Annotated in this window: 67 protein-coding genes, 1 rRNA gene and 2 pseudogenes (1 of these 70 only partly in view); 50 read left to right on the top strand and 20 right to left on the bottom strand. The window is 72.8% G+C overall.

What is annotated here, in order from left to right; translation table 11 throughout:
• Positions 1 to 170: 170 nt before the first annotated feature.
• The 3 genes and pseudogenes from rrf (at position 171) to ACIP93_RS21540 (ending at position 2,658) form a co-directional block, all read left to right on the top strand.
• A 5S ribosomal RNA gene (gene rrf, locus ACIP93_RS21550) occupies positions 171 to 287 on the top strand.
• Between the two features lie 244 nt (positions 288 to 531).
• Positions 532 to 1,386, top strand: a pseudogene (locus ACIP93_RS21545) (hypothetical protein); the annotation flags it as partial.
• Positions 1,387 to 1,884: 498 nt separating this feature from the next.
• On the top strand, positions 1,885 to 2,658 hold the full coding sequence (locus ACIP93_RS21540) for a hypothetical protein (protein ID WP_380837901.1): 774 nt from the start codon (positions 1,885 to 1,887) through the stop codon (positions 2,656 to 2,658).
• A 78-nt stretch (positions 2,659 to 2,736) separates the two neighbouring features.
• On the opposite strand, the gene ACIP93_RS21535 is transcribed toward ACIP93_RS21540, so the two are convergent.
• Positions 2,737 to 4,020, bottom strand: coding sequence for a DUF1015 domain-containing protein (locus tag ACIP93_RS21535; protein WP_401761005.1), 1,284 nt, complete (start codon positions 4,018 to 4,020; stop codon positions 2,737 to 2,739).
• A 73-nt stretch (positions 4,021 to 4,093) separates the two neighbouring features.
• On the opposite strand from ACIP93_RS21535, the gene ACIP93_RS21530 reads away from it, so the two are divergent.
• The 4 genes from ACIP93_RS21530 to ACIP93_RS21515 all read left to right on the top strand — a co-directional run bounded on the left by ACIP93_RS21530 (position 4,094) and on the right by ACIP93_RS21515 (position 8,544).
• Positions 4,094 to 5,164, top strand: a complete 1,071-nt coding sequence (locus tag ACIP93_RS21530; RefSeq protein ID WP_401761003.1) for an HAD hydrolase-like protein — start codon at positions 4,094 to 4,096, stop codon at positions 5,162 to 5,164.
• Positions 5,165 to 5,435: 271 nt separating this feature from the next.
• Positions 5,436 to 6,491 (top strand): FecCD family ABC transporter permease, encoded by a 1,056-nt coding sequence (locus ACIP93_RS21525; protein ID WP_401761001.1) that lies wholly within the window; start codon positions 5,436 to 5,438, stop codon positions 6,489 to 6,491.
• Between the two features lie 2 nt (positions 6,492 to 6,493).
• A complete protein-coding gene (locus ACIP93_RS21520; RefSeq protein WP_380837907.1) occupies positions 6,494 to 7,582 on the top strand; it encodes a FecCD family ABC transporter permease in 1,089 nt (362 codons plus the stop codon).
• A gap of 149 nt (positions 7,583 to 7,731) precedes the next feature.
• Positions 7,732 to 8,544: an ABC transporter ATP-binding protein gene (locus ACIP93_RS21515; protein ID WP_401761046.1), complete on the top strand. Its 813-nt coding sequence runs from the start codon at positions 7,732 to 7,734 to the stop codon at positions 8,542 to 8,544.
• On the opposite strand, the gene ACIP93_RS21510 is transcribed toward ACIP93_RS21515, so the two are convergent.
• Entirely contained in the window at positions 8,528 to 8,878 is a 351-nt protein-coding gene (locus ACIP93_RS21510; protein ID WP_401760999.1) for an SCP2 sterol-binding domain-containing protein, read from the bottom strand. The genes ACIP93_RS21515 and ACIP93_RS21510 overlap by 17 nt on opposite strands.
• Positions 8,879 to 8,975: 97 nt before the next feature.
• Here ACIP93_RS21510 and ACIP93_RS21505 point away from each other — a divergent pair, with 97 nt between their 5' ends.
• From ACIP93_RS21505 to ACIP93_RS21480, 6 genes are all read left to right on the top strand, one after another.
• The gene (locus tag ACIP93_RS21505; protein ID WP_345226605.1) at positions 8,976 to 9,212 is read left to right on the top strand and encodes a hypothetical protein; all 237 of its coding nucleotides are present in this window, start codon (positions 8,976 to 8,978) and stop codon (positions 9,210 to 9,212) included.
• A 6-nt stretch (positions 9,213 to 9,218) separates the two neighbouring features.
• The gene (locus ACIP93_RS21500; RefSeq protein WP_380837822.1) at positions 9,219 to 10,034 is read left to right on the top strand and encodes a TlyA family RNA methyltransferase; all 816 of its coding nucleotides are present in this window, start codon (positions 9,219 to 9,221) and stop codon (positions 10,032 to 10,034) included.
• A gap of 86 nt (positions 10,035 to 10,120) precedes the next feature.
• On the top strand, positions 10,121 to 11,026 hold the full coding sequence (locus ACIP93_RS21495; protein WP_345226608.1) for an NAD kinase: 906 nt from the start codon (positions 10,121 to 10,123) through the stop codon (positions 11,024 to 11,026).
• A gap of 342 nt (positions 11,027 to 11,368) precedes the next feature.
• A complete protein-coding gene (recN, locus tag ACIP93_RS21490; RefSeq protein ID WP_401760997.1) occupies positions 11,369 to 13,108 on the top strand; it encodes a DNA repair protein RecN in 1,740 nt (579 codons plus the stop codon).
• Between the two features lie 72 nt (positions 13,109 to 13,180).
• The gene (locus ACIP93_RS21485) at positions 13,181 to 13,957 is read left to right on the top strand and encodes a hypothetical protein (protein WP_401761044.1); all 777 of its coding nucleotides are present in this window, start codon (positions 13,181 to 13,183) and stop codon (positions 13,955 to 13,957) included.
• 225 nt (positions 13,958 to 14,182) lie between these two features.
• Positions 14,183 to 15,340 carry a glycosyltransferase family 4 protein gene (locus ACIP93_RS21480; protein WP_345224388.1) on the top strand — a complete coding sequence of 386 codons (1,158 nt, stop codon included), beginning with the start codon at positions 14,183 to 14,185 and terminating at the stop codon, positions 15,338 to 15,340.
• Positions 15,341 to 15,377: 37 nt separating this feature from the next.
• Here ACIP93_RS21480 and ACIP93_RS21475 read toward each other — a convergent pair whose 3' ends face one another.
• Positions 15,378 to 17,006, bottom strand: coding sequence for a PucR family transcriptional regulator ligand-binding domain-containing protein (locus ACIP93_RS21475; RefSeq protein WP_345224389.1), 1,629 nt, complete (start codon positions 17,004 to 17,006; stop codon positions 15,378 to 15,380).
• 214 nt (positions 17,007 to 17,220) lie between these two features.
• Between ACIP93_RS21475 and ACIP93_RS21470 the strand changes: the two genes are divergently transcribed.
• Together ACIP93_RS21470 and ACIP93_RS21465 are read left to right on the top strand one after the other, a co-directional pair.
• Positions 17,221 to 18,732 (top strand): APC family permease, encoded by a 1,512-nt coding sequence (locus ACIP93_RS21470; protein WP_401760995.1) that lies wholly within the window; start codon positions 17,221 to 17,223, stop codon positions 18,730 to 18,732.
• 83 nt (positions 18,733 to 18,815) lie between these two features.
• Positions 18,816 to 20,453 carry a flavin monoamine oxidase family protein gene (locus tag ACIP93_RS21465; RefSeq protein WP_401760993.1) on the top strand — a complete coding sequence of 546 codons (1,638 nt, stop codon included), beginning with the start codon at positions 18,816 to 18,818 and terminating at the stop codon, positions 20,451 to 20,453.
• A gap of 3 nt (positions 20,454 to 20,456) precedes the next feature.
• Here the strand turns inward: ACIP93_RS21465 and ACIP93_RS21460 are convergent, their stop codons facing one another.
• A complete protein-coding gene (locus ACIP93_RS21460) occupies positions 20,457 to 22,259 on the bottom strand; it encodes a glycoside hydrolase family 15 protein (protein ID WP_345224395.1) in 1,803 nt (600 codons plus the stop codon).
• A 653-nt stretch (positions 22,260 to 22,912) separates the two neighbouring features.
• Here ACIP93_RS21460 and ACIP93_RS21455 point away from each other — a divergent pair.
• The 12 genes from ACIP93_RS21455 (at position 22,913) to ACIP93_RS21400 (ending at position 36,409) form a co-directional block, all read left to right on the top strand.
• A complete protein-coding gene (locus tag ACIP93_RS21455) occupies positions 22,913 to 24,595 on the top strand; it encodes a CTP synthase (RefSeq protein ID WP_401761042.1) in 1,683 nt (560 codons plus the stop codon).
• A 79-nt stretch (positions 24,596 to 24,674) separates the two neighbouring features.
• Complete coding sequence (locus ACIP93_RS21450) at positions 24,675 to 25,295, top strand: NUDIX hydrolase (RefSeq protein WP_345226615.1); 621 nt, start codon at positions 24,675 to 24,677, stop codon at positions 25,293 to 25,295.
• A 156-nt stretch (positions 25,296 to 25,451) separates the two neighbouring features.
• Positions 25,452 to 27,521 carry a tetratricopeptide repeat protein gene (locus tag ACIP93_RS21445; RefSeq protein WP_380837825.1) on the top strand — a complete coding sequence of 690 codons (2,070 nt, stop codon included), beginning with the start codon at positions 25,452 to 25,454 and terminating at the stop codon, positions 27,519 to 27,521.
• A gap of 173 nt (positions 27,522 to 27,694) precedes the next feature.
• On the top strand, positions 27,695 to 28,810 hold the full coding sequence (gene ald / locus ACIP93_RS21440) for an alanine dehydrogenase (RefSeq protein WP_345226620.1): 1,116 nt from the start codon (positions 27,695 to 27,697) through the stop codon (positions 28,808 to 28,810).
• 341 nt (positions 28,811 to 29,151) lie between these two features.
• A complete protein-coding gene (locus ACIP93_RS21435) occupies positions 29,152 to 30,315 on the top strand; it encodes a ParA family protein (RefSeq protein WP_345224399.1) in 1,164 nt (387 codons plus the stop codon).
• Entirely contained in the window at positions 30,312 to 30,863 is a 552-nt protein-coding gene (locus ACIP93_RS21430) for a hypothetical protein (RefSeq protein WP_401761040.1), read from the top strand. The genes ACIP93_RS21435 and ACIP93_RS21430 overlap by 4 nt, the downstream gene beginning before the upstream one ends.
• Before the next feature lie 64 nt (positions 30,864 to 30,927).
• Positions 30,928 to 31,863: a segregation and condensation protein A gene (locus tag ACIP93_RS21425; protein WP_401760990.1), complete on the top strand. Its 936-nt coding sequence runs from the start codon at positions 30,928 to 30,930 to the stop codon at positions 31,861 to 31,863.
• Positions 31,860 to 32,471 carry an SMC-Scp complex subunit ScpB gene (gene scpB / locus ACIP93_RS21420; protein WP_401760988.1) on the top strand — a complete coding sequence of 204 codons (612 nt, stop codon included), beginning with the start codon at positions 31,860 to 31,862 and terminating at the stop codon, positions 32,469 to 32,471. The genes ACIP93_RS21425 and scpB overlap by 4 nt, the downstream gene beginning before the upstream one ends.
• Positions 32,471 to 33,868: a pseudouridine synthase gene (locus tag ACIP93_RS21415; RefSeq protein WP_345224406.1), complete on the top strand. Its 1,398-nt coding sequence runs from the start codon at positions 32,471 to 32,473 to the stop codon at positions 33,866 to 33,868. Before scpB ends, ACIP93_RS21415 begins: the two co-directional genes overlap by 1 nt.
• Before the next feature lie 143 nt (positions 33,869 to 34,011).
• On the top strand, positions 34,012 to 34,620 hold the full coding sequence (pnuC, locus tag ACIP93_RS21410) for a nicotinamide riboside transporter PnuC (RefSeq protein ID WP_401760986.1): 609 nt from the start codon (positions 34,012 to 34,014) through the stop codon (positions 34,618 to 34,620).
• Entirely contained in the window at positions 34,614 to 35,369 is a 756-nt protein-coding gene (locus ACIP93_RS21405; RefSeq protein WP_401760984.1) for an NUDIX hydrolase, read from the top strand. Before pnuC ends, ACIP93_RS21405 begins: the two co-directional genes overlap by 7 nt.
• A 2-nt stretch (positions 35,370 to 35,371) precedes the next feature.
• A complete protein-coding gene (locus ACIP93_RS21400) occupies positions 35,372 to 36,409 on the top strand; it encodes an ADP-ribosylglycohydrolase family protein (protein ID WP_401760983.1) in 1,038 nt (345 codons plus the stop codon).
• Between the two features lie 645 nt (positions 36,410 to 37,054).
• Here the strand turns inward: ACIP93_RS21400 and ACIP93_RS21395 are convergent.
• The 4 genes from ACIP93_RS21395 to ACIP93_RS21380 are packed head-to-tail and all read right to left on the bottom strand — an operon-like array spanning position 37,055 to position 40,861.
• Positions 37,055 to 39,217, bottom strand: a complete 2,163-nt coding sequence (locus ACIP93_RS21395) for a hypothetical protein (protein WP_401760981.1) — start codon at positions 39,215 to 39,217, stop codon at positions 37,055 to 37,057.
• 36 nt (positions 39,218 to 39,253) lie between these two features.
• A complete protein-coding gene (locus tag ACIP93_RS21390; protein ID WP_401760979.1) occupies positions 39,254 to 39,649 on the bottom strand; it encodes a hypothetical protein in 396 nt (131 codons plus the stop codon).
• A 25-nt stretch (positions 39,650 to 39,674) separates the two neighbouring features.
• A complete protein-coding gene (locus ACIP93_RS21385; protein ID WP_401760978.1) occupies positions 39,675 to 40,388 on the bottom strand; it encodes a DNA polymerase beta superfamily protein in 714 nt (237 codons plus the stop codon).
• A 17-nt stretch (positions 40,389 to 40,405) separates the two neighbouring features.
• On the bottom strand, positions 40,406 to 40,861 hold the full coding sequence (locus tag ACIP93_RS21380; protein WP_401760976.1) for a Rieske (2Fe-2S) protein: 456 nt from the start codon (positions 40,859 to 40,861) through the stop codon (positions 40,406 to 40,408).
• A gap of 363 nt (positions 40,862 to 41,224) precedes the next feature.
• Here ACIP93_RS21380 and aroH point away from each other — a divergent pair, with 363 nt between their 5' ends.
• From aroH to der, 5 genes are all read left to right on the top strand, one after another.
• Positions 41,225 to 41,596: a chorismate mutase gene (aroH, locus tag ACIP93_RS21375; RefSeq protein ID WP_401761038.1), complete on the top strand. Its 372-nt coding sequence runs from the start codon at positions 41,225 to 41,227 to the stop codon at positions 41,594 to 41,596.
• The gene (locus ACIP93_RS21370) at positions 41,593 to 42,678 is read left to right on the top strand and encodes a prephenate dehydrogenase (RefSeq protein ID WP_345224428.1); all 1,086 of its coding nucleotides are present in this window, start codon (positions 41,593 to 41,595) and stop codon (positions 42,676 to 42,678) included. Before aroH ends, ACIP93_RS21370 begins: the two co-directional genes overlap by 4 nt.
• Before the next feature lie 125 nt (positions 42,679 to 42,803).
• Positions 42,804 to 43,511: a (d)CMP kinase gene (gene cmk / locus ACIP93_RS21365; RefSeq protein WP_401760975.1), complete on the top strand. Its 708-nt coding sequence runs from the start codon at positions 42,804 to 42,806 to the stop codon at positions 43,509 to 43,511.
• Positions 43,508 to 44,170 (top strand): lysophospholipid acyltransferase family protein, encoded by a 663-nt coding sequence (locus tag ACIP93_RS21360; protein ID WP_401760974.1) that lies wholly within the window; start codon positions 43,508 to 43,510, stop codon positions 44,168 to 44,170. The genes cmk and ACIP93_RS21360 overlap by 4 nt, the downstream gene beginning before the upstream one ends.
• Positions 44,171 to 44,260: 90 nt before the next feature.
• Positions 44,261 to 45,751 (top strand): ribosome biogenesis GTPase Der, encoded by a 1,491-nt coding sequence (der, locus tag ACIP93_RS21355; RefSeq protein WP_345224434.1) that lies wholly within the window; start codon positions 44,261 to 44,263, stop codon positions 45,749 to 45,751.
• A 15-nt stretch (positions 45,752 to 45,766) separates the two neighbouring features.
• Here der and ACIP93_RS21350 read toward each other — a convergent pair whose 3' ends face one another.
• Together ACIP93_RS21350 and ACIP93_RS21345 are read right to left on the bottom strand one after the other, a co-directional pair.
• Positions 45,767 to 46,153 (bottom strand): hypothetical protein, encoded by a 387-nt coding sequence (locus ACIP93_RS21350; protein ID WP_345224437.1) that lies wholly within the window; start codon positions 46,151 to 46,153, stop codon positions 45,767 to 45,769.
• A gap of 118 nt (positions 46,154 to 46,271) precedes the next feature.
• Complete coding sequence (locus ACIP93_RS21345; protein ID WP_380837828.1) at positions 46,272 to 47,054, bottom strand: hypothetical protein; 783 nt, start codon at positions 47,052 to 47,054, stop codon at positions 46,272 to 46,274.
• A gap of 377 nt (positions 47,055 to 47,431) precedes the next feature.
• Between ACIP93_RS21345 and ACIP93_RS21340 the strand changes: the two genes are divergently transcribed.
• From ACIP93_RS21340 to ACIP93_RS21325, 4 genes are all read left to right on the top strand, one after another.
• Positions 47,432 to 47,977: a transglycosylase family protein gene (locus ACIP93_RS21340; protein WP_401760972.1), complete on the top strand. Its 546-nt coding sequence runs from the start codon at positions 47,432 to 47,434 to the stop codon at positions 47,975 to 47,977.
• A 202-nt stretch (positions 47,978 to 48,179) separates the two neighbouring features.
• Positions 48,180 to 49,451 (top strand): glycosyltransferase, encoded by a 1,272-nt coding sequence (locus tag ACIP93_RS21335; protein ID WP_345224441.1) that lies wholly within the window; start codon positions 48,180 to 48,182, stop codon positions 49,449 to 49,451.
• Positions 49,448 to 50,308, top strand: coding sequence for a hypothetical protein (locus ACIP93_RS21330; protein WP_401760970.1), 861 nt, complete (start codon positions 49,448 to 49,450; stop codon positions 50,306 to 50,308). Before ACIP93_RS21335 ends, ACIP93_RS21330 begins: the two co-directional genes overlap by 4 nt.
• Before the next feature lie 70 nt (positions 50,309 to 50,378).
• Positions 50,379 to 51,437, top strand: a complete 1,059-nt coding sequence (locus ACIP93_RS21325; RefSeq protein ID WP_401760968.1) for a helix-turn-helix transcriptional regulator — start codon at positions 50,379 to 50,381, stop codon at positions 51,435 to 51,437.
• Here ACIP93_RS21325 and ctaD read toward each other — a convergent pair.
• A pseudogene (gene ctaD / locus ACIP93_RS21320) lies at positions 51,375 to 53,013 on the bottom strand (cytochrome c oxidase subunit I); the annotation flags it as partial. The gene ACIP93_RS21325 and the pseudogene ctaD sit on opposite strands and share 63 nt — an antisense overlap.
• A gap of 380 nt (positions 53,014 to 53,393) precedes the next feature.
• Between ctaD and ACIP93_RS21315 the strand changes: the two are divergent.
• A complete protein-coding gene (locus ACIP93_RS21315; protein WP_345224447.1) occupies positions 53,394 to 53,609 on the top strand; it encodes an I78 family peptidase inhibitor in 216 nt (71 codons plus the stop codon).
• A gap of 157 nt (positions 53,610 to 53,766) precedes the next feature.
• Here ACIP93_RS21315 and ACIP93_RS21310 read toward each other — a convergent pair whose 3' ends face one another.
• Positions 53,767 to 54,786, bottom strand: coding sequence for a phosphatase PAP2 family protein (locus ACIP93_RS21310; RefSeq protein ID WP_401760966.1), 1,020 nt, complete (start codon positions 54,784 to 54,786; stop codon positions 53,767 to 53,769).
• Between the two features lie 526 nt (positions 54,787 to 55,312).
• Between ACIP93_RS21310 and ACIP93_RS21305 the strand changes: the two genes are divergently transcribed.
• A complete protein-coding gene (locus tag ACIP93_RS21305) occupies positions 55,313 to 57,001 on the top strand; it encodes an MFS transporter (RefSeq protein WP_401760964.1) in 1,689 nt (562 codons plus the stop codon).
• Positions 57,002 to 57,138: 137 nt separating this feature from the next.
• Complete coding sequence (locus tag ACIP93_RS21300) at positions 57,139 to 58,332, top strand: acyl-CoA dehydrogenase family protein (protein ID WP_401760962.1); 1,194 nt, start codon at positions 57,139 to 57,141, stop codon at positions 58,330 to 58,332.
• 49 nt (positions 58,333 to 58,381) lie between these two features.
• Here the strand turns inward: ACIP93_RS21300 and ACIP93_RS21295 are convergent, their stop codons facing one another.
• Positions 58,382 to 58,822 (bottom strand): cell division protein SepF, encoded by a 441-nt coding sequence (locus ACIP93_RS21295; RefSeq protein WP_345224457.1) that lies wholly within the window; start codon positions 58,820 to 58,822, stop codon positions 58,382 to 58,384.
• Between the two features lie 312 nt (positions 58,823 to 59,134).
• Between ACIP93_RS21295 and ACIP93_RS21290 the strand changes: the two genes are divergently transcribed.
• From ACIP93_RS21290 to ACIP93_RS21270, 5 genes are all read left to right on the top strand, one after another.
• The gene (locus ACIP93_RS21290) at positions 59,135 to 60,328 is read left to right on the top strand and encodes a DUF5685 family protein (RefSeq protein WP_401760961.1); all 1,194 of its coding nucleotides are present in this window, start codon (positions 59,135 to 59,137) and stop codon (positions 60,326 to 60,328) included.
• Positions 60,329 to 60,942: 614 nt separating this feature from the next.
• Entirely contained in the window at positions 60,943 to 61,842 is a 900-nt protein-coding gene (locus ACIP93_RS21285; RefSeq protein ID WP_401760960.1) for an FMNH2-dependent monooxygenase, read from the top strand.
• A gap of 43 nt (positions 61,843 to 61,885) precedes the next feature.
• The gene (locus ACIP93_RS21280) at positions 61,886 to 62,704 is read left to right on the top strand and encodes a DUF1684 domain-containing protein (protein WP_401760958.1); all 819 of its coding nucleotides are present in this window, start codon (positions 61,886 to 61,888) and stop codon (positions 62,702 to 62,704) included.
• A 268-nt stretch (positions 62,705 to 62,972) separates the two neighbouring features.
• Positions 62,973 to 63,884, top strand: coding sequence for a S1 family peptidase (locus ACIP93_RS21275; protein WP_401760956.1), 912 nt, complete (start codon positions 62,973 to 62,975; stop codon positions 63,882 to 63,884).
• A gap of 407 nt (positions 63,885 to 64,291) precedes the next feature.
• Positions 64,292 to 65,380 (top strand): S1 family peptidase, encoded by a 1,089-nt coding sequence (locus ACIP93_RS21270; RefSeq protein WP_401760955.1) that lies wholly within the window; start codon positions 64,292 to 64,294, stop codon positions 65,378 to 65,380.
• A gap of 206 nt (positions 65,381 to 65,586) precedes the next feature.
• On the opposite strand, the gene ACIP93_RS21265 is transcribed toward ACIP93_RS21270, so the two are convergent.
• On the bottom strand, positions 65,587 to 68,364 hold the full coding sequence (locus ACIP93_RS21265; protein WP_401760953.1) for a M4 family metallopeptidase: 2,778 nt from the start codon (positions 68,362 to 68,364) through the stop codon (positions 65,587 to 65,589).
• A 353-nt stretch (positions 68,365 to 68,717) separates the two neighbouring features.
• Between ACIP93_RS21265 and adhE the strand changes: the two genes are divergently transcribed.
• Positions 68,718 to 71,312 (top strand): bifunctional acetaldehyde-CoA/alcohol dehydrogenase, encoded by a 2,595-nt coding sequence (gene adhE, locus ACIP93_RS21260; RefSeq protein WP_401760951.1) that lies wholly within the window; start codon positions 68,718 to 68,720, stop codon positions 71,310 to 71,312.
• 134 nt (positions 71,313 to 71,446) lie between these two features.
• Here adhE and ACIP93_RS21255 read toward each other — a convergent pair whose 3' ends face one another.
• The 3 genes from ACIP93_RS21255 to ACIP93_RS21245 form a co-directional block, all read right to left on the bottom strand.
• Positions 71,447 to 72,511 carry a DUF3533 domain-containing protein gene (locus ACIP93_RS21255; protein ID WP_345224474.1) on the bottom strand — a complete coding sequence of 355 codons (1,065 nt, stop codon included), beginning with the start codon at positions 72,509 to 72,511 and terminating at the stop codon, positions 71,447 to 71,449.
• 213 nt (positions 72,512 to 72,724) lie between these two features.
• On the bottom strand, positions 72,725 to 73,780 hold the full coding sequence (locus tag ACIP93_RS21250; RefSeq protein WP_401760950.1) for a lytic polysaccharide monooxygenase: 1,056 nt from the start codon (positions 73,778 to 73,780) through the stop codon (positions 72,725 to 72,727).
• Positions 73,781 to 74,130: 350 nt separating this feature from the next.
• Positions 74,131 to 74,826, bottom strand: coding sequence for a response regulator (locus ACIP93_RS21245; protein ID WP_345224478.1), 696 nt, complete (start codon positions 74,824 to 74,826; stop codon positions 74,131 to 74,133).
• Between the two features lie 131 nt (positions 74,827 to 74,957).
• Between ACIP93_RS21245 and ACIP93_RS21240 the strand changes: the two genes are divergently transcribed.
• From ACIP93_RS21240 to ACIP93_RS21230, 3 genes are read left to right on the top strand one after another with little or no spacing between them, the layout of a single operon-like run.
• Positions 74,958 to 75,941, top strand: coding sequence for a Bug family tripartite tricarboxylate transporter substrate binding protein (locus tag ACIP93_RS21240; RefSeq protein ID WP_401760948.1), 984 nt, complete (start codon positions 74,958 to 74,960; stop codon positions 75,939 to 75,941).
• 8 nt (positions 75,942 to 75,949) lie between these two features.
• Complete coding sequence (locus ACIP93_RS21235; RefSeq protein WP_401761037.1) at positions 75,950 to 76,495, top strand: tripartite tricarboxylate transporter TctB family protein; 546 nt, start codon at positions 75,950 to 75,952, stop codon at positions 76,493 to 76,495.
• Positions 76,496 to 76,500: 5 nt separating this feature from the next.
• Complete coding sequence (locus ACIP93_RS21230) at positions 76,501 to 77,997, top strand: tripartite tricarboxylate transporter permease (protein ID WP_345224482.1); 1,497 nt, start codon at positions 76,501 to 76,503, stop codon at positions 77,995 to 77,997.
• Between the two features lie 60 nt (positions 77,998 to 78,057).
• Here ACIP93_RS21230 and ACIP93_RS21225 read toward each other — a convergent pair whose 3' ends face one another.
• Positions 78,058 to 78,576 (bottom strand): DUF402 domain-containing protein, encoded by a 519-nt coding sequence (locus tag ACIP93_RS21225; RefSeq protein ID WP_401760946.1) that lies wholly within the window; start codon positions 78,574 to 78,576, stop codon positions 78,058 to 78,060.
• The gene (locus ACIP93_RS21220) at positions 78,557 to 79,492 is read right to left on the bottom strand and encodes a GNAT family N-acetyltransferase (protein WP_401760944.1); all 936 of its coding nucleotides are present in this window, start codon (positions 79,490 to 79,492) and stop codon (positions 78,557 to 78,559) included. Before ACIP93_RS21220 ends, ACIP93_RS21225 begins: the two co-directional genes overlap by 20 nt.
• Positions 79,493 to 79,537: 45 nt before the next feature.
• Between ACIP93_RS21220 and ACIP93_RS21215 the strand changes: the two genes are divergently transcribed.
• A complete protein-coding gene (locus ACIP93_RS21215) occupies positions 79,538 to 79,948 on the top strand; it encodes a GntR family transcriptional regulator (protein WP_345224490.1) in 411 nt (136 codons plus the stop codon).
• On the opposite strand, the gene ACIP93_RS21210 is transcribed toward ACIP93_RS21215, so the two are convergent.
• Positions 79,939 to 81,081, bottom strand: coding sequence for a DUF5925 domain-containing protein (locus tag ACIP93_RS21210; protein WP_401760943.1), 1,143 nt, complete (start codon positions 81,079 to 81,081; stop codon positions 79,939 to 79,941). The two genes, ACIP93_RS21215 and ACIP93_RS21210, sit on opposite strands and share 10 nt — an antisense overlap.
• Positions 81,082 to 81,202: 121 nt before the next feature.
• Here ACIP93_RS21210 and ACIP93_RS21205 point away from each other — a divergent pair, with 121 nt between their 5' ends.
• Positions 81,203 to 81,781, top strand: partial view of a xylan 1,4-beta-xylosidase gene (locus ACIP93_RS21205; protein ID WP_401760941.1) — the start only. It continues 849 nt past the right edge of the window; 579 of the gene's 1,428 nt are visible here — the first part of the coding sequence; its start codon is at positions 81,203 to 81,205; its stop codon lies off the right edge, out of view.

The raw sequence follows: 81,781 nt of genomic DNA, 5'->3' as shown, positions 1-81,781 counted from the left end.
CCAGATGTGGAAGCCCGGTAACGGGTGGAGCTGACTGGTACTAATAGGCCGAGGGCTTGTCCTCAGTTGCTCGCGTCCACTGTGTTAGTTCTGAAGCAACGAACAGTTGCTGGTAAGAGCAGAACCCACTTAATTGAAGAGTGTGCTTGTTCGCTCGAAACCGATAGGGTTTCGGTGGTCATAGCGTTAGGGAAACGCCCGGTTACATTTCGAACCCGGAAGCTAAGCCTTTCAGCGCCGATGGTACTGCAGGGGGGACCCTGTGGGAGAGTAGGACGCCGCCGAACAATCTTTCAAAAGGACCCTTGGTCCCAGCGTTCATGCTGGGACCAAGGGTCCTTTTTGTTTTTCCTGCCCGAAGCGCGTCGGATGTCCGACTGCGCGAGAATGACTGCGTTGCCCGAAGACTAGGAGTCACCCATGTCCACCAACTCTCCTGACGATCGTCCGGAGCGCGAGCCGCGTCACCGTGACAACAGCGGTGACCGGGGCGGATACCGCGGTGGTCGTGACAACGACCGCGGCCCCCGTCGTGACAACGACCGGGGTGGCTTCCGTCGCGATGACCGGCCCAGCGGGGACCGCGGTGGCTTCCGCCGCGACGACAACCGTGGTGGGGACCGTCGCGACGACCGTGGCGGCCGTCCGTCCGGTGACGACCGTGGTGGCCGTCCGGCCGGCGGTGGCTACGGTCGGCGTGACGACAGCAACTCGTCCGGCGGCGGTTTCCGCCGTGACGACAACCGGGGCGGTGGCGGCGGCTTCCGCCGTGACGACCGTTCCGGGGGCGGAGACCGTGGCGGTTTCCGTGGACGTGACGACCGTGGCGGCCGTCCCGGTGGCGGTGGCGGCGGTTTCGAGCGTCGGGACGACCGGCGCGATGACCGTGGTGGGGACCGTGGCGGGTTCCGCCGTGACGACCGGCCCAGCGGCGACCGCGGCGGTTTCCGTCGCGATGACAACCGTGGTGGGCGTCCGGGTGGTTTCGAGCGTCGGGACGACAACCGTTCCGGTGGGGACCGCGGTGGTTTCCGCCGTGACGACCGGCCCAGCGGGGACCGTGGTGGGTTCCGTCGGGACGACAACCGTTCCGGTGGCGGCTTCGAGCGCCGGGACGACCGGCCGACTGGGGACCGCGGTGGTTTCCGCCGTGACGACCGGCCGAGTGGCGACCGTGGTGGGTTCCGTCGGGACGACAACCGTTCCGGTGGGGACCGTGGCGGGTTCCGCCGTGACGACCGGCCCAGCGGTGACCGTGGCGGTTTCCGTCGCGATGACAACCGTGGTGGGCGTCCGGGTGGCTTCGAGCGTCGGGACGACAACCGGGGTGGCGGCGACCGCGGTGGGTTCCGCCGTGACGACCGGCCCAGCGGTGACCGCGGTGGTTTCCGTCGGGACGACAACCGTTCCGGTGGTGGGCGTCCGGGTGGCTTCGAGCGCCGGGACGATCGCGGTGGTGACCGGGGCGGTTTCCGTCGGGACGACAACCGGTCCGGTGGCGGCTTCGAGCGTCGGGACGACCGGGGCGGCGACCGCGGCGGCTTCCGGCGCGACGACCGTGCGCCCCGGCGTGACGACGAGCGGGGCGGGTTCCGCCGGGACGACCGACCGAGCGGTGACCGGGGCGGATTCCGCCGCGACGACCGTCGGGACGACCGGGGGCCGCGTCGGGACGACCGCTCCGGCGGTGGCTTCCGTGGCCGGGACGACCGCGGTGGGGACCGGGGCGGGTACCGCGGCGGGCGCGACGACCGGCGTGATGACCGGGGCGGCGACCGCGGCGGCTTCCGGCGCGAGGACCGGGACCGTGAGCCGATCAAGCGGCTGCCGATTCCGGACGACGTCACCGGGCACGAGATCGACCCGGACGTGCGTCAGGAGCTGATGAGCCTGCCCAAGACCCTCGCCGAGGACGTTGCCAGGAACCTGGTGATGGTGGCCAAGCTCATCGACGACGAGCCGGAGGAGGCGTACGCGTACTCGCGCATCGCCCTGCGGCTGGCGTCGCGGGTGGCCGCGGTGCGCGAGGCCGCCGGCTTCGCCGCGTACTCCACGCAGCGCTACACCGAGGCGCTCGCCGAGTTCCGGGCGACCCGTCGGATGACCGGGACCGTGGACCTGTGGCCCGTCATGGCGGACTGCGAGCGCGGTCTCGGCCGTCCCGAGCGTGCGCTGGCCATGGCCGGCGAGCCCGAGGTGCAGAAGCTGGACAAGGCCGGACAGGTCGAGATGCGGCTCGTGGCGGCGGGCGCCCGGCGCGACATGGGGCAGATCGATGCCGCCATCGTCACGTTGCAGGGTCCCGAGCTGGGGTCCAACTCCGTACAGCCGTGGACGGCGCGACTGCGGTACGCGTACGCCGACGCCCTGCTGACGGCGGGGCGCGAGGACGAGGCGCGTGAGTGGTTCGCCAAGGCGGTGGAGGCGGACAAGGACGGCACGACGGACGCCTCCGACCGGCTGGCCGAGCTCGACGGTGTCGAGTTCGTCGACGCGCTGGACGAGGGCCACGAGGACGAGCAGCCCGTAGTGGCCGAGGCCGAGGAGGCCGAGGTGACCGAGGACGTCGTCGAGGTGCCGGTCGAGGAGGAGCCCGTGGTGGCCTCCGAGGAGGCCGGGGCGTCCGCGTCCGATGAGCGCGAGGCCGACAAGGGCTGAGTGTGAGAGAGGGCGGCACTCCGGGACTCCGGGGTGCCGCCCTTTTTTGTGCGGTGGGTCGTGCGTGGCCGGGGCGGGTCAGTCGACGGTGAGGCTGCGCAGGACCAGGCCGGTGGCGGGCTTCGGGCCGAAGGACGTGGACTTGCGGGGCATGGTGACGCCCTGGCGGGCCAGGTCCCGTACGACTTCCTCGCGGACCGGGTGCATGAGGACGGCGGTGGCGTCGTTGCGTTCGGCCTGTTCCACGGCGGCCTCGGTGTCGTGGATGTAGGCGATGTCCTCGGGGGCGTCCGGGACGTGCCAGACATGGGCGAGGAGGGTCTCGTGCAGAACGGACGCGTCCAGGGTGCGCCAGGCCGCCGGGCGGTCGGCGCGGACCGTGCGGGCGATGAGGTCCGGGTCGGGGCGGTCCAGGAGGTGGTACGACCCGTCGCCCGCGAGGAGGAAGGCGTTGCCGTGCGCGGCCGAATCGGCGAGGGCGGCCATGGCTTCCGGAAGGGGCGCGTCCAGGTGTCGTACGCGGAAGGAACCGCCCACCGCGGCCAGCGCCTCGGACACCGGGAGGCGGTGCAGCAGGCGGTGGATGGCGCGGACCTGGAGGGGGTGGCGGGCCGTGTCGACCAGGAGGACCAGGCCGTAGTCCCAGGGGCTGGGGGCGGGGGCGTGCTCCTGCTGGAGGCGCAGGTAGGTGGCCCAGCGGTGGTGGCCGTCGGCGATGAGCGCCTGGTGGCCGGCGAGGCCGGCGGCGGTCTCGGCGATCTCGGCCGGGTCGGTGATCGCCCAGAGGCGGTGGTGGAAGCCGTCCTCGGTGGTGGTAGCCAGCAGCGGGGGGCGGGCGGCCGTGCGGTCGATCACGGACGCGGTGTCGGCCGGGCCTGGAGCGCCCCGGTAGGTGAGGAGGAGGGGCTCCAGGTTGGCGGCCGTCGCGCGCATCAGGGCGGCGCGGTCCTCCACCACGTGCGGCATGACGTCCTCGTGGGGGAGGACGACGCCCTCCTCGGGGGAGGAGAGGGCCAGGGAGCCGATGAGGCCGCGTTGGAGGAGACCGTCGCGGGACTGCTCGTACACGTACAGGGCGGGGACGCGGTCGGGGGCGAGGATGCCCTCGGCGAGCCAGTCGTGGAGCGTCTGGGCGGCCTGCTGGTGGCGGGCGGTGGCGGTGTCCGCCTGCGGGAGGATCAGCCGCACGATGTTGTGCGGGTCCGCGGACTCCAGGTGGAGCAGGCCGTCGGGGCGGACCACGACGTCGTACGGCGGAGAGGTGACGGCGGAGAGACTGCCGACGGCCTCCGGGACGTAGCGGAGTCCGCGCAGGGGGACAAGTCGCAGGCCGTGGTCCCCGTCCGGCCCTGGTGTGGTCATTGATGCATCGTAAGTGGGGTGGGCGGATGGGTGATGATCGGGGGAAAGACAGTGGAACGAGGAGCGGATGAGCATGGGTGAGCGGCAGGGCAGGACCGAGGCCGGGGCCGACGGCGGGGCTGGGGTCAGGACCCGTCCGAGCAGGAGCGGGAAGGCGCTCAGCGAGGCGTACGACACGGCGCTCCTGGACCTCGACGGGGTCGTCTACGCCGGGGGCGAGGCGATCGCGCACGCGGTGGACGCGCTGGGGGCGGCGCGGGACGGCGGGATGCATCTCGCGTACGTGACGAACAACGCGCTGCGGACCCCGGAGGCCGTTGCCGCCCATCTGACGGAGCTCGGGGTTCCGGCGGAGGCGGGGGACGTCATCACGTCGGCGCAGGCGGTGGCGCGGCTGATCTCGGAGCAGGTGCCGGAGGGCTCGCGGGTGCTCGTGATCGGCGGGGAGGGGCTGCGGGTCGCCCTGCGGGAGCGGGGGCTGGTGCCGGTGGAGTCGGCGGACGACGGGCCGGTGGCGGTGGCGCAGGGGTACGGCGGGCCGGACCTGCCGTGGAGCCGGTTCGCGGAGGCGTCGTACGCGATCAGGGCCGGTGTGCCGTGGTTCGCGTCGAACACGGACCTGACGATTCCGAGCGCGCGGGGGATCGCGCCGGGGAACGGGGCGGCGGTCGAGGTCGTACGCATCGCCACGGGGGCGGAGCCGCAGGTGGCGGGGAAGCCGTTGCCGCCGATGCACCGGGAGACGATTCTGCGGACCGGGGCGGAACGGGCGCTGGTGGTGGGGGACCGGCTCGACACGGACATCGAGGGGGCGAACGTCGGGGGCGTGGATTCGCTGCTGGTGCTCACCGGGGTGACGGACGCGGTGCAGTTGCTGAGGGCGGAGGCGAAGTACCGGCCGACGTACGTGGACGCGGATCTGCGGGGGCTGTTGGCGGGGCAGCCGGAAGTGGTGGAGAAGGGGGACGGGTTCGGCTGCGGGGGGTGGACGGCTTCGGTGAAGGGGGAGGCGCTGGTGGTCGAGGGGGAGGGGGCCGCGATGGACGGGCTGCGGGCGATGTGCGCGGTGGCGTGGGGACGGGCGGGGGACGGGGCGTGTGAGCTGGAGGTGGGGGAGGCGGTGGAGAAGGTGGGGCTGGCGTAGGGGAGAGCTGTAGGCGGACGGGGGGGGCGGAGGCTTTCGAGGGGTCGGGAGCGGGAGGGGCCGCCGCCCTGGCGGGTTGTGCTGCTGCGGTGGGTCGCTTCCTGGCCGGGCTGTTCCGCCTCTTTCGGCCGTCTCCTGGACCCGGCCGTTCCGACTTCTTGGGACGCCTCCCCTGCCGGGCCGTCCTCCTGCCCGGCGGTTCCGGCCTCTCGCGGCGGCTCCGCCGCCCACCGCGGCCGAGAGAAGGGTGAGGCTAGGCTAGCCTTACCTGGTGTTGGTTGAGAGTGGCCCTGATCAGAGCGTGGAGCACCGCCCCGCTCCCGCGTCGGGCCGTAAACGGAATGCCGGTCGGGCGCTCGGGCTCCTCGTCGCCCTGGGCGTGCTCGTGCTGGTGGTGCTGGCGAGCATCGCGGTAGGGGCGAAGAACGTTCCGCTCGGGGACGTGTGGCACGGGCTGTGGCACTACTCCGGGACCGGGAACGACGTCATCGTCCAGGACGTCCGGGTGCCGCGCACCGTCCTCGGCATCCTGGTCGGCGCCGCCCTCGGCACGGCCGGCGCGGTGATGCAGGGGCTGACCCGCAATCCCCTGGCCGAGCCGGGGGTCCTGGGGGTCAACGCCGGGGCCTCCGCCGCAGTGGTCAGCGCGATCAGCTTCTTCGGGGTGACCTCGCTCACCGGGTACGTGTGGTTCGCGTTCCTCGGGGCGGCGGTCGTCTCCGCCGTCGTGTACGTGCTCGGGGGCAGCCGGGGGGCCACGCCCGTGCGGCTGGCACTGGCCGGGACGGCGGCGACCGCCGCGCTCTTCGGGTACGTGAACGCCGTGCAACTGCTGGATTCGGCGGCCCTGGAGCGCCTGCGGTTCTGGACCGTGGGGTCGCTGGCGTCCGCCGACATGGCGGTCGTCGGGAAGGTGTGGCCCTTCATCGTGGCGGGGCTGGTGCTCGCGCTGGTCCTGGCACGGCCGCTGAACGCCATGGAGATGGGCGAGGACAGCGCGCGGTCGCTCGGGGTGCGTCTGACCCGTACGCGAGTGCTGTCGATGACCGCCGTGACGCTGCTGTGCGGCGCGGCCACCGCCGCGTGCGGGCCGATCGTCTTCATCGGGCTGATGGTGCCGCATCTCGTGCGGGCGGTGACCGGCCCCGACATGCGGTGGATCCTGCCGTACGCGGCCGTGCTCGCGCCCGTGCTGCTGCTCGGCTCCGACGTGGTCGGCCGGGTCGTCTCCCGGCCCGCCGAACTCCAGGTCGGGATCGTGACCGCGCTCATCGGCGGGCCCGTCTTCATCCACCTCGTGCGGCGCCGGCGAATGGGGCAGATGTGAGCATCGACAGGGACCCGCGCCCGCCCGTGAAGGCGAAGGCGAGCGCGGGCGACAAGAGGGCACGGGCGCTGCGGGCCGGCGGGCTCTCGGTGCGGTACGACGTCCGGGCGGGCGTCCTGACGCTGCTGACCGGGGTCGTGGCGCTGGCCGTCGCGGTGGCGCTCGTCCTCGGGGGCGGCGGCGACTTCCCGATGTCGCCCGGGGAGGTCGTCCAGACGCTGCTGGGCAACGGCGCCATGGCGCAGGAGTTCATCGTCCTGGACGTCCGGCTGCCTCGGGTGCTGACCGCGCTGCTGGTCGGCGCGGCGCTGGGGCTGTCCGGGTCGGTCTTCCAGTCGGTCTCGCGCAACCCGCTCGGCAGCCCGGACATGCTCGGCTTCAGCCAGGGCGCGATGGTGGGCGCGCTGGTGGTGATCGTGCTGTTCCAGGGGAACAACTGGACGATCGCCGTCGGCTCCCTCGTCGGCTGCCTGATCACGGGGGTGCTGGTCTATCTGCTCGCCTGGAAGCGGGGGGTGCACGGCTACCGGCTGGTGCTGGTCGGCATCGCGGCCGCCGCCATGCTGACCGCCGTCATGCAGTACCTGCTGACCAAGGCCGATCTGGCGGACGCCACCGAGGCGATGGTGTGGCTCACCGGTTCGCTGGACGGGCGCGGCTGGGAGCAGGTGTGGCCGATGGCCGTGGCGTGCGTGGTGCTCGTACCGCTGGTACTGCGGCACGGGCGGGCGCTGCGGATGATGGAGATGGGGGACGACGCGGCGTTCGCCCTGGGCGTGCCCGTGGAGCGGGTCCGGGTGGTGCTGATCGTGCTCGCGGTGCTGCTGATGGGCGCCGCGACGGCGGCGGCCGGGCCGATCGTCTTCGTCGCGCTCAGCGCGCCGCAGGTCGCCCGGCGGCTGACGCGGGCGCCGGGGCCCAATCTGGTCGCCTCCGCGCTGATGGGCTCGATGCTGCTGGTGGTGGCGGACTGGGCGGCCCAGTCGGCGTTCGGCGAGCGGCAGTTGCCGGTGGGCGTGGTGACCGGTGTGGTCGGCGGCTGCTATCTGCTGTGGCTGCTGGTGACCGAGCGCAAGGCGGGACGGCTGTGACGCTCCCGGCGGGCGGCGGCCCGCACCCGACACGGAACGACCCGACGCGGAACGACCCGACGCAGCGCGACCTGACGCAGCAGGACCTGACGAAGGCCGGTCTGTCGCGGAACGACCTGACGAAGCACGACCAGAGGAGTACGACGCCCATGCAGCGCCTCGCCGCGGAATCCGTGACGCTCGGCTACGACGAGCGCGTCATCGCCGAAGACCTCTCGGTGACGATCCCGGACAACTCCTTCACCGTCGTCGTCGGCCCGAACGCCTGCGGCAAGTCCACCCTGCTGCGCGCCCTGTCGCGGATGCTGAAGCCCGCGCGGGGGCGGGTGCTGCTGGACGGCCAGGTCATCCAGTCGATGCCCGCGAAGAAGGTCGCCAGGACGCTGGGACTGCTGCCGCAGTCGTCGGTCGCGCCCGACGGCATCACCGTCGCCGACCTGGTGGCCCGCGGCCGCTACCCGCACCAGGGGCTGCTGCGGCAGTGGTCGCCGCAGGACGAGCGGATCGTCGAGGAGTCGATGGCCGCCACCGGGGTGGGCGAACTCGCCGAGCGGTACGTCGACGAGCTGTCCGGCGGGCAGCGGCAGCGGGTCTGGATCGCCATGGCCCTCGCCCAGCAGACGCCGCTGCTGCTCCTGGACGAGCCGACCACCTTCCTCGACATCCAGCACCAGATCGACGTACTCGACCTGTGCGCGGAGCTGCACGAGACGCAGGGGCGCACGCTCGTGGCGGTGCTGCACGACCTCAACCACGCGGCCCGTTACGCCACCCACCTGATCGCCATGCGCGACGGCGAGGTCGTCGCGGAGGGCGCGCCGTCGCAGATTGTCACGGCGGAGCTGGTGGAGCGGGTCTTCGGGCTGAGGTGCCAGGTGATCGAGGACCCCGAGACGGGGACGCCGCTGGTGGTGCCGGCCGCGCGGAAGGCGCGTACCGCCGCCGCTACAGCAGCTTCCTGAGGTGCAGCAGGTCGCGGAAGCCCGCCTCCAGGCGGACGCGGCCGGACGCCCACGCCTTCGCGAAGTTCAGCTCGCCGTCGACGAGGGCGACCAGGTCGTCGCCCGCCATCGCGAGGCGGATCTGCGCGCGCTCCCGCGGCGGGCCCGGCCGGGTGTCCGCCACGGTGATCCGGCCGTCCGACAGACGGCCGGCGAAGGTCGTGTCGAGGTCGGTGACGTGGCAGCTGAGCGTGCGGTCGAAGGCCGCGGCGCCGCGCACGCCGTCGTGGTCGGAGCGGGTGAGGTTCTCCGAGAGTCTGTCGAGTGCTTCGCGGCACTCCTGCAAGGTCGCCATCACGGCCGACCGTACCGCAGGCCTTCGCGGTAGCGTCATGACCATGGACGAAGAGGACACGAGAGCCGGCGAGGACACGGGCGGCGGGGCCGGCGGCATGGTGGCGTACGACCCGGCCGCCCCGGCCCCGCTCGGCGTCGTGCGCGAACCGACGGGGCAGCCGGAGGTGGACGCCCACCTGGAGCGGCTGGCCGACGTCGACCACCTCACGGCCGACGGACACATCGAGGTGTACGAGGATGTACACCGGGGGCTGCGCGAGACGCTGACCGCACTCGACGCACGCCCGGGACCTCCGGCGCCCCCCGCTTCACCGCACGACAACAGGAGCTGAACGCACGTGGCAGGAGTGGCACGCCGCCGCCTGGACGCCGAGCTGGTCCGCCGGAAGCTCGCCCGCTCGCGGGAGCACGCGAGCCAGCTCATCGCCGCGGGCCGGGTCACGGTCGGCAGGACGGTGGCCACGAAGGCCGCGACGCAGGTCGAGACGGCCGCGGCCCTGGTGGTGCGCCAGGACGACGACGACCCCGACTACGTGTCGCGCGGCGGCCACAAGCTGGCCGGGGCGCTGGCCGCCTTCACCCCGCTGGGCCTGGAGGTCGCGGGCCGGCGGGCGCTGGACGCGGGAGCCTCCACCGGCGGCTTCACGGACGTACTGCTGCGGGCGGGCGTGGGCCACGTGGTCGCGGTGGACGTCGGGTACGGGCAACTGGCCTGGTCGTTGCAGTCCGACGAGCGGGTCACCGTCAAGGACCGCACCAACGTCCGCGAGATGACCCCGGAGACGATCGACGGGGTGCCGGTGGACCTGGTGGTGGGCGATCTGTCGTTCATTCCGCTGGGTCTCGTGCTGCCCGCGCTCGCCCGGTGCGCCGCGCCGGACGCGGACCTGGTGCTGATGGTGAAGCCGCAGTTCGAGGTGGGCAAGGAGCGCCTGGGCAGCGGGGGAGTGGTGCGCAGCGCGGAGCTGCGCGCCGGCGCCGTACGGAACGTGGCGCGGCAGGCGTGGGAACTCGGGCTCGGGGTGCGGGGCGTGACGGCCAGTCCGCTGCCCGGCCCCTCGGGGAACGTCGAGTACTTTCTGTGGCTGAGGGCCGGAGCACCCGAGCTCGACCCGGCGGATGTCGATCGTGCAGTGGCGGAGGGGCCCCAGTGACGACAACAGGGACGACCGGAACGTCGGACGGGCCGGACCCGGTGCGCGTACCGGAACCGGAGCAGGTGCTGGAGCCGGCGCGCGTGCTGGAGCCGACGGCGGAGCGGACCGTGTTCCTGCTCGCGCACACCGGGCGGCCCGCGGCCGTCCGCAGCGCCGAGCTGGTCGTGAAGGGGCTGCTCAGGAGCGGCCTGGGGGTGCGCCTGCTGGAGTCGGAGGCGGTGGACCTGCCGCTGCCCTCGTCGGTGGAGACGGTCGTCGAGGCGACCCCGGACGTGCTCGACGGCTGCGAGCTGCTGATCGTGCTGGGCGGCGACGGCACGTTGCTGCGCGGCGCCGACATCGCGCGTGCCTCCGGGGTGCCCATGCTGGGCGTCAACCTGGGGCGGGTCGGCTTCCTCGCGGAGGCCGAGCGGGACGACCTGGACAAGGTGGTGGACCGCGTCGTCACCCGTTCGTACGAGGTCGAGGAGCGGATGACGCTCGACGTCCTGGTGCACAACAACGGTGAGGTCGTCCACGAGGACTGGGCGCTGAACGAGGCCGCCGTCCAGAAGATCTCGCCGGAGCGGATGCTCGAAGTGGTGCTGGAGATCGACGGGCGGCCCGTCACCGGCTTCGGCTGCGACGGCATCGTGTGCGCGACACCGACCGGTTCCACCGCGTACGCCTTCTCGGCGGGCGGCCCCGTGGTGTGGCCGGAGGTGGAGGCGCTGCTGATGGTGCCGATCAGCGCGCACGCGCTGTTCGCGAAGCCGCTGGTGACCTCGCCGTCGTCGGTGCTCGCGGTGGAGGTGCAGCCGCACACGCCGGACGGGGTGTTGTGGTGCGACGGCCGCCGGACCGTGGGACTGCCGTCGGGGGCGCGCGTGGAGGTGCGCCGGGGAGCCGTTCCCGTACGGCTGGCGCGGCTGCACCAGGCGTCGTTCACCGACCGTCTGGTGGCCAAGTTCGCGCTGCCGGTGGCCGGATGGCGGGGCGCGCCGCACTGAGGCGGGGCCGCGCCGGCCGGCAGGCCGAGCCGAACCACGGCGACCGCGCAGGCGTGCGCTCGCGCGGCCGCCGCGCGTGGACGCCGCCTCGTGCGGACGCCGCTTCGTGCGGACGCCGCTTCGTGCGGACGACGCCGCGAAAATCGACATGTAGATGGAACCGATCAACCGGACGGCCGCCACGTCACCCGCTTCGCGATCGGAACCCCGCGGGCCGGGCAGGCGCGCACCATGACACAGGCCGCAGAGATCAGGGCGGGGATTTCCCCGGGTTCCGCACCGCTCCGGGGGAGGGCGGCGGACAGGGGTCGTCGCACGGGGGGCTCCGGACCTCGTAAGGTCGTGTCCGTGTTGGAGGAGATGCGGATACGGTCGCTCGGAGTCATCGACGACGCTGTCGTCGAGCTGTCACCCGGCTTCACGGCGGTGACCGGCGAGACCGGAGCGGGCAAGACCATGGTCGTCACCAGTCTCGGGCTGCTGCTCGGAGGCCGGGCCGACGCTGCCCTGGTACGGGTCGGGGCCAAGGCCGCGGTGGTGGAGGGGCGGATCACGGTGCGCCCCGGCGAACCCGCCGCGCTGCGCGCCGAGGAGGCCGGGGCCGAGATCGAGGACGGGGCGCTGCTCGTCAGCAGGACGGTTTCCGCCGAGGGGCGTTCGCGCGCCCACCTCGGCGGCCGTTCGGTGCCGGTGGGCCTGCTCGCGGAACTCGCCGACGACCTGGTGGCCGTGCACGGGCAGACCGACCAGCAGGGGCTGCTGCGGCCGTCCCGGCAGCGGCAGGCCCTCGACCGGTACGCGGGCGACGCCGTCTCGGTGCCGCACGCCAAGTACGTGAGCGCCCACCGGCGTCTGAAGGCCGTCTCCGCCGAGCTGGACGAGATCACCACGCGGGCCAGGGAGCGGGCCCAGGAGGCCGATCTGCTGCGCTTCGGCCTGGAGGAGATCGCCGCCGTCGAGCCGCTGGCCGGCGAAGACGTGGAACTCGCCGCCGAGGCCGAGCGGCTGGGGCACGCCGAGGCGCTCGCCTCCGCCGCCGCCCTCGCCCACGCGGCCCTCGCGGGCAACCCGGAGGACCCGGAGGGCGTCGACGCCAACACCCTCGTCGCGGGCGCCCAGCGGGCCGTGGACGCCGTACGGGCGCACGACCCGGCGCTGGCGGCGCTGGCCGAGCGCATCGGCGAGATCGGCATCCTGCTGGGCGACGTGGCGGGCGAGCTGGCCGGGTACGCCGACAACCTGGACGCCGACCCGCTGCGGCTGGCCGCCGTGGAGGAGCGCAGGGCCGCCCTCACCCAGCTCACCCGCAAGTACGGCTCGGACATCGACGCCGTGCTGGCCTGGGCGCAGGAGGGCGCCGCCCGGCTCACCGAACTGGACGGCGACGACGACCGGATCGGCGAGCTGACCGCCGAGCGCGACATCCTGCGCGGCGAACTGTCCCTGCTGGCGCAGGCGTTGACCGACGCCCGCACCGAGGCCGCCGCCCGGTTCGCCGACGCGGTGACCGCGGAGCTGGCGTCGCTGGCGATGCCGCACGCCCGGGTGTCCATCGACATCCGCCAGACCGAGGACCCGGCCAACGGCATCGAGGTCAACGGCCGCCCGGTCCAGTACGGCTCCTCCGGCGCCGACGAGGTGGAGCTGCTGCTCGCCCCGCACCCGGGCGCGCACCCCAGGCCCATCGGCAAGGGCGCGTCCGGCGGTGAGCTCTCCCGGGTGATGCTCGCGGTGGAGGTCGTCTTCGCGGGGTCGGACCCCGTGCCGACGTACCTCTTCGACGAGGTCGACGCGGGCGTCGGCGGCAAGGCGGCCGTGGAGGTCGGCCGACGGCTCGCGAAGCTGGCGAAGTCGGCGCAGGTGGTGGTGGTGACGCACCTGCCGCAGGTGGCGGCGTTCGCCGACCGGCAACTGCTGGTCGAGAAGACCAACGACGGCTCGGTCACCAGGAGCGGTGTCACCGTGCTGGAGGGCGAGGACCGCGTGCGGGAGCTGTCGCGGATGCTCGCGGGCCAGGAGGACTCCGAGACGGCGCGCGCGCACGCGGAGGAACTGCTCGCGACGGCGAGGGCGGACGCGTAGGTGACGGCCGGGGGGCGAGGGCGCGCCGCCGTGGTCAGGAGCCTGGGCGGGCGCGCCGCCGGGACCGGGAGCCTGGGCGGGCGCGCCCCCTCGGCCAGGAGCTCGGGCGGGCGCGTCGCCGGGGTGCTGGGCGCCGTGGGAGCGACGCTGGCGGTACGGGCCGGGATGCGGCGGTGGCCGCCGGGGGAGGCCGCGCTGTGGGAGCGGAAGAACTTCGAGGGCGCGGTCGTCGACCTGTACGCCGGTCCCGCCACCGCCCTCGGGACCGCCGCTTCCGTGGCCGCGTCGTCCGCCGTCCCGGTACGCGCCAGGGCGGCCGCCGTGCTCGCGGTGCTCGCCGCCGGGGGCTGCGGGGCGTACGACGACATGGCGGGGCGCGACGACCCGCGCAGGGGTTTCCGCGCGCACCTCGGCGCGCTGCGGCAGGGCGAGATCACCAGCGGCGGCGTCAAGCTGCTCGGCATCGGCGCCGCCGGGCTGGCCGCGGGCGCACTCCTCAAGGACGGTGTCGTGGACCGGGTGCTCGCGGGAGTGGTCGTCGCGGGGACCGCGCACCTGGTGAACCTCGTCGACGTACGCCCCGGGCGCGCCGTCGGCACCGTGCTCGCGCTCGGTGCTCCCGGGCTCCTCGGGGGCGGTGCGGCCGGAGCGCTCGCCGCGGCCGTGTTCGACGACGATTTCGGGAGGCGCACGATGATCGGCGACACGGGCGCGCACGCGCTCGGCGCCGCCCTCGGTGCGGCGATCGCCGCCGGGAACGGGCGCACCGGACTCGTCCTGCACGCGACCGCCCTGGTCACGGCGGCGGCCTGCGGCGACCGGGTCAGCCGCGCGGCGGGCGCCTGCTGAACGGGCGGTCACTCGTGCGGGTGGTACCGGGCGTGAAGTGAAAGGACCGGGGCATGTGCGGTGCCCCAACGGCCCGGCCGGCTGGCATCCTTGGCGCCGTACTGCGCATCGCGCGCAGCACGAGCACCAGCGCAACAGAAACACCGTGGCAGCACCAGCACCAGCACCAGCACCAGCACCCGCGCCGCCCCGGCCGAGGCCCCCACTTCAGGAGCACCCACCACCGTGAGCAGCACCCCGCCACCGCCGTACGGACAGTCGCAGTTGAGCGCCGTCCAGGTCCTCGGCGGCGGCAGCGCGGGCAGCAGCGCGCACGTCAGGTCGTTGACCGCAGGGCTCGTCGCACGGGGCGTGCGGGTCACCGTGTGCGCCCCCGCCGAACTGGAGAGCGCCTACGGCTTCGCGGACGTGGGCGCCGAGGTGGTGACCGTCCCCCGGCGCGGCGACCCGGTGGCGGTGGCGGCGCTGCGGTCCGCGTGCGGCGGCGCCGACGTCGTCCACGCGCACGGCCTGCACGCCGCCGTGCGGACCGCGTTCGCGCTGAGCGGGCGGGCGGCGCGCCGGGACGGGGCGCCGGGCCCGCGCACCGGACACGGCGGCCGGGTCCCGCTCGTCGTCACCTGGCACACCAGGGCCCACGCGGAGGGGCCGCGCGGTCACGTCGTACGGCTCATGGAGCGCAGCGCCGCCCGGGCCGCCGCCGTCGTCCTCGGCACCTCGTCCGACCTCGTCGACCGGGCCCGCAGCCGGGGCGCCAGGGACGCGCGCCTCGCACCGGTGACGGTGCCCGCGCCGCGGCCTCCGGAGGAGTTCCGGGAGAGCAAGGCGCGGGCCGAACTGGGCGCGGTGGAGCGGCCGTTGCTGATGGCCGTCGGCAGCCTGGTGCCGCACCGGGGCTACGACGTCCTGCTGGACGCCTCCCGGGCCTGGCGCGATCTCGACCCCGCCCCGCTGGTCACCATCGCCGGGGAGGGCCGTGAGCGGGCCGCGCTCCAGCGCCGGATCGAGGCGGAGGACCTGCCGGTGCGCCTGCTGGGGCGGCGCGACGACATCGCCGAACTCCTCGCCGCCGCCGACGTCGCCGTGCTGCCCAGCCGGTGGGAGGCGCGCTCGGTGCTCGCGCAGGAGGCGCTGCGCGCGGGCGTCCCGTTGGTGGCCACCCGGGTCGGCGGCATCCCGGAACTGGTCGGCCGGGCCGCCGAGTTCGTGCCGTACGGAGATCCGCGGGCGCTCGCGAGCACGGTGCTCGCCCTGCTCGCCGACCCGGACCGGCGGGCGGCGCTGGCCGAGGAGGGACTGCGGCAGGCGGCCACCTGGCCGACCGAGGACGAGACGGTGGCGCAGGTGCTCAGCGTGTACGACGAGCTGACCGGGCAGAGCTGACCGGACAGAGCTGACCCCTGGCGGAGGGCCCGCGGGCCTAGGAGGCGTGCCGCCGCGCCCGCAGGGCCAGGCTCAGCGCCAGCACCGTCTGCGGATCGTCCAGGTCGGTGCCCAGCAGCTCCGAGATCCGCGCCAGCCGGTTGTAGAGCGTCTGCCGGTTGAGGTGCAGCTCGCGCGCGGTCTCCGCCTTGCGGCCCGCGTGCGCCAGATACGTCTCCAGGGTCGGCAGCAGCGGCGGGCGCGACGCCTTGTCGTGGTCGCGCAGCGGGCCGATCGCCCGGTCCACGAAGGCCGCCAGGTCCGGATGGTCGCGCAGCCGCCACAGCAGCAGGTCGATGTCCAGGCGGCGGGCGTCGTACCAGGGCCGGTCGTGCAGCCCCTGCGCCGCCGTCGCCGTCTCCGCCGCGTGCCGCAGCCCCGCCGACGCCGCCGCCCAGCCGCCCGCGACCCCGACCACCACGACCGGCGGGTGCGCGCCCGCCCGGCCGAGCCCGGCGCGCTCCACGCCGGCGCGCAGGGCGGCGGCCACCCGGTCGGCGACGGCGGTGCGCTCCGACTCGGTCCGCAGCCCCAGCAGCAGCGGCACCCGCCCCTCCACGGGACGTACGCCGAGGAGCACCGGCACGCCCACCGACGCCAGCTCCTCCAGCACCGCCCGCGCCAGCACCGCCCAGTTCCCCGACGGCGACAGCTCGGCCGCCAGCCGCATCACCACCGGCAGCAGCGGCCCCTCGCCGGGCTTGAAGCCCAGCACCCGGGCCTGCGCCGGGGCCTCGTCCGCCGAGATGCGGCCCTGTGCCAGGTCGGTGAGGAAGTCGCCGCGTCCGCGCGCGGCCAGCTCCTCCTCCTGCCGGGCCTGCATCAGGACCACCGCCAGGATGTCCGCCGCCCGCTCCGCCGCCATCCGGTGCACCGGCAGCAGCGGATGCGCCACCCCGAGCAGCACCAGCCGGGCCCGCACCGAGCCCGCCCCGTGGCCCCCGCCGGGCACGTCCACCAGCACCCCGTTCGCGGGCGGCCCCGACTCGCGGGCCTCGCGCTGGCCGCGCAGCCCCTCCCAGACCTGGAGGGGGTCGGCCCCGGAGTCCCCGGCGGCGGGCCCGGCGGCGTACAGGAGCTGTCCGTCGGCGGTCTCCAGGAAGACCGGGTTGGCGGTGAAGTCCGCCAGGATGCCCAGCACCTGCGGCACCCCGCCCCCGCCGAGCAGCGCCTCCGTGCAGCGGCGGTGCACCTCTTCGGCCCGGCGCAGCAGCGTGTAGTGCCCGTTGACGATCTCGGTGTGCACCTCTTCGGTGACGGACACGAACGGCACCTCGCGGTGCAGCTGCACCAGCGGCAGCCCGGCCGCCCGCGCGGTCTCCACCAGCGTGGCGGGCAGCCGGCTGAAGCGCGGGCCCAGCTCCACGACGAGCGCCGCGATGCCCCGCTCGGCGAGCCTGCGCACGAAGGCGCGCTGCTCCGCCGGGCGGGTGCCCAGGCCCAGGCCGGTCGTCAGCAGCAGCTCGCCGCCCTTGAGCAGGGAGGCGATGTTGGGGACCTCCCCGGCGTGCACCCAGCGCACGGTCCGGGTCAGCCGGTCCGCGCCCGCCACGACCTCGGGCAGTCCGCTGCGGAGTCCCGGCAGTTCCAGCGCCCGTTGCACGGTGATTCCGCCCTGCGTGTCCATGGACCGGGACGGTACCCGCGCGCCTGTTCCAGGAACATCACCCGCCGGTCACAGCGGGCGTCCCCGGGCCGTCCGCCCCGACAACTCGTCGTGCGCCGAGGCCATTTGAACGACCGGTTGCCGATTGTGGCGTACGTCACGCGGCGGGAGACTGCATCGCCGCCCCCTCCACGACCCGTACGGCACGTCCCGGACCAGAGGAATGAGCGCACCCATGCCCGACCGCACACCACCGCAGGTGAACCGCCTCAAGGCCAACTCCGTCGGTCTCGTCGGCGTCGTCTTCATGGCGGTCGCCACCGCCGCCCCGATCACCGCCATGACCGGCAACCTCCCCATCGCCGTGGGCTTCGGCAACGGCACGGGCGCGCCCGCCGGGTACCTCTTCGCCACCCTCGTGCTGACGGTCTTCTCGGTCGGGTACGTCGCCATGGCCAAGCGCATCACCGCCGCGGGCGCCTTCTACGGCTACATCTCGCACGGCCTGGGCCGCGTCGCCGGAATGGCCTCCGGGATGCTCGCCGTCCTCGCGTACGTCGTCTTCGAGGCGTCCATCGTCGGGATCTTCGCCTACTTCGCGCAGACCACCATGGCGGCGCAGCTCGGCGTCGACCTCCCGTGGGTCCTGTACGCCGCCCTCATGCTCGCGGTGACGGCGGCCCTGTCGTACTTCGACATCAACCTCACCGCGAAGGCGCTGGGCGTGATGCTGGTCGGCGAGATAGCCGTGCTGTTCGCGGTCGCCACGGCGGTGCTCCTGGCGGGCGGCGGCCCCGACGGCATCCCCGTCGAGCCGATCAACCCGGCGGGCGCCTTCACCGGCACCTCCGCCGGGCTCGGGCTGTTCTTCGCCTTCTGGTCGTGGGTGGGCTTCGAATCCACCGCGATGTACGGGGAGGAGTCCCGCGATCCCAAGAAGGTCATCCCGCGCGCCACCCTGATCTCGGTGATCGGCGTCGGGCTGTTCTACATCTACGTGTCCTGGATGACGATCGCGGGCAACGGCCTGGCCGGCGCGGTGCGGGTCTCCTCCTCCGCGAGCCCGCTCGACCTGTTCTTCGACCCGGCCCGCACCTTCATCGGCGGCTGGGCCGTCAGCGCCTTCCAGTGGCTGCTGCTCACCGGTTCCTTCGCCTGCGGCATGGCCTTCCACCAGTGCGCGTCGCGCTATCTGTACGCCGTCGGGCGCGAGGGCTTCCTGCACCCGGCGCTGGGGCGCACGCACGCCGCGCACGGCTCCCCGTACGTGGCGTCCTTCGTGCAGTCGGGGATCGCGGTGGTGCTGGTCGGCGCGTTCTGGCTGACGGGCCAGGACCCGTACGTCCACCTCTACACGCTGCTCGCGATCCTCGGCACGATGGCGATCCTCATCGTCCAGACGCTGTGCTCGTTCGCGGTGATCGGCTACTTCCGCCGGAACCACCCCGAGGACCGGCACTGGTTCAGGACCTTCACCGCGCCGCTGCTGGGCGGGATCGGCATGATCGCCGTCGTCGTGCTGCTGGTCGTGAACATGGAGACGGCCGCCGGGCTCGCCGCCGACTCGCTCTTCTTCGCGGCGATCCCGTGGATCGTCGGAACCGTCTTCTTCGGCGGCCTCGGCCTCGGCTTCTACCTGAAGGCCAGGCGTCCGGAGCGGTACGCCGTCATCGGCCGGATCGTGCTGGAGGACGCCGCCGAGCGCGCCGCCGAGCCCGGCCCCGCCGCGCGGTCCACCACCGTCTGACCCGCACCTGGCACAAGGCCCCGGCGCGGTCGTTCCCGCGCCGGGACCGTCCTTCCCGTCCCCTCTCACCGAGGAGTCCCGCCATGTCGCGTGCACCCGCCCCCCGTACCCCCGCGATGCGTGCCCTGCGCCGGCTCGTCGCCGAGCACCGGGCCGCCGACCGCCTGAACATGCCCGTCGCCGACGTACGGGGCGCCACCCGGCGCGACCTGCTGCGGCGGGCCGGCGCGCTCGGCCTCGGCGTGGCGCTCGCGCACCGGGCCGCCCCGGCAGCGGCGGCGACGCCCGCCGCCGTGCGGGGCGACGCGCCCCGGATCGCCGTGGTCGGCGCGGGCATCGCCGGGCTGACCGCCGCGCTCACCCTCCAGGACGCGGGCCTGCCCTGCACCCTGTACGAAGCGAACCCGGACCGGGTCGGCGGCCGCATGTGGACGCAGCGTGCCCACTGGGGCGCCGGGCAGCTCTCCGAGATCGGCGGCGAGCTGATCGACACCGGCCACAAGAAGATCCTGGAGCTGTGCCGCCGCTTCGGCCTGCGCACCGAGGACTTCCTCGGCGGCGGTCCCAACGGGGCGGAGGAGGTGCTGTGGTTCAACGGCGCGTACTACCCGCGCGCCCGGGCCGACGAGGACTTCAAGGCCGTCCACCAGTCCCTGCGCCGCGACCTCGGCGAGGCGGGCGAGGTGAGGTGGAACCGGACCACCCCCGCCGGCACCGCCCTCGACACCATGTCCCTGTACGAGTGGATCGAGACCCGCGTCCCCGGCGGCCACACCTCCCCGCTCGGCCGGTTCTTCGACGTGGCGTACAACGTCGAGTACGGGGCCGAGACCACCGAGCAGTCCGCGCTCGCCCTCGTCCTGCTGATGGGCTACCAGACCAATCCGGGCCACTTCAACATCTGGGGCCTGTCCAACGAGCGCTACCGCATCACCGGCGGCAACGACCGGCTCCCGCGCGCCATCGCCGCCGCCCTGCCGCCCGGCACCCTCCAGCACCACAAGCAGCTCACGGCGGTACGCGCCAACGCCGACGGCACCCAGACCCTGACCTTCACCGACGCCGGGACGACCACCACCGTCACCGCCGACCGCACCCTGCTGTGCGTCCCGCTGCCGGTGCTCCAGCGCCTCGACCTCTCCCGGGCGGGCTTCGACCCCCGGATGACGAACCTCGTCCGGGACGCCCGCATGGGCGTCTGCACCAAGCTCAACATGCAGTTCTCCGCCCGCCCCTGGCGCGGCGCCGGGCCCTGGCCCGGGGTCTCGGCGGGCGACTGCTTCACCGACGGCGACGTCCAGCAGACCTGGGACACCACCAAGGTCCAGCCCGGCGGCGGCGGAATCCTCGTCCAGTTCGGCAGCGGACGCCTGGCCGGGGCGCTCACCCCGGCGACCCCCTTCGCCACCGAGTCCGACCCGTACGTACGCGGCCTGGCGGCCCGGCGCGTCCGGGAGATCGACGCGTTCTTCCCCGGAACGTCGGAGAGCTGGACCGGCAGGGCCCAGCTCTCCGCATGGCACCGCAACCCCCACAGCCTGGGCGCGTACTCCTACTGGCCCATCGGCTACCTGCACCGGTACGCGGGCTACGAGGGCACCCCGCAGGGCAACATCCGCCTCGCGGGCGAGCACACCAGCTACGACTTCCAGGGCTTCATGGAGGGCGGCGCGACCGAAGGGGCCCGCGCCGCCCAGGAGGTGATCAGCGAACTGACCTGAGCCTCAGCCCCCGTACGCCCCGCTCGCCGTCAGCCGCAGTGCCGTGTCGATCAGCGGCACGTGGCTGAAGGCCTGCGGGAAGTTGCCCACCTGGCGCTGGAGACGGGAGTCCCACTCCTCGGCCAGCAGCCCCAGGTCGTTGCGCAGCGACAGCAGCTTCTCGAAGAGCTTCCGCGCCTCGTCCACCCGGCCGATCATCGCCAGGTCGTCCGCCAGCCAGAACGAACACGCCAGGAACGCACCCTCGTCACCCTCCAGGCCGTCCACACCCGCGCTGTCCCCCTCGGTGGGGTAGCGAAGCACGAAGCCGTCCGGCGTGGACAGCTCGCGCTGGATGGCCTCGATGGTCCCGATGACGCGCTTGTCGTCGGGCGGCAGGAAGCCCATCTGCGGGATGAGGAGCAGGGAGGCGTCCAGCTCCTTGGAGCCGTAGGACTGGGTGAAGGTGTTGCGCTCGGGGTCGTAGCCCTTCTCGCACACGTCGCGGTGGATCGTCTCGCGCAGCTCGCGCCAGCGCTCCAGCGGGCCGTCCGCGTCGCCGCCCTCGATCAGCTTGATCGTGCGGTCGACGGCCACCCAGGCCATCACCTTGGAGTGCACGAAGTGGCGGCGCGGGCCGCGCACCTCCCAGATGCCCTCGTCCGGCTGGTTCCAGTGGTCCTCCAGGTAGCGGATCAGCTTGAGCTGGAGGAGGGAGGCGTAGTCGTTGCGGGCCAGACCCGTCATGTGCGCGAGGTGCAGGGCCTCGGTGACCTCGCCGTACACGTCGAGCTGGAGCTGGTGGGCGGCGCCGTTGCCGACCCGGACCGGGCCGGAGCCCTCGTAGCCGGGCAGCCAGTCCAGCTCCGCCTCGCCGAGCTCCCGCTCGCCCGCGATGCCGTACATGATCTGGAGGTTCTCCGGGTCCCCCGCCACCGCGCGCAGCAGCCACTCGCGCCAGGCGCGGGCCTCCTCGCGGTAGCCGGTGCGCAGCAGCGAGGACAGGGTGATCGCGGCGTCCCGCAGCCAGGTGTAGCGGTAGTCCCAGTTCCGGGAGCCGCCGATGTCCTCCGGCAGGGAGGTCGTGGGCGCGGCGACGATGCCGCCGGTCGGGGCGTACGTCAGGGCCTTCAGCGTGATCAGCGAGCGGACCACGGCCTCGCGGTAGGGCCCGTGGTACGTGCAGTGCTCGACCCATTCGCGCCAGAAGTCGAGGGTGAGCTCCAGCGCGCCCTCGGGGTCGGGCAGCGGCGGGGCCTCCTTGTGCGAGGGCTGCCACTGGATGGTGAACGCGAGCCGCTCACCGGGCGCCACCGTGAAGTCGGAGTGCGTGGTCAGGTCCTGGCCGTGCGTCTCGACGTCCGTGTCCAGCCACACCGAGTCGGGCCCCGCCACCGCCACCGTGCGGCCGTCCATCCGGTGCACCCAGGGGGTGATGCGCCCGTAGCTGAAGCGCATGCGCAGCGCCGAGTGCATCGGCACCCGGCCGCTGACGCCCTCCACGATTCTGGTGAGCTGGGGAGCGCCGTCGCGCGGCGGCATGAAATCGGTCACCCGGACCGTGCCCCGCGGGGTGTCCCACTCCTGTTCCAGGACGAGGGTGTCCCCCCGGTAGCGGCGGCGGGAGGCCACGGGGGCCTCGGCGCCTTCCGCGTACGAGGGGCCGATCCGCCAGAAGCCGTGCTCCTCGGTGCCGAGAAGTCCGGCGAAGACGGCATGGGAATCGAAGCGTGGAAGGCACAGCCAGTCGACTGAGCCGTCCCGGCAGACCAGCGCCGCTGTCTGCATGTCTCCGATGAGTGCGTAGTCCTCGATGAGCCCGGCCACGTGCAATCTCCAGTCGAACGGCCACAGTCGCCCCCGGGGAAGGAGGCGGTCTGCGGTCAGGGGATCTTCGACGACGAGCTTCAGGGGCCGGGAGCGGGCGCGATGTGTGCCTTCGCCGGCCGGCTCGCAGCGATGTTCAGTGAAGGATACGACGCAGGAAGCCCATCTGCGGGAGGTCGTCACAAGGTGGGGGGCCCGAACGGGTGAGGCACACGTGATGCCGGTGTGTCGTTATGGTGAAGACGGCTCGAACGGGCGGCCGGAACACTGGCCCCGGGGGACCCGCCCGCCCCTGACCGCCTTCACAGGTGGGGGCCCGGGGGCGCCCGGAAACAGGTCCAGCCGCCCCCGGGAAGGCCCCCGCGGGCACCCGGAAGCCAGGCGCGTCCGCCCTCCGCGACCTCCCCGCGGCCGCCCGGAGACGGATCGCCCCCGCTCCCCGGAAACCTCCCGCCGGGGCGGGCCCGCGGCGGACGCCGGAAGCAGCCTCCCGGAGTCGCTGATACCCTGGTAGCCCGTGGGCGGTGGGAGCAAAACCCCCCGAACCGCAGCGACGACGCCCCCAGACATCACCGGTGGAGAAACCGGCGATCCCTCCTTGGGCGGCCGGAAACGCACCCTCACCTCGCGACCACGGGAGCCCCGTCTTGGCCATGCAGACCTCTGCTTTTAAGAACAAAGCAGTCACGACGACCAAGCACATCTTCGTCACCGGGGGTGTCGCCTCTTCCCTCGGCAAGGGTCTGACTGCCTCCAGCCTCGGTGCGCTCCTGAAGGCCCGCGGTCTTCGGGTCACCATGCAGAAACTCGACCCGTACCTCAACGTCGACCCCGGCACGATGAACCCCTTCCAGCACGGTGAGGTGTTCGTCACCAACGACGGCGCCGAGACCGACCTGGACATCGGCCACTACGAGCGCTTCCTCGACGTCGACCTCGACGGCTCGGCCAACGTCACCACCGGCCAGGTCTACAACACCGTCATCGCCAAGGAGCGCCGCGGCGAGTACCTCGGCGACACCGTGCAGGTCATCCCGCACATCACCAACGAGATCAAGCACCGCATCCGGCGCATGGCCACCGACGACGTGGACGTCGTCATCACCGAGGTCGGCGGCACCGTCGGCGACATCGAGTCGCTGCCGTTCCTGGAGACCGTCCGCCAGGTCCGCCACGAGGTCGGCCGCGACAACGTCTTCGTCGTGCACATCTCGCTGCTCCCGTACATCGGTCCCTCGGGCGAGCTGAAGACCAAGCCGACCCAGCACTCGGTCGCCGCCCTGCGCAACATCGGCATCCAGCCCGACGCGATCGTGCTGCGCGCCGACCGCGAGGTCCCCACCGCCATCAAGCGCAAGATCTCGCTGATGTGCGACGTCGACGAGGACGCGGTGGTCGCCGCCATCGACGCCAAGTCGATCTACGACATCCCCAAGGTGCTGCACACCGAGGGCCTGGACGCCTATGTCGTCCGCAAGCTGGACCTGCCCTTCCGCGACGTGGACTGGACCGTCTGGGAGGACCTGCTGGACCGCGTCCACAACCCGGACCACGAGGTCACCGTCGCGCTGGTCGGCAAGTACATCGACCTGCCCGACGCCTACCTCTCGGTGACCGAGGCCATCCGCGCCGGCGGCTTCGCCAACAAGGCCCGGGTGAAGGTCAAGTGGGTGACCTCCGACGACTGCAAGACGCCGGAGGGCGCCCGCAAGCAGCTCGGCGACGTGGACGCGGTCTGCATCCCCGGCGGCTTCGGCGAGCGCGGCGTCACCGGCAAGGTCGGCGCCATCCAGTACGCCCGGGAGAACAAGGTCCCGCTGCTGGGCCTGTGCCTGGGCCTGCAGTGCATCGTGATCGAGGCGGCCCGCAACCTGGCCGGCATCGAGGACGCCAACTCCACCGAGTTCGACGCCGCCACCGGCCACCCGGTGATCTCCACCATGGAGGAGCAGCTCGCCTACGTCGAGGGCGCGGGCGACCTGGGCGGCACCATGCGCCTCGGCCTCTACCCGGCGAAGCTCGCCGAGGGCTCCATCGTGCGCGAGGTCTACGGCGACGAGCAGTACGTCGACGAGCGCCACCGCCACCGCTACGAGGTCAACAACGCCTACCGCGCCGAGCTGGAGAAGAAGGCGGGCATCGTCTTCTCCGGCACCTCCCCGGACAACAAGCTCGTCGAGTACGTCGAGTACCCGCGCGAGGTGCACCCCTACCTGGTCGCCACCCAGGCGCACCCGGAGCTGCGCTCGCGCCCGACCCGCCCGCACCCGCTCTTCGCCGGCCTGGTGAAGGCGGCCGTCGAACGGCAGCAGGAAGCGCGCCAGCAGGGCAAGTAGGTCCCAGGCGTTACGGTGGACCGGGGTGGGGGCCGCTTCCAGGCCCGCACCCCGGTTCTCTCGTTTCATGGAGGCGTACGTGGCGATCAAGGACACCCCCCAGGAGTGGCGGATCACCGGGACGGTGATCCCGTTCGAGGGGGCCAAGACCAGTGTCCGCACCGACAGCGTGGTCATGCCGGACGGCTCGGTGGCCGGCCGCGACTACCAGGTGCACCCGGGCTCGGTCGCCGTCCTGGCGCTCGACGACGAGGGAAGCGTCGCCGTCCTCTCCCAGTACCGCCACCCGGTGCGCCACAAGCTGTGGGAGATCCCCGCCGGACTCCTCGACGTGCCCGGCGAGAACCCGCTGCACGCCGCCCAGCGCGAACTGTACGAGGAGGCGCACATCAAGGCGGGGGACTGGCGGGTGCTGACCGACGTCTACACCTCGCCGGGCGGTTCCGACGAAGCGGTACGGATCTTCCTCGCCCGGGACCTCTCGGAGGCGGAGGGCGACCGGTTCGAGGTCTCCGAGGAGGAGGCCGACATGGAGCACGCCCGGGTGCCCCTCGCGGAACTGGTGCGGGGCGCCCTCAGCGGTGAGCTGCACAACAACTGCCTGGTCGTCGCGGCGCTCGCGGCGACCGCCGCGCTGGCGGGGGACGGGCTGGACGCGCTGCGGCCGGCGGAGGACCCCTGGCCCGCCCGGCCGTTCTGAGCGACTTCGAGACCGTTCATCGTAAAAACTGCTGATCCGATCGGGGGACCTGCCCGCCCTGCTCCTCCGGATCGGTAGCAGAGCGTGAACTACGCTCGGATCCCCGGCCGCAGTCGCCGCCGGGGACTGGAGCGCAGGCGGACGGGAGCGTGGCCCGTGACGGACCAGGCGGTGGACATCGGCAGCGCGGCGGCGGTCACGGCGACCGCTCCCGCGACGGCCTCGGCCCATGATTGGGCCGCCGGTCAATTCTTCGGCCGGAAACGGGAGTTGAAGGGCCTGCGCGCCGACATCCAGCGCACCGGCCTCGACACCCTCACCGGCCGCAAGGCGCCCAGGGCCCGCGTGCTGCTGATCGCCGGAAGGCCCGGTTCCGGACGGACCGCCCTCGCCGAGGAACTCGCCCGCGAGCTCTCCGGCGACTACCCCGAAGGGGCCTACCGGGCCCGCCTCACCGCCTCGGGCGGGCAGCGCGTCCCCACCGAGGAGACCGCCCGGGGCCTCCTGGACGACCTGGGCGTCGCCGCCCCCGCGGGAGCCGACGCGGACACCCTCGCCGCGATGGTGCGCGAGGCCCTCGCCGTACGCAGGGCGCTGCTGGTCCTGGACGACGCGGTGGACGCGGAACAGGTCGACCCCCTGCTCCCCGACAACCCCGCCTGCCTGGTCGTCGCGACCTCGCAGGGACCGCTCACCGGCATCGTGGACGTACGGCCCTGCACGCTCGGCGGCCTCGACACCGCCTCCGCCGTCGCCCTCCTCGCGCACTACACCGGCAGGGTCCGCATCACCGTCGACCCGACCGCCGCCGACGCGCTCGCCGAGGAGTGCGGGGGGCAGCCCGCGGCGCTGGTGCTGGTCGCCGGATGGCTCGCGGCCCGGCCCAAGCTGTCGGTGGCCGACGCCGTCCTGCACCTGAACGAACTCCCCGCCGACCCCGGACAGCCGCAGGGCGAGGGCCCGTTGGTCCGGGCGCTGCGCCTGGTCTACGGGTCGCTGCCGCAGCCGGCCGCGCGGATACTGCGTCTGCTCGCGCTCGCCCCCGCGGGCCTCGCGGACGCGCACACCGCGTCCGCGCTCGCCGGGTGCTCGGTGTCGGCCGCGCAGACCACACTGGACGACTTCGCGGTGCAGGGGCTGCTGCACCCGGTGCACGGTCCGGTGCCGCAGTACCTGGTGCCGGGGTGCCTGGCGCCGCTGCTGCTGGCGTTGACAAAGGCTCAGGACCGCGAGTCGGAGCGGCAGTTGGCGCGGGCCCGGATGCTGGAGCGGACCGTTCGGCAGCTCCACTCGTGCCGGGCGGTCACCGAGCCCGAGGGCTCGCCGGCCCGCAAGAAGCTCGCCGGACTGCCGCGTTCGCTGCGTTTCTCCGGCCGGCGGGAGGCCGCCGAGTGGCTGCGCGCCCGGCAGCCCGCGCTGCTCGCCGCGGCCCGCGCGGCCGTCGAGGACGGCGGACTCGACACCCTCGCCCGCAGGCTCGTCGCCGCACTCGTACGGGCACTGGTGGCGCACCGGGGCACCGAGGACGCCGCCCCCGAGCTGTACGGGCTGCACCGGCTGGTCCTGGACGTGGCCGAGCGCCGCGACCTGCACCGCGAGAAGGCCGCCGCCCTGCTCAACCTGGCCGATCTCGACGCGGGCACCGGCCGCACCACCGAGGCGCTGGCCCGCTACCGGGCCGCCCTGGACGCCGCCCGGACCGCCCAGGACCCCTACGCCACCGCCCGCGCGATGGAATCCGTAGGCGGGACGTACCAGGAGATGGGGGACTTCCCCCGGGCCGCCGACTGGTACGGCCGGGCGCTCGCCCAGCGCCTGGCGCGCGGCGAGCACGAGGACGGGGCCCGGCTCTACGGGCGGCTCGGCGCGGTCCACACCTACGCGGGCCGCTACGGGGAGGCGCTGCGGGAGTGGCGGGCGGCCGCCGCCGCGCTGCGCAGGCTCGGCGATCTCCCGGGCCACGCACGGGCGTTGAGCGAGATGGCCCGGGTCCAGGAGTACGCCGGACGCCCCGAGGAGTGCCTGCGCACCTGCCAGGAGGCGGTGGAGTGGGCGCGCCGGGCCGACGACGTGCGCCTGCAGGCGGCGCTCCAGCTGCGGCTGGCCGACACCCTGGACCGGCTCGGCGACCCGGCGTCCGCCCGGCTGTACCGGGGAGCGGCGGAGAGACTAATGGAAGATGAGGTTCCAGCCTACGAAATCCGTAGCGCATCCGCGCGAGGTTGATGCTTTGTAAGGCTAGACAGCGGGAAATCCTTCATTAGACTGAGTTTGCTGCAACCGTCCGCGGCGTTCCCCAGGCCTGCCCTCTGTGCCTGGCCGTGTGCGGTGAGTGCCCGTTTTGCGGGTACTTGTTGCACACTCCGTTTCGTACCCCAGAGTCAAGGACCGTGATCGACGTGAAGGTCGGCATCCCCCGCGAGGTCAAGAACAACGAGTTCCGGGTGGCCATCACCCCGGCCGGCGTGCACGAGCTCGTGCGCCACGGCCACGAGGTCGTCATCGAGAAGGACGCCGGTCTCGGCTCCTCGATCACGGACGGCGAGTACGTCTCGGCCGGCGCCCGCATCCTGGACACCGCCGACGAGGTCTGGGCCTCGGCCGACCTACTGCTGAAGGTCAAGGAGCCGATCGCCGAGGAGTACCACCGCCTCCGCAAGGACCAGACGCTCTTCACCTACCTGCACCTCGCGGCCTCCCGCGAGTGCACGGACGCGCTCCTCGAGTCCGGCACGACCGCCATCGCGTACGAGACGGTCGAGACCGCCAACCGCGCGCTGCCGCTGCTCGCCCCGATGTCCGAGGTCGCGGGCCGCATCGCCCCGCAGGTCGGCGCGTACCACCTGATGCGCCAGGTCGGCGGCCGCGGCGTGCTCCCGGGCGGCGTCCCGGGCACGGCGGCCGGCCGGGCCGTCGTCATCGGCGGCGGCGTCTCCGGCTGGAACGCCACCCAGATCGCCGTCGGCATGGGCTTCCACGTGACCCTGCTCGACCGTGACATCAACAAGCTGCGCGAGGCCGACAAGATCTTCGGCACCAAGGTGCAGACGATCGTCTCCAACGCCTTCGAGCTGGAGAAGGCCGTCGTCGAGGCCGACCTCGTCATCGGCGCCGTCCTCATCCCGGGCGCCAAGGCCCCGAAGCTGGTCACCAACGAGCTCGTCGCCAAGATGAAGCCCGGAAGTGTACTTGTCGACATTGCAATCGACCAGGGCGGCTGCTTCGAGGACTCGCACCCGACCACGCACGCCGAGCCGACGTTCAACGTCCACAACTCGGTCTTCTACTGCGTGGCCAACATGCCGGGCGCCGTCCCGAACACCTCGACCTACGCGCTCACCAACGCCACGCTGCCCTACATCGTGGAGCTCGCGAACCGCGGCTGGGTCGAGGCGCTGCGCCGCGACCCGGCGCTCGCCAAGGGCCTCAACACCCATGACGGCCAGGTCGTTTACCGCGAGGTGGCCGAGGCGCACGAGCTGCCGCACGTGGAGCTGAACACCCTGCTCGGCTGACCCGTCAACAGGCGTCGTCAACATCGCGCGCCCGGCCGGACCTTGCCCACGCGAGGTCCGGCCGGACGCGTGTCCGGCCGCTTTGCGGCACTCGCTCAACTCGTTACGAAAGCCACCTTTTCCCCGTTTCGCACCCCGGCGAAACGAGCCGGTCGCACCCCGTCCGCGTGCGCGCGCACCCTTGACAGAGGGGTGTTCCATTGCCGACACATCGACCCGGGTCCGGTGGATTGTGTTGCTGCGGACCGGTGACACGCCATAGAGTCGGCCACCGTCGGCATGGTGCCACGCTGACCTATCGATAAGTTTCCTGGTCACGTCCCAAGGAGGTAAGACGACTTGTGAATGAGTCGACATTTACTCCCGGAGGTGGTCAACCGGGAACGCCTGCGCAGGGCCAGAGCCCTACGGGGCTCGAAGCTGTCGGCTCGGTCGCGGTCCGCACCTTCGCCACCCATCAGCACATGACGACATCCCACCAGAGCATGGACGGCCTACACGTGAACGCCATGGCCGGCGACCAGAGTGGCGATAAGTCCACCACCGGCTTCGCCGACTTCGACGAGGTCCCCCAGGGGCACTTCTACGATCCCGACGCCGAGTACGAGCCCGACCCCGAGTACGCGGCCACCCTCGCCCCCGACGCTGCCCGCCAGCGCCGCGAGCGGATCGGCCCGACCGGACGGCCGCTGCCGTACTTCCCGATCCCCGGACCGCTGACCGAGCACGGCCCGGCCAAGATCATCGCGATGTGCAACCAGAAGGGCGGGGTCGGCAAGACGACCTCGACCATCAACCTGGGTGCGGCCCTCGCCGAGTACGGACGCCGCGTCCTGCTCGTCGACTTCGACCCGCAGGGAGCCCTGTCGGTCGGTCTCGGGGTGAACCCGATGGAGCTCGACCTCACGGTCTACAACCTGCTCATGGAGCGGGGCATGTCGGCCGACGAGGTGCTGCTGAAGACGGCCGTTCCCAACATGGACCTGCTGCCCAGCAACATCGACCTCTCCGCCGCCGAGGTGCAGCTCGTCAGCGAGGTGGCCCGCGAGTCGACGCTCCAGCGGGCGCTCAAGCCGCTGATGAACGACTACGACTACATCGTGATCGACTGCCAGCCCTCGCTCGGCCTGCTCACCGTGAACGCCCTCACGGCCGCGCACAAGGTGATCGTGCCGCTGGAGTGCGAGTTCTTCGCGCTGCGCGGGGTGGCCCTGCTGACGGAGACCATCGAGAAGGTCCAGGAGCGGCTCAACCCGGACCTGGAGCTCGACGGCATCCTCGCCACGATGTACGACTCCCGCACGGTGCACAGCCGTGAGGTGCTCGCGCGCGTGGTGGAGGCGTTCGACGACCACGTCTACCACACGGTGATCGGCCGTACGGTGCGCTTCCCGGAGACCACGGTCGCCGGTGAGCCCATCACCACGTACGCCTCGAACTCCGTGGGCGCCGCCGCCTACCGCCAGCTCGCCAGGGAGGTGCTCGCCCGGTGTCACGCCGAGTGAGTCTGCCGGGGGCCGACGAGCTGTTCCGTACGACCGGGGGAATGGGCCTGCAGTCGGCGGGCCGCAGGTCCGGCGCGAACGGCGAGCCCCGCATCCCGGCGCCCGCCGGCGAGAGCGGGCCCGCGCCCGTGGAGCCCGCCGAGGGCCCCGAGCACGGGATCGCCGCCGACACCGCGGAGCAGCAGCGGACCCGGAGCGGCGAGGCCGCACCCCCGGCCCCCGGCCCGGCCGCCGGCCGCTCCCAGGAAGCCCCTGGCGCGCCTCGTGGGGCCGCGGGGACCCCTGCGGGAGCCCAGCCCCGCCGACGCGGCGGAAGGGGCGCCAACCGGCGTCCCAGCGGCCGCGAGCGGCACGACGAGAAGATCACGGTCTACGTCTCCGCCGAGGAGCTGATGGACCTGGAGCACGCCCGGCTGGTGCTCCGCGGCGAGCACGGGCTCGCCGTCGACCGGGGACGGATCGTCCGCGAGGCGGTCGCCGTCGTCCTCGCCGACCTGGAGTCCCGGGGCGACGCGAGCATTCTCGTGCGGCGCCTGCGCGGGCGCTGAGCGGGGCGGCGGTAGCCTCGCGGCTGCCCCCACACCGCTTCGCCCGCACCTCAGGACCTCCTTGATGCCGCCCGCCCCTTTGCTGCCGCCCGCCCCGCCCGACGACACCACCGGCCGCCCCTCGCGCCGCCGCCCCCCGGGGCGCGGTGCGGGGGCGGCTGCGTTCGCGGAGCCGGAAGCCGCTCCCGGGGCGGCGCCCGGGGCCGGCGACGGGAGGTTCACCGTGCGGCTGGCGAACTTCGAGGGGCCGTTCGACCTGCTGCTCCAGCTCATCTCCAAGCACAAGCTGGACGTGACCGAGGTCGCCCTGTCCCGGGTGACGGACGAGTTCATGGCGCACATGCGTGCCATGGGGCCCGACGGGGACCTGGACCAGACGACGGAGTTCCTGGTGGTGGCCGCCACCCTGCTCGACCTGAAGACGGCCCGGCTGCTGCCCGTCGCCGAGGTGGAGGACGAGGCGGACCTGGCGCTCCTGGAGGCGCGCGACCTGCTGTTCGCGCGGCTGCTCCAGTACCGGGCGTACAAGGAGATCGCCGGGATCTTCGCGGAGCGCTGGGAGGCCGAGGGGCGCCGGTTTCCGCGCACCGTGGGCCTGGAGGAACAGCTCGCGCGGCTGCTGCCGGAGGTGGTCATCGGCATCGGCGCGGAGGGTTTCGCCGGGCTGGCGGCCAGGGCGATGCAGCCGAAGCCGAGGCCCGAGGTGTACGTCGACCACGTCCACGCCCCCCTGGTGTCCGTGCAGGAGCAGGCGGGAGTGCTGGCCGGGCTGCTGCGGGCGCGGGGCGCGGCGAGCTTCCGGGAACTGGTCGCGGACGCCCCGGACACCCTCACCGTGGTCGCCCGCTTCCTGGCCCTGCTGGAGCTGTACCGGGAGAAGGCCGTCGAGCTGGACCAGGAGCAGGCGCTGGGGGAGCTGACGGCGACCTGGGTGGGCAGTGCGTCCGGCGACCTGGCGGTGACCGGGGAGTTCGATCTCGTGGTGGAGGAGGAGAAGTGAGCGAGCGGGAGCTGCGCGGGGCGCTGGAGGCCGTGCTGATGGTCGTCGACGAGCCCGCGACCGCAGAGCACCTGGCGAAGGTCCTGGAGGTCGGGGAGCGCGAGGTGAGCGACGCGCTGCGGGAGCTGGCCGACGAGTACACCGGGCAGCAGCGCGGCTTCGAGCTGCGGCTGGTGGCGGGCGGCTGGCGCTTCTACTCGCGGGCCCGGTACGCGCGGGCCGTGGAGGCGTTCGTACTGGACGGACAGCAGGCCCGGCTCACCCAGGCGGCCCTGGAGACCCTGGCGGTCGTCGCGTACCGGCAGCCGGTGTCCCGCTCGCGGGTTTCGGCCGTACGGGGAGTCAACTGCGACGGGGTCATGCGCACCCTCCTCCAGCGGGGTCTGGTCGGGGAGGCGGGCACGGAACCCGAAACAGGTGCGATCCTGTACAGGACGACGAACTACTTTCTGGAGCGGATGGGCCTGCGAGGCCTGGACGAGCTCCCGGAGCTCGCGCCCTTCCTCCCCGAGGCAGACGCGATCGAGGCTGAGACGCTAGAGGGTGTGCCGTCGTTCGATCCGGACGCCCCGGAGACTGACGCAGACGACGACAAGACGGATTTTTGATGCGAAGCAACGACAGGAACAGCAGCGGCGGCAACGACCGGAACCAGCGGGGTGCGGGTAACGGACGCGGCCCCGCTGGTGGCGGGCGCGGCGGCGCGGGCGGCGGACGAGGCGCGGGCTCCGGTGCGGGCTCGGCGGGCGGCTCCCGCGGCGGCGCCGGCGGCCGTGGCGGCTCCGGCGGCGGCCGCTCGGGCGGCGGCCAGGGCTTCGGCGGCGGGCGCGGCGGCTCGGGCGCCGGGCAGGGCTTCGGCGGCGGGCGCGGGACGTCCGGCGGCGGCCGTGACTCCCGGGACTTCCGCGACTCGCGTGATTCCCGCGACGCACGTGACTCCCGCGCCCCCCGCGATGGGCGTGACGCGCGTGACTCCCGCGATTTCCGTGACGGCGAGCGCGAGCAGCGGGAGCGTCGTCCGCGTCCCGAGGAGCGGCGCTACGACGTGGGCCCCTCCGCGACCCACCAGGGGCCGCGCAGCGGCCGCGGCGACTCCGCGCGCGGCGGCGCCAAGGGCGGCCCCAAGGCCCCCAAGACCCCGCAGAAGCCGGGCCGCCGCGGCAACTACAACGCCGGCGCCTCGCGTCCCCGCGAGCTCGACGCCAAGATCGAGCAGCGCAACCGGGACCGCTACGCGGGCAAGCCCGACATCAAGATCGAGAAGACCTTCCCGGGCGCCGAGCAGGAGGGCGAGCGGCTGCAGAAGATCCTCGCCCGGGCCGGCATGGGCTCGCGGCGCGCGTGCGAGGAGCTCATCGAGCAGGCCCGCGTCGAGGTCAACGGCGAGATCGTCGTCGAGCAGGGCATGCGGGTCGACCCGCACAAGGACGAGATCAAGGTCGACGGCCTGACCGTGGCCGCCCAGTCGCACCTGTTCTTCGCGCTGAACAAGCCCGCGGGCGTCGTCGCGACGATGGGCGACCCGGACGGCCGGCAGAACCTCAACGACTACGTGAACAACCGCGAGACGCGGCTGTTCCACGTGGGCCGTCTCGACACCGAGACCGAGGGCATCATCCTGCTCACCAACCACGGCGAGCTGGCGCACCGGCTGACCCACCCCAAGTACGGCGTCAAGAAGACCTACCTGGCCGCCATCCAGGGCCCGCTCCCGCGCGAGCTGGGCAAGCGCCTCAAGGACGGCATCGCCCTGGAGGACGGGTACGCCCGCGCCGACCACTTCCGCGTGGTCGAGAACACCGGCAAGAACTACCTGGTCGAGGTGACCCTCCACGAGGGCCGCAAGCACATCGTCCGCCGCATGCTGGCGGAGGCGGGCTTCCCGGTCGAGCGCCTGGTGCGCACGTCCTTCGGCCCGATCGCGCTGGGCGACCAGAAGTCGGGCTGGCTGCGCCGCCTGACCAACACCGAGGTCGGCATGCTGATGAAGGAAGTCGGTCTCTAAGGACCGCCGGACCCCCTCGGGGGTGCGCCCGGGGCCGGGATCCGCTCACGCGGGTTCCGGCCCCGGGCTTTTTCACTGCCCTTGCCGGGACGCGGCCCGGCCTTTATAGTCAATCTGACTATTTACGGTGAGGGGGTGCGGCGATGAACTGGACGGAGGCCGCCGGGTTCGTCGCGGGCGCGCTGTGCGTGTGGCTGATCGGCCGTCAGCACACCGCCAACTGGCCGCTGGGCATGTCCGCCAACTGCCTGTTCGCCGTGCTCTTCTCCCGTGCCGGGCTGTACGCCGACGCGGGACTCCAGCTCGTCTTCACCGCCCTCGCCGGGTACGGCTGGTGGACCTGGACCCACGGGGGTGGACCGGGCCCGCGGCTGCCGGTCCGGCGCACGCGCCGGTCCGAGTGGCTGCTGCTGTGCGGGGCGGGGGCGGTGGGGACGGCCGCCGTCACCGTGCTGCTGCACCGGGCGACCGACTCGACGGTGCCGTTCTGGGACGCGTCGACGGCCGTGCTGTCCCTGCTGGCGACGTACGGCCAGTGCCGCAAGCTCGTCGAGTCCTGGTGGCTGTGGCTGGCGGCGGACGTGGTGCACGTGCCGGTGTACGCGTCCAAGGGACTGTGGCTGACCGCGCTGCTGTACGGGGTGCTGGCCGGCCTGTGCGTGGCCGGGCTGCGGGAGTGGTGCCGGGATCTGCGGGGACGGGAGCGGATGTTCCGTACGGAGACGGAGACGGAGGCAGGGGCGAAATGGTGACAGGAATCGACATCCCGGAGGGATACGACCCGAAAGCGTTCGCGCCCTTCGCGGTCACGGTCGATCTCGCGGTCTTCACCGTGCGTCAGGCGGCCCTGCACGTGCTGCTGGTCCGGCGGGGGCAGGCGCCGTTCGCGGGGGCGTGGGCGCTGCCGGGGGGCTTCGTGCTGCCGGACGAGTCGGCGGAGCGGGCGGCGCTGCGGGAGCTGGCCGAGGAGACGGGCCTGTCGCGGGAGCGGGCCGCGGGGCTGCACCTGGAGCAGTTGCGCACCTACAGCGATCCGGAGCGGGACCCGCGGATGCGGGTGGTGTCGGTGGCCTTCGCCGCGCTCGTACCGGACCTGCCGGAGCCGCGCGGGGGCGGGGACGCGGCGGAGGCCCAGTGGGTGCCGGTCGCGTCGGCCGTGTCCCTGGCCTTCGACCACGGGCGGATCCTCGCCGACGCGCGGCGCAGGATCGGCGACAAGCTGGAGTACACCTCGCTCGCGACGGGCTTCTGCCCGCCGGAATTCACGCTCGGCGAGCTTCAGCAGGTGTACGAGACGGTGTGGGGGGTCCCGTTGGACCGGCCCAACTTCCGGCGCAAGGTGCTGGCGACGCCGGGGTTCGTGGAACCGGTGGGCGGCGCTGCGCCGAGGCGGACCGGGGGACGGGGCAAGCCGGCGGCGCTGTACCGGGCGGGGAGGGCCGCGGTGCTGCACCCGCCGTTGCTGCGACCCGCTGCCGATTCTTCTGAGGGAGGGTGTTGACGATGACTGCCGCGCACGTGAAGAAGGCCGCCACCGGGGCCATGGTGGGGCTCGCGCTCGGGGACGCGCTGGGGTTCCCGACCGAGTTCGACGACGTACCGTCGATCCTGGCGAAGTGCGGGCCGTGGCGGGAGATGGAGCTGCCGAAGGAGGCGCTCGTCTCCGACGATACCCAGATGACGCTGGCACTGGCGCGGGGGCTGCGGGTGGCGCTGTCGCGGGGGCCGCTGGGGCCGCGGCGGATGGAGCGGCCGGTGCGGGAGGAGTTCGTGGACTGGTACCACTCCCCGGAGAACAACCGGGCCCCCGGGCGCACCTGCATGGTCGCGTGCCGCCTGCTGGACAGTGACTTGCTCTGGCAGAGGGCCTCGCAGATCGACTCCAAGGGGTGCGGGGCGAACATGCGGGTGGCACCGGTGGGGTTGGCGCCGGGGCTGGGGGAGCGGGAGCGGTCGGGGGTGGCACAGTTGCAGGCGGCGCTGACGCACGGACATCCGACGGCACTGGCGGCGAGCGACCTCACGGCACGGGCGGTGTACCTGCTGGCCCGGGGGGTGGAACCGGCGGGCCTGGTCGGCCAGTTGCGGTCGTACGCGCTGGAGAGGCGGGAGCGGTACGACGCGCTGTGGCTGGGCGACCTGTGGTCCTACGCGCAGGACCCGACGCCGGAACGGTTCATCGCGCGGGGCTGGGACGAGTGCCTGGGCGTGCTGGAGGGGCTGGAGGCGGCCCTGCGCGACCGGTCGGCGCGGGCGTCGCTGGCGGAGACGGACCCGTGTCTGGTCACGGGGGACGGGTGGGTGGCGGAGGAGGCACTGGCGACGGCGCTGCTGTGCTTCCTGCTGTTCCCGGAGACCCCGCTCCTGGCCCTCCGCCGCGCGGCGTGCACAAGGGGCGACTCGGACTCCATCGCCTGCCTGACGGGAGCTTTCGCGGGAGCTCACCTGGGGGCGGGGGCGTGGCCGGGGGATTGGGTGGAGAGGGTGGAGTATCGGGGGGAGTTGGTGGGGGTGGGGGTGGGGTGGGATGGGGCGGCGTGAGTAAGCCGCAGATGCTTAGGGATGGTCGGTCCGTTGGTGCAGCTGAGCTGTGTGCTCATGGTGCGAGCCAGAGTGGCCGCGAGCATCCCTCGGAAAGATTCGTCGAGGTTGTCGAGACCGCGCTCAACGAAGCGGACCGAGAAGGGGACTTCCGCTTGTTGGCGTGGATGGGAACCGCGCACCTTGCAGGGGAAGGCGTATCTGACATCGGAGACGTCTTCCCAGTAAACCGTGACATCACCACCAGACTGGTGCCACGGAGCCGTTCTGATGAGGGGTAGGGGGGCTCCGTACCAGCCAACCCGTACGGTGAATTGGCGGGTGCCGCTGACGGCGCCTAGGGAACACGGGACAGAGTCGGTGCTGTAGTAATCATCACCCGGCTGCCAGGTACGGCCCATGGCGATCAATCGTTTTGTGACGTCTTGGAGTGCGACGCCTGTATCTGTGTACTCCGCCCCCCCTGTTCCCATCATTTCGCTCAGTGCTTCTGTGTTCGTCTCGCCCAGAATGGCTCTGCAGGTTTGCCATCCAAGAGGTGAACCCGATTGAGTGGGTGGCTGCTTATCCGTCGTGCAACTTGTTGTGAACAGCACTAGAAAGGCTGCAATCCAGCGAGGGGTGCGGCGCTGTGTTTGTTTCATGTCAGCTGACCTGTCGAACCGGATCGAGCTTTTGCTTGCCGATCATGTAGGAGCCTTCAATGTCCACGTTCAGGGCACGTTTCTCCGCTCTGGTCATGCCGACGGAATCGGCGTAGTGAGAAACAGGGATCCAGGCCTCTCTTTCTCCGAGATGCTGTTGAGCTTGGATTTTCTTGATGGCTTCCGGGTCGTTCTTGAACTCGGTGTCCTTCAGGTACTGGAGCGTGTGGGTTCCGTATGCGGTGCTCACCACCCCGGCTCCCGCTTCTAGGACCACCGGGACGGCGGTAGCGACGGCGACGCCTGCGGGTGGACCGAGAAGCAGTCCGCTTCCCACACCAGCGATGGCCGCGGCAGTGCCACTCACCGCAGACTTACGCCACTCCCCTGCCTTTTCCTTCTCGAGATTCCACTGGTCCTCGTCGTCCTTGAAGTCCTCTGCAATCTGATGCGAGCGTGCCGCATCAAGGATTCCGTGTACCTTTGTTGCGTTGTGGGCGAAGCTCACACCGGTGTCGCGGTCGCCCTCCTGTGCTGCTAGGCCGCTGGCCGCGTACACCTGCTGAGCACTGGAAAGGCTCTTGTAACCCTCTTCATCGCCAGCCACCAAGGTCATGAAATTCCGGGAGTTGGTCTCACCGAAAGCCGTCCTCGTGGAGCCGTCGCTGCTACGGGCAAAAATCTCGTCCCGACCGAGGTCGTCTCCCGAGCCACCGAAGTCCATGGTGGAGTAATTCAGGTCATCAATGTACGCCGCCCCCATCCGCCCCAAGCTGTCCATCAATGCCCCTTGCGGCTTCACCTCGGTCGTTGGGCTGTACAACTCGATGACCTTCCGCATGATGGCCGCCGTGTCCTTGTCCCGATGAAGCCCCGGCCTCGTGTCGTCCCACGGATGCCCCGTCGTCGCCGCCTCCAGGGCGTGGCCCAGTGCGTCCGGGCCGCCCTCGTGGGAGTCCTCGGAGGAGCGGTCCAGGGTGTCGGGGGCCCAGGTGAAGCCGGCGCTTGTCAGGTCGTCCAGGTGGCGGCCGGCCCTGAAGAACTCCTTGGCGGCCTCGGGGCTGTGGCCCAGGCCCTCCAGCACGCTGGTCAGCGGGTCGTAGCCCGCGCCGGTGAGGCCGGAGGGGTTGAAGCCGAAGTCGGGGTCGTCCGAGCGGCGGGGTTTGGTCTCCATGAAGAAGTCGGGGTCTTCTTTGTGGATGCGGAGGATGTCCTCCGCGATGGGGTTGATGAAGCGCGGGTCGTAGTCGCCGTAGCGCAGCAGCCCGCCCAGGATCTGGTAGCCGTACGGGCGGTCGATGCCGAGCGCGGGGGTGGGGACGGGCTGCGTGCCCAGGGCGCGGAATTCCTCGGCCCAGGAGGCGGGGAGATGCGTGCGGTTGTCGGGGTCGGTGGCGGAGGCGAGGGCCGTGCCCATGGCGCGCTGGAGGTCCTTGGCCAGGGCCAGGCGTTCGGGCTGGTCGCCGACCGTGCAGTCCAAGGACATCCGGGCGTAGAACTCCAGGGCCTGCTTCGGACTGCCCAGGCCCTGGTAGAAGGCCGTGGAGAAGTCGGAGTCCTTGGCGTTGAACGCGAGGATGCTGTTCAGCTCCGTGAACTGGGCGTCGGACAGCATCGGCCCCACCCCGGCCAACTCCAGCGCCCGTTCGGACTGTGCCGCGTCCAGTGAGCCGTACGACCGGTGGCCGAAGTTGCCGGGATCGGTGCCGTGGGACTTCCGCAGGGCGCGGGCCACCGAGGCGTCGATCTCCGCGGCGTGGGCGGCCAGCACCTTCAGCCGCCGGCTCAGCTCGATCTCGGCGGGCTTGGTCGGGTGGAGGGAGGGCGCGGCCATCCCCGGCAGGCCGGCGAGGTTCATGCCCAGCTTCGGGCCCTCCACGTCGCGGATGTGGCGTACTGCCTTCTGGAGCTTGGTGAGTTCCTGGTGGGCGTCTTCCAGGACGTGGGCGATGCTTGTCGCCTCCGTGCACGCGTCGGCGAATTCCTTCGTCGTCCTACGGATGAAGTCACGGGTGACGGTCGCGTTGACGCCGTCCCAGCGGGCGCGTTCGGAGGCGGGGAGGAGCCCCGAGCGGGCCTGGGCGGAGAGCCGTCTGAGGTGGGCCGCGGTCTGCTTCCAGTCGGCGGCCGTGCGTCCCAGCAGAGTCAGGTCGACCTCGGCCACGTCCGTGTACGTGAGGGTGCTCATCCGCCGTCGCCCCTACTTGAAGTAGGCGGAGAGGCGTGAGACGGGGACTTCGGGGGCGGCGACTCCCCGGATGGCGGTGCGGATCTTCGCGTCGTCCCGGGCGTGCGCCGCCTTCGTGTGGTCCAGGTGGTTGGAGATGTGCGCGCAGGCCTGGAGCAGGGAGCGCAGTTGGGAGGTCCAGACGTCGGCGGTCGTCTCCAGGGCGGCGCCCATCGCGAAGTGGTGGCGCCTGAGGGCCGCGGCGGTCCGGGCGGAGTGGTCCCGGGCGGCCACGTCCGCGTGTCGCAGGAGGGCTCCGTGCAGGACGTACGCCTCGTGCCCCACCGCGCCCAAGTCGTCCTGGTGGGCGATCAGGTCGGCCCGGGGGGCCGGGGCGGACTTCAGTTCGTTCCACTCGTTCCAGGCCACCGGCCGGTTCCTCCCCAGGTGTGCGTCAGCTCGACTCCTCGTACGCCAGGGCCGACCCGCGGCGCGTACGGATCAAGAAGTCTTCCACCCGGGCGTGGTCGGGGATCTCCGGAAGCGGGCTCGTGGAGAGCGCCGCCGCCGCGTCCTCGACCAGGGCGGCGAGCCGCTTCTCGACGGCTGGCCAGGGGACTTCGCCGCGTTTCACCGCGAGCAGCGGCTCGCGGGCGTCGCCCACGTCGACCGTGAGTTCACCCGTACGGAGAAGGTCCAGGCAACTGGAGAGGAGACGCAGGAGGTGCATGGCGTGCTTCCAGCGCGGGGCGCCGTACCGGCGTACGTCCGCGTCGATCTTGCGGCGCTGGCTCGCCGCGTACCCGACGAACGTGGCGTGGACCCGGCGGGAGAGGAAGGCCGTGCGGAGGGTGAGGAGCTCCTCGCCGCGCGGGTCCGTGTGGAGGGGGAGGGGGGAGTGCAGGCATTCGAGGATGTTGGGGTTGGCGCGCAGGGCGAGGTCGCAGAAGCGTTCCAGTTCCCAGGAGAACTGTTCCGGGGCGGGGCCCTCGACGTGGGCGGGGGGTTTGGTGAAGCGCCAGAAGAGCGGGGTGGGGGCGAGGTAGACGCCCCGCACGTCCGTGTCGCTGTCCTCCGTCGCCAGGCCGAACGCACGCGAGCCCATGACGCAGGAGTAGAGGGTGTGGTCGCGGACGAGGACGTGCGGTGCGGGAGGGGACGTGGTCATGCGGGAATTGTGGAGGGTCAGGAGAGGCGGATCGAGCCGTTTTCCACGGTGATGGCGCGCGGCGGGAGCGGGCTGGGCGCCGGGCCGCCCGCCACGGAGGCGTCCGCGACACGGTACTTGCTGCCGTGGCAGGGGCAGTTGATGGTGCCGCCGGTCACGTCGGCGACCGAGCAGCCCGCGTGCGTGCAGGTGGCGGAGAAGGCCTTGAAGCTGCCCGCCTCGGGCTGGGTGACCACGATCTTCTCGTCCTTGAAGACCTTGCCGCCGCCCACCGGGATGTCGGAGGTCGCCGCCAGCGGGGCCGGTTGCGGGGCCGACGGGTCGCTCGGGGCGGGCTGGTCGGCGGGGTCCTTCGCGGGCGGCGGGTCGGTGTCGCCGTCGCCGCCGTGCGTGGAGCAACCGGCGGCCGCCAGCACGGCCGCGGTCGTGGCGGCCGCCGCCAGGACCGTCCGGCGGGTCGTGGGTGCGTGCATGGGGGGACTCCCTTGGGGTGCGGGGGTGCGGGTGCGGGGGACGCTGCCTCAGGTGGGTGACGCCGAACGTGCGGAAGAAGCCAGAGTGCCGAGGCCGGCCGAAGCACAGTAAGTCCGGAGCACAGTAAGTCCGGAGCGCGGTATGTCCGGAGCACAGTGAGTACGGTGCAGCCCAGACCGCCGACGACCGGCGGCAGTCACCCCGGCAGCCCCCGGCAGCCGCTCGGGCCGGCGGGCGGGCCCCGGGCGTGCGCGGCCGGCGGCGGGGGAGCGATCGCGTCGGCGTGGGCGGCCGGAGCCGTTGTCGGTGCGGCCGACTACGCTGAACGGATCATTGGGAGCAGTCGCACCGAGGAGTACGTCGTGGCGGTACGAGCGGTCCGCGGAGCCGTCCAACTGGAGACGGACGACGCCGCGCACATGGGCGAGCGGGTCGGCGCGTTGCTGACCGCCGTCCTGGAGCGCAACGGGCTGAGCGGCGATGACCTCATCAGCATCTGGTTCACGGCCACCCCCGACCTGCACAGCGACTTCCCGGCCGCCGCCGCCCGCCACCTCGGCATCGACGCCGTCCTCGACGTCCCGCTGATCTGCGCGCAGGAGCTCGACGTCACCGGGGCCATGCCCCGTGTCGTACGGCTGCTGGCGCACGTCGAGACCGGCCTCGCCAAGCCGGACATCCAGCACGTCTACCTCGGCGCCACCGCCGCCCTGCGCAAGGACATCGCCCAATGAGGACCGCACTCGTCATCGGCACCGGCCTGATCGGCACCTCGGCCGCCCTCGCGCTCGCCGCCCGGGGCGTCACCGTCCACCTCAGCGACCACGACCCCGACCGGGCCCGCACCGCCGCGGCCCTCGGCGCCGGGACCGACGAGCCCCCCGCCGGGCCGGTCGACCTGGCGATCGTCGCCGTGCCGCCCGCGCACGTCGCCGCGACCCTGGCCGACGCCATGCGGCGCGGCGCCGCCCGCGGGTACATCGACGTTGCCAGCGTCAAGCAGGGCCCGCGCCGCGACCTGGAGGCACAGGGCTGCGACCTGAGCACGTACATCGGTACGCATCCCATGGCGGGCAAGGAGAAGTCCGGTCCGCTGGCCGGCACCGCCGACCTCTTCGAGGGCCGTCCCTGGGTGCTCACCCCCACCCGCGACAGCGACACCGAGGTCTTCAACCTGGCGCTGGAGCTGATCGCCCTGTGCCGGGCCGTGCCCGTCGTCATGGACGCCGACGCCCACGACCGCGCCGTCGCCCTCGTCTCGCACACCCCGCAACTGGTCTCCTCGCTGGTCGCCGCCCGGCTGGAGGAGGCCGACGAGACGGCGGTACGGCTGTGCGGACAGGGCATCAGGGACGTCACCCGCATCGCCGCCTCCGAACCCCGGATGTGGGTGGAGATCCTCTCCGCGAACCCGGGGCCGGTCGCCGACGTGCTCAGCTCCGTCGCCGCCGACCTGGACGAGACCGTGCGGTCGCTGCGGGCCCTGCAGTCCGCCGACCAGGACAAGCGGCAGGGCGGCGCCGAGGGTGTCGAGGACGTCCTGCGCCGGGGCAACGCCGGCCGCGTACGGGTGCCCGGCAAGCACGGCTCGGCCCCCACGGCGTACGAGACGGTCACCGTGCTCATCAGCGACCAGCCCGGGCAGCTCGCCCGGATCTTCGCCGACGCGGGAGCGGCCGGGGTCAACATCGAGGACGTACGGATCGAGCACGCGACCGGACAGCAGGCCGGCCGCGTGCAGCTCACGGTGCAGCCGTCGGCGGTGGAGGGGCTGACGCGCACGCTGACGGAGCGGGGGTGGTCGCTGCGGCCGTAGCGGGAGTCCGCCGGGTGCCGCCCGTCAGGGGTACGCCATTCAGCCGGTACCGTAGATGGTTGGCAGTGTTGCGCCCCCGTGAGGGGCGAAACCGTCCCCACCGCCCCGCTCCGTGTACCAGGAAGGTGTCCGACACCGTGGAAACCGCCGCCCGGACCGCTCCGGCCGCAGTGATCGTCGCCATCGACGGCCCCTCCGGCACGGGCAAGTCCAGCACGTCCAAGGCCGTCGCCGCCAAGCTCGGACTCAGCTACCTGGACACCGGCGCCCAGTACCGCGCGATCACCTGGTGGATGCTGACCAACAACGTCGACACCTCCGACGCCGCCGCCGTCGCCACCGCCTCGGCCAAGCCCGCCATCGTCTCCGGCACCGACCCGCTGGCCCCGACCATCACGGTCGACGGCGTGGACGCGTCCGGCCCGATCCGTACGCAGGAGGTCACCGCCGAGGTCAGCGCGGTCAGCGCCGTGCCCGAGGTGCGCACCCGGATCACCGAACTCCAGCGCGAGATCGCCCGCGGCGCCGAGGGCGGCATCGTCGTCGAGGGCCGCGACATCGGCACCACCGTCCTCCCCGAGGCCGGCCTGAAGATCTTCCTCACCGCGTCCCCCGAGGCCCGCGCGGCCCGGCGCAGCGGCGAGACCAAGGGCGCCGACGTCAACGCCACCAAGGAAGCCCTGATCAAGCGGGACGCGGCCGACTCCGGCCGCAAGACCTCCCCGCTCGCCAAGGCGGCCGACGCCATCGAGGTCGACACCACCGACCTCACCCTCGACCAGGTCATCGAGTGCGTCGTCACCCTGGTCGAGGAGAAGCGGGCCGGCAAGTGACCGACACCTCCGCACCCGGCGTCGCCACCCGCCGGGGCGCCGCCGTCGGGCGCGGCATCGGCATCGGCCTGATGTACGGCCTGTGGAAGCCGCGCGTACTGGGCGCCTGGCGGGTGCCGGCCTCCGGGCCCGTCATCCTCGCGGTGAACCACGCGCACAACATCGACGGACCGATGCTGATGGGGACCGCGCCCCGCCCGGTGCACTTCCTCATCAAGAAGGAGGCCTTCGTCGGCCCCCTCGACCCGTTCCTGCGGGGCATCGGCCAGTTGAAGGTCGACCGGTCGGGCGCCGACCGGACGGCCGTCACCGACGCGCTGGGCGTGCTGCGCGACGGCGGGGTCCTGGGGATCTTCCCCGAGGGCTCGCGCGGCGAGGGCGACTTCGCCGCGCTGCGCGCGGGCCTCGCCTACTTCGCCGTACGGTCGGGGGCGCCCATCGTCCCCGTCGCCGTGCTCGGCGGGGCGGAGCGCCAGGGACGGCTGATACGCGCACTGCCGCCGCTGCGCAGCAGGGTCGACGTCGTCTTCGGCGACGCCTTCGAGGCCGGGGACGGCAGCGGACGGCGTACCAGGAAGGCGCTGGACGAGGCCACCGTGCGCATCCAGGAACGGCTGACCGCCCACTTGGCGGGGGCCAGACGGCTCACCGGGCGTTAGGCGTTAGCGCGCCGCCCGAAGGTGGGCGAGACTTGAGTAGTGGGCCGCGGGGAAACGCGGCCCATCGATGATGAACGAGGACAGGACTTCATGAACGACCAGAACCACTCCGGCGACGAGCACGGACCCGAGCAGGCCGTGGACCACGGTGCGCTCGGCGACGCCGAGTACGCGGAGTTCATGGAGCTCGCGGCGCAGGAGGGCTTCGACCTCGAGGACATCGAGGGCGCCCTCTCCGAGGCCGCCGCCGGGCCGCTGCCCGTGCTCGCCGTCGTCGGCCGCCCCAATGTCGGCAAGTCGACCCTGGTGAACCGCATCATCGGCCGCCGCGAGGCCGTCGTGCAGGACAAGCCCGGCGTCACCCGCGACCGCGTCTCCTACGAGGCCGAGTGGGCGGGCCGCCGCTTCAAGGTGATGGACACCGGCGGCTGGGAGCAGGACGTGCTGGGGCTCGACGCCTCGGTCGCCGCCCAGGCCGAGTACGCGATCGAGACCGCCGACGCGGTCGTCTTCGTGGTGGACTCCACCGTCGGCGCCACCGACACCGACGAGGCCGTCGTACGGCTGCTGCGCAAGGCCAAGAAGCCCGTCGTGCTGTGCGCCAACAAGGTCGACGGCCTGTCCGGCGAGGCCGACGCGACCGCCCTGTGGTCGCTGGGCCTCGGCGAGCCGCACCCGGTCTCCTCCCTGCACGGCCGCGGTACGGGCGACATGCTCGACGCCGTCCTGGAGGCGCTGCCGGAAGCACCCGCGCAGACCTTCGGCAACGGCGCCGGGCTCGGCGGCCCGCGCCGCATCGCGCTCATCGGGCGTCCGAACGTCGGCAAGTCCTCGCTGCTGAACAAGGTGGCCAAGGAGGACCGCGTCGTCGTCAACGAGCTGGCCGGCACCACCCGCGACCCGGTCGACGAGCTGATCAACCTCGGCGGCACGACCTGGAAGTTCATCGACACCGCCGGCATCCGCCGCCGTGTGCACCTCCAGGAGGGCGCGGACTACTACGCCTCGCTGCGCACCGCCGCCGCCCTGGAGAAGGCCGAGGTGGCCGTCGTGCTGATCGACTCCAGCGAGTCCATCTCCGTGCAGGACCAGCGCATCGTCACGATGGCCGTCGAGGCGGGCCGTGCCCTGGTGCTCGCCTTCAACAAGTGGGACACCCTCGACGAGGAGCGCCGCTACTACCTGGAGCGCGAGATCGAGACGGAGCTCGCCCAGGTCGCCTGGGCGCCGCGCGTCAATGTCTCCGCCCTCACCGGCCGCCACATGGAGAAGCTGGTCCCGGCGATCGAGACGGCGCTGGAGGGCTGGGAGACCCGTGTTCCCACCGGCCGGCTGAACGCCTTCCTCGGTGAGCTCGTCGCCGCCCACCCGCACCCGGTCCGCGGCGGCAAGCAGCCGCGCATCCTGTTCGGGACGCAGGCGGGCGCCAAGCCGCCGCGGTTCGTGCTGTTCGCCTCGGGCTTCCTGGAGGCGGGCTACCGGCGCTTCGTGGAGCGCCGGCTGCGCGAGGAGTTCGGCTTCGAGGGAACGCCGATCCACATCTCGGTACGGGTGCGCGAGAAGCGCGGCCGCAAGAAGTAACACCTCTGCGAGGTGCTAGTAGCCCCTGCGGGGGCCGGGCGGCAGTGCGGCGGGGAAGTGGTTCCCGCTGTGCTGCCGCCCTTGGTTGTGCTGGGTGTGCAGGTTGTGCCAGGTGCTCAGGTGCGAGGGCTGGGCCGGCTGCGGGACCGGGGCGATCCGGTGGTGGGCCGGGTAGCCGCCGTGGCCGTGGTGGCCCGTTCCCAGGCCCGCGCCGAAGGCCGTGAAGCCGAGGTCCTCCTCGCCGCTGCGGTCGCCCGGCAGGGCCCGGAACGAGCGGCGGTACTCGGAGTACAGCGCGTCGTAGATCGGTGTGTACGTCGGGTAGGCCTGCGGCGTCTCCTGCGCGGGCCGCATCGAGGGGATCTGGCTCTGGTACGGGCGAGTGGGGTCGTATGAGTGCACGTACGTGCCAACGACCCCACTGCCCGACGGATGCGGGTACGCAGCGTACGGAACGGACCGGAATCGGATACGCAGCGTACGCGCGCGACCGCGCCGGGGCCGACGCCCCGGGGTGGGCTCAGGTGCCCGCGAGCGGCATCGTCGCGGCCACCAGCCGGCCGTTCGCCGCGGCCTTGTCCAGGGCGCCGCGCAGCAGGTCCTCGCGCGGCTGCCGGCCGATGGAGCCGACCGGGGCGGCCAGCACCAGGATCTTCTGCGACTTGTTCGCGGCGGCCCGCCAGCCGTCGGTGACCTGGAGCGGGCGGTGCGCCTGCCACCAGGCGACCGGTCCGCCGCCGTTGGTCCCCGGCTGCAGCACGGCGTGCAGCTGGCCGGCGGCAAGCAGCACGGACCAGCCGGGCAGCACCTCGGGGACCGCCTTCAGGTCGGCGACCGGCGTAAAGCCCTGCTCGATGAGCAGCGGCAGGAACTCGTCGCCGTCCTGCGAGCCGGGGCGGGCGACGGCGGCCGTCGGCTCGACCACCAGGGCCGGCCGCAGCTCGCCCTCGATGAGGACGAGACCGCTGGTCACGCCGAGGACGGCCTGCTCGGGCAGGGCGTCGGGGCCCCCCGCGGAGCCGTCCTGGCTCGCGGTGATGGACCGCACCGCGCCCTGGAGCTGCTCCTCGGAGACCGGGACGACCTGGGAGGGGATGCAGGTGGCGTGCGCGAAGGCGAGGACGGCGGTCTCCTCGCCGACGAACAGCACGGTGGAGGTGGCCTCCTGCCCGGAGTCGCCGGGGGTGCGGCAGGAGGTGCAGTCGTAACTGCCGGGGGCGTTCTCGCCGGCGAGCAGCCGGTCGGCTTCTTCGTCGCCGATCTCGGCGCGTACGTCGTCGCTGACGTCGAGCATGCGCGACACGGGTGGCTCCTCGAACTGGGTGCTGGCGCCGGGCGGTTCCCGGAGCGTCAAGAAGACAACGGGCGATCCGTCGCCCGGGTCACGCGGGACGGGGAACGGAATCGACTCATCCGAAGCGGGGGCGAAATCGCGGAGCGCCGGTGGGGTGAAGGACAAATGCCGATATCGGGGAATCAAGCGGGTGGCCGGATTCGGCCGTTACCCGGGGTAGAGGGCGATCGGGTATTCCCGGGCGGCACGACCGGGGGCCGGCGTCGTGGGTGTGGGGTGCGGGATGCGTCCGTGCGGGTCCCGGCCGGTCGCCCGACCGGGTGGGGCCCGGCGGTCCTCCGCGCGGCACGCGCGCGCGGGGGCCTCGCGGTGGTGGGGTGGGGCGGGTGTTGACGCCTCGATTCCGTTTCCTGTCCTGCGGCGTGCTCGGCGCGCTGCTCGCCCTCTCCCCGCTGTCCGGCGCGGCCGCCGAACCGGCGCCCGACGCGAAGGGGTTCGGGCCGTACGGCTGTGCCGCGAGCCAGTGGCCCTGGAGTTGCCTCGCCGAGTGCGAGAGCAGCGGCGACTGGGCGATCAACACCGGCAACGGCTACTACGGCGGCCTCCAGTTCGGGCAGCCCACCTGGAAGGAGCACGGCGGACCGGCGTACGCGCCGCGCGCCGACCTCGCCACCCGGGACGAGCAGATCAAGGTCGCCGAACGGGTGCTGGCCGCGCAGGGGTGGCGGGCCTGGCCGCAGTGCTCGCGGAAGTACCGGCTGGGCGACCGGCGCGTGCACATCGTGAAGAAGGGCGACACGCTGGCGTCGATCGCCGCCACGTACAAGGTCAAGGGCGGCCCGCAGGCCCTCCACCAGGCGAACAAGGACATGATCGGCCCGCGCCCCGACGCGCTGAACCCGGGAACCTGGCTGGTCGTCCCCGAGGCCTGACCGGCCCCGCGAGGGGCGGGCGGCAGGCGACCGAGCCGCTTCGCCGGGCCCCAACTGCCGTACGCGACGCGGGGGTTCCCGCTCTGCACCAAAGCGTTCCATCTCGCCCGCGCGAGGGGGCCGGGACAGTACAGTCCCCTGCGGAAGGACGACGGCGGACACCGCGAGCGGACCGCCGCAGACCGGGGGGACGCGCCGCCTCATGCACATCTCATTCCTGCTCCACAACGCGTACGCCGTCGGCGGCACCATCCGCACCACGTTCAACCTTGCCCGCGCCCTGGCCGAGCAGCACGACGTGGAGATCACCTCCGTCTTCCGGCACCGCGACGAACCCTCCCTGGGCGCCCCGGAGGGCGTCCGCCTGGCCCATCTCGTCGACCTGCGCGGGCAGAGCCCGCAGTACGACGGCGACCACCCCGACCACCGGCTGCCCGCCCGGATCTTCCCCACCGGGGACGGCCGGCACCCCCAGTACAGCCGCCTCACCGACCGGCGGATCGGCGCGCACCTGCGGGAGCTGAAGGCCGACGTCGTCGTCGGCACCCGGCCCGGGCTCAACGTGCACCTGGCCCGGCAGGCCCGCACCGACACCGTGCGCGTCGGCCAGGAGCACCTCACCCTGGACGGCCACCGCTTCCGGCTGCGGCGCGAACTGCGCTACCGCTACGCCGCGCTGGACGCCGTCACCACCGTCACGGAGGCCGACGCCGGGTCCTACCGCGAGCTGCTGAAGCACACCGGAGTGCGCGTCGAGGTGATGGCCAACAGCGTTCCGGCGGCCCGCCTGGCGCCCAGTGACGGCACCGGCAAGTGGGTGATCGCAGCCGGGCGGATCGCCCCCGGCAAGCGGTACGACCTGCTGGTGCGCGCCTTCGCCCAGGTGGTCGCCGTACGGCCGGACTGGCGGCTGCGCATCTACGGCGGCGGCGAGAGCCTTTCGGGGCTGCGCGCCCTGGTGCACGAACTGCGCCTGCACAACCACGTGCTGCTGATGGGCGTCACCGACCCGCTGGAGGCGGAGTGGCCCAAGGGGTCCCTGGCCGCCGTCACCTCCGACCTCGAAGCGTTCGGCATGACCATCGTCGAGGCGATGCGCTGCGGGCTGCCGGTCGTCTCCACGGACTGCCCGCACGGCCCGCGCGAGATCATCCGCGACGGCGTCGACGGCCGGCTGGTCCCCAGGGGAGACGCCGACGCCGTGGCCCGCGCCCTGATCGGTCTGATCGAGGACGACGGCCTGCGCCGCCGCATGGGCCGCGCCGCCCTCGTCAACGCGGCCCGCTTCGACCCCGCCCCGATCGCCGAACGGCACGCGGCGCTGTACGCCGAACTCGTCGCCCGTGGGGCCCGCACCCGCACCCGTGGCACCTTGCGCGACCTGGCGCACCGCGTGCCGGGGGCGCTGATCGACGAAGCGTTCACCCTGCGCCGCAAGGTCCTCTCCACGCTCCGGAAAGGGCGTACCGCATGAGCAGCACCCCCTCCTCCCGGCCGGTCACCGCGCAGACCGCCGTACCGGCCGCCGGCTCGCCGTGCGCCGACTGCACCGCGGACTCCGCGGGCGGCCTCACCTTCGACGTGGGCGCCGCCGCCGCACCCGACGCCGCCCTGGTGCTGCACCGGGTCGGCGGCGGCGCCCGCGACGAGGTACGGCTCCCGCTCACCCCCGTCTCCGCGGGCCGGCTGCGCGCCGTGCTGCCGAGCACCGTCGACCTCCCCGAGGGCCGCTGGGAGACCCGGGTGCACGGCGCGGGCTCCGACCTGGCGGTGCGGCCGGGGCTGCGGGACCTGCGCGCCCTGGTGGACCGCACCCCCGACCCGCGCTCCGAGGCCGTCGCCGTGCGCATCCCGTACGCCACCTCCGACGGCCGCCTCGCGGTGCGCAGTTGGCGGCGGTCGCCGCACGCCGAGGCCGGTGACATCGTTTTCGCGGACGACGGCACCGCGATCACCGTCCGGGGCCGGCTGTACGGCGCCCGGCCCGGCCCCGGCGCGGCCGTCGAGGCCCGGCTGCGCGGCGAGGGGCGCGTGCACCGCGAGCCGGTGGCGCCCGTGGCGGAGGACGGCCACGGCTTCACCTTCACGCTGCCGTGCGCGGCGCTCGCCGAGGGGCGCGACGGGACGAAGTGGGTGTGGGACCTGTGGCTGGACGCGGACGCGGCCGGGGCCGGCGGGCCGGTACGGGTGGCCCGGCTGCTGGACGACATCGCCGAGAAGCAGGGCGTGTTCAGCTACCCGGTGCTGCCGGTCGGCGACGACCCCAAGACCGTGGCCTTCCCGTACTACACCCTCGACAACGACCTCGCGGTCCAGGTCAGCACCCCCTGAACCACCGGGAGGCCGTTTCCCGGGGCATCGCGGACCGTACCTGTCCGCGAATCCTGGCAGACTCCACCGCATGTTGGAGACCTCGGCCCGGCTGCTGCGTCTGCTCTCGCTGCTCCAGGCCCACCGCGAATGGACCGGACCCGGCCTGGCGGAGCGCCTCGGCGTCACCCCGCGCACCGTGCGGCGCGACGTCGACCGGCTCCGCGAACTCGGCTACCCCGTCAACGCCAGCCCCGGCACCGGCGGCGGCTACCAGCTCGGCGTGGGCGCGCGGCTGCCGCCGCTGCTGCTCGACGACGACGAGGCGGTCGCCGTCGCGGTCGGCCTGCGCACCGCGGCCGGCCAGGGCGTCGAGGGCATCGGCGAGACCTCGGTGCGCGCCCTGGCCAAGCTGGAGCAGGTCCTGCCGGAGCGGCTGCGCCGCCGGGTGGGCGCGCTCAACGCGTTCACCGTGCCCCTGCTGCCGGGGCGCCGGTCCGCCGCCGTCGACCCCGGTGTGCTCACCGAACTCGCCACCGCCTGCCGGGACTGCGAGCGGCTGCGCTTCGAGTACCGCGACCACGCGGGCAATTCCACCCGGCGCACCGTCGAGCCGCACCGCCTGGTGTGCACCGACCGCCGCTGGTACCTGGTGGCCTGGGACGTGGACCGGGCCGACTGGCGTACGTTCCGCGCCGACCGGATCACCCCCAGCCCGCCGCACGGACCGCGCTTCGAGCCCCGTGAGGCCCCGGCCGACGACCTCGCCGCGTACGTCTCGCGGGGGATCTCCACGGCGGCGTACCCGGCGACCGCCGTTCTGCGCCTGTTCGTCCCGGTGGACCGGGCGCGCGAGGCCGTGGGGCCGGAGGACGGCGTACTGGAGGCCGAAGGACCGGACACCTGCCTGCTGCGCACCGGGGCGCACTCCATGGACGTCCTGGTGATCCATGTGCTGCTGATGGGGCTGGAGTTCGAGGTGGTGGAGCCGGCGGAGCTGACGAGCCGGATCACTGCGGCCCGTGATCTCCTCGCAAACGCTCTGGATCGAGGGGAGCGGGGTCCGTCTGCGACAGCCGCTGGAGCTCGGCGATCTCCGGATGGTGCAGGTCGAACGCCGGGGACTCCGAACGGATCTTCGGCAGGGTGACGAAGTTGTGCCGGGGCGGCGGGCTGGACGTCGCCCACTCCAGCGAGCGCCCGAAGCCCCAGGGGTCGTCCAGGCCGGCCTTCGCGCCGTACTTCGCGGTCTTCCAGACGTTGTGCAGGAACGGCAGCGTGGACAGGCCCAGCAGGAACGAGCCGCCGGTGGAGAGCATGTTCAGCACGGTGAACCCGTCGGCGGCCAGGTAGTCCGCGTAACGGCGGGGCATGCCCTCCGCGCCCAGCCAGTGCTGCACCAGGAACGTGGCGTGGAAGCCGACGAACAGCGTCCAGAAGTGGATCTTGCCCAGCCGTTCGTCGAGCAGCTTGCCGGTGAACTTCGGCCACCAGAAGTAGAAGCCCGCGAACATCGCGAACACCACCGTGCCGAACACCACGTAGTGGAAGTGCGCCACGACGAAGTAGGTGTCCGTGACGTGGAAGTCCAGTGGGGGCGACGCCAGCAGCACTCCGGTCAGCCCGCCGAACAGGAAGGTGACCAGGAAGCCGACGGACCACAGCATCGGCGTCTCGAAGGACAGCGAGCCCTTGAGCATCGTGCCCGTCCAGTTGAAGAACTTCACCCCGGTCGGCACCGCGATCAGGAACGACATGAAGGAGAAGAACGGCAGCAGCACCGCGCCGGTGGCGAACATGTGGTGCGCCCACACCACCAGCGAGAGGCCGGTGATGGCCATCGTCGCGCCGATCAGCATCACGTATCCGAAGATCGGTTTCCGGGAGAAGACCGGGATGATCTCCGTGATGATGCCGAAGAAGGGCAGCGCGATGATGTAGACCTCCGGGTGGCCGAAGAACCAGAACAGGTGCTGCCAGAGCAGCGTCCCGCCGTTCTCCGGCGCGAACACCGTCGAGCCGAACCGCCGGTCCGACTCCAGCACCAGCAGGGCCGCCGCGAGCACCGGGAAGGCCACCAGGATCAGGATCGAGGTGAACAGCACGTTCCAGGTGAAGATCGGCATCCGGAACATCGTCATGCCCGGCGCGCGCATCCCGATGATGGTCGTCAGGAAGTTCACCGCGCCCAGGATCGTGCCGAAGCCGGACAGGGCGAGCCCCATGATCCACAGGTCGGCCCCCGTGCCCGGTGAGCGCGTCAGACTGCTGAGCGGGGTGTAGGACGTCCAGCCGAAGTCGGCCGGACCGGTGGTCACGAGCAGTGACCCGAGCACGATCAGCCCGCCGAAGAGGAACAGCCAGTACGAGAACATGTTCAGCCGGGGGAACGCCACATCGGGCGAGCCGATCTGGAGCGGCATGATCGCGTTGGCGAACCCGGCGAAGGTCGGCGTCGCGAACAGCAGCAGCATGATCGTGCCGTGCATCGTGAACGCCTGGTTGTACTGCTCGTTCGACATGATCTGCATGCCCGGCCTGGCCAGCTCGGCGCGCATCAGCAGCGCCATCAGCCCGGCGACCAGGAAGAAGCCGAACGAGGTGATCAGGTAGAGGTGCCCGATCTTCTTGTGGTCGGTGGTGGTCAGCCAGTCCACGACCACCCGCCCCGGCCGCCCCTGCCGTGCCGGTGGAGCGGCAGGCGCCTGCACGGTCTCCGTACCCATCGTGCCCCCTCGCGTCAGCGGACCGGGCCCCGCCCGAGACATGATGCGCGCGCGGCCCGCGCTCCGACAGGGGGCGTACGCGACGGGATCGCCGGAGGAGGCGGTGAGTTAATACGGAATAAAGGATTCCGCGGCTTTGCCAACGCCGCGCTTATCCGCGGCCTACGCCGCTTCATAACCCCGACGACAGCCCTGGCCTGCGGTTCGATTCTTTTTCGGACGGAATTCGAAGAAAGCGTCGAACGTGTCCATTCCCCGGCCAATGTGCGGCGAGTCGGCGGGGAATGCGCCCCATCGAGTGAAAGCGGCGCGGACAAACTTTTGTCGTGATCTTGTGACACAAGCGTGACCGGGGAGGTATCGGGCCCTACGGTGGCCCCATGGCACCTCTACCGACACCTCCCGCCCAGCCCGACGACAACCCCGACACCTATGTGGGCCTCGCCCCGGAGGACGCCGAGCGCGCCGCCGCCGAACGCGGCTGGAGCACCGTCAGGACGCTTCCGCCGGGCTCCGTCATCACCATGGAGTTCCTGCACGGGCGGCTGAACTTCGAGGCCGAGGACGGCCGCGTGACCCGCTGCTGGATCGGCTGACCCGCCCGGCGGGCCCCCTCCGGCCGGGGCGGTCGGGCAGCCGCCCGGCGGCCCTCCGTCGGCCGTCCCGGCCCCGGCGGGACGGCGAAGGCCCCGTACCGCGCGATGCGGTACGGGGCCTTCCCTGTGCGTGCGTCGGGGACGCGGGGCGGCGCGCTCAGCGCGCCGGGTGGGGGGCGTGCGCCCCGTTGCCCCCGCGGGCCTGCGGCGGCCTGCGGCTGCCCACCGGGGTGACCGGCGCGCGCTCCGGGCGGGACGTGTGCGGCCGGGGCGCGAGGTGCGCCGGGGCCGGCAGGTGCTGGGCGGGACGGGTGCTCGCGTACCGGCCGCCGCCCGCGCCCACCGCCTCGCGGGCCGCGGCGGCGTCGGAGAGGGGCCGTATCGAGGGAACCACCACCGGGGAGACCGGCTCGACCGAGCCGGGCACGGCCGGGGCGGGCGCGCGGCGCGCACGCCAGCGGTCGCGCAGCTCGAAGAGGTACGCCTCGGCGCGGCCGATCGTCGGCTCCACCCAGGGCAGCGCCAGCAGGATCAGCAGGCCCGCGGCCCAGCCGAGCAGGACGTCGCTCAGCCAGTGCGTGCCCAGGTACACCGTGGTCGCCCCGACGCTCAGGGCGACCGTCGCGGAGATCACCGACAGCCAGCGCCTGGCCCGCGGGGTGGTCGCCAGATACGCCAGGATTCCCCAGGTCACGACGGCGTTGGCGGTGTGCCCCGAAGGGAATATATCGCCGCCCAGGAACAGCTCGGCCGAGCCGATCTCGGTGGCGTAGTGCGGACCGAGCCGGCCGAGGCCCACCTTCACCGCGCCCACCGTGATGTTCAGCAGGAGCAGGGAGGCGGCCATGACCAGCAGCGGACGCAGCGTGTGCTGCCGCCAGGAGCGCCAGCCCAGCCAGGCCGCGATCATCACGGCGGTCGGACCGCGCTGGCCGAGCACCACGAAGTAGTCGAGGAACGCGTGCACCTCGGGCCACTGCTCGTACGGCCGGAAGAGCATGACCTTCCAGTCGAGCAGCACGAGCCAGGACGAGACCAGGACGAGCCAGACGATGGCGATGTAGAACGCCACCGTCGACCCGAAGAGAACCTTGCGGGTCCGGCTCATGCCGGGCACCGCAATCTCCGGGGGCTCGGGTTCCCGGTCCAGCCGGGCAAAGATTCTGTCGATACGCACCCAATCGACATTACAGCGGGTGAGTGTGGGGCCCGCCCGGTCCCGCCTCTTCGTGATGACCATGTGATGTGGGGTGCGTCTCACGGCGGAGTTCGTCACCGGCTGTTCGGGAAAGGCCAGGGGCCTTGTGCCCTATTTCCCCGGGAACCCTCCGGACGGTGTCCCGGAATCCCGGGAATTCCTCCGGATGATCATTTCGGCGGGAAATCCACTGCGCGCGACAGGCGGGGTGCGTAACGGAGGGCCACGGCGGGCACCAGCCAGGGTGCCGGGCACGGGAACCGGCCGGCGGGCGCCGCGCGTGTCCGTGCGGGGAGCGCGGAACGCACGGTGCGGCGCGCCCGCGTGGCGCATGCCACACGGGCCGGGAGGTTTCCGTGAGAGGTGGGCCACGCACCCCGGAGGCGAACTCGCGTACGCTGACGGCTCGCTCGCCCGTCGATGCCGGGCCCACCAGGACCTATCACTTCGGACAGGTCCCCGGCGGCCCGCCGAGCGCGAGGGTTTTCACTGGGAGGTTACGTACATGGCAAGGACAACCACGGCCGGCAAAGAGCTGACTGCGGGAGGTCCTTGGCGACGGCTCCTCTCCGGTGACGGGGCCAACCGCTGGGTCGTGCTCGTCGTCCTGCTGCTGAGCCTGATCCTGGTCGCGCTCGACTCGACGATCCTGCACATCGCGGTGCCCTCGGTCACCGAGGACCTGCGGCCCGGCTCCGTGGAGCTGCTGTGGATCGTCGACTCGTATCCGCTGATCTGCGCCTCGCTGCTGATCCTCTTCGGCACGCTGGGTGACCGCGTCGGACGACGGCGCATCCTGATGATCGGTTACGCGCTGTTCACCGTCGCCTCCGCGATGGCGGCCCTCGCGCAGACCCCGGAGCTGCTCATCACGGCCCGCGCCCTGCTCGGCGTCGGCGGCGCGATGATCATGCCCGCGACGCTCTCCATCGTCCGCGCGGTCTTCCCCGACCGGCGCGAGCGCTCCATGGCGATCGGCATCTGGTCCGCGGTCACCGGCATCGGCGCGGCCGCGGGACCCGTGCTCGGCGGCTTCCTGGTCGAGAACTTCTGGTGGGGCTCGGTCTTCCTGATCAACATCCCGCTGATGCTCGTGATCATCCCGCTGGGCCGTCTGCTGCTGCCGGAGTCCAAGGGCAGCGGCGAGGGCCCGTGGGACGTGGTCGGCGCGCTGATGGCCTCCGCCGGCGTCCTCGGCGTGGTGTACGGGGTCAAGCGCGCGGGCAGCGGCGATCCGACGCTGGACGTCCTGACGCTCGGCCCGCTGCTGGCCGGCGCGGTCCTGCTGGTGCTCTTCGTGCGCCGCCAGCGGCGCCGGACGCATCCGCTCATCGACATGAAGCTGTTCTCCCGCGCGCCCTTCACCACCTCGGTGGGCTGCATCGTGCTGGGCATGCTGGCGCTGGTCGGCCTGGAGCTGATCGCGGTCCAGTACCTCCAGCTCGTGCTGCACCTGAGCCCGCTGGAGACCGGTATGCGGCTGCTGCCGCTGACCTTCGCCGCGATGGTGGCGGGCGGTCTCGGCTCCTACGTCCTGCAGCGGGTCGGCCCCCGGGCGATGGTCGCCTTCGGGTTCACGCTCACCGCCGCCTCCGTCACGCTGCTGACGATGATGGGCCAGGAGGACCGGCCCTGGCTGCTGGCCGGCGGGTTCGTCCTGCTCGGCTTCGGCCTCCAGGCCACGCTGTTCGGATCGTACGAGTCCATGCTCAGCGAGGCCCCCGCCGACGCGGCGGGCGGGGCGGCGGCCATCGGCGAGACCGCCTACCAGCTCGGCGCGGGCATGGGCATCGCCCTGCTCGGCAGCGTCATGAACGCCGCGTACGCCCCCGGGCTCAAGCACGTCGAGGGCGTCGCGGCGGCCGACTCCCGGCACGCGTCGAACTCGCTCGGCGAGGCGTACGAGGTGGCCAGGGAGATCGGCGGCGCGGCCGGCAAGGCGCTGTACGACGCGGCCCGGGTCGCCTTCGTGCACGGACTGCACGTCACCCTGCTGACCAGCGCGGGCCTGCTCCTGGTCGGCGCGGTCGCCGCGCTGAAGCTGCCCCGCGGCATGGACCAGACGGACAGGGACGCCGACACGGACGCCGAGGACGCCCCCGCGTCGGGTGCCGTTCACTCCCTGAAGAAGTCCGGCTCCGCCACGCTGCCCGCGGCCCGGGAGCCCGCCGAGGCGACGGCCGGCCGGGACTGACCCGGCCGGAAGGATGCGGGGCCGCTCTGGACGAGCCGGGCCGCCGACCCGTACCTTCTCCCCGGAGCTTTGACCAACACTGCTGGTCGAGGCCGCTGTGAGCCATCGCAGTCCATCAGAGCCGCCGGAGGGCACCGATGTCCGCACGTCCCGCGAAGCTGCCGCCGTTCGACCCCGCCGACCCGCTCGGCATCGACGACCTGCTCGGCCCCGAGGACCTCGCGATCCGGGACACGGTCCGCGACTGGGCCGCCGACCGCGTCCTGCCGCACGTCGCCGGCTGGTACGAGCGCGGCGAGCTCCCCGTCATCCGCGACCTCGCCCGCGAACTCGGCTCCCTCGGCGCGCTCGGCATGTCCCTGACCGGCTACGGCTGCGCGGGCGCCACCGCCGTCCAGTACGGCCTGGCCTGTCTGGAGCTGGAGGCCGCGGACTCCGGCATCCGCTCCCTGGTCTCCGTGCAGGGCTCGCTCGCCATGTACGCGATCTGGAAGTACGGCTCCGAGGAGCAGAAGCAGCGCTGGCTGCCGGCCATGGCGTCCGGCGACACCATCGGCTGCTTCGGCCTCACCGAGCCCGACCACGGCTCCGACCCGGCGGGCATGCGGACGTACGCGAAGAAGGACGGCGCCGACTGGGTGTTGACCGGCCGCAAGACGTGGATCACCAACGGCTCCGTCGCCGGGGTCGCCGTCGTCTGGGCGCAGACCGACGAGGGCATCCGCGGCTTCGTCGTCCCCACCGGCGCCCCCGGCTTCTCCGCGCCCGAGATCCACCACAAGTGGTCGCTGCGGGCGTCGGTCACCAGCGAACTGGTCATGGACGAGGTGCGGCTGCCCGCCGACGCGGTGCTGCCCGGGGTCACCGGTCTCAAGGGCCCGCTGAGCTGTCTCAGTCACGCGCGGTACGGCATCGTCTGGGGCTCGATGGGGGCGGCGCGCGCCAGCTTCGACGCGGCTCTCGACTACGCGAGGACCCGCGAGCAGTTCGGCAGGCCGATCGGCGGCTTCCAGCTCACCCAGGCCAAACTCGCGGACATGGCGGTCGAGCTGCACAAGGGCGTCCTGCTCGCCCACCACCTGGGGCTGCGCATGGACGCCGGGACGCTGCGCCCGGAACAGGTCAGCTTCGGCAAGCTGAACAACGTACGGGAGGCGATCGAGATCTGCCGGACCAGCCGGACGATCCTCGGCGCCAACGGGATCTCCCTCGAATACCCCGTGATGCGGCACGCCACCAACCTGGAATCGGTGCTCACCTACGAGGGCACCGTGGAGATGCACCAGCTCGTGCTGGGCAAGGCGCTCACCGGGCTCGACGCGTTCCGGTGAGCGGGCCCTGCACGGACCCGGCCGGACCGGGTGCCGGTGAGCGCCCTGCTCAGCTCTGGTTGAAGAAGCCGCCGGTCTGCCGGCCGGCGGACTCGCCGCTCACGATGGACGTGTCGGCGGGGGTCAGCAGGAACACTCTGGTGGCCACGCGCTCGATGGAGCCGCGCAGGCCGAAGGTCAGGCCCGCCGCGAAGTCCACGACGCGCTTGGCGTCGCCGGGCTCCATGGCGGTCAGGTTCACGATCACCGGGACGCCTTCCCGGAACAGCTCGCCGATGCCGCGGGCGTCGCGGAAGCCGTCGGGGGAGACGGTCGCGATGCGGCGGCCGGTGTCCTCGGCCTTCTCGGAGACGACACGGACCCGGGGATCCGTGACCCAGGGCTCGGGCGTCTCGTTGTTCCCCTCGGCGTACTCGTCGTCGTAGTAGCGGTCGTCGTCGTTGTCCTCGACGAGTCCGAGCCAGGCACTCGCCTTGCGCACCGATCCCATGAACGCCTCCTTTCACCGCGGTCTGCTTGTGTTCCGCTCCCCCTATGGTCGTCCATCATGCGGATTGCGCGCCAAGTGGATAGTCGGCGCGCAGGGTTTTCGTGACGGTACTGGTGCAGAAGTTGTGGTGATTTACCGGGGTTCTCTCGTTGCGGGGGCCGCCGGGAGAGTGTAAATCCCACCATCGGGCCAGACGGGTGAGCAGGGACACGCGCGGGTGAACATACGCCGTCGGTACGATCCCTGACGGACGGTTCACTACGTGTCCGGCGGCCCGTCGGCCCAGGCCGGACCGCTTTACGGGGGCGCGGAATGTTCGGCATCGTCAGGCCATGCACACATCGGCTCAGCGAGGGGCTCAAGACGGAGTGGATGGCGCACCTGTGCGGTCTCTGTCTGGCGCTCCGCAGTGACCACGGCCAGTTCTCACGGGTCGTCACCAACTACGACGGCCTGATCGTCTCGGTCCTGACGGAGGCTCAGTCGGTACGGTCCACGGACTGGCGGCGCACGGCCGGCCCCTGTCCGCTGCGGGCGATGCGCACCGCTCCGGTCGCACAGGGGGAGGGGGCGCGGCTCGCCGCCGCCGTCTCGCTGGTGCTGGCGTCCGCGAAGATACGCGACCACGTCGCCGACCGGGACGGGCTGTTGGGCCGCAGGCCGGTGGCGCTCGCCGCCCGCCGGGTGGCGAGGGGCTGGGACCGGGCCGGGGCCAGGATCGGCGGCTCGCTCGGTTTCGACACGGCGGTACTGGTCGACGCCGTCGACCGGCAGACCGGCATCGAGGCCGTCGCCGGGGCCGGTACGCCGCTGCTCTTCGTCACCGAGCCGACGGAGACGGCCACGGCTGCCGCCTTCGCGCACACCGCCGTCCTGGCCGGGCGGCCCGGGAACGCGGCCCCCCTCGCCGAGGCCGGACGCCTCTTCGGGCGGCTCGCGCACCTGCTGGACGCCGTGGAGGACAAGGCGGCCGACGACGCGTCGGGCGCCTGGAACCCGCTGACCGCGACCGGCACCTCCCTCGCCGAGGCGCGCCGGCTGTGCGACGACGCGGTGCACGGAGTGCGCCTGGCGCTGCGCGAGGCCGAGTTCGTCGACGGCAAGCTGGTGCACGTACTGCTGGCGCACGAACTCCAGCAGTCGGTGCACCGGGCGTTCGGCACCACCGCGTGCGGACCCGCCGGACACGGTCCCGCGGTGCTCGACGCGCACGGCAACCCGTACGCCCCGCCCGGCGGCCCGCAGGCGCCGGGCGTGCCGGGGGAGCCCGGCGGGCCGACCCCGCCGCCCGAGCCGCCGCGCGGTCCGCGGGGGCTGCTGGCCGGGTGCATGGTGGCGATCGGGCTGTTCTGCACCTGCCAGGTGTGCTGTGCGGACGAGTTCGAGGGGCCGTGGTCGCGGCGGAGGCGCGAAGGGTGCGGCGGCAACTGCGACTGCTCGTGCTGTGACTGCTGTGAAGGGTGCAGTTGTTGCGAGGGCTGTGAGTGTTGCGACTGCAGCTGCTGACGCCGGAAAAACGAGGGGGGCGCGCAGCGGAGAAGAGGGAGGCGTGTGCGCCCGGTCGGCGTCGGTGGCCGGTGGGCGGCGGACAGTGGCGGGTGGAGTCCGACGCTCAACAGGACGCGGACCACACGCGACCGAAGTCGATGTGGGAGCGCGTGACCAGCCACTGCTGCGGATGCATGGCTGTCATGGAACAGGTGTTTCCGTGCGGCGTCAACCGGCGTGAGACCTGCTGCCCACAGTGTGGACATGCTTGACAGGGCGCGGATCGGCGGCCGTACGCTCCCCCCAGGGCCGTGCCTCCGGGTGCGGCGCAGGACCGTGCTGAGGGGCTCGGGCCGCCGTGTGTGCCCGTTTCGCGTGCCGTGTTGTGCCCGGTGGGGTGTGGACTCCCCTGTCCGTACCCCGCGTTCACGGAGCTCCCGCATGCCTGTCTCTGCCCTCCTGTCCTCCCCGGCTGCCCTTCCGCGCACCGCCGTGCCGTGTCTGTCGATCCCGCCCGCTGAAGGACGCGCCGCGCGCTACGAGGCCGACGTCGACGGGGAGTCGAGGTGTCTGCCCGTCGGATGGGACCCGGTACCCGCGCGGCAAGCGCGACGTCCGGAGGGGGAGTGACCGTGGGGTCGGCAGTCAGCAGGCCGCTGCATCTGGGGGCGGAGATCGGCGGCGAGGGGGAGGTGGCCGCCCGGGTGCGGCTGGCGGAGAGCGGGGCGCTGGACTTCGTCACCCTCGCCGGGACGGACGCGCTCGACGGGCTGGCCCGGGGGGCCTCGCAGACGTGCCGGGTCGGGCTCGCGCCCACGCTCGGCACCCCGCACGCCGGACCCGCCGCAGCCCTGGCCGAACTGTTCCGGGAGGGACCGGGGCGCACGGGGTGGCGGGTGGACGCGTCGGCGGGCGGGGCGGCGGACCTCGCGCAGCGGGCGGCGGCGGGCGCCGGCGCCGCCGTTCGGGGCCCGGGCGGCGCCGGCGGCGGAACCGGGGGGCCGGGGGAGCGGCCGGTGACCGTCGTGGACGTGACCGTGTGCGGGGCGGACGGGCTCGCCGTGGCCGCGTACTGGGCCGATGTCGTCCTCGTACGGGCGTACAGCCCGGGCGAGGCCGGAGTGATGCGGGCCGAGCTGCGCCGACGCGCCGCGGCCGCCGGGCGCGCCCCCGACGGCCTGCGCGTCCTCGCGGCGCTCACCGTCGACCTCGCGGCGGAGCCCCGCCTGGACGGGCCGCCCGCCCCGGACCCGGAGGCGGTGCGCATCGGGCAGGACGGGTCCGCCCGCTACACCGGGGGGCCCGTCGGACTCGCCCAGGTGCTCACCCGATGGCACGCGGCGGACGTGGTGGACGGGTTCCACGTGACGCCGCTGGCACCCGACCGGGACCTGGAACGGCTGGTCAACGGCACCGTCACGCTGCTCCAACACCGGTGTCTGCTCCGGCACTTCTACTCCGGGGCCACCCTCCGCGAGCACCTCGGGCTGCCGGACCCCGCCCGTGGGCACACCGCGGGAAGCCGGTCGTGAGCGCGCCGGGCGCGAGTGCGTGCCGTATGGAAGGGTGGCAGGCATGAGCAGCAGTGATCACACGCCGGAGGCCGCGCAGAACCCGCAGGCAGCCGCGCAGGACTGGCAGCGCTGGCACGAGCGGCGCGTCGAGACGGTCTCGTCCGCCTACGGACCCCTCTCCCTGACCGGCACCCACTGGCTGGCCGACCACCCGGACGGCCGCATCGACGGCGTGCCCGGGCGGTGGCGGGACGCCGGCGCCGAGGTGCTCCTGAGCGCCGAGGAGGCCGACGGCATCAGCGTCGACGGCGAGCCCCTCGTCGGAGAGGTGTCGCTCGGCCCGGACCGGGGGCCGATTCCCGCCTCCCGGGTCTCGGCCGGGGACCGGCGGCTCGCCGTCCTGACCCGGGAGGGCCTGTGGGCGGTGCGCGACTTCGACCCGCACTCCCCGGCGCGGCGCGCCTTCAAGGGCATCGAGGCCCGGGGCCACGAACCCGCCTGGGTGCTGCCGGGCAGGTTCGTCCCGTATGAGGAGCACCGGACGGTGCAGGTGGAGAACGCCGACGGGCGCACCCGGGGGCTCGGACTCGCGGGGCGGATCGTGTTCGCGCACGAGGGCGCCGAGCACGCGCTGCACGTCGCCGTCGAGAGCGACGGCTCGCTGTGGGCCGTCTTCGCCGACGCGGGCAGCGGCAGGAGCAGCTACCGCTTCCGCTTCCTGCGGCCGGCCGCGCCCGGGGCCGACGGGACGGTGACCGTGGACTTCAACCGGTCGCTGCTGCCGCCCTGCGCGTTCGCCGACCACTTCATCTGCCCGTTCCCGCCGCCCGGCAACACACTGCCGTTCACGGTGCCGGTCGGGGAGCTCAACAAGCTCTAGACTTACGGAAGTTGACTCACACCGGCCCCGGGCGCCCCACGCGCACCGGGGCCGGCGCACGTCGCGTCGCCGTACGCCCGTACGCGGCTGAAACACGCCCTTGCGCGCCCCGGCAGCCGCCCGAATACTCCCGAGACAGCGCTTGTCAGGGGCATTGCGGGTTGGTCAGTGGTCACGGAACCCGCCGGACCGCCCCCGGCTGCGCCTCACGGGCCCCGGGAGATCCCCACCGCACCGGGCCCCCGATTCCCCTCGGGAGGAACGACAAGTGAGGAACGAGCGCACCACCACACCCCGCAGCGGAATGGCGAGACGCTTCCGTTTCATGGCCGTGGCGGCAGGACTCGCCGCCACCGCCGCCGTCGCCGTACCGAACGCACAGGCCCAGCCCGCCGCGGCCCCGGCCGCGTTGAGCTCGGCGGAGCTCGCCACCGCCCAGGCCGCCGTCCTGCGCGCCGACGTGGCGGGCACCGCCTGGCACGTCGACCAGGCGACCAACACCCTCGTCGTCACCGCCGACAGCACCGTCTCCCGCGCCGAACTCGCCCGCATCACGGCATCCCTGGGCGACAAGGCCCGCGCCCTGCGCATCGAGCGCACCCCCGGCAAGTTCTCCAAGCTGCTCTCCGGCGGCGACGCCATCTACGCGCCGTCCTGGCGCTGCTCGCTGGGCTTCAACGTCCGCAAGGGCACGACGTACTACGCGCTGACCGCCGGGCACTGCACCGACGGCAACCCGACCTGGTACACCAACTCCGCCCGCACGACGCAGATCGGCCCGACCACCGGGTCCAGCTTCCCGGTCAACGACTACGGCATCCTGCGCTACGACAACGCCAACGTGGCCCACCCGGGCACCGTCGGCAACGTCGACATCACCGGCGCGGGCAACGCCACCGTCAACATGAACGTGACCCGGCGCGGCTCCACCACCGGCATCCACAGCGGCCGCGTCACCGGCCTCAACGCCACCGTCAACTACGGCGGCGGGGACGTCGTCTACGGCATGATCCGCACCAACGTGTGCGCCGAACCCGGCGACAGCGGCGGCCCGCTGTACTCCGGCACCACGGCGATCGGTCTGACGTCCGGCGGCAGCGGGAACTGCAGCACGGGCGGCACGACCTTCTTCCAGCCCGTCACCGAGGCGCTCAGCGCGTACGGGGTCACCATCTACTGACCCCCCCAGGGGACCGGTGGGCCTTCCCCGGGCCACCGGCTCCCCGCAACGAACCGCAGCCAGCAGCGGGCAGGCCCCCGTACCGGACTCCTCCGGGCGGGGGCCTGTCGGCTGCGGGAGAAGGCGGGGGTCATGTCCGACCCGCCCGCGGCGCTCCGACTCCGCCTGCTCCGGACGGTGGTGGCGGAGACGGCACCGGCTCCGCCCGCGGTGTTCGCACCTGCGACCGGCGGTGCGCACACCGCGCACCGCGACGGCATGTCAAAGGAATGGGGGCGTGCGGTGCTTGTCGTGTGCGCGTACGGAAGTCGACCTTGTGTGCTCCCTGTGAGCCTGTGAATAGTGAGGCCTCACCCGGGCCCACCCCCACCTTCCGGGGCTCGGGACCCCCCCACAGGAGGTCACTTGTGAAGCACCGACGCATACCCAAGCGGCGCGCGGCGGCGGCGGGAACCGCCGCCGTCGCCCTGGTCGCCACGGGCATCACCTTCCAGACCGCGAACGCCAGCGAAGGCGCGGCCCCCACGCCGGCGCTGAAGACCCTGTCCGTGGCGGGCGCGGGGCAGCTCGCGGCCTCGCTCACCCGCACGCTCGGCGCGGACGCCGCCGGGTCGTACTACGACGCGAAGGCCCAGAACCTCGTCGTCAACGTCACCGGCGAGGCGGCGGCCGCGAAGGTGCGGGCGGCCGGCGGGCAGGCCAGAGTCGTCCAGCACACCCTGGCCGAGCTGACGTCGGCGCGGACGACGCTGGCCGGGCGGGCGTCGATCCCGGGGACGTCCTGGGCCACCGACCCGGTCAGCAACAGGATCGTCGTCACGGCGGACCGCACGGTGCGGGGCGCGAACCTCGCCAAGCTCGACAAGGCGGTCAAGGAACTCGGCTCGAAGGCGCTGCTCAAGCGCTCGAAGGGAGAGTTCAGGCCGCTCGTCGCGGGCGGCGACGCCATCTACGGAGGCAGCTCCCGCTGCTCGCTCGGCTTCAACGTCACCAAGGGCGGCGAACCGCACTTCCTGACCGCCGGCCACTGCACGGCCGGCATCCGGAGCTGGTCGGACAAGCAGGGCGGAGCGGCGATCGGCACCACGGTCGACTCCAACTTCCCCGGCAGCGACTACGGCCTGGTGAAGTACACGGGCGACACCCCGCACCCCAGCGAGGTGAACCTCTACAACGGCAGCACCCAGGCCATCACCAAGGCCGGTGACGCGACCGTCGGGCAGCAGGTGACGCGGTCCGGGTCCACCACCCAGGTCCACCGGGGCCAGGTCACCGGCCTCGACGCCACCGTGAACTACGGCGACGGGCAGGTCGTCAACGGGCTCATCCAGACCACGGTCTGCGCCGAACCCGGCGACAGCGGCGGTGCGCTCTTCGCGGGGGACACGGCGCTGGGGCTCACCTCGGGAGGCAGCGGGGACTGCTCCTCGGGGGGCGAGACCTTCTTCCAGCCGGTACGGGCGGCGCTGGCCGCCACGGGGACCCAGATCGGGTGATTCCGCGCCCGGCTCCGTGCGGTGCGGGGCGCGGTCCCGGCCCCCGGAGCCGGGGCGGGTTCTCTCCCCGCCCCGCCCCTTCCCGTCACCCCGCGGGGCCGTGATCGGGCCCGTGCGGGTGTGCGGTGGCCGGTCGCGCGGTTCCCCGCGCCCCTGCGAGGGGCGCGGGGAACCTTCACGAGCAGTCCGCCCCGGGGCCGCGGGCGTCAGCAGCGGCCCGCCGGGCGCTCGCGGGTGACCAGGTCGGTGTGGCCCGTGGTGCCGTCGCCCCAGACGACCCGCTTGCCGGTGTCGGCGGCCACGCCGTACTGCTCACCGCGCGAGCAGGAGACGCGGACCGGGTTCAGGCCGGCCGGGTCCGTCTGGATCAGCTTGGACAGGCTGGAGTTGACCAGGTCCTGGCCGGGCTTGAAGTACGTGTGGGTGAGCGCCTGGTCCGTGGCGTCCAGGCTCCAGATGTACGCCCGCTCGTCCGTCTCCCCGATGAGGTCGGTCATGCCGGTGCCGTCGACGTTCGCGCGGCGCAGGATCTGCCGGTTGTCGTCCATGATGTCGTCGACCAGCCAGTACAGGTGCTTGCCGGTGAGGACCAGGTTCCCGATGCCGATGTGGCCGCCCTTCGCGGGCAGCAGGGTCTTGGCGCCGGTGGCCAGGTCGAGGATCTCGGTGGAGATCTCCGAGTAGCCGTCCGGCGTCGGATAGACCTTGCCGTACGCCAGCTTCGTACCGTGCAGGGCCGGCAGACCCGTGGTGATCGTGGCGTCGTCGCCGTCCGCGTAGTGCACCTTCGGGTCGTTGCCGCGCACCCAGGCCACGCGCGAGGGGCGAGCCTGGTCCCCCTCCTGCCAGGTGACCACGTCCCCGGAGATGCGCACCGCGCCCGCCAGCGTGGGCAGGCTGCGGATCTTCCGGATCGGGCCGCCCTTGAGGGGGCGGGACAGCACGTCGGAGCCGTTCGCGCCGACCGCGACCCAGGCGACGGTCGTGCCGTCGGTGTCCGGACCGATGTGGTAGCGGCCGTCGTTGGGGCTGATCAGCCGGGGCGCGCCGCCCTTTCCGTCGGTGCGTCCGGCCCAGATCGAGTACGCCTCCGCGCCCTCCGCGTCGGACTTCGAGGCGGCCCACCAGCCGCCGCCCGCGCCGGGCGCGGTGCCCCGGGTGTTGAGGTCGCCCAGCAGGGTGTCGGTGTCGACGCCGATGGCCTGCTCCCAGCCGGGCACGATGCCGTGCGCGGCGAAGGCGCGGGTGACCTTCTTCAGCTTGTCGCCCGTGACGCCGAGGTCCTTGGCCGCGGCCAGGACGGCGGCGCGGGCCTCGGTGAAGCCGTCGAGCGGGGTGAGGTACTCGGTGAGTGCCTTGTAGACGATCCGGTCGGCCTGCTTGCCGCCGAGGTCCTCGCGGATGTCCCACAACGCGCCGGAGAATATGGTGGAGTTGAGGTGCACGCCGCCCCGGTCCAGGCCGAAGGAGACGCCGAGGAAGTCCTTGGACGTCGTCCGCCCGTCGTTGAGGTCGCGCAGCGCGCAGTCGCGCGGCGACTTCGTACGGCACAGGTCCTCGCCGATGAGGCCGGCGTCGGGGGACTTCTCGTCGCCGCTCACGCTCACGTCGATGGCGTTGCCGAAGTAGTCGGCGACGGCCTCGTTGAGGGCCCCGGACTGACCGGTGTAGACGAGCCCTGCGGTGTGCTCGACCACGCCGTGCGTCATCTCGTGGCCCACCACGTCCAGGTCGGCGGCCAGGCTCTTGTACTCCTCGTCGCCGCTGCCGTAGACCATCTTGTCGCCGTCCCAGAAGGCGTTGGCGTACGGGACGCCGTACTCCGTGACGCCGACCAGGGAGTTGACGGCCATGCCGCGGCCGTCGAGGCTGTCGCGGCGGTGCTGCTTCTTGTAGTAGTCGTAGACCTGCCCGGCCGCCCAGTGGGCGTCCACGGCACCGCTCTCGGTGGCCTCCTTGCCGAACGTCTTCGACGGGGAGGCGACCTCCTTGATCCCCGCGGGCCACTTGCCGGACGCGTCGCCGACGTCGACGCCCGCCGCGTCCCAGGTGGTGATGGGCTTCTTGCCGGCCTTCGCGGTGCGGGTGTGGTCGACCAGCAGGTACGCGGAGCCCCGCTGCTCGACCTCCAGCCTCACCTTCCCGCCGTCGAGCTTGACGCCCCTGCCCGTGGTGCCGGGCTGTTCGGCCTTCTTCGCGGCGGGGTCCACGGCGTTCTGGATGCCGGAGTACGAGAGCACCGGGAACCCGGCGTGGGCGTCGACGTACACCTCCTGCTTGACCGGCGCCTTGGCGAGCGGGTCGTAGCCGGTGACGGTGACGTGGTGGGTGAGGACGCCCTTGCCCCGGGGCAGGACGACGAGGCCGTGCGAAGCGGCGGCCAGTCGCGGCCGGCCGGCCCCGCCCTGCCTGCCGGGCCGGCGGGGTTCGCCCGTGTCGGGCAGGCGGAGCTTGCCGGCCGCGAGTTCCGTGCGTACGGAGGACAGGGCGCGCTCGCTCGCGGTCGCGGCCGGAACGGACGCCGTGGCGTCGACGTCGAGGCCGGTGAAGTACTTGCCGGAGGTGCCGGTGACCAGGCGTTCGCCGTCCTCGCTCTGCATCCGCACCAGGTACTGGCCGCCCAGGACCTTCACCCCGCGGTGCCGCTGCTGGAAGCGGACCGTCTCCGCCGCGCCGTCCCGGACGGTGTCGGCGGCGGTCAGGTCGCGCCGCGGGTCGGTGATGGCGTACCGGCCCCGCTTCGCGGCGAGGTGGCCGCGGGCCGCGTCCGCCGGGGTGCCGGCGGCGGGGGCCTGCTCGGCGATGTTGCCGACGAGGGCGGGGGTGGCCGTGCCCTCGCCGGGGACGACGTCCGCCGGGGGAGGGGCGGGGGCCGCGTGCGCGGGGAGGGCTCCGGTCAGGAGGGCCGCCGCGCCGAGCAGCGCGGCGACGCCGGCGGCGCGGGATGTCCGGCCGGGGGCCGCCGTGGGTCTGGTCTTGCTCAAGGTGTTCCCAACTTCCGTGGTCGCTTGCGCTGTTCATCGTTCATGCAAGGTGTTGCACGGATGTTGATCAAGGAATAAGTCCTGTCCACAAGTGAGGGCCGCGCGGGGCTGGACACGATCGGGAGCGATGTGCGGAGCGTCGCCCGGCGAAAACTTGTGAAAGTTTTCACAAGCACTCAAGGGTCTTTGGTCCCACGCTGTTTGCGCAGGTGGTAAGGGGTGCACGCGCCCTCTCCGGCGAATCGGAGGGACCTTCTGCCCGTCTGTTGGGGGCATTCGCCGATCCTTTCCCGGCCCCGTCGGGAGTGGAATGGAGTCATCAGCGAGAAGGCCGCAGCGAAGGAGCACCTGTCATGCAGGCCCAAGAGATGGTCGACGGACTCGTCCGGGGAGCACTGGACGCGCTCACCGCGTTCGAGGAGCTCGGCCAGGAGCAGGTCGACCACATCGTCAAAAAGGCGTCGCTCGCGGCACTCGCCGCCCACGGGGACCTGGCGCGGCAGGCGGTCGAGGAGACCGGCCGGGGCGTCTTCGAGGACAAGGCGGTCAAGAACCTCTTCGCCTGCGAGCACGTCACGAACTCCATGGCCGGTCTCAAGACCGTCGGCGTCGTCTCCCGCGACGAGCTGAACGGCATCACCGAGATCGCCGAACCGGTCGGCGTGGTCTGCGCGATGACCCCGGTCACCAACCCCACCTCGACCACCGTCTTCAAGGCGCTCATCGCCCTGAAGACCCGCAACCCGATCGTCTTCGCCTTCCACCCCTCCGCGCAGAACTGCTCGGCCGAGGCCGCCCGCATCGTCCGCGACGCCGCCGTCGCCGCCGGAGCGCCCGCCGGCTGCGTGCAGTGGATCGACACCCCGTCCATGGAGGCCACCGGGCTCCTGATGAACCACCCCGGCGTCTCCACCATCCTCGCCACCGGCGGCAACGCCATGGTCAAGTCGGCGTACTCCTGCGGAAAGCCCGCCCTGGGCGTCGGCGCGGGCAACGTCCCCGCGTACGTCCCCAAGAGCGGCGGACTCCAGCGCGCCGTTCACGACATCGTGCTCTCCAAGGCCTTCGACAACGGCATGATCTGCGCCTCCGAGCAGGCCGTCATCCTCGACGCGGAGATCTACGAGGCGGGGATCGCCGAGTTCGAGCGGCTGCACGCGTACGTCCTGACGGCGGCCGAGAAGACCAAGCTGGAGCAGTTCGTCTTCGGCGCCACGGCGTACGCCACGAACTGCTCCGGCGCGAAGCTGAACGCGGCCGTCGTCGGCAGGTCCCCCCGGTGGATCGCCGAACAGGCGGGCTTCGAGGTCCCCGAGGACACCTCGGTCCTCATCGCCGAGTGCGCCGAGGTCGGCCCCGCCGAACCCCTCACCCGCGAGAAGCTGTCCCCGATCCTCGCCGCCCTCAAGGCGAACGACACCGAGCACGGGCTGGAACTCTCCGCCCGGACGGTCGAGTTCGACGGCCTCGGACACAGCGCGGCCGTCCACACCGAGGACGAGGAGCTCGCCGAGGAGTTCGGCAGGCGGGTCAAGGCGGTCCGCGTCATCGTCAACGCGCCCTCCACCTTCGGCGGCATCGGCGACGTCTACAACGCCTTCCTGCCCTCCCTCACCCTCGGCTGCGGCAGTTACGGCCACAACTCGGTCTCCGACAACGTGACCGCGGTCAACCTCCTCAACATCAAGCGGATCGGACGGCGCAACACCAACATGCAGTGGTTCAAGGTCCCGCCGAAGATCTACTTCGAGCGCAACTCGCTGCGCCACCTCGGCGAGATGGCCGGAATGAAGCGGGTCACGATCGTCACCGACAAGACGATGAGCGCCCTCGGCTTCGTCCAGCGGGTCACCGACATCCTGGGCAGCCGCGAGGACGGCGTCGCCCTCCAGGTCATCGACACCGTCGAACCCAACCCGGAACTGGCCACCGTCCAGGCCGGCGCGGCCCTCCTGCGGGACTTCCGGCCGGACACGATCATCGCGCTGGGCGGCGGCTCACCGATGGACGCGGCGAAGATCATGTGGCTGATGTACGAGCGGCCGGAGGTGGAGTTCGCGGACGCCAGGGAGAAGTTCTTCGACGTGCGCAAGCGGGCGTACAAGTTCCCGGCCCTGGGGGAGAAGGCCCAGCTCGTGGCCGTCCCGACCACCTCGGGAACGGGCTCGGAAGTCACTCCCTTCGCGGTGATCTCCGACCCGGCGGCCGCCCAGAAGTACCCCCTCGCCGACTACGCCCTCACCCCGAACGTCGCCATCGTGGACCCCGCCCTCCCCATGGGCCTCCCGGCGACCGTCACCGCCGACTCCGGCTTCGACGCCCTCACCCACGCCACCGAGGCGTACGTCTCGGTCTACGCCAACGACTACACCGACGGACTCTGCCTCCAGGCCGTCAAGCTCATCTTCGAGAACCTGGAACGCTGCGTCGTGGACGGCCCCCACGACCCCGAGGCCCGCGAGAGGATGCACAACGCGTCGACCGTCGCCGGGATGGCCTTCGCCAACGCCTTCCTCGGCATGGTCCACGCCATGGCGCACACCCTGGGCAACACCTTCCACGTCGCCCACGGCCGCACCAACGCCCTGCTCCTCCCGCACGTGATCCGGCACAACGGCCAGGTCGCCGCCAAGGCCACCCCGTGGCCGAAGGCCGAGGTCTACCGGGCCCCGGAGCGCTACCAGGCCATCGCCCGGCACCTCGGCCTCCCGGCGTCGACCCCCGCCGAGGGCGTCGAGTCCTACGCCCGGGCCGTGGAGGAACTGCGCGCCAGGTGCGGCATCCCGGCGAGCTTCCAGGAGGAGGGCGTCGACGAGAAGGCCTTCCTGGCCGCCCTGCCGCAGCAGGCCCTCAATGCCTACGCCGACCAGTGCGCGCCCGCCAACCCCCGGATGCCGATGCTCGCCGACATGAAGCAGCTCATGCGCAGGGCGTACTACGGCCGTTAGCCCCGCCCCGTGACGGACGACCGCCCGCCGACAGCCGGACCCGTCGGCGGGCGGTCGTGTCCCCCCTGGGGGGGGGGCGGTGGCGGCGCCCGGCCCAGGCAGGGAGCGGCCGTTCCCGACGGATCGGGCGGGGATCACACGAGCGGGGTCTGCGGGGTCACGACCTCCGTCGCGCCGCCCGGGGTGTCGTCCGCGCCCTTGCGGCTGGACTTCACCCGCGCGGCCACCGCCAGGGTCAGCGCCGTGCCCGCGACCGCCCAGGCGGAGAGGACCAGCAGCGGGCCCGTCACGTTGTTGCCCTTGAAGTACGCGATCGAGCGGGCCACCCACGTCGCCGCGCCCGGCGGCAGGGCCGGGCCGATGGAGCGCCAGAAGCCCGGCAGCATGGGGCCGGGGAACGCGCCGCCCGCACTCGGGTTGCCGCCGATCACGATGACCAGGATGGCCAGGCCGATGCCGACCACGCCGAAGATGCCCTGGAGGGCGAGCGTGAGCGCGCCGACCGCGAACACCGTGAGCGCGCCCAGACCCCACAGGCCCCACATGCTCCCCGGCAGCGCGCCCAGGACCGGGCCCGCGATCACCGCGCCGAGCAGGCCCGAGACGATCGCGTACAGCGCCATCGCACCGAGCCGGATGCCGGCCCGCTTGGTGTTCGCCGGGCGCGCGCCCGCGCTGATCGCCAGGATCGCCGCGCACAGGTAACCGCCGACGCACCAGCCGACGACGAGGTAGAAGGAGCTCAGCCCGTTGGCGTCCTGCGCCGAGGCCGGGGCGATGTCCCGGAAGGCGACCGTGCGCTGCTGCTTCTTGGCCACCTCGGTGAAGATCTGCTCCAGCGCCCGGGTCTCCGAGCCGCCCTGGCCCGAGGCGACGAGAAGGGTGTCGTTCTTGCCACCGCGCGGGTCGACCAGGAGCGTCGCGTCGATGTCGCGGTTCATCATCTCCTCGCGGGCCGCCGCCTCGGAGGCCAGCGGGCGTGCGTCCAGCGGGGAGCCGGGCAGCTCGTTCAACTGCCCGGTGAGCTGCTCCGCCGCCCCGCCCGGCGCGACCACGGCCACCTTCACGTCCCGCGGCTCGGGGTGGTGGAGGGCTCCCACGTACGACGTGATGAAGAGCAGTTGCAGGGCCAGGCAGCCGAGGACGAGCAGGGCGGCTCGCGGGGTCACGGCGTTCTTCAACTCGTCGGCGAATCTCATGCCCCCACGGTCCGGCGCGACGCCCCTCCGCGCAGGCGGGGCGGGCCGTACGGGTGAAGCCGGAGGACGGATTCCGGGGGAGGCCGCGGACGTGGCCGCCCGGCCGCGGCCGATCCGCGAGGAGGCCGTGCCGTACGGGAAGCGACGGCGGCCCCGGCACGGGTGTGCCGTCCCTTCCCCCGGAAAGGACGGCACACCCGGCTGACCCGGTGCCTAGCGGCCGTGGCGGCCACCCGTCGCGGACCTGCGGCGGACCGAGCCGAACAGCACGGCCGCGCCCAGCGCCAGCACCGCCGCGCCGCCGACGGCGATGTACGGGGTGGAGGAGTCGCCGCCGGTCTCGGCGAGGTTGTCACCGGCCGGGGCCGCGACCGGGGTGGCCGGAGCGCCCTGCGGGGCAGGGGTGTTCGCGTCCGGCTCGGCGGGCGGGGCCGGCGGGGCGGACGGGGTCTGCGGGGCGGCGGTCTGCACGCCGGCGCCCGTCGTGTGGTCGCTGTCGCCGTGGCCCTTGTGCTCCACGGTCGACTTGTCGGCACCGGCGGCGATGTCCTTGTCGGACGGGGCGGACGCGGCCGGGGCCGGGGCGCCCGCGCCGCCCGTGCCCGTGCCGCCCGTGTCCTTGCCGAACACCACGTCGGAGCAGGTGTAGAAGGCCTCCGGGCTGTCCGAGCGCTGCCAGACGCTGTAGACGAGGTGGCGGCCGGACTTCTTCGGCAGGGTGCCCTCGAAGACGTAGTCGCCGCCCTGCATCCGCGGGTCGGTGACCCGCACGAAGGGCTTGGCCTCCAGGTCCGACCACTTCAGCGGCTTCGTCGGGTCGTAGCCGTCCTTGGTGACGTACAGCTCGAAGGAGCCCTTGTGCGGGGCGGTGCCCTTGTAGCGGAAGGTGTGCTTGCCCGGCGCGAGCTTCGAGGACGGCCAGTCGGCGCGCGGCAGGTCCAGGCCCTTGTACTTGTCGTTGCCGGCGGAGCACAGCTTGCCGTCGGGGATCAGGGCCTTGTGGTTGCCGGCGGCGTTGGCGATGTTCACCGCGTTCCAGTCGTAGAACGCCTGGGCGCCGCTGGCGGCGACGGCCGCCTTGCAGGCCGCCGACTTCGGGCTCTCCGGGCCCTCCGCGTAGCAGGCCGAGACCCGGCTGACCGGGTCCGTCATGGAGCCGTGCGCGGCGGCCGGGGAGGCGGCCAGGCCGGTCAGCGCGAGCGGCCCGAGGCCGAGGGCGGCGACGGTGGCGGCCTTGCGGCGGGCGGCGGTCCGACGAGCAGCGGTCATGGTGCGGAACTCCTTGGCAGGGGACGTGTGCGGGCCGGGGAGAGGGGGGGAGGTCTCCCCCGGCGGAAACAGACGCTAGACCCCGGGAACGGCGAAATTCCCTGCGAGGAGCGGGTGGTGGCGATCTTTATGGTGTGCTTAAGGAAGCGCTCAGAGACGGTTAAGAAGCTGCCTGGAATGGGCGCTTCCGGCCGGGCCGACGGCTGTCGGTGCGTGCCTGCGCCGCATGGTGGTCGTCGGTGCGTGCCCATGCCGCACGGGGGTGGTGGGTGCGTGCCCGCCCGGCTCGGCGCCGGCTGCCGGTGCGTGCCGTGCGGCCCGGTGGCCGTCGGCCCCGTGTGCGGCGGGGCTCACACCACCCACCGGTAGCGCCGCTCCGGCCGGCCCGTGCCGCCGTACCGCAGCGTGACCTCGGCCCGCCCCGTCGTCGTGAAGTACTCCAGGTACCGGCGCGCGCTCACCCGCGACAGGGCCCCCGCCTCCGCGCACTCCGTCGCCGACAGACCCTCCGGATGCGCCTGCAACGTGCGCTCCACCAACTCGGCGGTGTGCGCGGCCAGCCCCTTCGGGAGCTCCCGGGACCCCGGCGGGCGCGTCCCGAAGAGCTGGTCCACGTCCTCCTGCCGGGCCGGCCCGTGCACGGCCAGCGCGTCGAAGCGGGTGCGCAGCGAGGCCACGTGCCGCAGTTGCTCCCGCAGGGCCGCCTGGTGGAACGGCTTGATCAGGTAGTGCAGCGCCCCGGCCCGCAGCGCCGCCCGCACCACACCGGCGTCCCGGGCCGCCGTGATGAACAGGGCGTCCGCCGTCGGCCGGCCCGCGTCCAGCGCCTCCGCCGCCCGCAGCTCACGCAGTACGTCGAGGCCGTCCATGTCGGGCAGGTACACGTCAAGGAGGACGAGATCGGGGCGCAGCCGCTCGGCCGCGCGCAGGGCGTCGGCACCGCTGTGGGCCACCCCGACCACCGTAAAACCGTCCATCGCGGACACGCAGCGGCTGTGGACCTTCGCCACCATGAAGTCGTCGTCCACGACCAGCACATTCGTCACCCGCGCAGGCTAGGCGCGCGACCACAAGGACCACAACGTCCGTTGGTTCCGGAACGGCGACAGCTCCTTAACGCACCGGCAACATGAGCCCACCCCCCTCCCCGCAGCAGAACTGAAGAAAGGCGGCGCCCGTGCGATTGCGCACCCCCCTCGCCCTTGCCGGGGCGGCACTCCTGGTGCTCGTGGGGCCACCGCTGCTCACCACGGGCAGTGGCTCCGACACCGGCACCCAGATCCCGGGCCTGCGCTTCATGGTCCCCAACACCCCCGGCGGCGGGTACGACATCACCGCGCGCACCGCCGCCAAGAACGCCGAGGAGGCCGGTCTCACCGGAGGCATCGAGGTCTTCAACCTGCCCGGCGCGGGCGGCACCGTGGGCCTGGCCCGGCTGGCCGGCGACCACGGCAACGGCAAGGCCGCCATGTCGATGGGTCTCGGTGTCGTGGGCGCCGTCCACACCAACAAGGCCCCCAAGTCCCTCGCCGACACCACCCCCATCGCCCGGCTCACCGAGGAGCAGGACATCGTGGTGGTCGGCAAGGACTCCCCGTACCGGACGATCCAGGACCTGCTGGCGGCCTGGAAGGCGAACCCGGCGAAGGTCCCGGTCGGCGGCGGCTCCTCGCCCGGCGGGCCCGACCACCTGGCGCCGATGCTGATGGCGCGCGCCGCCGGGATCAAGCCGAAGGACGTCAACTACGTCCCCTTCGACGGCGGCGGCGAACTCCTCGCCTCCATCCTCGGCGACAAGGTCGCCTTCGGCGTCTCGGGCGTCGGCGAGTACCTGGACCAGATCGAGGCGGGCGAGCTGCGGCTGCTGGCCGTCACCGGACCCGAGCGGGTCCCGGGCCTGGACGCCCCGACCCTGCGCGAAGCCGGGCTGGACACCGAGTTCACCAACTGGCGCGGCATCGTCGCACCGCCCGGCCTCACCGACGCCGAACGCGCCAAGCTCGTCGCACTCTTCGAGAAGCTGCACGCCTCGAAGCAGTGGAAGGACTCGATGAAGAAGAACGGCTGGGACGACGCCTTCCTCACCGGGGAGAAGTTCGGCGACTTCCTCGCCGAGGAGGACAAGCGGGTCGACTCCGTGCTGAAGGAGCTGGGGCTGTGACGAACTCCCTGGAGAAGGCCGCCCCTTCGGCGGACGGGTCCGCCGCGCCGGGCGGCGGCCGCGGGGCCTGGCTGCGCGAGCACTCCGAGCTCGGCGTCAGCGTCCTGCTGTTCGTGATCGGCGTCCTCGTGCTCACGGACGCGCTCACGATGCACGCCGAGATCGCCCAGCGCGGGCCCGTCGGCCCGACCACCGTGCCGGTCGTCGTCGGCGGCGCCCTGCTGCTCGTCGCCGTCCTGCTGGCCGTCGACGTCCTGCGCGGCGGCCGCGGCGAGGCCGAGGGCGGCGAGGACATCGACCTCTCCGAGCCCGCCGACTGGCGCACCGTTCTGCTCCTCGCCGGCGTCTTCCTCGCCAACGCCGTGCTGATCGGCCCGCTCGGCTTCCCGGTCTCCGGCGCGCTGCTCTTCTGGGGCTCCGCGTACGCGCTCGGCAGCCGCCACCACCACCGGGACCCGCTGATCGCGGCCGGGCTCTCCCTCTTCACCTACGTCGTCTTCAACAACCTGCTGGGCGTCCCGCTGCCGGGCGGCCCGCTGATGGGAGTGCTGTAACAGTCATGGACTCCCTGAACTCACTGATGGACGGTTTCGGAACCGCCCTCACCCCGCTCAACCTGCTGTGGGCCGCCCTCGGCGTCCTGCTCGGCACCGCCATCGGCGTCCTGCCCGGCATCGGCCCGGCGATGGCGGTCGCGCTGCTGCTCCCGGTGACGTACGGACTCGAACCCACCGGCGCCTTCATCATGTTCGCCGGCATCTACTACGGCGCGATGTTCGGCGGCTCGACCACCTCGATCCTGCTCAACACCCCCGGCGAGAGCGCCGCGGTGGTCGCCGCCATGGAGGGCCACCCGATGGCCAGGTCGGGACGCGGCGCACAAGCGCTCGCCGCCGCCGCCATCGGGCACTTCGCGGGCGGCATGATCGGCACGATCCTGCTGGTCGCCCTGGCCCCCGCGGTCGCCGCGCTCGCCGTGGACATCGGCGCGCCCGACTACTTCGCCATCATGGTGCTGGCGTTCATCGCGGTCACCTCCGTGCTGGGCTCCTCCCGCATCCGGGGCCTCGCCTCGCTCCTCATCGGCCTGACCATCGGGCTCGTCGGCCTCGACCAGATGACGGGCCAGTCCCGTCTCACCTTCGGCTCGCTCGAACTCGCCGACGGGGTGGACGTGGTGATCGTCGCGGTCGGCCTCTTCGCGATCGGCGAGGCGCTGTGGGTCGCCGCCCATCTGCGGCGCGGAGGCGTGGAGGCGATTCCGGTCGGCCGCCCGTGGCTCGGGAAGGCGGACGTCAGACGCACCTGGAAGTCCTGGCTGCGCGGGCCGCTGATCGGCTTCCCGTTCGGCGCGATCCCGGCGGGCGGGGCCGAGATCCCGACCTTCCTGTCGTACGTCACGGAGAAGCGGCTCTCGAAGCACCGCGAGGAGTTCGGCAAGGGCGCCATCGAGGGCGTCGCGGGCCCGGAGTCGGCGGCCTCGGCCTCGGCGGCCGGAACCCTGGTCTCCATGCTCACCCTGGGCCTGCCGACCACCGCCGTCGCGGCCGTGATGCTGGCCGCCTTCCAGCAGTACGGCATCCAGCCGGGGCCGCTGCTCTTCGAGCGGGAGCCGGAGCTGGTGTGGGGGCTCATCGCCTCGCTGTTCGTCGGCATGGTGCTGCTGCTCGCGCTGAACCTGCCGCTCGCCCCGCTGTGGGCGAAGCTGCTGCGGATTCCGCGCCCCTACCTGTACGCGGGCATCCTCTTCTTCGCCTCGGTCGGCGCGTACGCGGTCGGCGGCGAGGCGCTGGACCTGGTGGTGCTGCTGATCATCGGCCTGATCGGGTTCGGGATGCGGCGGTACGGGCTGCCGGTGCTGCCCGCCGTCATCGGTGTCATCCTCGGCCCGGCCGCCGAACAGCAACTGCGCCGGGCGCTCCAGATCAGCGACGGCAGCGTGACGGGGCTGGTCGACACGCCCTTCTCGGTCACCGTGTACGTGATCGTGCTGCTGCTCCTGTCCTGGCCGCTGCTGAAGAGGCTGCCCTTCCTGCGGCGGGGGGCGGACGCGTGACACCGTCCCGCTGGGGGGTGGGGGCGGCGGAGCCGGATGCCGCCGCCCCCGGCGCGAGCGCTAGCGGCCGGCCAGCAGGCCGGTGAACTCCGGGGTGCGGGCCGCCCGTTCGAGCACGTCCAGGGTGCGCGCGGCCTCCGCCGCCGCCCGCGGGTCGCGTACGGCGAGCCCGCTCGCGGCGAACTCGTCCTCGTCCAGGCGCAGGACCTCCGTGCCGTCCGCCGACCGCCACAGGTCCAGGTCCAGGTCCTCGACCTCCACGGTCACCGCCGTCCCGTCGGCGTCGACGACGGCGGGCCGGGCCACGTCGCAGTACCACCCCTTCAGGCGGCCGTCCGCGGCCCTCACCTCCTTCACCGCGTACCAGCGGTCCCGCCAGTAGTGCTCCACGAAGACGTCACCGGGCTCGAACCGCACGAACCCGAAGTCCTTGACGGTCTCCCGCGCCCAGGCGGCCCGCACCACCAGGTGGGTGCCGTCGTCGGAGAGCAGCTCCGCCGGGTACCGGATCTTCAGCTTCCCCGCCTTGGTGAGCGCGACCTGGGCGGTGCGTGCGGGGTCAGCCGAGGGGGCGGACATATTCGACCTCCGTGGTGCCGTGGGCGTACCCGAGCCAGGTGTTGACGGCCCGCATGGGCCCGTTCGTGTCGTCGTTGCTGGTGACGGCCAGCCGGTGGCCCGTCGCACAGGCCTTGCGCAGGGAGTGGGACTTCACCGCCTTCGCCAGGCCCAGCCCGCGGAAGTCCCGGCGGACACCGGTCATCCCGGACCGGTAGCGGTCCTCGCCGTCCGACTGGGCCGTGGTGAAGGCGGCGATCCGTCCGTCGGGGGCGACGGCGACGCTGGACAGGCCGCGGTCGTGCAGCGGGTCGTTCCAGTCGTGGGCGAGCCAGTCCGCGTAGTCGTCCAGCACCCACCCCACGGAACCGGGCTCGTCCAGCACCACCTCGGCGTCCGCGTCGAACAGGGCGCGCGGGTCGTCGCCGAGGAAGGACGTGTCGCGCAGCTCGAACCCGGCCGGCAGCGGCGGCGCGTCGGGCAGGGTGGCGGTCGTCAGGTCCAGCCCCAGGTAGTGCAGCGCGTGCCCGGTGGGCTCCCAGCCGCGCTTCTCGGCGAAGGACCGGCCCCGCTCGTCCAGCGCCCAGACCCGCAGGGCGCGCGCCCCGGCCCGTGCCGTCTGCTCCTCGGCCGCCCGCAGCAGGGCCGCACCGATGCCCTGCCCCAGGTGGGCGGGGTGCACCAGCACCACGGCGAAGCCCTGGCCGGGCTGCTTGGCCTGATGGTCGATGCCGGCCCGCAGCACGCCGACGACGCGGCCGCCCGCGCCGTCCTCGGCGAGGGTGAGCCGGTAGTGGGAGTCCGGGTGGGCGTCGGTCACCCCGTTCTCGACGGCCTCGGCGGTGGAGAGGTTGAAGGGGAGCAGCAGGCGCCGCAGGTGCAGGACGGACTCGGCGTCGTCGGTGCGGGGGCGGTAGTCGCGCAGGATCACGGTCATCGGCGCTGAGACTATGCAGGGGCGCCATGGGCCACAATGCGTTTTGTGACCCTCAAGATTGTCGTGGACTCCGAAGACGCCGTCGCCCCGTACGAGCAGGTGCGCGCCCAGATCTCGCAGCAGGCCCGCGCCGGGACCCTGCCGGTCGGCCACAAGCTGCCCACGGTACGGGGCCTGGCCGCCGACCTGGGCCTCGCCGCGAACACGGTGGCGAAGGCGTACCGGGCGCTGGAGGGCGACGGGGTGATCGAGACGCGGGGACGCAACGGGACGTTCGTGGCGGCGGCCGGGGACGCGGCGGCCCGCGAGGCGGCGCAGGCGGCCGGGGAATTCGCCGCCCGGGCCCGCCGGCTCGGCCTGACCCGCGAGGCCGCCCTCGCCGCCGCCGAACAGGCCCTGCGGGCGGCGTACGCGGACCGGGCCCCGGATTCGCGGGGCCGCACCCGTCAGAGGTAGAGGCCCGCGTCGGGGGAGTGGCCGGGCCCCTGGACGCCCGCCGGGGCCACGCCCCGGCGCAGCGCGTACAGCTCCGCCAGCGTGGTGCCCTCGCGGCCCACGCCCTCCTCCGTGCCCAGCCAGGCGACCGACTCCGCCCGGGTCAGCGGGCCGACCTCGATCCGGGCCAGGCAGCGGCCGGGGCGGACCACCGCCGGGTGCAGCCGCTCCAGGTCCTCGTTGGTGGTGACGCCGACCAGGACGTTGCGCCCCTGCCCCAGCAGCCCGTCCGTCAGGTTCAGCAACCGCGAGAGCGCCTGCCCCGCCGTGTGCTTGGCCTCGCCCCGGATCAGTTCGTCGCAGTCCTCCAGGAGCAGCAGCCGCCACCGGGACTTGCCCGTCACCCCGTCGTCCTCGCCGATGGCGATGTCCATCAGGTAGCCGACGTCGTTGAAGAGCCGCTCCGGGTCCAGTACGCAGTCCACCTGGCACCAGTCCCGCCACGACCGGGCCAGCGTCCGCAGCGCGGAGGTCTTGCCCGTCCCCGGCGGCCCGTGCAGGAGCAGCAGCCGGCCCGCGATGTCGTCCGGCGTCACCTTCATCAGCCGGTCCATCGCGTCGGCCACCGGCGCCGTGTAGTTCGGCCGCACCTCCTGCCAGGTCCCGGCCGAGATCTGCCGGGTCGTGCGGTGCGGGCCGCGCCGGGGGGACACGTACCAGAAACCCATGGTCACGGCCTCGGGCTGCGGTTCGGGTTCGTCCTGCGCGCCGTCCGCCGTCGCGTCCAGGACCTTGGCGGCCAGCTCGGGGGAGGTGGCCGTGACCGTGATGTCGGCGCCCCGGTTCCACCGGGACACCAGCAGCGTCCACCCCTCGCCCTCGGCGAGGGTCGCGCTGCGGTCGTCGTCCTTGGCCGCGCGCAGCACCGTCGCGCCGGACGGCAGGAGCGGGGCCCCGGACCGTACGCGGTCGACGGACCGGCTGTGCGCGTACGGCTGCTCGCCCGTGGCGAACCGGCCCAGGAACAGGGCGTCCACCACGTCCGACGGCGAGTCCGAGTCGTCGACGTTCAACCGGATGGGCAGCGCGGACTCCGGACCGGCCGGCCCGCCGGCACTTCCGGGCCCCTCACGATTCGCGCGGTTCGCAGACATGCCGCACATGATCCGGCACCCGCCCGCCCCGCGCACGGACTTTTCCCCCTTCCCGCCGCACCCGACGAGGTCCACGCATACCCGCCCGCGATGTCAACTCCCGGCGTTACCCTGGCAGGTGATGGGACGTCATGGGTGGAACCCCGGGGCACGGCGGTGGCGCCTCGCCGCGCTGATCGGCGTCGGCACGGTCGCGCTCGCACTCGTGCTGACCATGTGCACGGTCTGGCCCCGGGACCCCGGCGGAGCCGGCCCGGGCGGCACGACCAGCGACGGGGCGAAGGTCCACGGCACCCCGGCGCCCCGCCCCGGCGCCCCGGAGCCGGAACTGGGCTGGGGCTTCACCCACACCCAGTACAGCGCCGACGCGGGCGGGACCGCCGCCCGCGGGCGCGCCGAGAAGCTCCTCGCCGCGTACCGGCTCCCGCAGATCCAGCACCTCATGGGCTGGGGCTCCGACAACCCCGAACCCGCCCCCGGCCGCTACCGGTTCGGCGCGATGGACAGCCGGATCGACCTGGTCCGCAGGACCGGCGGCACGCCCGTCGTCACCCTGTGCTGCGCCCCCGACTGGATGAAGGGAGGCCGCGCGGGGGAGGACGGCACCGACTGGTCGCAGGAGGCCCTGGAGACCGCGCCCCGCCCCGAGCACTACGCCGACTTCGCCAGGCTCGCCGGGGTGGTGGCCCGCCGCTACCCG

Origin of the sequence: Streptomyces sp. NPDC088745 (assembly GCF_044751045.1) — a bacterium.
Lineage (GTDB): Bacteria > Actinomycetota > Actinomycetes > Streptomycetales > Streptomycetaceae > Streptomyces > Streptomyces cremeus.
Note: the sequence above shows the minus strand (reverse complement) of the source record. Positions and strands in the feature narration are given on the sequence as shown.

Coding starts and splice junctions, on each gene's coding strand:
- ACIP93_RS21295 (WP_345224457.1), bottom strand. CDS start 58,822: ATGGGATCGGTGCGCAAGGCGAGTGCCTGGCTCGGACTCGTCGAGGAC.
- ACIP93_RS21370 (WP_345224428.1), top strand. CDS start 41,593: ATGAGGACCGCACTCGTCATCGGCACCGGCCTGATCGGCACCTCGGCC.
- ACIP93_RS21290 (WP_401760961.1), top strand. CDS start 59,135: ATGTTCGGCATCGTCAGGCCATGCACACATCGGCTCAGCGAGGGGCTC.
- ACIP93_RS21255 (WP_345224474.1), bottom strand. CDS start 72,511: ATGAGATTCGCCGACGAGTTGAAGAACGCCGTGACCCCGCGAGCCGCC.
- ACIP93_RS21315 (WP_345224447.1), top strand. CDS start 53,394: ATGGCACCTCTACCGACACCTCCCGCCCAGCCCGACGACAACCCCGAC.
- ACIP93_RS21510 (WP_401760999.1), bottom strand. CDS start 8,878: ATGGCGACCTTGCAGGAGTGCCGCGAAGCACTCGACAGACTCTCGGAG.
- der (WP_345224434.1), top strand. CDS start 44,261: ATGAACGACCAGAACCACTCCGGCGACGAGCACGGACCCGAGCAGGCC.
- ACIP93_RS21210 (WP_401760943.1), bottom strand. CDS start 81,081: ATGTCTGCGAACCGCGCGAATCGTGAGGGGCCCGGAAGTGCCGGCGGG.
- ACIP93_RS21400 (WP_401760983.1), top strand. CDS start 35,372: ATGACTGCCGCGCACGTGAAGAAGGCCGCCACCGGGGCCATGGTGGGG.
- ACIP93_RS21230 (WP_345224482.1), top strand. CDS start 76,501: ATGGACTCCCTGAACTCACTGATGGACGGTTTCGGAACCGCCCTCACC.
- ACIP93_RS21305 (WP_401760964.1), top strand. CDS start 55,313: ATGGCAAGGACAACCACGGCCGGCAAAGAGCTGACTGCGGGAGGTCCT.
- ACIP93_RS21425 (WP_401760990.1), top strand. CDS start 30,928: ATGCCGCCCGCCCCTTTGCTGCCGCCCGCCCCGCCCGACGACACCACC.
- ACIP93_RS21225 (WP_401760946.1), bottom strand. CDS start 78,576: ATGTCCGCCCCCTCGGCTGACCCCGCACGCACCGCCCAGGTCGCGCTC.
- pnuC (WP_401760986.1), top strand. CDS start 34,012: ATGAACTGGACGGAGGCCGCCGGGTTCGTCGCGGGCGCGCTGTGCGTG.
- ACIP93_RS21415 (WP_345224406.1), top strand. CDS start 32,471: ATGCGAAGCAACGACAGGAACAGCAGCGGCGGCAACGACCGGAACCAG.
- ACIP93_RS21455 (WP_401761042.1), top strand. CDS start 22,913: ATGCAGACCTCTGCTTTTAAGAACAAAGCAGTCACGACGACCAAGCAC.
- ACIP93_RS21505 (WP_345226605.1), top strand. CDS start 8,976: ATGGTGGCGTACGACCCGGCCGCCCCGGCCCCGCTCGGCGTCGTGCGC.
- ACIP93_RS21220 (WP_401760944.1), bottom strand. CDS start 79,492: ATGACCGTGATCCTGCGCGACTACCGCCCCCGCACCGACGACGCCGAG.
- ACIP93_RS21470 (WP_401760995.1), top strand. CDS start 17,221: ATGCCCGACCGCACACCACCGCAGGTGAACCGCCTCAAGGCCAACTCC.
- ACIP93_RS21325 (WP_401760968.1), top strand. CDS start 50,379: ATGTTGGAGACCTCGGCCCGGCTGCTGCGTCTGCTCTCGCTGCTCCAG.
- ACIP93_RS21300 (WP_401760962.1), top strand. CDS start 57,139: ATGTCCGCACGTCCCGCGAAGCTGCCGCCGTTCGACCCCGCCGACCCG.
- ACIP93_RS21540 (WP_380837901.1), top strand. CDS start 1,885: ATGAGCCTGCCCAAGACCCTCGCCGAGGACGTTGCCAGGAACCTGGTG.
- ACIP93_RS21335 (WP_345224441.1), top strand. CDS start 48,180: ATGCACATCTCATTCCTGCTCCACAACGCGTACGCCGTCGGCGGCACC.
- ACIP93_RS21405 (WP_401760984.1), top strand. CDS start 34,614: ATGGTGACAGGAATCGACATCCCGGAGGGATACGACCCGAAAGCGTTC.
- ACIP93_RS21280 (WP_401760958.1), top strand. CDS start 61,886: ATGAGCAGCAGTGATCACACGCCGGAGGCCGCGCAGAACCCGCAGGCA.
- ACIP93_RS21380 (WP_401760976.1), bottom strand. CDS start 40,861: ATGCACGCACCCACGACCCGCCGGACGGTCCTGGCGGCGGCCGCCACG.
- ACIP93_RS21475 (WP_345224389.1), bottom strand. CDS start 17,006: ATGGACACGCAGGGCGGAATCACCGTGCAACGGGCGCTGGAACTGCCG.
- ACIP93_RS21465 (WP_401760993.1), top strand. CDS start 18,816: ATGTCGCGTGCACCCGCCCCCCGTACCCCCGCGATGCGTGCCCTGCGC.
- ACIP93_RS21535 (WP_401761005.1), bottom strand. CDS start 4,020: ATGACCACACCAGGGCCGGACGGGGACCACGGCCTGCGACTTGTCCCC.
- ACIP93_RS21250 (WP_401760950.1), bottom strand. CDS start 73,780: ATGACCGCTGCTCGTCGGACCGCCGCCCGCCGCAAGGCCGCCACCGTC.
- ACIP93_RS21530 (WP_401761003.1), top strand. CDS start 4,094: ATGGGTGAGCGGCAGGGCAGGACCGAGGCCGGGGCCGACGGCGGGGCT.
- ACIP93_RS21515 (WP_401761046.1), top strand. CDS start 7,732: ATGCAGCGCCTCGCCGCGGAATCCGTGACGCTCGGCTACGACGAGCGC.
- adhE (WP_401760951.1), top strand. CDS start 68,718: ATGCAGGCCCAAGAGATGGTCGACGGACTCGTCCGGGGAGCACTGGAC.
- ACIP93_RS21385 (WP_401760978.1), bottom strand. CDS start 40,388: ATGACCACGTCCCCTCCCGCACCGCACGTCCTCGTCCGCGACCACACC.
- ACIP93_RS21330 (WP_401760970.1), top strand. CDS start 49,448: ATGAGCAGCACCCCCTCCTCCCGGCCGGTCACCGCGCAGACCGCCGTA.